The organism is Pseudomonas sp. JAI115 (assembly GCF_014200835.1).
GTDB classification, from domain to species: Bacteria; Pseudomonadota; Gammaproteobacteria; order Pseudomonadales; family Pseudomonadaceae; genus Aquipseudomonas; species Aquipseudomonas putida_A.
The window spans coordinates 57,672-156,357 of record NZ_JACHCY010000013.1 but is presented as its reverse complement, the minus strand read 5'-3'; the positions used below and the strand labels follow the sequence as shown (position 1 = coordinate 156,357).

Here is a 98,686-nt window from a genome sequence, read left to right as displayed (position 1 = left end):
ATTTTCAGAAGTTTTCGAAGATTTCTTCAACAACTTCAACCACTTGCGCTTCCGATCTCTCGTTAGCGGGAGGCGAATTCTACAGCGTTACACGCTGCTGTCAACACCTCTTTTTCTCCGCTTTCGACCGAGAAGATCGAACCGTCAAAAGAGCCAAACATCACCGCCCTTTCAACTCCTTCCAGGCTTCGATGAACTGAAGCAAGCCGCTGCCGAAAACTGCGTAACTCATTGAATCTCAAGGAGTTTTCCGTTTCGACTGCGCCGGAAGTGGGGCGAATTATAGACCTCCTGAATCTGCCGTCAACCGTTAATTTCAGTTTTCTATCAATGCACCGAAAAAGCCTGCTTATATATAGACGCACCGTCAACAGATACGCAGCATACGGTCCATCGCCTAAAACAACGCCTTCGGATGATGCCTCACAATGACAGCCCAACTTCCTGGATCCCGGCCCTTGCCCGGCTCCCGAATACGCCCTACCCCAGCGCCCCTGCTCAATCCAGGCGAGACCGTGGTGCTGTTCGACGGCGTCTGCAAGCTATGCAACGGCTGGGCGCGTTTTCTGATTCGCCACGACAACAAACAGCGAGTGCGCCTGGCGGCAGTGCAATCGCCAGAAGGTCAGGCCTTGCTGGCATGGGCCGGTCTCCCGGTGGACGAATTCGACACTATGGCGGTGATCCGCGACCAGCATTACTGGGTGCGCTCCGATGCGTTCTTCGAAGTGATTGCACAACTGCCGGCTCGTTGGTCGCTGGTCAGGCTTCTGCGAGTTTTCCCACGAGCACTTAGAGATTGGGCCTACGACCGCGTCGCACTGAATCGCTATTGGATCTTCGGCAAGTACGACACCTGCCTGTTACCCGACCCCGATCACGAACGACGCTTTCTCAAGTCGCCAATGTGAATGCTCAGCTACATCAACTGCAGCCACTGCCCCGGCGTCATCTTCGTCACCATCATCAAGACAATCACGAACATCCCGAGAAACCCGCAAACGCCCATCCAGAACCACTGCCGATAAACAGCCCGGTAATCAGCACCAAGCCTTGCGCCACATTGCACCGCGTCCGCCGCCATCCCCAGCAAACGTTTCTGTAGCAACAGCACCGGCAGCCAAAGCGAGCCCACTATAAAGAACATAATCAGCGACATCAGCACCCAGTCCGTGGTCAAGGGCAACCCGGAAAGCCTTGTCAGCCAATAACCCGTCGCGATCTGGATGAAGCCCGCCGGCGTGGTGATCCAGGCGTCATAGCGCACGACCATCTTCGCCACATGTGCAATCACTTGCGGATTGGCCGGGCGACTGGCGGCGATCAGGTACAGATAGGAACCCATGCCGAAACCGAAGAGGAAAATCGCAGCGATGACATGCACGTACTTCACGCTCAGATAAAGCATGCTCAACGCATCCCGTCAGAGAACATCACGGACAGGCCAAGATTCTGCGGATCGTTGATCGCTGCCATGTATTCGTCGACGCTGATCTCACCAACACATGGACGAGCCCCCGGTTCGGGCAAGTAACCTCGGGCGATCTTCGCGGCCAGAGCTACGGCAGCACAACTAGGGATCTCCGGCCCCTTGTCATTCAGCGCAGTCAGTTGCGCCGTCATCGACAACGGCTGGTCGTTCAAACCGACACCCTGCACGTCTATATACATTGCACTTTTGCCATCACCGAAACGCTCAAACCATGTCCCCCAGCGATGCAACCGGGCCGCCCACACCCTGTGGTCACGCACCAGCCCTTTCCTCATCCCCAGTGCAAACAGATAATTGGCCACGCCGCCGAGCTTGAGGCCAGCGCCTGCCTTGAAACTCAACGTGTGCGCACCAAACCGGCTGGCAAAGATGTCCATGTCCGGCACATCAACATTGGCCAGCGCACGAGTGCCCAGGTTCTGCAGCTTGCGCAGGGTCAGGTCTTCCCAGCCCATCACCTCATGCACTTGACCATTGCGCAGTTGGCGGATCGGTTTGCCCGCATACGCCAGTACACCCTCGATCGTCGACAACCCCGGCATTTTCGCTGACGAGGAAATGCCGTGTTCGATCGAGTCGATGCGTTTGAAGTGATGGCGCTGCTCATCGATGATCGCCGACGACAGCGTCGGCACCGAACTGCAACCACTGAGGATGGCGACACCGGCCTCCCTCGCCCGTGCATCGAGTGTGCCGATGCCATTGACGAACGTCCGGCAGTCCGCCAGATCGCAATAATTGACGCCCGCCTCGATGCAGCTTTCGGCCACTGCATAGGATTGCCCCTGAAACGGGCCGCCCGTGTGAATCACCAGTTGAATATTCATTGCGCGCAGAGCAGCGGTGAAACCGGCGCCCATCGCATCACCACACCAGCGCTCGCAGCTCGCCCCCAACTCAGCGACCTTGCGCTCCAGCTTCTGCGGATCGCGCCCCGAGATCGCCAGTTCGACGCCCGGCATGTCGATCAGATGCCGACAAACGATACTGCCAAAGTTTCCATACCCGCCAACCACCAACACCCTGAGTGCCATCAACGCTTCCCTGAACAATTCAACAACTGCCCCGCAACTGGGCTCGGCGCAGCTTCCCTGATATCACCGGGCCAGGCAAGACAGCGTCGGTAAGAGTTAGCGCCATGCCGACCATTTCAACTTGTACGATGTCTTATCACAGAGTATTACTACGCCTCCTCAACAAAAATAAAACCACGGAGATCGCTACATGAACTCACTCCTGTCCGCCAAGCCTGAAAGCCTTGATCAAGCGAAAGGCAATACCCGCCGCAGTTTCCTGAAAAAGTCGCTCGCTGTTTCCGCCACGCTCGCCACTGTCGGCAGCGCCGCACTGCCCCGCTTCTCCGATGCCGCCGAACCCTTGAGTCAGCGCTACCCTGATCCACTGATTCATATCCTCGACGACAGTTTCCTGGAGCTACGCGTTTTCAACGCCAGTGTTGAAAAGCTCACCACCGGCATGCGCTGGGCCGAAGGACCGGTGTGGGTCGGTGATGGCCGCTATCTGTTGGTCAGCGACATCCCCAATAATCGCATCATGCGCTGGGACGAAATCACCGACTCCTTCACGGTGTACCGCGAACACTCAAACTTCTCCAACGGCATGTGCCGGGATCGACAGGGGCGTCTGATCGTTTGCGAAGGCTCCACCACCACTAGCGAAGGGCGCCGCATCACGCGCACCGAACACAATGGCACGATCATCGTGCTGGCCGACAGTTTCGACGGCAAGCCCTTCAACTCGCCCAACGACATCGTCTGCAAAAGTGATGGCTCGATCTGGTTCACCGACCCGCCATTCCAGACCGGCAACAACTACGAAGGCCACAAAGTCACCCCGACCCAACCCCACGCTGTGTACCGCATCGACGGTGAGAGCCAAAAAGTCACTCGGGTAATCGACGACCTCAACGGCCCCAACGGCCTGTGCTTTTCTCCCGATGAAAAGACCCTGTATGTCGTCGAAGGTCGCGCCAAGCCCAATCGCTTAATCTGGGCGATTACGGTGAAAGACGACGGCACCCTGGGTGAACGCCGCAAGCACATCGAAGGCTTGGACTATGCCGCGATTGACGGCATCAAGTGCGACGAAGCGGGCAACCTGTGGTGCGGCTGGGGCGGTAATGGTGATCCCAAGGCCGACCTGGAAAAACTCGACGGCGTGCGTGTTTTCAACTCGCAGGGCAAGGCCATCGGGCACATTTCGCTGCCAGAGCGCTGCCCGAACCTGTGCTTCGGCGGGCGCGAAGGCAATCGACTGTTCATGGCCAGTAGTCACTCGATCTACTCATTGTTTGTGAATACTCGCGGGACTATGTTTGCGTTGTAAAACCGACGTTGGTCTAGCGACAGTTCCGTGAGTAGCGAAACAAGATCCTGCCGCGCATCCGAGGCTGCGCGGTGACGATCCTTGTCGCTGAATTGTCGTTCGATAGCATGCCGCCCTGTATCGACGGCGCCGCCCAAGGGAGAAGTCAGAGTGCCTGGCCCTTGGCTATGCAATACGCGTTGACGAACGTTGCCGTGTGCTGCAAAGCCTGACGTATATCCGGTTTGGCGATTCCATGCCTGTTGGCAAACTGCTCGACCGCCGCGGTGTTGAAACGAGTGGTCTGGATAAAGTCCAAGGCTTCGGGTTTTGTATTCAAAAACCACGCGACCGGGGGAATACTCAGTAGCCACTTCAGCAGTCGGAGTGAAATGTGATGCTTGGGAGACTTCAAGCCCAAAGGTTTAGCCACCTGTGCCAGGAGTTCTCGCAAGTTTGGCGTTTGATCATCAAGCGCCAGCAGTTCCTCGCCCACCATGGCAGGATCAAAAGCACAAACAGCCACCAGTTCGACCAGATAATCCACGGTGACCAGTGGCAGCCAGTGCTCGGCGGTACCGGGCACTGCAGTCAGCTTGCCCTGCACCAGGTTGCGTATCAGCGCCACCAGCGGCTGACCGTCAACGATATGCCCGGTGCGGCTGTGGCCACAGACCGTCGCAGGGTGGACAACGGTCATCTCACCACCCTTGGCGGACATGACCTGCTGGGTCGCAAAATGCGCCTCCAGCTTGCTTGCCTCGTATCCACCGACACGTCGGTAGACGGCGGGCCAGTTCGTCAACTCCGGCTGACGAGGATCAATGCCGATGCGTTGCAGATGTTCATGATTGTTCAGCATGTAGCCGCCGATCATCACTAAACGGCTTTTTTGCTCAGCCGCCAACAGCGCCACACACTTTGCCCCCTCCACATTCACCGCACGAGACTGCTCCATCGAAAGCCCCCATGCGAAGTGAGCGCCCAGATGGAATATGACGCTGGCGCGCCTCAGCACCTCCTGATCAGCCAGGCTCAGCCCGAGATTGTCCTGTTCCAGATCGCCAGCCACGGCAAATACCCGGGTTGCGCACCCGCCTAAACTATCAACTTGCTCGCGCAACGCAGCCAGCCGCTCCGGGCGACGCATCAATACCCGAAGGGTGTGACCTTTTGCACTCAGGTTCGCCAGCAAATGTTGACCGATGAAGCCGGTTCCTCCCGTGACAAAGCACTCCACGCTCATTTCCCTGCTCCTTGTTGAAGGTGAGAAATCAAGCGTAAAGTATCGACCCAACTCTACAGTCAAGCGGTGTTTTCATGAAAATCGGCGAACTCGAGGCTCGCAGCGGCGCCAGCCGTCATACGTTGCGTTACTACGAGCAGATCGGCCTGATCTCACCGCTGCGGCAAACCAACAATTATCGTGTATATACCGAGCAAACCCTGCAGGATCTGGACTTTATCCAGCGCGCGCAAAGCATGGGATTTTCCTTGGGGGAAATAGGCGAGATTCTGGATGCGCAGCGCAACAAGCTGATCGACTGTGCTGACGGCGCGAAGCTGATTGAAAAGAAGATGGCCGAAATCAAACAGAAAATTGCCAACCTCCAAAGCATCCATCGGTATCTGGATGTAGAGCGTGCGACCCTCGAAGCGAGTGCTGCCAGGCAACTTGAGCTTCGACAGTTGAGCGACGCTGCCAATCATTGAGCCTAAGGCAAATGCGTGGGGAGGCTCCTGCGCAAAGTGTGCTGTGCCTACAACATCCTGCGCCAAAATGGTGTGCTGCTGGGCAAGGCGGATTATGTGCAGCACATGTTTGCGTATCTAAGGAAGTAATTGCAGCGCGAGCTTCGGGTCAATCAGGATTGACCCGGAGTTTTTGCAGAAGAAACGCCAGTGACTCCACCGCCCCGTGATAACTCTGCGTTGAACGCTGCGTATCCCATGACATGGCATCGTCCACACAGAAATCGCCAACGCATTCCATGCTCAGATCCTCATCGAGCAGTCCGAGCGGAATCCACACGTAAGGCGATTCGCGAAGTGGGTTGGGCACGGTCGAGCCGCACTGTGCGCAGAAGTCGTTTCTGTAGCCGCTGGGTTTGACCCAACTGTTGATCGAGTCCTGCCCTGCGTCCCAACGAAAGTCCCGAGCGCTGACCAGAGTAGCGAGGTTGAACCCGACACCGGTTTGTTTGCGGCACAGTGAGCAGTGGCAGCGATAGAAAAAGCGCGGTTCCACTGTGAGGGAGAAGCGTACTGCAGCGCAAAGACACTGCCCTGTTATCACGGATATCTCCTTTGGACGAGCGCTTGCGCATCCATGCTGAAGTTTCAAAACCGCATTCTAGCGATCTGCGACCGTATGACCTTGGCCCGAAATAAGAAAACTGCGCCCACAGTTTGCCATCGGTTGACTTGGCGGGCTCTTCTCAGAGCGTCCGCCAACGTCAAGATTGAAATGCCTTGCGACTCACGCCGAACGCTTTTCCATCCAGCGCCGATATTGCCGAGTGCGAAACGCCATGGCGATCTGCTGCAAAATCAGCGCGCGTAACGGTGACACCCCCGGATCAGGCTTTTTCGCCCGACTGAGTTTACCCAGCTGAAACTTCACCACCGCCATGTTCGCCAAGGCCGCAATGGCCTTGTTTTTCCAGGTGATCGGCGGCAATTGCGGGGCGTTGTCCTTGCCCTGCAGCCAGTCACGCGGCAGGTACGGATCGATGGCCAGCGCCGTGCCGATACCGACCATGTCCACGCCGCTTTGCACAACGCTTTCGGCCACCGGACGACGGCGGATGCCGCCGGTGACCATCACTGGCATTTTGGCAACGGTCTGCAGGTCCCGGGCAAACTCGACGAAATAGGCCTCGCGAGCCAGAGTTCGACCATCGCGCGCCTCACCCTGCATGGCCGGGACTTCGTAGCTGCCGCCGGACAGTTCCACCAGATCCACGCCCAGATCGTTGAGCAGCTCAACGACCTTTTTCGCGTCGTCAGCGGTGAATCCGCAGCGCTGGAAATCGGCGGAATTGAGTTTGACCGCTACGGCAAACTCTGCAGAAACCACGGCTCTGACTGCCTTGACGATCTCGACCAACAACCGCGCACGATTGTGCAGAGAGCCGCCCCACTCGTCCGTCCTTTGATTGGTCAGTGGCGAGAGAAACTGGCTCAACAGATAGCCATGAGCGGCGTGGATTTCCACCCCAGTGAAGCCGGCCTGTTCACCCAAGCGTGCGGTGCGCGCAAAACGCTGAATGACGTCCTCAATCACACTGGCGGTCATGGCGTGGGGCGTGGCGAAACGCTTTGACAGTTTGCCCAGCTCCAGCGGCACCGCTGACGGCGCCCAGGTTTTCTGCCCGAGGTTGGACTGCATCTGGCGCCCCGGATGATTGATCTGCAACCAGAACTGCGCACCGGCAGAACGGCCGATCCGCGCCCAGCGCTTGAACTTGTCGAGTTGCTGATCATCCTGCAGCACCACGCCGCCCGGCCCGGTCATGGCGCGGCCATCGACCATCACGTTGCCGGTGATGATCAGCCCGGCACCACCGTCGGCCCATGCCTGATACAGACGCATCAGTTCTGCAGAGGGCGCCTGGTCGGCGTCCGCCATGTTTTCTTCCATGGCGGCTTTGGCGATGCGGTTCTTGATGGTTGAACCGTTGGGTAAGGTCAGGGCGTCGAACACATTCATGGGGCAGTCCTCAACTGGAGATGAAGCCACCATAAGATTGAAGTCAACTTTAAGGTCAATGACTTTTTTCAAGGTCATTCAATGTTGATTTCGCTCGACCCAGGCAAGTGCGTCACCAGATCCGCGCCCAACAACCGCGCAGGTGTGTAGGCACCGCCGGGCGGACGTGTCTGCAACAGATAGCCAACCACCGCCAACGCAGCGTCGATCGTCAGGCTGTAAACGTTCGCGGTGTGCACGCGGGCGACTTTGCTTTCACCGCGCGCATTGCGCGCCTCGCCCCACACATAGGTGCCTTGGTCAGCACGTTTTGCCTGATCCGGGCCGGTCACTGTCTTGCCGATGCGCGCCTTGAGCAGCCGCTGCACAAACGACAGTCCCAGCAACGGACGAATCCAGTTGGCGAGCCTGGCGCCGCGAATCATCCCCGCCGAACCCGGTATGAACACCTCGATATTGGCGATGCCGGTGGTGTGCCAGGCGGTGGACACATCGCCTCAGGGGATGGTCATCGCCAGCTTCTCCCCGGCACCGAAATCGATACGCCGTACCCGATAGGCCAGCGGCACGGAAACAATCTTGTCGTCACGTCGGACCTTGCCACCCTGCGCCAGGCCTTCGATTGATGTCTTGGCAGTGCCGGGTGAAAAGCTCGAACGTGAATCGAAGCCCAGCGCCAGATGCGTCGCATCCGGCAGCGCGTCTTTCAGGGCGGCGGCAACGCAGTCGGTCGGGACTACATCGAAGCCGACGCCGGGGCAAATGACTGACCCCGCTGCCCGCGCCCGCTCATTTAGAGACTGCGCATGTTCGAATACGGCAATCTCGCCAGTGATGTCCAGATAGTGTGCGCCGGCTCGCAGGCAAGCCTCGATCATCGGCGCGGCGGTCGCGGAAAACGGCCCCGCGCAATGCAGAATCAAACCGTGGCCCTTGATCTGCGCCAGCAACCGCGCAGGGTCGTCCAGACCGAACACCCGGGCTTCGAGACCCAGTTCCCGGGCCAACACTTCGACCTTGTCGCGGCTACGTCCGGCCAACACCGGCCTGAGTCCACGCCTGACGGCATCGCGAGCGATCAGCTCGCCGGTATAGCCGTTGGCGCCATAAATCATCCATTTCATCGGTGTATCCGGTTGGTCTTGCTGACTCATGCCTGGCTCCTGAGTGGATTGATGACCGGCGTTATTGCCTTGCCCAATCAGCTTCAGACGCTAGCGTTAAAGTCAGGTTGAGGGTCAAGCAAAAGTCCGATGGCATCGACGCAAATTATTCGCAGCAGCGGGGTTGACCTTAAAGCGAGGTTTAAGGTGAGCATGCGCCGACCTGCTTGCTCGATGGAGCCCGGATGATGCTCAAGACCCTTGTTTCCTCTGCCCTGTTATTGATAGGTGGTGCTTTCATGACGTTTGCAAATGCTGAGTCGGCGGCGATCAAGGATCGCCAGATCCTGGTGATCATGACCAATCACGCCAGCTATCCCTCTCGAACCGATACCACCGGGTTGTGGCTGACCGAGCTGACCCACTTCACCGATGTGGTGGAAGCCGCCGGCTACACCACCGTGTTTGCCAGTCCCAAGGGTGGCGCGGTGCCTCTGGACGAACGCAGTCTGGGCTGGTTGTACATGGACAAGGCTGCGCGGGAGCATTTGCAGTCGCCTGCGTTCCGCGCGCGCCTGGCCAATACGCTGCCGATCGCCGAGGTCGATCCGTCCCGCTTCGGCGTCATCTACTTCACCGGGGGCCATGGCGTCATGTGGGACTTTCCGGACAACCCTGACCTGCGCCGTGTCGCCGAAACCATCTACAACCAGGGCGGCATCGTGTCGGCCGTGTGCCATGGCGTAGCGGGTCTGCTGGATCTGAAGGACAGCCAGGGCCAATTGATCATCAAGAACCGAAACATCACCGGCTTCTCTGACCGCGAAGAGCTGCTCTCGGGCATGAAAAATCAGGTGCCATTCTTTCTTGAGGACCGCTTGGTGAGCCAGGGCGCGCACTACCGCAAGGGCTGGCTGCCGTTCACTTCATTTGCCATTACCGATGGAAGACTGGTGACCGGCCAGAACCCTCAATCGCCCAAAGCCGTAGCTGAAGCCGTGATGGCGGTGCTCGCTGGCGACCACACAGTTCGCTGAACCTTCAAGTAGTTCCTACCCGGAGAAAGACCGATTGAAACTCGCAAGCACCGTATTGACAGGATTGCTGTTCAGCTCAATGGCCAACCATGCGTTGGCGGGGACACCTGAAATGCCCAACCCGACCGAAACCACCACAATCGATATCGCCGGCCACCCGGTGCCCGTCGTCAAGGGTGGCCTGTATGACCGCTTTCGCTCCAATCCGCCGTTGTCGGTGATTGCCGCCGAAGTCCCGGGCGTTGATTTAAGCTGGTTCAAAGGACTGGAAAAGCACAAGGTCGACATTGGCTTCGAGTCCTATTCCCCAAACTTCTACTACCAGAACAGTCGTGTCACGGCGATCTACACGGCCGACCTCGAGCGACTCCGGGCGTTGATGCCGCCCGAAATACTGGCCACCGTGCAACCGCTGCAAGTCTGGCCAGGACGTGGCTTGATCGCATTCACTGCGTACACCTACGAGCATTGCGATAACGACGCCTATAACGAAGTTGCCGTGTCGATCATCACCAACAAACCCGGCAAAGCCAACCTGGGCCCGCTCACGTTGATTGGCCAATCGATGTCAGAAGACTTCTGGGGTTATGTGCTCAAGTTGCCGGTCAATACCGAGCTGGCACGGGTGCGCGGAGTCGTCGGTTACAACCTGCCGAAATGGCTGACCGGGATTGATCGCAAAGAAAACGGGCAATCGGTGATCTATGAGATCAGCGACAGCCAGACCGGCAAACCGGACGTGTCCTTCACCGCGAAGAAGCTCGACAAACTGTCGCGCGATGAGAATATCGTCACCAGCAGTTTCACCAACCTCGATCACCAGGGCCAACTGGCCTATGGCTACGCGGTGTCGCGCCAGCTCAGCCACGGTTCCAGCCGGGACGCGGATGCCGCCACGCTGACACTGGGAGATGGCAGCCTGTCGAACTACTTGCGCGACTTGAAGCTGGGGAAAATGCTCAAGTACGAATATGTCCCTGAGTTCCAGAGTGCGCTCTATGCGCCAAAACCGCTTGCCACGCTGGTTGGCAATCGCTGAAAGCGGTAACGCCCGTCAGGCTCTGGATGTCTGACGGGCGTTTGCTTTTCTTGCCGCCGCTGCTGGCTGCTTGTCGGGCGCAGAAGCCACGCCTTCTTCGCACAGCCGTTGGATCAGCCTCTGCGCATTGTCCGCACACGCCATCCCCGCAGGTTTGCCCTCGATCCCCTTGATGACCAGCAGTAGTTGTTCCTTGTTCTGCGCCAGCCGTTGCTGCAGGACTTCGATTTCTTCGACCTTTTGCTTCAAGCCACTGAGCAACTGGTCATGCTGCCAGCCACTCGCGTTCATCGGCATCAACTGACGGATTTCCTCCAGGGAGAAACCTGCCGCCTGCGCGCCGGTGATGATATGCAACACCCACTGTGTGTCGGGGGCGTAATCGCGATAGCCATTGGCTTTGCGCGCGACCGAAGTGATCAACCCGCTCGCCTCGTAAAAACGGATACGCGATGGCGCCAGTCCGCTGATTTTTGCCAGTTCACCAATTCTCATGTCCGACTCCGCAGCACGTTAACCTTTAAGCTGACTTTAAACCTGAAGGGGTGCAACAGCCAACACAGCAAATCACGCCAACAGCTCAGTCAACCACTGCACCTGCCGTGCAACCTCTTCCAGCTTCTCCTCGGGCACAGCCTGGCGTGCCTGTTTGAAGCTGCTCAGGGTTTTCTGTTTCTGCCTTAACAAGCGCTGCCATTTGGCGATGAATGCCGGGCTGAGCGTCTGCATCAGCAACGGGCCGAAGTACAACTGTTCGGCGCTGTAGCTCAGCGGTGCGCCGCGCTCGGCGACGATGATTTCGTAGAAGAAACGGTTTTCCTGCAGCACTTCCTCATCGAGGATGCGGTAGCCGTTGTCCATCAGCCATTGGCGCAGGGGTTGCTCGCCGCCGTTGGGTTGCAGGATCAGTCGTTCGTGACCGTGCAAACGCGCCTTGCCGCTGTCGAGGATGTCGCGAATCGTCTCGCCGCCCATGCCGCAGAGGCTGATCGCGGTGATTCCGTCATCAGGTTCGATCGCCGCCAGGCCACTGGCCAGACGCACGCTGATGTGCTGCTGCAGATCGTTGTCGCGCACCGTGCGCACCGCGGCATGGAACGGCGTCAGCGCCACCTCGCCGGCCACCGCCGCAACGATGGCGCCACGGCGCATCAGGGCCACCGGCAGATAGCCGTGATCCGAGCCGATATCCGCCAACCGCGCGCCGTCCGGTACATGCGCCGCCACCCGCTCCAGTCGCATGGACAATGTGTGTTCGTTCAACTGCCGCCCTCTTCCCCAGCCATCGCCGGCGCTGCTGCCGGACAAGGGGCGCGACTCTAGCGGGCATCGGTGGCTATTTCAAATCCGGGCAAGCGCCTTACTGCGTTGGTGTGACCAGTGGCTGCAGAGGCAAGGCTTCAACGGCTCAACCACCTAGCCACTGCGTCGATTCACGCTTACCATACCCACAACTCGTATTACCGCGGCTGCTGAACCCGGTACTCACGAGGAAATGAAGCATGGAAAGAACCCGCGCCTGGAGACGTCATCAGGCCCGTAAACGCGGCAACGGCAAAGCGGCTGATCCGCTGAAGTTCAAACCGCAAAAGAACTGGAAGCTGATGTATACCCGTGCCGACAAACTGGCCAGGGCACGTCAACTGGGCATGAGCTATCCCATCCGCACCACCCGCCAATTGCTGGATCAAGTGTGACCAATCTCCTGTTCGTGTGCAGCCGCAACCAATGGCGCAGTCCGACGGCGGAAGCGATCTGGCGCCGTCGGCCCGGTTTCGAAGCCCGCTCGGCAGGCACCAGCCCCAACGCCCGCAACCCCATCGGCCCGGCGGATATCCGCTGGGCCGATGTCATCTTTGTCATGGAACGCAAGCACCTCAATCGCCTGCAAGCCGAATACGCCCGATTACTTGAACACAAGCCGATCCACACGCTGGATATTCCAGATGACTATCGCTTCATGGATCCCGAGCTGGTGGACATTCTTGAGGACGCCGTGAAGCCTTATCTCGAGCCTCGGGCTTAGTGCTCAGGCTGCCATCCTCATCACCGTACTTTCAAATTGAGTAGAAACATGAACCGCCAAAAGAAACTGCAGCAGTTGTTCAAGGAAAAGGCCAAAAAGGCCAGCGCCAAACTCGCGCCGAAAAAGCCCAAGTACATCAGCAAGGCCGACCGCGCGAAACTGGCTGCCGAAGCGGCGGCCGAACCGGTTGAGACCCGTGAGAGCTGATTCGCTGCTTCAGGCGTCGATTAAACGTGCTTTACAGATACGCCTCGATGTTCGCGATCGCCCGATCGATGTAGAGCTCTTTCTCGCCAACGGGCGTCACATAATGAAACGCGTTGCGGGTGGCCTCCACACCGGCCAGGCGGGCGATGAACCAGGCCGCCATATATTGTGAAGACAGGCATCCGCCAGCGGTGGCGACATTGCCCTTGGCCATGAACGGCTGATTGAGCACCGCCACACCGGCCTCCTCCACCCAGGGCTTGGTGATCAGATCGGTACAGGCTGGGACGTCATTGAGCAGGCCGAGCTTTGCCAGGATCAGCGTGCCCGAGCACTGGGCGCCCAAGAGCTGGCGCTGCGGATCGAACCGTAGCCGCGCCATCAGCTCGGTATCCGCCACGATATCCCGGGTCAGACTTCCGCTGCCCACCAGCACCGCGTCCGCGTCGCTCGCCTCCTCCAATGACACCTGAGCCTCGATCACCAGGCCATTCATCGAACGCACTTTTTCCGTCGGGCTGGCGATCGACACGCGCCAATCGGGCTGTTTGACCCGGTTGAGAATGCTGAACGCGATAAGCGAATCCAGTTCGTTGAAGCCTTCAAAGGTCAGGATGGCGATGTGCATGGTGAGTCTCTAAATGGGCGATGACTCATCGTAAAATCTGCCGCTTATCACAATCAAAAAATTGTCATGGGTACATTGCCATCCGACATCGACGGGCATTTGGCACCCCAGGTACTGAAAGCCCAGTCACCTCGCTCCTGCTGAAAACACTGGCCGCGCTGGCGCCGTTCTCCCCCGGGCCGCTTTATCGACAGACCACCCTGCGCTTCCACGCCGCGCAACTGGCTTCGTCGTTCGACGTACTTGGGGCAATCAGATGCTGCGGGGCATATCGATCCGAATCGCCGTTTATTGTTGCAGCCACTAGCCTCATCAAGTCAAAAGCACAAATCAGAGACCAGCATGACCGTACGCCCCGCCACCGATAGCGACCAACCAACCCTCTTTGACTTGCACCGAGCAGTCTTCCATGGACACATCGAGAAAATATGGGGCTGGGATGAGAACTGGCAACGGGACAATTTCGCAGCGGAATTCGCAGGCGCAGCCACTTCGGTTATTGAACAAGACGGCCGGATTGTTGGCTATGTGCAGATACTGGACAAAGAAGATCGAATCCATGTTCAGAACATCGCTATTTCGCCCGAGTACCAAGGCAAGGGCATTGGCTCGCGCATTCTGAAGAACCTTCAGCTGCAAGCCGCTGCCCGTCAAGTGCCGTTGCAATTGGGCGCTTTTCGCACGAACACTCTGGCGCAGAAGCTCTATGAGCGACTGGGTTTTCGCCAGACTGGCGCGACAGACACGCATATCGAAATGTCGTGGACAGGCCATGACAGACAGCAGCCGTGATCCGGATCCAACCGCGTAACAGACCTTCCCCGATTCAACCTATCCGGGTTCGAGCACTCATACATGCCTGGCATCACCTTCATGTCAGCCTGGCAACCGACCCTGTCGGCAATACCCCGTCCTTCTCAAGCGCAGTCAGTTTCGCGACAACTCGGGCACGCTCGCTTGCCGAAGTTTCTCGGTCGGTAATCGAGTAAGTCTGGCCATAGACCCATGCCCGCAACTGCTCAAGCACGGAAGGTTCAGCAGGTGTGCGAGACAGCTGCTGCAACAGATATCCGGCCTGCGTCCACTTGGGCATCAGCTCAAGCAGCGCCTGACGTCGAGAGGCGGACAGCGCTGGCCAGAGTGTTTCGAGCTGAGCGCTGAATGCTGACTTGATGACTTTCCATGGCTGCGGGCGCAGGCCGCGTACCCCGGCCTCGAACACCGGGCGTGACGGGTCCGCAATAGCCGCGATCAATAAATCAGGCCTGCCCTCTCCTTCGAGGCTCAGGACCAGTGACCGAACCTCGCCACTGTTTTGGCTGAGGGCCGCGTTCATCCACCCTTGCGGGATCGCCATGCCAAGCGACTGCGCCAACCCGAGTACGCCAAGCCAACGGGCTTTGGTAGCGGGAATCTCGCCTGCCAGTCGCGCTTGTAGTACCTGCAACGGGTCGACGCCATACTTTCTGGCGGCCCAGAGTGCAGTCGATCTTGCTGCAGACGATGGGTCGGTCAGAAAGTCTTCGATCAGTCGTGTGGGATACGTTTGCAACTCAATGGCTTGCAGAAACGACAGGCGCCTGAGAATGCTGCTGTTGCTGGCGAGTCCATAGGCGATGGCCTTCTGCGCCGATGCCAGAGGCAGCGCCATTGCCCTGCCGAGCGCAGCCCGCCGCACACTGAAATCTGCATGATGAAGGCTCGCGACAAGAAACGCCTCCAGCTCATCTGCGCGCTTTGTCTGAGCGAGTACCCTGAAAAACAACCGCGTACAGGCGCCACGGCTGGTTTCGAAGGCAGCTGTGGTTTGCGCGAGGCATTCAGGTGTTGCCAGCAGCGCTTCAAGCTTTTGGATGGTAGCGCCATGGTCTTCGCGTCGGCGCTGCTCCAGGGCAAGGATGGCGGGAGCCTTGGCGATCAGCCAAGGGCCATACTCGGGGGTCAGGTAGTCTGCGAAAGCGTCTCTGGCCGCCGCGCGTACCTGCGGCACCCAATCGTTGAGCCGCACGATAATGGACGCCAGCCGCTCGATCGACTGCGATGAGCGGATTTGCCGTAGACCGGCCTCCCGGGTGAATCCATCCCAGGACGTGACCAGCCACTTCCAGTCATGTGCTGGCAAGACTTCTGGTGGATCCACTGGATCTACTGGATCTACTGGATCTACTGGATCTACTGAGTGTTCGGTTTTTGCAGTGGTGGATGTTTTTCCGGTGAGTCTTTGCAACAAAACTTTCCACATGTAGCTGACTATCCCTGACGTCCGAACATTGGCGTGAGCCATAGCATGCCTGTCGCCGAGTTTTTTTGAAACGCATGCCCTGCTCCCCCCGAAATTTTCCGCCGCGCCCGTTTCGATCACCTAACCTCATAGCTTGTGTGATCAACGAGAACCGGCCCCTCTCATGCGCAACACATTGAAGTCATTGTTTTTTGTCGCGCTGCTCCTGCTCGCTCCGAGCGGTTCGGCGTCGTGGGCGGCGGATTTGCCGGCGCCCTCGGCGACCGCTGCGGCGCCGCTGGTGGAGGTCTCGCAAAGTGATCTGCAAGCCCTGCAACTGCGCCTCGACGGGCTGAAGCAGCAGATTTCCGCCGCCAACAACTACAACCAGCTCGAAGGCCCGCAAGACCGGGTGCAGACGTTCATTCTGGATGTCGATCGGTTGTCGGCGTCGTTGTTGCCGCAGCAGGCACAACTGGCGGTGCAACTGGGGGTGCTCGGCGCGGCGCCGGATACGCAGATTGCCGCCGAACAGGCGGAAATCGCCGCGCAACGGGCGCAGCTCAACGAGCAGAAAAACAAGGTCGATGCCACGCTCAAAAGCCTTGCCGCGCTCAAACAAAGCGCCGCCGAGCTGATCACGCAAATCGCCGGCATCCGCCGCACGCTGCTCGAAAGCGAACTGACGCTGCGCACCGACAGCATTCTGAGTCCGGCCTTCTGGTCGCCGCTGGTGGTGCCGGAGCCGGATGACCGTCAGCGCCTGAAGTTTTTCATCGATCAGGTCAGCATCACCTGGGCCACAGTCTGGGCACCGGGGCAGCGCTTTTTCACCTGTGTGCTGGTGCTGCTGGCGCTGGCTTTCTGGACGCTCGGCCGCCGACTCGCCGAGCGCGGGCTGACCTGGTTGTGCATCCATCGCATGCCGGAGGGGCGTCTGCGCCGCAGCGCGCTGGCATTCGCCTCGGCGCTGGCGACCCTTGGCACCACGGCCATCGCCCTGCATCTGCTGTTCTACGCCTGCACCCGCCACGAACCACTGACGCCCATGCTGCAGACTTTTTCCGAGGAGTTCGAAAAAGCCGTTTACGCCTGCGTCCTGATCACCGCGCTGAGCCGCGCGCTGCTGTCGACCCAGCATCCCTCGTGGCGGCTGCCGGCGATTGCCGACTCGGTGGCGCTGGCGTTGCGGCCCTATCCAAGGATTCTCGCTGCCACTCTGCTGGTGCTGGTAACGCTGGTGCAGGTCAGCAACGCCACCGGCATGAGCAGCCAGATCGTGATCGCCCAGCGTGGGGTGATTGCCATCGTGGTGATCGTGATTCTGGTGCCGCTGCTGTTGCGCGTCGGCAAAGTGCGCAAAGCGTTGCTCACCGCCAATGACCCGGAGGCCGGCAGCACGTTCGCCGGGGCGATCTACAGCATTGCCACGGTGTGCATGTGCGTGTCGGCGCTGGCTCTGCTCACCGGCTATGTGTCGCTGGCCCGCTTCGTCACCTATGAATTGGTCTGGGCCTATATCGTGCTGGCCGGGTTCTATTTGCTGGTGCAGGTGGTCAAGGATGCCTGCGAATACCTGTTCTCGCCGCGCTACTCGGCCGGCAAGACCATCAAGCAGACTCTGGGCATGGGCGACCGGCGGCTGGAGCAGATTTCGATTGTGCTGTCCGGTGCCAGCCGCGCCGGGCTGCTGTTGCTGGCGGTGATTACCCTGTTCGTCGGTGGCATCGGCACCACGTTCGGGCAACTGACCACCAATGTCATGGGCATTCTCGGCGGCGCAGGATTGCGCAAGCTGAACATCGTTCCCGCGCATCTGATCAATGCCGTGCTGGCGTTGCTGATCGGCATCTACCTGATCCGCGCTTTGCGCCGCTGGCTCGACAACGAATTCCTGCCCAAGACCGATATGGATCCGGGCATGTGCGCGTCGTTGAGCACGCTGTTTTCCAATATCGGTTATGCCACGGTCATCCTCCTGACGCTGTCGTCGCTGGGCGTGCGCTGGACCAATCTGGCGTGGATCGTCAGTGCGCTGTCGGTGGGGATCGGTTTCGGTTTGCAGGAGATCGTCAAGAACTTCGTCTCCGGGCTGATCCTGCTCACCGAACGCCCGGTGAAGGTCGGCGACCTGATCAGCATCAGCGGCGTCGAGGGCGACATCCGCCGGATCAACGTGCGCGCCACGGAAATCCAGCTCAGCGACCGCTCCATCGTGATCGTGCCCAACTCGCAACTGATCTCGCAGAACCTGCGCAACGTCACCCTCGGCGGCAGCGCCCAGGGGGTGGCAAGCCTGGAGCTGATGTTTCCGCTGGACATCGACCCGGAACAGGTCAAGGAACTGCTGCTGAACACCTACCACGAAAACGAAAACATCCTCGACAAACCGGCGTCGTACGTGCGCTTCAGCAAGCTGTCGCCGGATGGCATCACCTTGACGGTGACCGGCTACGTCGGCAGCCCGCGGATTGTGGGCGGGACCAAGAGTGACCTGCTGTTCGAAATTCTCAAGCGACTGGGGGATGCGGGGATTGCGCTGGCGAAACCAGCCGCCACGCCGTAGCAGACCACCCCCTGTGGAAGGTGACTTGCCAGCGACGGCGGTGGGTCAGTCTGAAGTGATGGCGGCTGACACGGCCCCATCGCTGGCAAGCCAGCTCCCACAGGGGTTTGCGGTTAACGCAAATGTGCCGGCCGGCCTGAAGCATTGTAGGAGTGAGCCTGCTCGCGATGGCGGTGGTTCAGTCACAGCGGGGGGTGACTGACCCGGCCCCTTCGCGAGCAGGCTCACTCCTACAGGGTTCTGCGGTGGGCGCGGAGTTGGCGACTGGCCGAGATCATTGTGGGAGCTGGCTTGCCAGCGATGGCGGTGTGTCAGTCAACGTGATGGTGGCGGGAAGAGGCTCATGCCGGCGCCCAACGCCGATGCAGCCAGCGCGCGAACGCATCCAGCGCAAAGCCCAGTACGCCGATCAGCAGTACAATCGCCATCAGTTCCGAATACGCCAGTCGATCACGCGTATCGAGGATGAAGTAGCCCAACCCGGCGCTGACGCCGAGCATCTCGCACGGCACCAGCACGATCCACAAAATGCCGATCGACAGCCGCACCCCGGTCAGCACATGGCCGAGCACGCCGGGCAGGATCACCTTGCGCAGGGTTTCCCAGCGGGTGGCGCTTAGGCTGCGACTGAGTTGCAGCCAGCGCGGGTCGAGCTGGCGCACGCCGGCCACGGTGTTGAGCAGGATCGGCCACACGGCGGCAAAGGTCAGCAGAAAGTAGATCGGCTGATCGCCAACGCCCATCAGCATCACCACCACCGGCATCCACGACAGCGGCGAAATCATCCGCAGAAACTGAAACGCCGGCGTGGTCGCCGCTTCCAGATGCCGGTAGCTGCCGATCATCAAGCCCAGTGGCACGCCGATCAACAGCGCCAGCAGCAGACCGACCAGAATCCGCTTCAGGCTGACCAGCACATGCTCGTACAGCTCCGGGCGCAGCAGCAGTTCGCCAAGGCTGGCCAGGGTTGCCTCAGGTGAAAAACGCAGTGCCAGGCTGTCGTTGCCGCCGAACACGTGTACGCCCAGCCACCACAGCAGCAACAGGCCCAACAGCCCCGCCACTCCCAACAAACCGTGTACGGTCGAAGAAGATCGCTGACGCATCAGAGGCTGAACTCCTCGCTGCGCTCGAAGCTTTCCGGCAAGCCGAAGGTCTGCATGCCGCCCACCGCCGCGATGGCATTGCGCACGAAGCGGTCGTCCACCAGATCCCTGGCGGTTTGCTGCGGATCGAGGTTGGCGAGGAAACCCTTGTCGCCCTCGATCAGCGTGTCCTTCAGACGCTTGACCAGTTCCTCGGTGTAGCTGGGAAACGGGTACGGCTGAAAGTCGATGCGCTGCTCGTCCCAATGGCTGTGCTGAATCGCGCCGCTGGCCAGATACTGCTCGCGGTCGCTGGTGGCCGGCGACAGCACCCGGTCGAGCACCGGTTGCGCGTGCGGCGTATAGCGATTGGCGCCGTCCTTGGACAGCAGCTTGGCGGCCTCGGCGCGGTTGTTGCGGGTCCAGACCTGCGCTTTTACGATGGCGTTGACCACTTTCTGCGACCACTCGGGACGGTTGTTCAGATCCTGTTCGTGCATGAACACCACGCAGCAAGCGTGATTGCGCCAGACGTCGCCGGTAAAGCGTTGCACGCGGCCAACCTTGAGTTCCTCGGCCAGCGCATTGAACGGCTCGGCGACGATGTAGCCGGCAATGCGTTTGCTCGCCAGGGCCGGCGGCATGTCCGACGGCGGCAGCACCAGCAGATTGACCTCGTTCGGCGCCAGCGCGGCGCTCGCCGATTTGCTCACCGGCACCAGACCGTGGTCGCGGAACAGCTGTTGCACCACCACGTTATGGATCGAATACCAGAACGGAATCGCCACTGATTGCCCACCGAGTTGTTTGACCTCGGTGATGCCCGGCGCCACGGTCAGGCCCGAGCCGCCGACGTGGTTCCACGCCACGACCTTGGCCGGCACCTTGCTGCCGTAACGCGCCCACACGGTCATCGGCGACAACAGGTGAATCACGTTGACCTGCCCGGAAATGAACGCCTCGATCACCTGCGCCCAACTGCGCAGCAGCACCGGGCGTTCGGCCTGAATCCCTTCGGCTTCGAACAGGCCATTGTTGTGCGCGACCAGCAACGGCGTGGCGTCGGTGATCGGCAGATAACCGATGCGCACCGGCGCGTTCGGCTCGGACGCGGCGCGGGCGTTGAGGCTGTTGAGCAGCGGCAACGCGCCGCCAGCGGTCAGCAGCGCGCTGAGTTTGAGGAAGTCACGACGTGTGTGAGTGAAGTCGTCCAGGCACATGGTCAATCTCCGACGTAGCGGGCACAGGTTGAATGAGGGGGTTGCGGCTCGCCCGCCGAAGGGTTTTGAGGATGTCGATGCGCAGCGCGCCCAGTTCCTCGACCAGCTCGGCACGCGGCTGAGGCAGGTCGATGCGCCACTCGCCGAGGATGTGCGCCGGGCTGTTACCCAGTAGCAGAATCCGCTCGGAAAGCAGCAGGGCTTCGTCGATGTCGTGGGTGATCAACACGGCTGCGGTGTGGTGCTCGGCAATCAGTTGCAGGAGCAACTGCTGCATGTCGGCGCGGGTGATTTCATCCAGCGCGCCGAACGGTTCATCGAGCAACAGCACCTGGGGCTGCCGTGCCAGACACCGCGCCAGCGCGGTGCGCTGGGCCATGCCGCCGGACAGCTGCGCCGGGTGCTGCAACCGCGCGTGTTCGAGGCCGACCGCAGCGATGGCGTGGTCGATCCGCGCCTTGCGCTGCTCGGCCGTCAGGTGCGGCTGGCGGGCGAAGTCGAGGCCGAAGGCGACGTTCTTTTCCAGGGTCAGCCACGGCAACAGGCTCGGATCCTGAAACGCCACCGCGACCCGTGGATGCGCGCCGGTCAGCGGCTCGCCAAGCAGGCTCACCCGGCCCTGTTGCGGCGCCTGCAACCCGGCCAGCACCCGTAGCAGGCTGGACTTGCCGACACCGCTGGGGCCGAGAATGGTCACCACTTCACCGGACTGCAATTGCAGGTCGAAGTGTTCCAGCACGGTGTGCCAGCCCTGCTCCCGTGGGTAGCCGAGGCTGATGCCCTGCGCCTCCAGCACCGGCGCCGTCATGCCGTCGCATCCCGTTTCTGCCGCTGCAATTCGGCGCGCAATTGCACCAGGCTCGGAGTGACAATCGGCACGAACGCCGACTCACGCCAGCGCCGGGCGAAACCACTGCCGTGCTCGGTCAGATAGGCCTTGCCGCCGCTGGATTGCAGTTCCAGTTGCACGGCGTTGGCGGCGGATTCGGCCAGCGCGATGCGGATCTGGAACAAGGCGCCCGGCTGGGTCAGGAAACGTCCATCGTGCAGACCCTGCTTGAGCGCATCGACGCTCTGCGCCAATTGCTCGCGTTGTTCCTGCAACGGCTCCAGCAGAATCGAACGGCCGTCCTGCAAATGTCCTTCGACCTCGGCCAGCGCCCGTCGCGCCAGACCAATCGCCATGCCGCACTGCAAGCCGAGGAACGCCGGGCGCACCGCTGGCAGAAACTTGCGCGCATCTTCATGCAGCAGCCATTCCCGTCCGACCGCCACTTGCGCGAAATCGATCGCAGCCGTATTGCTCGATTGCAGCCCCATCAGTTGCAGATCGGCGGAACGTTGTACGCCGGCAGCGTCATCGGCGATCGCCAGCACGAACGGCGAACCACCCTCCTCGTGCTCGATCGCCGCCGCCACCACGAAACCGCTTTGGCGCAGATTGGTCACCCAGTGCAGGCGCCCGTTCAAGGTCCAGCCTTCTGCGGTGTGGGCGGCACGCACTTGCAGGGCCTCGATGCCCGACAGGTATTTCATCGCGTTGGACAAACCGGTAGCCCCGGCCAGCTCTCCGCGGAGCAACGCCGGCAGCAGTTTTTCCCTCAGCGCCGCGTTGGGGCTGTGCAACAGATATTCGATGAAGGCCCGCTGGCCCCAGAACACAAACGCCGCCGCCAATGAATGGCTGGCGACGGCAGCCAGGGTTTCCACGGCATCACTGACGTGACCACCGCTGCCGCCCAGCGCCGGGCTGATGCCGACCCGTAGCACGCCGGCCTGCGCCAGTTGCGTCAGCACCTGTTGTGGATCGCCGTCGCCCGCATCCAGGGCCTGGGCGTTGTGTTCCAGCCATTGCGTCAATGCCTGATTGAGCATGTCGTTTCTCTCCTTGTACGCAGCCGCATCAACCATAGACGATGCGGCCTGAAGCGCTGGCCGATTACGCGCGATACGGCGCCAGCTCGGGGTTGAGCGGCGTGTCGGCGAACACGTTGGCGAAGTTGCACAGGGTCGCCAGGCTGATGCCGAGGATCACTTCCAGCGCATTGCCTTCGGTGTAGCCGGCAGCCTTGAATTGGTTGAAGGTCTGGTCGCTGACCTTGCCCCGGGTGGCAATCACTTCGCGGGCAAACGCGGCCAGGGTTTCCAGTTTTTCCACGGGCACGGTGGCTTTCTCACGCAGCGCACTGACCACTTCCGGCGGCAGTTTGGCCTTATTCAGCGCCACGGCGGTATGACCTGCGACACAGAAATCGCAACCATGGTTGGTGGCCGCAATCAGTTGCACCACTTCGCGCTCGGCAAGGCTGAGTTCGGACTTGCCATTGAGCGCCGATACCGTAACGTAGGTTTCCAGCGCGGCCGGGGCATTGGCCAGCACGGCCAGCAGGTTCGGAATGAATCCGGAGTTCTTCTGAGCGTTTTCCAGAAACGGTCTGGCGGCTTCGGGAGCGCTTTGCACGGTGTGTAGAGTAAGGCGCGACATGGAGTGGAGTCCTGTTGTTGAGTGTCCGGCCAGTCTGTTGGTTATAAAAATTTCGATCCATATTCTAAAGTAGCGATTACTTGCTCCTGAGTGTTTCCATTAGATGATTTCGTCCAGCCCCCTGGTTGATTGGTTATTAGAAAGCCTCGAACTCGATGCCAGCCTGTTTCACGTCGGGCGCTATTGCGGTGGCTGGCATGCAAGTACGCACGGACTGGCGCGCGCCAGTTTTCACTTGATCGTGCAGGGCCGCTGCTGGCTGCACATTGACGGGCAGGAGCAGTCGATAGTGTTGAGCGCGGGAGATGCGGTATTTCTGCTGCGCGATCTGAACTACCGCCTCTCCAGCGCCGAAGAGCCGGCCCTCGCCCAAACACTGCCGCGCAGGGCCATGACCGCGCTCGACAGTCAGGCACAGGATGGCGTCGGGCTGGTCTGCGGGTTCTTTCATTTCAAGTCCGGGCTGTCGTCGCTGATCATCGAAGGCCTGCCGGACTGGATCATCCTGCGCGCGGGCGATCCTTCTTCGAGCGCGGCGCGAGCCTTGTTCGAGTTGATCCTGCGAGAGTGCGAACGCCTGCCGGCGCCCTCCTCGGCGCTGCTCGAACGCTTGAGTCATCTGCTGTTTTTGTATGTGTTGCGCCAACAGATGGCCGACAACCAGAGCCTCGGCGGCCTCGTGGCTTTGGCGCGCAATCCGCAGTTCGCGCCGTTGCTGGACCAGTTGATCGAACAACCGCAATTGCCGTGGTCGCTGGAGAGCATGGCGGCGAGTATCGGCCTGTCGCGCTCGGCGTTTTTCAAACGCTTCAACGAACTGGCCGGGCAATCGCCGGGGCAGGTATTGCTGGCGTTGCGCATTCGGCATGCCTGCCAGTTGCTGCGGGCCAATCACACGGTGGAACAGGTGTGCGCGGCGGTGGGCTATCAGTCGATTGCTGCGTTTACCCGGGCGTTCGCCAAGTCGGTGGGAGTGCAACCGGGGGCGTATCGCAAGCAGCATGAGGGGCGCTGAGCGACGCGTTAATATGCCGTCGCTGCTGGAAAGCACCCAGAGAAACTGTGGGAGCGAGCTTGCTCGCGAAAGCGCCGGCACAGGCAAAATCTCCAGCGACTGATACACCGCTTTCGCGGGCAAGCCCGCTCCCACAGTGGATGGTGTCGATCAGCGGAGCTGTGTACACCGCAAAAACCTGTGGGAGCTGGCTTGCCAGCGATGGCGTTGGTACATCCAACATCTTCGTTGACTGAACCGGCGCTTTCGCGGGCAAGCCCGGCTCCCACAGGGGAGATGTGTGGATCAAGGGATTTATGCACGCCACGAGACCTGTGGGAGCCGGGCTTGCCCGCGAAGGCGGCGGTACATTTGGCATCCTGGCTTGGTTCGTTCCTTATTCCACTAATCAACCACAAAACCATTTTTTAATCTTTTATCGCTATTAACCTCGCCCTCTATAATTGCGCCCCTGTACTCAACTCATAAAAAGGGATGCTTCATGCAAAGACGCCTGTTACTGGCCGCACTGTTCGTCACTGTCGCCGGTTGTGCCAGCTCGCCGCCTGCCGCCGTTCACACCCATGACCCCACCAGTTCAACCCTGCAAGGCGATGCCACACGTCCAGCGCAGGCGCAGTGGATTCGCACCGAGCTGTACTTCTCGGTGGGCACGGTGGATGGCAAGGAAGGCGCGATCAGCCCGGCGCGCTGGCGCGAGTTTCTCGACAAGGAAGTGACGTCGCGGTTTGCCGACGGTTTCACCGTGTTCGATGCCTATGGGCAGTGGCGTGATCATGGGGCGCAGGAGCCGGAGCGGTTGAGCACCAAAGTCATCGTGATCCTGCACGAAAACAATCCGCAGAACGCCGGCAACATCGAGGCAATTCGACTGGCGTACAAACGCATTACCGGGGACTTGTCGGTACTGCGTCTGTCGCAACCGGCCGACGTTTCGTTTTAATCGCTGATCTGCCCCAGAGCTTGCCGAGGCGTCGACGCCACGCGGCTCAACCCCGCCAACAGCAGCGCGCCCACCAGCAACACGCCCATCCCCAGAAACGCGCCCCACCCCACCACCGTCACGCTCGAATAGAGCATGTACAGGCACAGGCCAAAAAACAGCAGCGGCACCAGCGGATACCACGGCACCCTCACCGGCCTCGGCACCTCGGGAAAGCGCCGCCGCAGAATGATCAGCGCCAGACTGCTGAAGCTCAGAAACAGCCAGTACACCGGGGTCAGGTACTCGACCATGGTGTTGAAGCCGCTCTGGGTGCAACTGCCGAACAGCACCAGCAACAATGCCACCGCGCCCTCCGCCAGCAAGGCCTTGCGCGGCACACCGTCGCGTTCGTGCCACTCGCCGAAGCGACGCAACTGCGGCACATCGCGGGCCGCGGCATAGGTGGTGCGGGCGCCAACCAGCAAGGTCGAGTTGATGCTGGCGATGGCCGCGATGCCCACCATCAGCAGAATCAGCAGCACTCCCGGCGCACCGAATGCACGGTTCAACAGTTCCACCGCCGGTGCGTTGCTCGCCGCCAGTCCAGCGAATCCCAGTCCTCGCACAAACGCCCAGTTCAGTGCCAGATAGATCGCCATCAACACCGTCAGCGCACCGAGCATGGCGATGAAAATCCCTCGCCGTCCATCGCGCACTTCCGCCGACAAGGTCGCCGCATCGCTCCAGCCGCCGAACGCCAGAAACACGAAAATCATCGCCGCCGAAAACCCGGCCATACCGGTGTTTTCCGGCGCAACCGAAACGCTCGCTGGCGCTGCTTCAATCCCCTGCCACGCCAGCCACACCCCGGCGCTGGCGATGCTCAGAAAGCCCAGCGCCAACAAGCCAACCAACAAGGTCTGGGTGATGAAACCGATGTGCTTGCCGGTCAGATTGAGCAGCACCATCGCGGCGATCACCCCGCCAGCAAACAGCCCCAAGCCGTACCGACCGAGCGGCACCACGGCATTGACGTAGTCGGCAAACATGAACGCCGACAAGGCGATCCAGCCGGTGTGCATCACCGAAAAACGCGACCAGGCGAACAGGAAACCCATGCGCTCGCCATAGGCCGTGCGCAGAAAGTGATAGTCGCCGCCAGGATGTGGAAATGCCGTGGCCATTTCGGCAAAGCACAACGCCCCGGCCATCGACGCCAGACCGCCGAGCACCCAGACCCAGTAGAAATATGCCGGCCCGACGTTCAGCGCCACGGTCGGCGCGGTCTTGAGGATGTCGGTGGTGATCACCATGCCCAACGTGATCAGCAACGCCTGCATTACCGGCAGGTGACGCTTGGGACCGTTGGAGTTATTCATGCAGAGTTCCGCAAAAAATCCGCCGTCCGTGGCGGTTCGGCTCAGAAGCCGTAAGTGGCGCTGGCGTAGTAGTAAGCGCCATTAGTGCCAATCGGCGACAGCACGTCATACGGCAGGTTGCCGCCATAGTTGATCGCCGAGCCGGAGCGCTCCGGGTAGTTGTCGGTGAGGTTGTTGCCGCCCAGGGCGACGCTGAATTTCGGGGTGAATTTGTAGGTCACCTCGGCATCCAGTTGCCACACCGCGCCGTAGGTCTGCTCCGGTTGCGAATCGCCGAAGTCGAATACGCGGGTGGTCTCGCCCTGACGGGTCAGACGCCCGAGCAGGCCCCAGTGTTCGCTGGCCCAGTTGGCGGAAAACACGAAACGATCCTTGGGCGCAGCGTCAGTCAGGGTGTTGGTTTCCTCAACGCCGACCAGTGCATCGTTGCCGATCCCCAGTGCCGTCAGTTGCGAGGGTGTGCCTTTGGTGCTGGTGACTTTGGTGTGGTTGTAGGTGTACGCGGTGGTCAGGCCCAGTTGCCCTTCATACAGTGGCTGATGATAGTTGAGCACCAGTTCGGCGCCGTGGGTGCTGGTGTCGGCGGCATTGGTGAAGAAGTTGACGTCGTGCACCCCGGCCACGCCGAAGTTGTCGTTGATGTATTGCTCCATGGCGTCGCTGCCGATGCGCTGCGACAGGGTGATGCGGTCCTTGACGTCGATGCGGAACACATCGAGCGAAGCGTCGAAGCGTTCGTTGAGCTGGAAGGTCAGGCCGAGACTGAAGTTCTTCGAGGTCTCCGGATCGAGCTTCTCGGCTCCCAGCGCGCGGGCGATCGGGTCGTTGACCGAGAGCACACGAATATCGGTGAGCGTGCCGCCTTCGCCGAAGTTGCTGGTGGTGTTCTGGAAACCGCTCTGCGCCAGCGACGGCGCGCGGAAGTTGTTCGACACCGCACCGCGCAACGCCCACTGTTCGGTCAATTTGTAGCGACCACTGAGCTTGCCGGTGAGTTTGCTGCCGGCATCGTCGTAATGTTCCCAACGCGTGGCGGCGTCGACGAAGAAGCGCTCGGTGAGATCGCCCGACAACTCGGCGTAGGTCGCAAACACGTTGCGGTCCAGGTCCGATTCTTCGCTGGGGCGCAGACCGTTGGCACCGTCAGCGCCGGAGCCAATGTAGGAGGCCTCGTCACCGGCGTAGGTCAGGTAGTTTTCGTAGCGGTATTCACCGCCCAACGCCAGCACGAACGAGCGTCCGCCCAAGCGCAGCTCGCGACTGAAATCGAGGTTGGTGGTGGTCTGGCGCAGCTCGTAATCGCCGGTGTCGAACTGGGTCGGCGAGTCCTCGCCAAGGCTGACGTTAAGGGTACGACGGGTGGATCCGTCGAAGCGGTTACGACCATGGGTGACGCTGCTGTCGAAGTCCCAGTCTTCGCCGATCATGCCTTTGAAACCGGCGGTGGCGGAGACGTCCTTGTTGTCGCCCAGCGACTGCGGCAGGTAGCCGTTGGGGTAGAACTGCGGCTGCTCGTAGGGGTAGCGATAGAATTCGGCGCCCGTGGTGTGGCGCTGGTTGTAGGTGCCGAAGCTGTAGGCCTTGCCACCGGCCAGCGGCAGTTCGCTGTTGAACCACAGGTTGACGTCGCGCGCCAGGCCGTCGCCCATCACGTAGTTGCGCTGGTCCGGGGTATCGGCAAAACCGTCGAAACCGGCGCGGTTGGTCGGGTTGCGATTTTTGTACTCGGTGCCGCCGCGAATGAACCCGCCCTCTTCACCCAGACGCGTGCCGATCTTGGCGGTGGTCACGCTGTTCTGGCCGTCGGTGGTGGTTCTACCGATGGCGTCCTGATGGGTGTGAAAAGCGCCATAGCTGGTGGACACTTCACCGCCTTCGGGGGCGTCGTCGAGGATGATGTTGATCACCCCGGCAATCGCGTCGGAACCGTACTGCGCCCCGGCGCCATCGCGCAGCACTTCGATGCGTTTGATCGCGCTGATGGGAATCGAGTTGAAGTCCACCGGCGCCGTGCCGCGACCGATTTTCGACGAGTCGTTGACCACCGCTGAAGTGTGACGACGCTTGCCGTTGACCAGCACCAGCACCTGATCCGGGCTCATGCCGCGCAGCTGTGCGGCGCGCACGTGGTCGGCGCCACCGGAGTTGGACTGACGCGGCATGCTGAACGATGGCAGCAACGTCTGCAGCGCCTGGCCCAATTCACCGTCGGCCGCGCCGGTGGACTTGAGATCGGCGGCGGTCAACACGTCAACCGGCACTGGAGAATCCAGAACCGTGCGAGCAGTGCCACGGGTGCCAGTGACCAGCACGGTACCCAGCCGTGTGTCATCGTCAACGCGGGTGGAAGTGTCTTCGGCTTGCGCCGGAACTTGCCAGATCGCACCGACCACCGCGATGGCCAGTAATGAACGGGAACGCTGATACATGGGACAGCTCCTTTATCGCAGCTAATACCCGGCCGTTGCCGACAATAAAGGGTCGGCAATCAATGCACGGCAATGTCTGCTGTAGTTTTAGAAAGCAGGAAGGTGGTGAAGGCTGGTTAAACGTATTGAGTTGGTTAAGCGCAGAATCCCCAAAGTTAGTTATTTCCCCTTGAGCACCGATGCTAGACGGGTGGAGGCCCGCCGTAAAAGAACCAATAACACTTAGGTTAGATCGGGCGGATTATTTGTTTTTAGAGCAACACAAGTGTTGCTGGGCAAACACTTAAACCCTAACTAACACCCACTAATTCAAGATCAGCCAAAGATCTTTTGTAGGAGTGAGCCTGCTCGCGATAGCGGTGTATCAGCCACTGAAGAAGTTTAATGTTTTACCCTCATCGCGAGCAGGCTCACTACTACAGTTGTTATTGGAGTGAACTGACTTTTTACTCCCGGCTGAAATCCAGTGTGGGAGCGAGCCGGCTCGCGAAAGCGGTGTATCAGTCAATGCAGATGTTGGCTGCAATGGCCCCTTCGCGAGCAGGCTCGCTCCCACAGTTGTTATTGGAGTGAATTGACTTTTTACTCCCGACTGAAATCCAGTGTGGGAGCGAGCCTGCTCGCGAAAGCGGTGTATCAGCCAATGCAGATGTTGGCTGGAATGGCCCCTTCGCGAGCAAGCTCGCTCCCACAGTTTTTATTGGAGTGAATTGACTTTTTACTCCCGACTGAAATCCAGTGTGGGAGCGAGCCTGCTCGCGAAGGCGGTGTATCAGTCAATGCAGATGTTGGCTGCAATGGCCCCTTCGCGAGCAAGCTCGCTCCCACAGTTGTTATTGGAGTGAGCTGACTTTTTACTCCCGGCTGAAATCCAGTGTGGGAGCGAGCTTGCTCGCGAAAGCGGTGTATCAGTCAATGCAGATGTTGGCTGCAATGGCCTCTTCGCGAGCAAGCTCGCTCCCACAGTTTTTATTGGGGTGAACAGAGTTTTTGCATGCGCTAAAGATTCTTTTGTAGGAGTGAGCCTGCTCGCGATTGCGGTTTATCAGTCAACGCAGATGTTGATTGAAATGGCCCCTTCGCGAGCAGGCTCACTCCTACAGGGATCGGTGAAAGATTCAGGACTTTCAGTTCGCCACAGGAATCCACTCGGCCCGCGCCACATTGGCGGTATCGCCGAACGCCGGGAGTTTCTGCGCCAGGTCGCGGACGTTTTTCACGTCCAGATCGAGCAACTGTTGGCGTGTGATCAGGGTCGGTGGCACCAACACCTGATGTCCCGGATTTTCGCCGGCAATCAACATCGCCAGACTGCGCACGCTGATCGCCCCCGCCACTTGCGGATTGACCGCTGCGGTCGCCGCCCAGGCGCTGTCCGGTTCTTTCATGATCTGGATGTCGGCGGTGGAGATGTCGGCGCTGTAGATCTTCACCTTGCGCCCCAGCCCGGCCTCGTCGACGGCGATCTTCGCGCCTTTGGCAAACTCGTCGAACGGCGCGAAGATCACGCTGATATCCGGATTGGCGCGCAACACCGCGCTGGCCTGATCCGCCACCGAGTTGGCAATCGGCGGGTTGAGCGTGCCGAAACGCGCCTTCTCGATGATGCCCGGATTGGCCTTTTTCACCTGACTCCAGATCTCGTCGCGGCGCTCCATCGGGGTGAAGCCGCTGATGTACACGTAACCGGCATCGAACCGCGTGCCGTTGTCCTTCACCGCCTGATCCAGCGCCAGTCGCGCCAGTGCATGGTGATCCTGCTCGACCTGAGTCACTTGCGGGCTGTTCAGATCGACGTCGAACGCCACCACCTTGATGCCTTTGGCGATCGCCCGGTCAATCGGTCCCTTGAGGGTTTCCGCCAGGCCCAGTTGCACGATGATCCCGTCGACGCCGAGGTCGATTGCCTGATCGATCATCTCGCCCTGACTCGCCGCTTGCTGGCGCGCATCGAACACCCGCAGATTGGCCCCCAGCGCCTCGGTCTGTTTCTCCACGCCGCGCAGGTACGCCTCGGGAAAGTCCCCGGAAAACAGATAGCCGACCAGCGCGATCTGCACCTGACCTTTATCGAACGGCGCCGGAGCACCTGGCAATGCCTTGGCCTGAGCACTCAAAGCCAATGCCGAGAGCACCGCGCCGGCGAGGCAATGGCGTGCGAACTGCTTGATTGAACCGTGCATACATCTTCCTTGCAGCGACAAATGAACCGGCTCAGCGCGCCCGATGCGCGAGGCCGAAGGTGAACATCAGGGCCAGCACCAGCACCAGTCCCTTGACGAAATCCTGCGCGTAGTACGGCGCGTTGAGCATGGTCAGGCCATTGAGCAGCGACGCCACCAACAGTGCGCCGACCAACGTGCCGAACGCATTGGGCTTCTTCGCGCCGAGCACGGCAAAACCGATCAGCGCCGCGCCGAGGGCGTCGAGCACCAGACCGTTGCCGGAGCTGACATCACCCCGACCCAGGCGCGCCGCCAACAGCAACCCGCCGAGTGAGGCGAGCAACGCCGAGAGCACGTACGCGAGCAACTTGAAGCGTTGCACTTGCGCGCCTGCCAATCGCGCCGCCTGCTCGTTACCGCCAATCGCATAAAACAATCGGCCGATGCGCGTGCGCTCAAGAAACAGCCACACCGCCAGTGCCACCAGCGCCGTGATCAACACCGGCACCGGCACCACGTCCCACAAGCGTCCGCGGCCGAGGGCAAGAAACGCCGCACTGAAGGTGCCTTCGGTTTCCACGCCACTGGGCAAGGTCATGCCCACCGCAATCGAGCGTCCGCCCGTGGGAATCAGTTGCGCGCCGATCACCAGAAACATGCTGCCCAGCGTCGCGAGAATGTCCGGCACCCGCAGCTTGACGATCAGCCAGCCATTGAGCAGCCCGACCAGTGCGCCACCGGCCAGACTGATCAGCACCGCCGGCACCGCGCCCCAGCCGAGCACCACCATCACGTAACTGGCGATCATCAGACTCATCGCTGCCACCGCCCCAATCGACAGATCAAGTCCGCCGACGGCCATGGTCAGCGTCACGCCAAGGGCCAGCAGCGCGACGATCGACACCGACTGCAAGATGCTGAACAGATTGCCGACGCGCAAAAACGCCGGCTCCGCGACACTGAAAAACACCACGATCAGCGCCAGCAGCCACAACAGGCCGTAGCGGATCAGCGCTTGCAGCAGGCGCTCGGCGGGTGCCGTAGCGGCAGACAACAATGAACTCGAATCAGGCACTCGCTCTGCTCCTTGGCGTGGCGTGAAAGGGATTTTCGCTAGCGTCGCTGCCGGCCAGCGCGGCGACCAGAGTCGCGCGTTCAAGGCCGGCGCGCGGGTGTTCGGCGACCACCGCGTGATCGCGCACCAACAGAATCCGGTCGGCGATTTCCAGGGCTTCATCGACATCGGCGCAAATCACCAGGGTCGCGCGGCCGCCGGCACTGTCGCGCAGCAGTTGGCCGATCTCGCGGCGGGCGCGCACGTCGACGCCCTGAAACGGCTCGTCGAGGATCAACACCCGCCCTTCTCCGAGCAGCCAGCGGCCAAGCACGACCTTCTGTTGATTGCCGCCGGACAGCGCACTCATCGGCACCTCGATGCCGGCGGTCTTGATCCCCAGCGCCGCGACTTGCGCCTCGACCGCTGCGGCTTCGGCGCGGTTGCGAATGAAACCGGCACGGGTGAAGCGCTCCAGAAACGGCAGCGTCAGGGTGCGGCGCAGGGAAAAGTCGGGCACCAACGATTGACTGGCGCGATCCTCCGCCGCGAGAAACACACCGCTGTGGATCGCGTCCCTTGGCGAACCCGGCAGCCAGTCCATGCCGTCCAGTTGCAGGCTGCCAGCCACGGCTTTGCGCAAGCCGAACAGCACTTCGGCGATCTCGCTTTTGCCGGCGCCGAGCAGTCCGGTCAGTACCACCACTTCGCCTTGGTGCAGGTCGAAATCGAAGCGTCTGGAGCGCGGCAAAATCTGTAGATCTCGCGCACCCAATACTTTTTGCCCCAGGGTGCCGGGCGTGTAGACATGCGCGTCCAGCGCCTGCCCGAGCATGGCGTGCACCGCTTCCGGCAACTGCCGCGCACTGAACTCTCCGGCCAGTCGCCCATCGCGCAGGACAATGGCGCGATCCGCCACCCGTTGCAGATCGGACAAGCGATGGGAGATGTACAGAATCGCCACGCCGCGGCTGCGCAAGATATCGATCAGATCAAACAGACGCTGCGCTTCGGCATCCGACAACGCCGCCGTTGGCTCATCGAGAATCAGCAGACGCGGCTGCAAGGCAAAGGCCCGCGCCAGCACCACCAACTGCCGTTCGGCCTGGCCAAGGTGTTCAATCGGTTGCTCCAGCGGCAACACCAGACCCAGCCCGGCGGCGATGCTCGCAGCGTGCTCCAGCAAGCGTTGGCGATTGAGCCAGAAGTCCGCGTCGGGCCGGCACAGTTCATCGAGCAGCAGGTTCTCCGCCACGCTCAAACCGGGCGCAATGCCCTCGTTGATCTGCTGATGCACCGCGATAATCCCGACCCGACGTGCCGACAGCGGCGAGCTGAATTGCCGGGGCTGACCGTCGATGTAAATCTCGCCGCTATCGGCGCACTGGCTGCCGGCGAGAATCTTCACCAGCGTCGATTTGCCGGCACCGTTGGCACCGAGCAACGCCACCACTTCGGCGGGATGAATCTGCAGGCTGACGCGATCCAGTGCGCGGTTCGAGCCGAAGGTTTTGCTTAGTTCACGCACCTGAATCAGCGGCGCGCGGGCCACGACGACACTCATAAAATTCCTTAACGTCGATGGGCCAGCGAACGCACCAGCCGGTCGCCCAGGCTCTGCACGCCCTGCACCAGAATGACCAGCACCACCACGGTGGCGACCATCACTTCATTGTTGAAACGCTGATAGCCGTAACGGATCGCCAGATCACCGAGGCCGCCACCGCCAATCACCCCGGCCATGGATGAAAAACCGATCAGCATCACCAGCGTCAGAGTGATCCCCGCCAGCAACGCGGGCAGCGCTTCGGGCAACAGCACTTTGCAAATCACATGACGGATATCGCCACCCATGGCGAGGATCGCTTCGATTCGGCCCTTGTCGACTTCATCCAGCGCGTTCTCGACGATCCGCGCAAAAAACGGAAACGCGCCGATGGTGATCGGCACTACCGCAGCGGTGCTGCCGAGGGTGGTGCCGACCACCAGTCGGGTCAGCGGAATCAGTGCAATCAACATCACCACAAACGGCAGCGAGCGCCCCAGATTGACCAGCGAACCCAGCGCGGCATTGAGCCGTGGCAGCGGCCACAGTCCGTCTCGGCGACTGACAAACAGCAACACCCCGAGCGGCAAACCGATCAGCAGCGTGAACAGCCCGGCAAGCAAGACCATGTACAGGGTTTCGCCGGTGGCGTTGAACAGCAGTTGCAGGATTTCATCCCAGTTGATCGTGCGGTTCATGACTGGGCCGCCCGCACGCCGTATTGCTTGAGGAAGCTGAGCCCGGGAATGTCGTGGCCCAGCGGCAGGCCGCAGGTCGGACGCAACGAAATGCCGAGACTCGATTGCGCATCGGCGAGCAAACGCGGCACCGGGCCGGACTCGACCAGGCGCCCGTCCGCCATCAACGCCGCGTGATCGCAGATCGACTTGACCACCTCCAGCTCATGGGTGATCAGCACTATGGTCACGCCCAGTTGCCGATTGATGTCGCGCAGCAGCTCAAGAATCGACGCCGTGGTTTGCGGATCCAGCGCACTGGTGGCTTCGTCCGACAGCAGATACGCAGGCTCGGCAGCCAGCGCGCGGGCGATCCCCACCCGTTGTTTTTGCCCACCGGACAACTGCGAGGGAAAGGCTTGCGCCTTGTCCGTCAAACCGACCAGTTCCAGCAGTTCGCGCACCCGCACATGGCGCCACGGTTTGCCGACGTTGGCGATTTCCAGCGGCACGGCGATGTTGTCGAAGACGGTACGCGAGTGCAGCAGATTGAAGCCCTGGAAAATCATGCCGATGCGCTGCCGCTGGCGGCGCAGGTCGCTGGGCGACAAGGTCAGCAGGTCCACGCCGTCGATGAGAATTTGCCCGCTGTCCGGGCGTTCGAGCAGATTGAGACAACGCAACAGGGTCGACTTGCCCGCCCCGCTGCGCCCGAGAATGCCGTAGATCGCGCCGTCGGGAATACTCAGCGACACCTGATCCAGTGCTGGTGCCGGCGCCGACGGGTAGGTCTTGCTCAACTGCTCGACGACGATCATGGCTTGCCATCCTCCACCGGAATCACCGAACCCTTGAAGTTATCGGTGATGTATTTCGCCACTTGCGGCGAGGTCAGGTCTTTGGCCAGTTGCGCAATGCGCGGATCGTTCTGCAGTGTCGGCGTGGTCACCAGAATGTTGGCGTACGGATTGTGCTCGGCCTTTTCCAGCCCCAGCGCATCCTGGGCCGGCACCAGTCCGGCTTCCAGCGCGTAGTTGCCGTTGATCACCGCAAGGTCGACGTCGTCCAGGGCCCGAGGAATTTGCGGCGATTCGATTTCGAGGATCTTCAGCTGTTTCGGGTTCTCGGCGATGTCCTTGGGTGTGGCCTGATCGGCTGCCGGATCCTTGAAGCCAGGCTTGAGTTTGATCAGCCCGTTATCCTGCAACAGGTACAGCGCACGGCTCAGGTTGGTGACGTTGTTGGGCACCGCCACGGTGCCTTTTTCCGGCACGTCGGCGAAGCTTTTGTGCCGGCGCGAATAGATGCCCAGCGGTTCGATATGCACCGTGGCGGCCACCGCGAGTTTCTGCCCCAGTGCTTGTTCCTGGGATTTCAGATACGGCAGATGCTGGAAGTAATTGGCATCGACATCGCCATGCACCAACAGCTCGTTGGAGTTCACGCCGTTGGGAATCTCGATGACCTTGAGCTTGAGTTGCGGATCGATTGTCTGGATGTACGCGAGAATCTGCGCGTGGGGCACCAGGTCGGCAGCCACGCGCAACGGCTCCAGTGCCTGCGCGCCGAACGAAGTCGCCAGCGCGCCGAGCACGGCCAGGGTCAAACCTGCTTTTTTCAACATGTGCGTAATCCTTGAGCGAGTGATGAATCAGGCGTTGGCGGTTTTACGAGCCGGTGCGGCGGGCATCAGCGCGTCGGCATAGAAGCGCCGGGCGACGTCGGGGTGCGAACGCAACCGACCCTTGAGGTAGTTCCAGCCGACATCGCGAAACAACGGATTGAGCGGATCACTCGCCGGGCCACGCGCTTCGCGCAGCAGCGCGGTGGGCAACGGATACAGCGGCACCACGGCATCGAGTTGCGCGCCGAGGAAGAAGGCGATGGACAAGCGTTCGCTGCCTGCGGGCGGCGAAACCACGCGGTGTACCGTGGCGCGAAGATAACCGTTGGTGGCCAGCTCCAGCAGTTCGCCGATGTTCACCACCAGCGTGTTGTCGCGGGGCAGCACATCGATCCAGCGCCCTTCCTCGACCTCCACTTGCAGACCGGCCTGCTGATCTTGCAGGAGAAAGCTGAGGAACCCGGAATCCTTGTGCGCGCCGACGCCCTGCTGACTCGCGCTGGCGGCCTGGCCTGGATAGCGCATCAACTTGATGTGTTCGTTGGGCTTGTCGCCGTACAACTGATCGAACGCGTCCGCCCGCAGCGACAGCGCCTGGGCAAAGGCACGCAGCAGACGCAACGCCATGCGCGTCATCGCCTGTTGCCATTCGAGCAGCAGCGGTTTTAGTTCTGGCAGCGGCGCCGGCCATTGGTTGGGCCCCTGCAACCGAGCCCACAACGGACTGTCCGCGTCCAGCGGCAACGCTTCGCGCTCGGCGCCGAGATCGAACTGCTCACGCCAGTCGGGTTGACCACGGGTGATCTCGGAAGAGGCACGGTTGTAACCGCGAAAATGCGGCGAATTGATCATGCCGACGGCGTTTTTTTCGTGCTCGGACAAGGCGAAGAACTGCCGGGCGTGATCCTGCACCTGCTTGAGCAGGTGGCTGTCGATGCCATGGCCGGTGAGATAGAAAAAGCCGACGTCACGCGCGGCGTGACGCAGGTTTTCAAGAAATTCATAACGCTGTTGCGCGGTGCCTTCGAACAACGAAAGGTCCAGCGTCGGCAGCGTGGTGATATCGAGGGTATGCGGCATGATTCACTCCCGTGTGAACCAAACCTGAAGAGCCTTTGATCGATTCAGCGTGCGCCGTCATGGCAATCGGGGGTCTATCGGTTTGATGCGTTTGATTCGTCGTGAGACAAAACTAAACGATCTTAAAAACCACGAACAAATACCCTTTTTTCATTAGCTTAGGCCTGACGCTCAGGTTCGCTGTCATCACGCGACAGCTCTCCCGCTTCAACTGATCAACGTGCCGGGTCATAAAACGGTTCGACTGCCACCCGGCTGCCGACAAAGAAACTGTCAGCCACCAGCCGCAGCGGCTGCAGGTCCACATCGCTGGCCCGATCGCCAATCAGTTGCCGGAAGTGTCGATACACCGCTGTGTACTCGCCCTCTTCCGATACTGCTTGGCGCACGCCGTCGATGCTCAGCAGCGCCCCGCCGTTGTCCAGACGCAGCAGCCCTTCGGCGCAACGAATCTCGATGCTCCAGAGTTCGTCGTGACCGTGGTCGAAATCGAACTCCGCCTGCACGTCGAGCCCGTGCGTATCGGACATCTTGATCGACGCGGCAATCGGCGACTGGCAGTTTTCCGGTACGCGCAGTTCGGCGGCTTCGACAAACAATGGCTGCGCCAGCAAACGGGTGACAATCGATAAGGCATTGATGCCCGGATCGAAAACGCCCAGACCACCGGGTTGCCAGATCCACGTCTGCCCGGGATGCCACTTGCGCACGTCTTCCTTCCAGTCGATCTGCACGCTTTGCAGCGTGCGGCCGGCGAGCCAGTCGCGGGCGGCTTCGATACCGGGGGCGTAGCGCGAATGCCAGGCGAACAACGCACTGACACCCTGTTGCTGCGCTTGACTGACCAGGGCCAGCGCCTCGCCCAGCGTGGCGCACGGCGGTTTTTCCACCAACACATGCTTGCCGGCGGCCAGCGCCTGCTGCACCAGTGCGAACCGACCTTGCGGCGGCGTACAAAACGCAATCGCATCCACCTCGGGGCCGTTCTCCAGCAACTCGCTCAACGAGTGAAAGTTCTCCACCCCGGCACAGGGTTTACCTTGCGTGGCGACCGCCACCAGACGAAATCCGGGATTGGCGTTGATCGCCGGAACATGTTGATCCTGGGCAATCTTGCCGTAGCCCACCAGACCGAGACGGATCGGTTGCATCAGTGACTCCTGTTTTTGTCTTGTTGTCGTCAGCGAGTGCGCAGATTAGCCGTAAACGTCTGGGAATACCCAGCTGAGTCTGATCAAAAAACCGCAGACGCCAGCGCTCACTTCACTGCAACGGGTAGCAACGCTGATGCAGCGGCGCAAACAAAGAAAGCCTGCTTTTCAGGGCAGGCTTTCACTTTCATAACGCTGCAGTCACTTCTGCTGCGCGGTCAACGCCGAGTAACTGTTCATCAGGTTCCGGTAGTTCGGAATCCGCTGCGACAGCAGATTGCCCAGCCCTTCGATGTCGTTGCGCCAGTCGCGGTGCAGCTCACAGGCGACCGAGAACCAGTTCATCATTTGTGCGCCGGCCTGGGTCATGCGGCTCCAGGCGGCTTGCTGGACGGTGGTGTTGAAGGTGCCGGAGGCGTCGGTGACGACGAACACATCGAAGCCTTCGGCCAGTGCCGACAGAGTCGGGAATGCGACGCAGACGTCGGTCACGACACCGGCGATGATGATCTGCTTGCGGCCGGTGGCCTTGATCGCCTTGACGAAGTCTTCGTTGTCCCAGGCGTTGATCTGGCCTGGGCGGGCGATGTACGGCGCATCGGGGAACATTTCTTTCAGTTCCGGAACCAGTGGGCCGTTGGGGCCTTGTTCGAAACTGGTGGTGAGGATGGTCGGCAGGTTGAAGAATTTTGCCAGGTCGGCCAGCGCCAGGACGTTGTTCTTGAACTCGTTCGGCGAGAAGTCCTGAACCAGAGAAATCAGACCGGTCTGGTGGTCGACCAGCAGGACTACGGCGTCGTCTTTGTTCAGGCGGTTGTAGGTTGCAGTGCTCATGTTTGAATCCCTTTTCTTGGTTGAGGTAGTGGGCGTTGCGTTGAACATGGGCACAGATTACTGACACGACCGGAACCGATAAATCGGTTGAAAAGCGTTTCACTGTCAACTCATAACGGACAATCCTGGCGACACAACACAGGCTTGCCAGCCTCCAACTCAATCCGCCTCGGGAATTGGTTTGGCGATCATCAAACTGTACGGTGCCCGGTTCAGGACCCTCTCCACCGTTGCGCCAATCAAGTTGAGGCCTTGCGGGTAGGCGGTGCCCCATAACCCTGTGGGAGCGGGCTTGCCCGCGAAGGGTTCATTCCAGGCAACATCTCAAATGGCTGACACACCGCTTTCGCGAGCAAGCCCGCTCCCACACTGGATCTCGACAGGCCGCCATTCCTGGGTTCACCTCACAATCCTGTGGATGAAGTTATGAGCTAATAACACCTTCATTAAACCGTCTTTCAAGCGTTGTACTAGGATAGGATCCACATCCTGACATTTGCGCCGACCAGGGAACATGCTCGACGCAGGTCAGGAATGGGACTGTTTCACCTGCAACTCATGGATGATGTTTATGAATTCACACCTGTTTCCCCACATCGGTAAAGTCATTGCGAGCACCGGCAGCCGGCACTTTCCGCGGATGCTGCATGACCTGATCCAGACACAACTGGCGGTGGACGCCACACACATTCGCCAGATGCGCGTCGAGGCGGTGGGCCGCCCCGTCCATCGCAACCCGCCGGAAACCGGCCAAGACTCGGCCCAGCAGGCTGAAACGGTATTCTGCGAACAGATTGCCGCACGCTCGAGCGAGCCGATAGACACGCCAGACGCGGCCAGCGCCGACGCCTCGCAGCTACACCTGACCCGGCGCAAGGACGGCTACCGCTACGTGATTTCGGTGTATCGCAACGACCAGTCGCAGCGCTTCTCGGCTCAGGAGCAGAGTTTGTTGCAGGACATATCTCCGGTGCTGTTGCCGATGGTGGAAAAACACATTCACGCCCTGCAACCCCAGCAGACCAACACAGAAGACCCGTCGCCCAGCGCTGATGGCGCGCAACAGGGCCTGGAAAACTTGCGGCTGCGCTTCAACGAGCGTTTACAGCAACTGGGCCTGAGGCTGTCCAATCGCGAAACCGAAGTGTGCATCGGCCTGCTCGCCGGGCGTACCGCGCCGGAGCTGGCCGAGCAATTGCAGTTGAAGGTCAACACGGTGGAAAGCTATCTCAAGCGCGCCGCGATCAAACTGGGGATCAGCGGCCGGCATTCGTTGATGCGCTGGATGTATTCGCCGGAGGACACCAGCCACGCCACCAGCGCAGCCTGAGTCCGTAGCTGAACAAAAAACTGCCGCCCTCCCCGGGCGGCGGTTTTTTACATTGGGGGCCTAATCCTTCGGCACAACTCTATCCAGCGCCTGATTCACCGCCAACTCCCCCAGCATCACCACCTGCGCAATGCCCAACACCGTATTACGACTCGGCCCCTCCAGCGTCCCGGCGAAATCGCCGAGCATGACCGTGGCCGAGGCCAGGGATTCGCAGGCGTTGGCCAGCAGGGATTCGGTGTCGGTTTGTGGGTTGACCAGAAACATGCTGCTGGGGGTGTACGGCGTTGCCATGATGTTCGCGGGCGCGAGGTAATGGTCGAGGGCGCGTTCGGCGGCTTCGTGGAGCTTTCTGGAGTTGAGGGATTCGTAGGGTGATACCGACTCTGTGGCCGGCGGGTTGGGCTTGGGTTCGGGCATCAGCTGGAACTCCGATCGGGGCACTTTGAAAGGATTACTCACTGTAGGAGCTGCCGCAGGCTGCGATCTTTTGATCTTGATCTTGAAAAACAAAATCAAAAGATCGCAGCCTGCGGCAGCTCCTACACGGGGACCGGGCAGTTAGTTCGGCACGCGGCGGCCATCGAGTATCCGGTTGACCATCAGTTCACTGAGCATGATTACCTGATGCAGCATCAGCATCGCCCGGCGCTGCGAGTTGTCGACGGTGTCGCCGATATCTCGGGCCATGTCACTGGCGGCGGCTAAAGATTCGCAGGCTTCGACGAGCAAGGTTTCCTCGTCCACGGTGGGGTCGATGAGGAAGATTCTGTTGGATTTGCTTGAGGGTGTTAAAGGGATCGAGATCTTCAGTGCGCCGGGGTTGAGGTAGAAGTTGATGGCGCGGTCGGTGGCCGCTTTTATCTTCTGCGGGTCGAGGGCTGGGTCGTACGGGATTGAGGTGTCCGGGGGGTTGGGTGTGGCTTTGAACATGGATGAAGCTCCTGCTTAGCAAAAGTAAGGAGCCATCACTCTCGCTACCAAACGAGGGTGGCGGCCATACGCGGGTTGGTAGACCGGTCTAAGCAGGAAAACCCGGCGCTCCCGAAGGAGCCCCACGCATGGCCACCATAAAATCGAGCCCCTGAAAAGGGACTGCACACGGTGTCGCCATCACACTTAGAAACGGGCTACCAAACCCGATCACTGATTTTCAGTGACAGGGAAACGATATAGCCCGCCCCATAGCCGTGTAAGCCGGCGGATTCTGGCGTACGTGTAGGTAACGGCGCAAGGCGTTGTAGCCGTTATGGCGTAACGGGTCGTGTATTTTAAACGTGGTTGCGGCGATGCGTTTATGGTGCGTGTAGAGAACCGGGATTGCTCCTGTAGTTTTGATGTCGTCTGGCAGACCGCTTTCGCGAGCAAGCCCGCTCCCACAGTTGGATTGAGTGCATTCAGGTGGGAATTGGTCGGCTTGTAGGCCGTCATCGCTGGCAAGCCAGCTCCCACCATTTGACCGAGTGCATTCAGTCAGGGATTGGTCGACTGTGAGGCCGCTTTCGCGAGCAGGCTCGCTCCCACAGTTGGAAAGCGAAAAACAGGGACGGGTTCATCACCCGTCCCTTTCGATGTGTGAACTTCAGACACCAGCCCGGCCAATCAGCTTCGGCAATCAGTCCCGCGCCAGCGCCTCGATCGGATCGAGGCGCGATGCATTGCGCGCGGGGACGAAGCCGAAGACGATGCCGATCAGCGTCGAGCAGATCACCGCCGTCAGCACCGAGGCCATGGAGAACACCATCTCCCATTCCTTGATGAACAGCGAAAACAGATGGCCGATGGCATACGACAGGGAAATGCCGATGGCCCCGCCGAGCAGGCAGACCATCACCGCCTCCACCAGAAACTGCTGACGAATGTCCGACTGGCGTGCGCCGACCGCCATGCGAATGCCGATCTCGCGGGTACGCTCGGTGACCGACACCAGCATGATGTTCATCACCCCGATGCCGCCGACCACCAGCGAAATCACCGCGATCAGCGACAGCAGCAAGGCCAGCGAGCGGCTGGTTTTCTGCACGGTCTGCATCACGCTGTCGAGGTTGTTGGTGTAGAAGTCCTTGATGCCGTGGCGTTGCAGCATCAATTGGGTGACGTGATTTTCCACGACTTTGCTCGACTGGCCGTCCTTGATCCGTACGCTGATGCTGTCGAGAAAACGTTGGCCCAGGATACGCCCGGCGGCGGTTTCGTAGGGCACCCAGACGTTGAGGGTTTTGCCCGAGGCAAACAGGTTCTTGTTCTCGGCGGCCACGCCGATCACGGTGCATGGCAGGTTACCGATCAGGATCACCTGCCCCAGCGGATCGACGCCCTCGCCGAATAACCGATGCCGGGTGTTGAAGTCGATCACCACCACCTGCGCCTGACGCCGCGCGTCGCTCTCGCTGAAGGTGATGCCCGCCTCCAGTTTGATTCCGCGAACCTGGAAATACTGATCACTGACGCCATTGATCTGCGCGTCGAGGTCGATGTTGCGATAACGCAGAAGCATGCTGCGACCGACCACCGGGGTGGCGCTGTCGACGTAATACAGTTGATTCAGCGCGGTGACATCCGCCGGCACCAGTGTCTCGATCGAGGCGGCGCGCTTGTCGCCGAAACTGCTGCCGGAATAGATATCGATGGTATTGCTGCCAATCGCCGAAATGTCCTTGAGCACGTAATTTTTCGCGCCCTCACCGATCGCCGAAATCGACACCACCGAGGTGATGCCGATGACAATCCCGAGCATGGTCAGCAAGGTGCGCATGCGGTGCGAAATCAGCGCCACCCAGGCCATGTTGAAGGCTTCCTTGAACAGCCCGAGGCTGGCCACCAGGCGGCGGGTCGCCGGGGGTTTTGGTGGCACGTCTTCGTCCGACAGTTGCCCGGTGTCGCGCTGGTTGCGCCGGTCGCTGAGGATTTCTCCGTCGCTGACTTCGATGATGCGCTCGGCATTGGCCGCGACTTTCGGGTCGTGGGTCACCAGAATCACCGTGTGCCCGGCCGCGTGCAGCTCCAGCAGGATGCGCATCACTTCCTTGCCGCTGGCGGTGTCGAGGGCGCCGGTGGGTTCGTCGGCGAGAATCACTTCCCCGCCATTCATCAAGGCCCGGGCGATACTCACCCGTTGCTGCTGACCACCGGAGAGCTGGCTCGGCCGGTGGGTCAGGTGCCCGTCGAGACCCAGTCGCGCCAACAACTCGCGGGCGCGGGCGTGGCGTTGCGGCGCGGGGATGCCGGCGTAGATCGCTGGCATCTCGACGTTGTGCATCGCGCTCAGGTGCGGCAGCAAGTGATAGCGCTGGAAGATGAAACCGAAGTAATCGCGGCGCAGTTCGGCCAGCGCCTGATCGTCAAGGTCGCGGGTCTCTTGGCCGTTGATCTTGTAGCTGCCGGCGGTGGCGTAATCGAGGCAGCCGAGGATGTTCATCAGGGTTGATTTGCCGGAGCCGGAGGCGCCGATGATCGCCACCATTTCCCCGGCACTGATCGTCAGGTTGATGTTCTTCAGTGCGAGAAATTCACGGTCGCCGGCGGTAAAACTGCGGGTGATGCCGGTCAGTTGCAGTAACGGCTGCGTCATGCTCAAGCCCCCGCCACGGCGGGCAACGGATCACCGATCACCACCCGCTCGCCTTCGCTGAGGCCCTGATTGATCTGCACTTTGACGTTGTTGTTGATCCCGGTCTGCACGTTGCGCGACTGCGCCTGGCCCTTAGCGTCCAGCACCCGCACCGGAAAGCTGCCATCGGCGTTGCGTGGCCCGAGCGCGGCCACCGGCACGGTCAGCACCGATTGCGCGGTATCGAGGACGATGCGCACTTGCGCGGTCATCGAGATGCGCAAGCGATGGTCGGGATTGGGCACCTCGAACAGCGCGTTATAGAACACTGCGGTGTTTTGCTTCGGGGTGCCGGCCGGCGGCGTTTCGAGGAAGTTCTGCGGCGCCGGCTCAGTGCCGCGCAGCTTGCCGTAATAGCGTTTGTCTTCGCCGAGAATGGTGAAATACACCTGCTGCCCCGGCGCGATATGAATCACGTCGGCTTCCGACACCTGGGCCTTGATGGTCATGGTGTCCAGATCCGCCAGTTTCAGCAGGATCGGCGCCAACTGGTTGGCGATCACGGTCTGGCCTTCCTGGGTGACGATGCCGACCACGTCGCCATCGATCGGCGCGACGATCCGCGTATACGCAAGGTTGACCTTGGCGGTGTCGATCTGGATGTGCGCACTTTTGATCTGCGCGTCCAGCGACAGCAGATTGGCCTGCTGCACCTCGTAGTCCGATTGCGCGGTTTCGAAATCCTGACGCGAGATCGACGCGTCTTCCTGCAGGTTCTGATAGCGCTGGTAAATCGCTTTGGTCTGTTTGAGCTGGGCCTGCGTGGCGCGCTTTTGCGCCTGCAGGTTTTCCTCATCGACCTGCGCCTGACGCAGGGTGTTCTGCAGCACCAGCGGATCGATCTCGGCCAGCCATTGGCCCTTCTTCACCTTGTCGCCAACCTTGACCTTGAGCGACTTCAACTGCCCCGACACCTGAGCGCCGACATCCACTTGCTTGACGCCTTCCAGCAAACCGGTGGCGAGCACGGTGTTTTCGATATCCGAGCGTTCGACCGGGGCGGTCTGGTATTTCGGCGCTTCGGCCGGTGCCTGCACCGTGTACAGCACCAACCCGGCCACCGCCGCCAATGCCAACCCCATACCGACTTTGCGCAACTTCGACTTTTCCATAAATAACCACAAGTCCGTTCAGGGATGAACCCGGCCGGCGGCCGGGTCTTGATAGAACAACCATACTCAGGACAGCACTTCGCCGACCGCCAGCGCCAGGCCGTCATGCCACCACGCGGCGAAACTGAAGACGTTGGGCGCCTTGAGAATCGTGAAGTGGTTGCCCGGCCCGTACCACACCGCCAGATCGCTGACCTGCCGCTGCCAGCCTTCAAGCACCGCCGCCTGTTCGCGCTGATTGCCCCACTCGTCCAGCGTCGGGTCATCGACCAGTACCAGCCGCACCGGCCCGGTATAGGCCAGTCGCGGTTGATAGACCGTGCGCAAGGCGCTGGCGAAGGTGCGTACCGGGCCGTGCATCGCGTCCGGCGCCGCGCGCTCCGACAACACCCCGGCGCGCACCATGCCTGCGTGCAGCAGGCGCAATTGCGTGGTGTCGTCGGCGTTGGCGAAGGTCGCAGGATCGATGCCCAGCGATTTGCCACAGGACAACTGCAGGGTGTCGATCAGCCGTTGCAGCGCGGCAGTGGCCGTGTACGGCTTGCCCGCCGTGCCGTCACCGCCCGGTGCCTCGCTGTCGATCAAGGTCAGCGAAGCCACCTCGCGCCCGGCCGCCTGCAACTGCGCCGCCATGGCATGCGCGACCCAGCCGCCGAACGAATGGCCGATCAGGTGCAGCGGCCCCTGCGGGTGGATCTGCTCGATGGCTTGCAGGTAGAACGCGGCAGCGGCTTCGACCGCGCTGTGCGGCACACTGACGCCGTCCAGCCCGCGCGGTTGCAAGCCGATGATCGGCCACTCCGGGCCGATCGCCTCGGTCAAGTGAATGAACCCGGTGACGCTGTCACCCGCCCCCGGCACACAGAAAATCGGCGCATGCCCCGGCTGCCCGGTCTGAATCGTCAGCAGCGGTTGATACAGCGCCGGTTCCGGCGTCACCAGGGTTTCCAGCGCCTGGGTAATGGCCTGGCCAAGCGCTTGGATGTGCGGGTGTTTCATCATGGTCCGGTGATCGCCAGGGATGTCGATGCAACGCAGCAGGCCAATGTCGAAGCGCTCTTCCCAGCCGCGCGTCGGGCTCGGCATCGACTGTCCGTCCATCAATTCCTGGGCACGGAACAGGTGGATCGGCTGGCTCGCCGGGCTGACCCGGTAATGCGCCAGCGCCAGACGATGCGCCGCTTCGCGATCAAAGTAATGCCAGGCGTCCGCCGCGCTGACCGTGGCCTGTTCCGGATCGGTCAGCTGCTGCGCCTGACAGCGCTTGAACAGCTCGGGGAAATCCAGTTGTTCGACTTGCGCCTCCAGCACTTGCACCGCCTCCAGCGCCGCCTCGCTTTCAGCACCGAGCATCAGCGAACGGCCACGGCAATGGCCGAGCAACTGACGCTTGTCGAGGCCCTCGCCGCTCCACATTGCCTTGTCCTGGGCGAGCGGGTTTGGCGCATAGCTGTCGAGCATGCCGATAAATTCCACCGGTTCATCGAGACCGAGCAATTGCTGGGCGACCTCGTGCGCCAGCACCCCGCCGAACGACCAGCCCGCCAGCCGATACGGGCCGTGTGGCTGCACCGCACGGATGATTCCGACCATGCGCTGCGCCATGCACTCAAGCGTGCGCAATTGCGCTTGCCCAAAGGGTACGCCGGGCAGGCCGTAAATCGGGAACTCGCCACCGATGTGCTGGGCCAGCGTCGGGAAATACACATCCCTGCCGCTGAATTCATGCAGCAGGAACAGCGGTGTACCGTGCGCCCCGGCACGCACCACGACCAGCCCGTCAGGCTGACTGAGCGCCTCATCCTGACTGAGCAGCGCGGCGGCAGACTCGATGCTCGGATGCTGGAACAGTTCGGCCAGCGACAGTTGCAGCCCGGCCCGTTGCAGCAGATTGACCAGCTTCACCGCCAGCAACGAATGCCCACCGAGTTCAAAGAAGTTGTCGTGCCGTCCGACCTGTTCGACGCCAAGCACCTCGCCCCAGATCTGCGCCAGCGCGGTTTCGACTTCACCCTCGGGCGCCACGTATGGGCGATTGATAACGGCGTCGGCCCCCGGTTCCGGCAGGGCCTTGCGGTCGATCTTGTCGTTCGGTGTCAGCGGCAAAGTGTCGAGCAGCACAAACGCGCCGGGCACCATGTACTCCGGCAAACGCTCCAGCACATGGCCGCGCAAGGTTTCCAACGATGGCGCGTCGATGCCGGCGCGCAAGCTGTACCAGGCCACCAGACGCTCATCACGCACCATCACCACCGCTTGGCGAATCGCCGGATGTTCGATCAACCGTGCCTCGATTTCCCCCGGCTCCAGGCGCAAGCCCCGCAGCTTGATCTGGAAGTCGTTGCGGCCGAGGAATTCCAGTTCCCCATGATTGTTGTAGCGCGCCAGATCCCCGGTGCGGTACAGGTGATCGTCGGCAACAAACGGGCTGTCGATGAAGCGCTCGGCCTGCATCTCCGGCAAGCCGTGGTAACCGCGCGCCACGCCGACGCCGCCAATGTGCAACTCACCGCTGACGCCTTGTGGCACCGGTTGACCGTACGCATCGAGCACGTACAAGCGGGTATTGCTCAACGCTTTGCCGATCGGCACCACGCTGTCCGGCACCGGCATGTCCGGTTCCAGCGTCCAGCCCGTGCTGTCCACCGTGGTTTCAGTCGGGCCATAAACGTTGTGCAACCGCACCCAAGGCAAGCGATCACGCACCTGCCGCGCCAGCGCTGCACTGAGTTCGCCGCCACCGTTGAGCACATCGGTCAGGCTGGTGCATTGCTCGACACCGTCCTGCTCAATGAACTGCTGCAGCAGCGCCGGGACGAACTTGACTACCGTCACCTGCTGCTCGCGAATGGTCTGCACCACATACGCCGAATCGCGGTTGCCGTCCGGTCGCGCCAGTACCAGACGCATCCCGGAACACAGCGGCCAGAAAATCTCCCACACCGAACTGTCGAAGCTGAACGGCGCTTTTTGCAGCAGCGCACCGTGCTCGGTCGGCGGGCTGAGCTGCGAACCCCAATGCACCATGTTGCAGGCGCTGCGATGCTCGATCATCACGCCTTTCGGCAACCCGGTAGAGCCCGAGGTGTAGATCATGTAGGCGAGGTTCGAGGCGCTGAGGCCCGGCACTGGCGAATCGTGATCCGGCAAATGTTGCCAACTGCCGTAATCCAGGTCGATCAACGCCGCGGCACCTTCATCGAACAACCCGCGAGTAGCGGTCTGCACCAGCACCGCGGTCGGCGCGCTGTCCTTGAGCATGTAGGCCAGACGCTCCGCCGGATACCCCGGATCCAGCGGCACATAGGCACCACCAGCCTTGAGGATGCCGAGCAGACCAACGATCAGATCCAGCCCACGCTCGACGCAAATCGCCACCCGCGCATCCGGCTGCACACCGAGTTCGCGCAGGTACTGGGCCAAGCGGTTGGCGCGCTGATTGAGCTCGCGGTAGGTCAGGTTTCCTTGCGCGGATTGCAGCGCGACAGCGTCCGGTTTGCGCCGCACCTGCGCTTCGAACAAGGCGTGCAACGGTTGCTCCAACGGACAATCAACAGCGCTGGCATTGAAATCGACCAGCAAACGCTGCTGCTCCTGCGGTGCGAGCAACGGCACTCGCGCAAGCACGGCCCGATCATCATTGATCAGCGCCGCCAGCAGTCGCTGGAAGTAGCCGACAAACCGCTGCACCGTCGCCTCATCGAACAACGCCGTGGCGTAGCGCAACGAACCGCGAATGCCGTCGGGCGAATCGCCGAGGCTCAGCGACAGATCGAATTTCACAAAATGGCTGTCGCCGGCCACGCCTTCCAGGGTCAGGTCGCCGAGGCTCAGGCTCGGGTCGTCGTTGTTGTCCCAACTGAGCATGGTCTGGAACAACGCGCTGTGCGACAGACTGCGGACTGGTTTGCTGATTTCCACCACTTGCTCGAACGGCAGATCCTGATGCGCCTGAGCGCCCAGGGTTTGCGCCTTCACCCGCGACAGCAGCGCCTCGCCGCTCGGCTCGCCCGAGGTATCGATGCGCAGCGCCAGGGTGTTGACGAACATGCCGATCAGGCCTTCGATCTCCGCACGGGTGCGGTTGGCCACTGGCGAACCGATCACCACGTCGCTCTGCCCGGACAAACGGCTGAGCAACATCGCCCAGGCGCTCATGATCACCATGTACGGCGTCACCGCGCGACGCTGACACAACGCTTTCAAACCGGCGCTCAACTGCTCATCGAGCAGCATGTCGACACGGCTGCCGGAGTAGTCCTGCTGGGGCGGACGCGGACGATCAGTTGGCAGGGTCAGCAAGGCCGGAGCGCCAGCCAGGGTCTGCTGCCAGTAATCGCTCTGGCGCTGCAGCACCTCGCCACTGAGCCAGCGCCGTTGCCACACCGCGTAGTCGGTGTATTGCAGCGCCAGCGGCGGCAGCGGATCGTCTTCGCCACGGCTGAACGCTTGATACAACGCGGCCAACTCGCGGGTCAGCACGCCCATCGACCAGCCATCGGCGATGATGTGGTGCAGCGTCAGCAACAGCACATGATGGTCGTCGGCCAGACGCACCAGACGTCCGCGCAGCAGCGCATCGTGCTGCAGATTGAACGAGGCGCAGGCCTGTTCCTCGATCAGGCCGCGCAAGGCATTGTCAGCCTGTGGGTGTTGACGCAGGTCTTCTACCGCCAGCAACAGACCGCTCTCGGCCGGCAGGATCAGCACCTGCGGCTGATCGTCGATCTGGCGGAAGCGGCTGCGCAGGGTTTCGTGACGCGCAACGATGCGTGCCAGTGCCCGTTGCAGCGCGTCTTCATCCAGCCGACCGCGCAGGCGCAGACCGACCGGGATGTTGTAGGCGCTGTGGCCGCCGTCCATCTGCGCCAGGAACCACAGGCGTTGCTGGGCGAATGACAGCGGCAATAGCAGGTCGCGGGGCGCCGGCAAAATCTCCGGCAAGGTGCTGCGCCCCGCCCGGCTCAGCACTTCGGCGACAGCGGCCAGCTCGGGATTGGCGAACAACTCGGCGAGTGTCAGCTCGACGCCCAACTGCTGGCGCACCTGCGACAGCATGCGCATTGCCAGCAACGAGTGCCCGCCCAGTTCGAAGAAGTTGTCGTGACGACCGACCTGTTCGAGTTGCAGCAAACCGGCCCAGATCCGCGCCAAATGTTGTTCCAGCGCCGAGATCGGCGCCACATACACCCGACTTAGCATCGCTGCCTGGGTCGGCGCCGGCAGCGCCTTGCGGTCAACCTTGCCGTTGTTGTTCAACGGCAGTACATCCAGTTGTACCCAGGCGGTCGGCACCATGTATTCCGGCAGTCGCGCCAGCAACTGCGCGTGCAGATCGGCGCTGTCCAGGCGCCCGGCGTGCGCGGTGTAGTAGGCCACCAGACGCGTGATGTCCTGACCATCGCGGCGCGCCAGCACCACCGCTTCCTTGATCCCTTGGCAGTTGAGCAGGCGGTTTTCGATTTCGCCCAGTTCGATACGGAAACCGCGAATCTTCACCTGATCGTCATTGCGCCCGATGCAATCGAGCTGCCCCGGTGCCAGCCAGCGTGCGAGGTCCCCGGTGCGATACAGCAACGCACCCGGCTGCTCGCTGAACGGATCGCGCAGGAACTTCTCGGCGGTCAGATCGGCGCGATTCAGATAACCCAGCGCCACGCCCTGCCCGCCGATGTACAACTCGCCGGTCACGCCCATCGGCACCGGTTGCTGATGCGCGTCGAGCACATAAACCTGAGTGTTGGAGATCGGCGCGCCAATCGGCACGCTCTCGGCGTTTTCCGCCACTTCACGCACTTCGAAGGTGGTGGCGTAAGTGGTGGTTTCGGTCGGACCGTAGCAATGCACGATGCGCAGCGCCGGCGCCTCGGCCAGCAGTCGACGGAACGCCGCCGGATCGCCGCGCTCACCGCCACACAGCAGAATGCGCAAGCCTTTGAGCGCCTGCGGAATCAGCTGCACGTACTGGTTGAACAGCGCCGTGGTGACGAACAGCACGGTCGCCCCGGAGGCGCTCAATTCATGGCCGAACGCGTTCGGATCAAGCAGGCTCTGGTGATCGATCACCACCACACGCCCGCCGTTGAGCAGCGGTCCCCAGATGTCCATGGTGCTGGCGTCGAACGCCGGATTGGAGGCGAACACCACGCGGTCCTGCGCATTGAAATCGGCGTAACCGTTGTTCAGCACCAGGCGGCCGATAGCGCGGTGCGGCACCATTACGCCTTTCGGGGTGCCGGTGGAGCCGGAGGTGTACATGATGTACGCCAGCGACTCCGAGGACTGCGCCAGATTCGGGTTGTGCGTCGGTTGGCCGCTGAGGGTCAAGCGGTCGAGGTCGATGCGTGGCGCAGCGTAGTCGATGACTTCACGGCTGAGGGTCAGCAACGCCGCCGCGTGACAGTCCTCGACCATGAATGCCTGCCGCTCGCTTGGGGCATTGATGTCCAGCGGCACATAGGCTGCCGCGCACTTGGCAATCGCCAGTTGCGCCACCAGCAGCTCCAGCGAACGCGGCAACAGGATCGCCACGTGATCGCCCGGCTGCACGCCCTGGCTGATCAAGTGATGCGCCAGACGGTTGGCCTGGGCGTTCAGTTCAAAGTAGCTCAGCGAATGCTCGCCATGCACCGCCGCCACCGCCTTGGGATGCGCCGCTGCCTGCTGCTGGAAAATCCCGTGCACGGTCAACGTCTGCGGGTATTCGCGTGCGGTGGCGTTGAACTCGTAGAGCAAGCGCTGACGCTCTGGCTCGGTGAGTAACGCCACCCGCTCCAACACCGTCTGCTCATCGCTGACCATCGCCGCCAGCAGGCGCTGCAGGTAGCCGACATAACGCTCGACGGTCGCTTGATCGAACAACGCCGTGGCGTACTCCAGCGATCCGCGAATCACCCCGTTGACCTCACCCAGGGTCAGGGTCAGGTCGAACTTGGCCACCTGGCCCGGCGCGGCCACACCTTCGAGGCGCAGATCGCCCAACGCCAGGTTCGGCCCGACGTTGCTGTCCCAGCTCAGCGTGCTCTGGAACAACGGGCTGTGCGCCAGACTGCGCGCCGGCCGGGTGATTTCCACCACTTGCTCGAACGGCAGATCCTGATGCGCCTGCGCCTCCAGCGTGCGCGCCTTGACCCGTGCCAGCAGCGTGGCCACGTTCGGTTCGCCCGAGGTGTCGATGCGCAGGGCCAGGGTGTTGACGAACATGCCGATCAGGCCTTCGATCTCGGCCCGGGTGCGGTTGGCCACCGGCGAGCCGATCACCACGTCGGACTGCCCGGACAGACGACTCAGCAACAGCGACCAGGCACTCATCAGGGTCATGAACAGAGTCACGCCGTGACGCTGACTCAAGGCTTTGAGCCCGGTGCTCAGATGCTCATCCAGGCGTACTTCGACGCTGCTGCCGGCGAAATCTTGCTGTACCGGACGCGGACGGTCGGTGGGCAGGGTCAGCAAGGCCGGCGCGCCGTCGAGGGTCTGCTGCCAGTAATCGCTCTGCCGCTGCAGCACTTCACCGCTGAGCCAGCGCCGCTGCCACACGGCGTAGTCGCCGTATTGCAGCGCCAGTGGTGGCAACGGATTCGGTTGCCCGTGACTGAAGGCTTGGTACAGCGCCATCAGCTCACGGGTCAGCACGCCCATCGACCAGCCATCGGCGACGATGTGATGCACGGTCAGCAACAGCACATGATGATCGTCAGCCAGACGCAGCAGGCGTCCGCGAATCAGCGGATCGTGCTGCAGATCGAAGGCAGTCGCGGCTTCCTGCGCGAGCAGTGCCTGCACCGTGGCTTCGGCCTGTGGATCCTGGCGCAGGTCCTCCACCTGCAACAGCAGACCGCTATCGACCGGTGCAATCGCCACCTGCGCCTGATCGTCGACGCTGACGAAACGGCTGCGCAGCGTTTCGTGCCGCGCAACGATCTGCGTCAGTGCGCGCTGCAAGGCTTCGACATCGAGGCGTCCATGCAGGCGCAGGCCAAGCGGAATGTTGTACGCCGAATTGCCGCCGTCCATTTGCGCGAGGAACCACAGGCGTTGCTGGGCGAAGGACAGCGTGCCGTCACGCGGCACCGCTACGATCTGCGGTTGGCTACTGACCTGCGCTACGCACAGGCATTCGGCGACCGCCGCCAGTACAGGGTTGGCGAACAGATCAGCCAGCACCAGCTCCAGTCCCAGTTGCTGACGCACCTGCGCGACCATGCGCATAGCCAGCAGTGAATGCCCGCCGAGTTCGAAGAAGTGATCATGGCGGCCAACCCGCTCGACCTGCAGCACCTCGGCCCAGATCTGCGCCAGCGCTGTTTCCAGCTCGTCTTGCGGTTCGACGTATTCGCGGGTGAATAGCGCAGTCAGGTCAGGTTTCGGCAATGCCTTGCGGTCGACCTTGCCGTTGGCGGTCAGCGGCAATCCGTCGAGCCTGACGAATGCCGCCGGCACCATGTACTCCGGCAGTTGCGCCAACAGCCGGGCGCGCAGATCGCCAACGCTCAGTGCTGCGCCCTGCTCGGTGTAATACGCCACCAACCGTGGCTGACCGGGTTCGTCCTCACGGGCCAGCAATACCGCCTCCTGGACGCCGGGGAGCTGATTGAGCCGGGTTTCGATCTCGCCCAACTCGATACGCACGCCGCGGATTTTCACCTGATCGTCGTTGCGCCCGAGGTACTCGAGCGTGCCGTCCTCACGCCAGCGCGCAAGGTCGCCGGTGCGGTACATACGTGCATTTGGCAGGCTGCTGAACGGATCGCGCAGAAAGCGTTCGGTGGTCATCTGCGGACGGTTCAGGTAACCACGGGCCACGCCGGCACCTCCGACATACAACTCGCCGATCACCCCTAGCGGTACCGGGCGTTGCCGTGCGTCGAGCAGATACACCATGGCATTGCTCACCGGTTTACCGATATGCAGCACCTCGCCCGCCGCAATCAGGCCGGAGGTAGCAACCACCGTAGCCTCGGTCGGGCCATAGTTGTTGATCACCCGGAACGGCTGGTTACGGTTGAACTGACGCAGTCGATCGCCGCCGATCAACAGGGTTTTCAGGGTTGGATGCGCCGGCTCCTGACTGAAGGCGTATTCGGCCACCGGGGTCGGCAGGAAGCTCACGTCCAGCGGCTGCGCACGCCACCAGGCAAGCAGTGCGTCGATGTCTTCGTTGCCGTCATGGGTTGGCGCCAGATGCACGGTCGCACCCACGCACAGCGCCGGCCAGACCTCCCAGGCCATGGCGTCGAAACCGAACCCGGCCAGGCTTGAGGTATGGCTGCCGGCGTGCAGATCGAAGGCCGCGCAGTGCCAGTCCACGAGGTTGCTCAGCGTCTGGTGCTCGACCATCACGCCTTTCGGCAAACCGGTGGAGCCGGAGGTGTAGATCACGTAAGCCAGATGCTGCGGGCTCAGGGCCGGCAGCGATGGGTTGTCGATGCGCTCGTTTGACCATTGGCGCAGATCAAGGTCGATCAGCGGCACCGTCAATGCCGGCAGGCGTTCACGCAGATCGCTTTGGCTCAGCACCACGACGGGCGCACTGTCTTGCAGCAGATAGCTCAGGCGCTCCGCCGGGTGCGCCGGATCCACCGGCACATAACCGGCGCCGGCCTTGAGAATCGCCACCAGCCCGACCAGCGTATCGAGACCGCGCCGGGCGACGATGGCCACGCGGTCGTCAGGCTGTACACCCGATGCAATCAGATGATGCGCCAGACTGTTGGCCTGCCGGTTCAACTCGGCATAGCTCAGCGAAGCACCGGCAAACACCGCCGCCAGCGCCTGCGGTCGTTCAAGCGTTTGTTGCTCGAAACGCTGGGCAATCGTCAGTCTCTGTGGGTAATTGGCGCGGGTCGCGTTGAAGCTGTGCAACAACTGCTCGCGCTCCCCATCCGGCAGGATCGACAGGTGCTCGAAACCTTGGTGCGGCGCGCGTTCCAGCGCATCCACCAGCCTGTGCAAGGCGCATTGCAGATAGTCGCAGGTACGCCGCGCATCGATGCCGGCACCGGCCAGCGCCGTCAGGCTGAAGCCTTCACCGAGATCGTCGACACTGAGGGTCAGGCGATAGTTGCTGTGTTCTTCGGCCTCAAGCAATTGCATGCCTTGCCAGGCCGTTTGGGCCTCGGCAGAACCGCCACCCGCCGTGGCCCCGTGGCGATAATTGAACAACGTGCTGAACAATGGCGTGGTCGGCGCCATCGCGCTGCAATGCTGGATGCGCGCCAGTTGCGCGTGTTCGTGTTGCAGCAACTGGCTCAACCGTTGATGCGTCGCCAGTGCCGCGCCCTTGACGCTGTGCGCACGCAGATCGATGCGCAATGGCAAGGTGTTGATGAACACCCCGAGCGCCCGTTCCGCGCCCTCGCCGCCCTGCAAGCGACCAAGCAATACCGTGCCGAACACCACGTCATCGCGACCGGACAACTGCCCCAGCACCTGCGCCCACGCCAGGTGCATCAGGCTCGCCGCGCTGACACCCAGACGCCGCGCCTGACTGCGCAGGTCGCGGCTCAACGCGGTGTCGAGGCTCAACTGTGCCTGCGTGGCCAGCCCTTCCTGCGCCGGATTCTGCCCATAAGGCAAGGTTGGTTCGTCGACGTCGCCGAGCATCTCGCCGAAGAACGCTTCGTGCTGCTGGTCGCTCATCCCCGACAGGGTGTGCGCCACGTAATTGCGATACGGCACCGGCTCGGCCAGACGTTGCGGCTGGCCGCTGAGGAACGCCTGCATTTCATGTTGCAGCACCTCCAGCGCCACGTGGTCCATCACCAGGTGATGGAACAGCAACAACGCCACCACCCGCTGATGGGCGGCGTCCCAGGCGTGCACCACGCGCATCAGTGGTGCCTGATTGACGGCCATGCGGTACTGCGTGGTATCGAAACACCGGCGCAATTGCTCCAGTACATCGCCGTCCGCGCCATTCAGTTGCAGCGCTTCGCACGCCAGCGGCGCCTCACGCCAGACCACTTGCACGGGGTCTTGCAGCCCGTCCCAGAACAGCGAAGTGCGCAGGATGTCGTGGCGCTGGATTACGTTCTGCAAGGCTTGAGTGAAGGTGTTCAGGCGTTGTTCATCGGCAAACGCGAACTGCGCCTGCAACACATACGGATCGCCCTGTGCGGCGGACAAATGGTGGAACAGGATGCCGGTCTGCAACGGCGCCAGCGGATAAATATCCTGCACGTTGGCCGCACCGCCGGGGATGCTCGCGACGATGCGGTCGATGCTCGGCTGGTCGAGCGCCACCAGTGGCAACAGCTCGGGGGTGATGCGCGTGCAGTCCGCAGTGATCAGGTTGGCCGCGACTTCGGCCTCGGGCTCACCGCCCACGGCAGCGGCCAGCGCGGCGAGGGTCGGCTGGTTGAACAGCACGCGAATGTCGGCGCTCAGGCCGGCACGGCGCATCCGCGCCACCAGATTCACCGCCAGCAGCGAGTGACCACCCAGTTCAAAGAAATGATCGTGGCGCCCTACCCGCTCAACCTTGAGCAGTTCAGCCCAAAGCTGCGCGAGCGCGATTTCCACTTCGCCGATCGGCGCTTCGTATTCACGGGCGGTCTGCGCCGCCAGATCGGGGGCCGGCAGCGCCTTGCGGTCGAGTTTGCCGTTGGGGCTGAGCGGTAATGCATCGAGATGCACGAACAGCGCAGGCACCATGTAGTCCGGCAGGTGCTCCAGCAAATGGCTGCGCAGTGTTTCGACTTCCAGCGGTGCGCCGGTGTAGTACGCGACCAAACGCTTGTCGCCCGGCACGTCTTCGCGGGCCAGTACGGCGGCTTCCTGCACGCCATCGATCTGGGTCAGGCGTGCCTGGATTTCACCGAGTTCGATGCGCAGGCCACGGATCTTCACCTGATCATCGTTACGGCCGAGGTATTCAATGTTGCCGTCCGGTAGATAACGCGCGACGTCGCCGGTGCGGTACATCCGCCCATTGTTCTGGAACGGATCGGTGAGGAAGCGCTCGGCGTTCAGTTCCGGGCGATTCAGATAACCGCGCGCCACCTGCACGCCACCGATGTACAGCTCGCCGACCACGCCGTGCGGCACCGGTTGTTGCTGGGCATCGAGGATGTACATGCGGGTGTTGGCGATCGGTTTGCCGATCGGCGTGTTGTCCGGGGTGTATTCCAACGGCCCGGCGCAGTTCCACGCGGTCACGTCCACCGCGGCTTCGGTCGGGCCATAGAGGTTGTGCAATTGGCTGGCCGGCAGTTGCTGTTTGAAACGCCGCACCACGCTGCCCGGTAACGCTTCGCCGCTGCACATGACTTGCCGCAGACTGCTGCAGCGTGCGGTGTCGGCGTGGGCGAGAAAGACGTCGAGCATCGACGGAACAAAGTGCAGTGTGGTGATGTGTTCGCGTTCGATGATTTCGCTGAGATACAGCGGATCCTTGTGTCCCTCGGGCCGGGCCATGACCAATCGGGCGCCAGTCATCAACGGCCAGAAGAACTCCCAGACCGAGACGTCGAAGCTGAACGGGGTTTTCTGCAACACCGTGTCGCTGGCGGTGAGTTGATAGGCGTCCTGCATCCACAGCAGGCGGTTGACTACCCCGCTGTGCTCATTGATCACGCCTTTCGGTTGGCCAGTGGAACCGGAGGTGTAGATCACGTAAGCGGTGTGCTGCGGGGCCAGTTCGGTTATCGCAAGATTGTCTATCGGCAGCGCTTGCCAATGCGGCTGATCCAGGTCGATCACCGGCACGCCAACGTCACCGAGCAACGAGCGCGTCGTTCCCTGCACCAGCACCGCCAGCGGCGCGCCGTCCTCCAGCATGTAGGCCAGTCGTTCCAGCGGATACGCCGGATCCAGCGGCAGATAACCGCCACCGGCCTTCAGGATCGCCAGCAGCCCGACCACCATGTCCAGACCGCGCTCGACGCAGATCGCCACCCGTGAGTCCGGCCCTACGCCCAATTCGCGCAGGTGCCGTGCCAGTTGATTGGCCCGGGCGTTAAGTTCGGCGTAGCTCAGTGGCTGCTCACCCGCGATCACGGCGGGCGCCAGAGGCGAGCGCACCACTTGCGCCTCGAACAAGCCGTGAATGGTTTGCTCAAGGTTGTAATCGACCGCCGTGGCATTGAACTCGACCAACAAGCGCTGCTGTTCTTCCGGCGCCAGCAGCGGCGCCTGTTCCAGCAGCGCCTGATCGTTGGCGACCATCGCCTGCAACAGGCGCAAGAAGTAACCGACGAAGCGCTCGACCGTGCTCTGGTCGAACAATGCTGTGGCGTATTCCAGCGATCCGCGAATGATGCCGTTGGACTCACTGAGGCTCAGCGACAGGTCGAACTTGGCAAAATGGCTAGGCTCGGCCACGCCTTCCAGCGTCAGTTCGCCGAGGGCCAGCGCCGGGCTTTCGAGGCCATCCCAACTGAGCAAGGTCTGGAACAACGGGCTGTGCGCCAGGCTGCGCACGGGCCGGGTGATTTCCACCACTTGCTCGAACGGCAGATCCTGATGCGCCTGCGCTTGCAGGGTTTGCGCCTTGACCCGCGCCAGCAGTGCTTCGACGCTCAGTTCGCCCGAGGTGTCGATGCGCAGCGCCAGGGTGTTGACGAACATGCCGATCAGGCCTTCGATTTCGGCGCGGGTGCGGTTGGCCACCGGCGAACCGATCACCACTTCAGCCTGCCCGGACAAGCGGCTGAGCAGCATCGCCCAGGCACTCATCAGCGTCATGTACAGGGTCACGCCGTGGCGCTGGCCCAAGGCTTTGAGCCCGGCGCTCAGACGCTCGTCGAGCACTACGGCAACGCTGCTGCCGGCATAGTCCTGCTGCGCCGGGCGCGGCCGATCGGTCGGCAGCATCAACAACGCCGGGCCACCAGCGAGCGTCTGTTGCCAGTATTCGCTCTGGCGTTGCAGCACCTCGCCGCTGAGCCAGCGCCGTTGCCACACCGCGTAGTCGGTGTATTGCAGCGCCAGCGGCGGCAATGGATCCGGCTGGCCATGACTGATCGCCTGATACAGCGCCATCAGTTCGCGGGTCAAAACGCCCATCGACCAACCGTCAGAGATGATGTGGTGCAGGGTCAGCAACAGCACATGGTGATCATCCGCCAGGCGTACCAGTCGCCCGCGAATCAACGGATCGTCCTGCAAGTCGAACGGCCCGGAGGCTTCGCCCTGAATCAGCGCCTGCAGGGTTTCCTCGGGTTGCGGGTGCTGACGCAGGTCTTCGACCCGCAGCAGCAGACCGGTATCCACCGGGGCAATCAGCACCTGCGCTTCGTCGTTGAATTGGGCGAAACGGCTGCGCAGGGTTTCGTGGCGGGCGACGATCCGCGCCAGCGCGCGTTGCAGCGCCGCGTCGTCGAGACGGCCACGCAGCCGCATCGCCACGGGAATGTTGTAGGCGGTATTAGCGCCTTCCATTTGCGCGAGGAACCACAAGCGTTGCTGGGCGAACGACAGCGGCAACGCGCCGTCACGCGGTACCGGCACGATCTGCGGTTGCGCACAGCGTCCGGCCTCGCTGAGCACTGACGCGATCGCCGCCAGTTCGGCATTGGCAAACAGATCGCTCAGCGCCAGCTCGACACCCAGGCGCTGGCGCACTTGCGAGACCATGCGCATCGCCAGCAACGAATGCCCGCCGAGTTCGAAAAAGTGATCCTGCCGCCCGACCCGCTCGACCTGCAGCACGTCGGCCCAGATCTGCGCCAGCGCGGTTTCCACCTCGCCTTCGGGCGCCGCGTACTCGCGGGTGAACAGCGCCGCCAGAGCCGGTGCCGGCAAGGCCTTGCGGTCGACCTTGCCATTGGCGGTCAGCGGCAGCGCGGCGAGTTTGACGAACGCGGTCGGCACCATGTACTCCGGCAACCGGCTGAGCAATTGCGCGCGCAACTCGCCCACCGGTAGCGCTTCGACCTGCGCCTGCTCGGTGAAGTACGCCACCAGTCGCGGCTGGCCGGGTTGATCTTCGCGGGCCAGCAGCACCGCTTCCTGAATCCCCGGCAACTGGTTGAGGCAGGTTTCGATCTCGCCCAGCTCGATGCGCACGCCACGGATTTTCACCTGATCGTCGTTGCGCCCCAGGTACTCGATGTTGCCGTCCTCGCGCCAGCGTGCAAGGTCGCCGGTGCGGTACATCCGCGCATTCGGCAAGGGGCTGAACGGGTCACGCAGAAAGCGCTCGGCCGTCATGTCCGGGCGGTTCAGGTAGCCACGGGCAACCCCGGCACCGCCAACGTACAACTCGCCCGCCACGCCAAGCGGCACCGGGCGCTGCTGTTCGTCGAGCAGGTACACCGTGGCATTGCTCAGCGGTTTACCGATGTGCAGCGCGTCGCCGCTTTGCACCAGACCTGAGGTCGCGACCACTGTGGCCTCGGTCGGGCCGTAGTTGTTGATCACGTCGAAATGCTGGTTGCGATTGAACTGCCGCAAGCGGTCGCCGCCGATCAGCAGCGTGCGCAGGGTCGGGTGTTCGAGGTTCTGGCTGAAGGCGTATTCAGCCACCGGGGTCGGCAGGAAGCTCACGTCCAGCGGCTGCGCGCACCACCACGCGAGCAAGGCATCGATGTCTTCGCCGCCCTCGTGAGTCGGCGCCAGATGCAGGGTCGCGCCCGCACACAACGCCGGCCAGACTTCCCAGGCCATCGCATCGAAACCAAAGCCGGCGAGGCTTGAGGTGTGGCGCCCGGCGCAGAGGTCGAACGCCGTGCAGTGCCAGTCGACCAGATTGCTCAAGGTGTGATGCTCGACCATCACGCCTTTGGGCAAACCAGTGGAGCCGGAGGTGTAGATCACGTAGGCCAGGTTCGCGGAGCTCAGGCCCGGTACCTGCGGGTTTTGCGTAACCGTCAGCGGCCAGTTGCAGTGATCGAGGTCGAGCACCGGCACGTTTAGCGCCGGCAGTCGCTCGCGCAGATGACTTTGGGTCAGTACGGCGACTGGCGCGCTGTCGTCGAGCAGGTAGTTCAATCGCTCGGCCGGATGCGCCGGATCAATCGGCACATAACCGGCGCCGGCCTTGAGGATCGCCACCAGTCCGACCAGGGTGTCCAGCCCACGGCGGGCGACGATCGCCACGCGGTCATCCGGTTTCACGCCCAGGCCGATCAGGTGATGCGCCAAAGCGTTGGCCTGCTGATTGAGTTCGGCGTAGGTCAAATGCGCATCGGCAAACACTGCCGCCAGCGCCTCAGGCCGCTGGGCCACCTGTGCCTCGAAACGTTGCTGGATGGTCTGTGCAGCCGGGAAATCCACATGGGTGGCATTGAAGTCGAGCAGCACCTGTTCAAGCTCCGCCGCCGGCAGAATCGGCAGTTGGTTGATCGGTGTCTGCGGCGCCTGCTCCAGCGCGAGCACGAGGTTTTCCAGCGCGCAGTGCAGGTAATCGCAGATACGCTGCGGATCGGTCTGGGTGCTGGCCAGCAGGGTCAGGCTGAATGCATCACCGAGGTCATCGACACTCATCGTCAACGGATAGTTGCTGCGCTCTTCGGAATGCAACGTGGAGATACCGTCCCACGCCGCGAGGGTTTCGGCACTGGCGGTGGCGACGTTGTGGCTGTGGCGATAATTGAGCAGCGTGCTGAACAGCGGCGTCGGCGCCAGAACGTGACTGCAGCGCTGAGCCAGAGCCAGCGGTGCGTGTTCGTGACGCATCAGCGTGGTCAGCCGGGCGTGGGTGGCGTTGACTGCCGCGCGCACATCCTGGCCGTCGATGTTCACCCGCAACGGCAAGGTGTTGATGAAAATTCCCAGCGCCCGGTCAATCGCTTCGGCGCCTTGCATGCGACCCATCAGCACCGTGCCGAAGACCACCTGCTGCTTGCCGGTCAGCGCGGCCAGTACCTGCGCCCAGCCGAGGTGGAACAGGCTGGCGACACTGACGCCGAGCGTCCGTGCCTGCGCCCGCAGACGCTGGCCCAACAGCGCCGCGACCGGCACACTGAGTTCGACGATTTCGCTGCCGTCGCCTTGCACATCCTGCAGGCCGTAAGGCAGCGTCGGTTCGTCGATGTCGCTGAGCATCTCGCGGAAAAACGCCTCGTGCTCGGCCTCGCTGACACCCAGAAGCGCCTGCGCCACGTAGTTGCGAAACGGCACCGGGCGCCCGAGCAGTTCACGCTGCCCGGTGAGGCAGGCGCGCATTTCGTGGCGCACCACGTCGAGGGCCGAGTGGTCGAGGGCCATGTGATGGAACAGCAGCGTGGCGATCACCCGTTGCCCGGCTTCATCCCAGGCGTGGGCCAGACGCATCAGTGGCGCCAGGGTAACGTCGAGGCGGAAGTGCCGGGCGTCGAAACGCTCATGCAGATACGCCAGCACGTCGCCATTTGCATCAGGCAACGTCACCTCTTCCACTGGCAGTTCGGCCCGACGCCAGACCACCTGCACCGGCGCGTCCAGCCCTGCCCAATGCACAGCGGTGCGCAGAATGTCATGGCGATCGATCACTGCTTGCAGCGCTTGAGCGAACGCTTGAAAACGCTCGCGGCTGGCAAAGGCGAAATGCGATTGCATGACATACGGATCGCCGTCACCGCCACTGACGTGGTGATACAGGATGCCTTCCTGCAACGGCGCCAGCGGGTAGATGTCCTGCACGTTGGCCGCGCCGCCGGGGGCTTGTGCGACGAGGTGGTCGATGGTCGCCTGGTCGAGTTCGACCAGCGTCAGCATCGCCGGGGTGATGCGCGTGGTGCCCGAGACGATGCCATTGGCCGGCACTTCGACCTGGCCATGCTTGCTGGCCGAGTACTGCCCGGCCTTGATCAGTTCGATCAGCGCCGGTTTGTGCTCGCGCAACAGCGCCAGCAACGCCGGGTCGTTCAACGCCTGTTTGTTGCCGTTGACCCGCAATTGGTCGTCCGCGACCGCCAGCTGAATATCTTTAGCCTTCAATGTGGCCAACAGTTCGATCACGTTCACAGGACGATCTCCATTCGTTCGGTAATTGCGGCGTAGCCGGCCAGGGTCGGATGTTCGAACAGCGACCTGACATCGGCTTCCATGCCTTCCTGACGCAGCCGGCCGATCAGACTGACCGCCAGCAGCGAGTGACCACCCAGTTCAAAGAAATGATCGTGGCGCCCTACCCGCTCGACGTTGAGCAACTCGGCCCAGAGCCGTGCGAGGGTGATTTCGACGTCGCCTACCGGGGCTTCGTATTCGCGCACCGGCAATGCCGCCTGATCCGGCGCCGGCAGCGCCTTGCGGTCGAGTTTGCCGTTGGGGCTCAGCGGCAGTGCATCGAGATGCACGAACAGCGCGGGCACCATGTAGTCCGGCAGGTTTTCCAGCAGATGACTGCGCAGCACGTCGATTTCCAGGCGTGCCCCGGTGTAGTACGCCACCAGACGCTTGTCGCCGGATGCATCTTCGCGGGCCAGTACGGCGGCCTCCTGAATGCTGTCGATCTGGGTCAAACGCGCCTGAATCTCGCCGAGTTCAATACGCAAGCCACGGATCTTCACCTGATCGTCGTTACGGCCCAGGTATTCAATGTTGCCGTCCGCGAGATAACGGGCGACGTCGCCGGTGCGGTACATCCGCCCGTTGCTCTGGAACGGGTCGTTGAGGAAGCGTTCGGCGTTCAGTTCCGGGCGATTCAGATAACCGCGCGCCACTTGTACGCCGCCGATGTACAGCTCGCCGACCACGCCGTGCGGCACCGGTTGTTGCTGGGCATCGAGTATGTACATCCGGGTGTTGGCGATCGGTTTGCCGATCGGCGTGTTGTCCGGGGTGCTTTCCAGCGGCCCGGCGCAATTCCACGCGGTCACGTCCACTGCCGCTTCGGTCGGGCCGTACAGGTTGTGCAATTGGCTGCCCGGCAGTTGCTGTTTGAAGCGCCGCACCACGCTGCCCGGCAGGGCTTCGCCGCTGCACATGACTTGCCGCAGACTGCCGCAACGTGCGGTGTCGGCGTGAGCGAGGAACACATCGAGCATCGACGGCACGAAGTGCAGCGTGGTGATGTGCTCGCGTTCGATGATTTGGCTGAGATACAGCGGATCCTTGTGCTCCTCGGGCCGGGCCATGACCAGACGTGCGCCAGTCATCAGCGGCCAGAAGAACTCCCAGACCGAGACGTCGAAGCTGAACGGGGTTTTCTGCAGCACCGTATCGCTGGAGGTCAGTTGATAGGCGTCCTGCATCCACAGCAGGCGGTTGACCACCCCGCTGTGTTCGTTGATCACGCCTTTCGGCTGGCCGGTGGAACCGGAGGTGTAGATCACGTAGGCGGTGTGCTGCGGGGTCAATTCAGCGAACGACAAATTGTCCGTAGGCAGCGCTTGCCAGTGCGGCTGATCCAGATCAATCACCGGAACGGCGACTTCGCCGAGCAACGAACGCGTCGTTCCCTGCACCAGCACCGCCAGCGGCGCGCTGTCCTCCAGCATGTAGGCCAGACGTTCCAGCGGATACGCCGGATCCAGCGGCACATAACCGCCGCCGGCCTTGAGGATCGCCAGCAGCCCGACCACCATGTCCAGACCGCGCTCGACGCAGATCGCCACTCGCGCATCCGGCCCTACGCCCAATTCACGTAGATGCCGCGCCAGTTGATTGGTCCGGGCATTGAGTTCGGCATAGCTCAGTTGCTGCTCACCCGCGACCACAGCGGGTGCCTGCGGCGAGCGCGCCACTTGCGCTTCGAACAAGCCGTGAATGGTTTGCTCAAGGTTGTAATCGACCTCCGTGGCGTTCAGGCCGAACAGCAGATGCTGACGCTCGGCATCCGCCAGCACCGACAGACGATTTAACGCCTGCTGCGGAGTCTGCTCCAGCGCTTCGACCAGCCCCGCCAACGCCTGCTGCATGTAGCCACACAGCCGCGCCGCGCCAATCGGCGAAGGGGTCATGGCCGTGAGATCAAAGCCCTGACCGAGGTCATCGACGTTGAAACTCAGCGGATAGTTGGTGCGCTCCTCGCTGGAGAGGTTTTCGATGCCTTGCCAGGCCAGGCGATTGGCTTGCAACTGTTCCGCGCTGACGCTGTGCCGGTAGTTGAGCATGGCGCTGAACAGCGGCGACGGCGCGGCCACCCCGCTGCAGCGCTGAGCCAGCGCCAGTGATGCATGCTCATGGCCGAGCAATGCGGTCAGTTGCGCATGGGTGGCGCGCACCCCGGCACGCACCGAAACATCACCCAGATCCACCCGCAGCGGCAGCGTATTGATGAACATCCCCAGACCGCGATCAGCGCCGGTACCGCCCTGCATCCGCCCCAGCAGCACGGTGCCGAACACCACGCGCTTATGTCCGGAAGTCGCCGCCAATACCTGGGCAAACGCCAGATGGAACAGGCTCGCGACGCTCACGCCCAGCTGCCGCGCCTGGCTGCGCAGGCGCCGCGCCAAGGCTTCGGGCACGCGCTGACGGACTTCTTCGATGTCATGGCCGTCACCGTGCACATCCAGCAGACCGAACGGCAGCGTCGGCTCATCGATCTCGCCGAGCATCGTGCGGAAGAACGCTTCATGCTCCTGCTCGCTGACGCCCAGCCGGGTCTGCGCCACGTAATTGCGATACGGCACGGCAGGGATCAGGGCTTCGCCGTGACCGAAGAGCAGCGCCTGCAGTTCCTGCTGCACCACTTCCAGCGCCGTGTGGTCCATGGCGATGTGATGGAACAGCAGCATGGCGACCACTCGATCATTGGCCGGGTCTTGTGCATAGACCAGGCGAATCAACGGCGCCTGACTGAGGTCGATGCGGTAATGCCGCGCGTCGAAACGCTCATACAACTGCGCCAGAACATCACCGGCGGCCGGGTCGAGTGCGACTTCCTGCACCGGCAGTTGAGCTTCGCGCCAGACCACTTGCACCGGCGTCGACAACCCTTCCCAGACCACTCCGCTGCGCAGAATGTCGTGACGTGTCATGACCTGGCGCAGCGCGGCGGCAAAGGCGTGCAAGCGTTCAAGGCTGTCGAATGCCAGGCGCGATTGCAGCAGGTATGGATCGCCCTGCGCGGCGCTCAAGTGGTGATAAAGGATGCCTTCCTGCAACGGCGCCAGCGGATAAATGTCCTGCACATTGGCGGCACCGCCCGGCACCGTGGCCACGATACGCTCGATGCTGGCCTGATCCAGTTGCAGCAGGGTCAGCATGTCTGGAGTGATATGCGTGCAACCGAGTGGAATCAGGTTATCCGGCACCGCGACTTCGCGACCGCTGCCGACGGCGGCCGCCAGCGCGGCGAGGGTTGGCTGGCTGAACAGCACGCGCACGTCGGTGCTCAGGCCGAGCTGACGCATGCGCTCGATCAGGGTCACCGCCAGCAGCGAATGTCCGCCCAGTTCAAAGAAGTTGTCGTGCCGCCCAACCTGTTCGACCTGCAGCACCTCGGCCCAGACCTGCGCCAGCGCGGTTTCCACCGGCCCTTGCGGGGCTGCGTATTCGCGGCTGAGCCAGGCGTCCTGATCCGGTTCGGGCAAGGCCTTTCGGTCGAGTTTGCCGTTGGCGGTCAGCGGCAGCGCCGGCAGGCGCACGTAGGCGGCGGGCACCAGTGCCTGCGGCAAACGTGCTTGCAGATGCTGGCGCAGCTCTTCGATTTCTACCGCAGTGCGCGCGGTGAACCAGGCGATCAAGAGCGCCTCGCGCACCAGCACCACCGCGTCCTGCACCGCTTGATGGCTGGACAGCGCAGCTTCGATTTCCCCCAGTTCCACCCGCACGCCGCGCAGTTTGACCTGATCGTCGTTACGTCCCAGATACTCGATATTGCCGTCGGCCAGCCAGCGCGCGAGATCGCCAGTGCGGTACATGCGCGCCTGCGGTTCGTCACTGAACGGGTCTTCGAGGAAGCGTTCGGCGGTCAGCTCGGGACGGTTCAGATAACCACGGGCCACACCCGCGCCACCGACGTACAACTCGCCCGCCACGCCAACCGGCACCGGACGTTGCTGATCGTCGAGCAGGTAGACCCTGGCGTTGCTCATCGGCCGGCCGATATGCAGCAGCTGTCCGGCATGGATTTGTCCGGAAGTCGCGACCACCGTGGCCTCGGTCGGGCCGTAGTTGTTGATGACGTCGAACGTCTGCCCACGCGAGAACTGCCGCAACTTGTCGCCACCGATCAACAGCGTGCGCAAGGTCGGGTGACCCAGCTCACGACTGAAAGCGTATTCGGCAATCGGCGTCGGCAGGAAGCTCACTTGCAACGGCTGCGCGCGCCACCAGTCGAGCAGGTCATCGAGGTGTTCGTTGCTGATCGACGGCGGCGGCAGGTGCAGGGTCGCGCCGACACACAGCGCCGGCCAGACCTCCCAGGCCATCGCGTCGAAACCGCAACCGGCGACGCTCGCGGTGTGGCTGCCGGCGCGCAGGTCGAACGCCTCGCAGTGCCAGTGCACAAGGTTTTCCAGGGTTGCGTGTTCGACCATCACGCCTTTCGGCTGACCGGTCGAACCCGAGGTGTAGATCACGTAGGCCAGATGCGCCGGGGTCAGCGTCGGCAGTTGCGGATTGGTCTCCGGCAGGTGTTGCCAGAGGGCGTTGTCCAGATCGATCACCGGCACCCGGCCCAGCAACTCGCGGGTCGAACCCTGCGCCAGCACCGCCACCGGATCGCTGTCCTGCAACAGGTAGGCGATGCGTTCGGCCGGGTACGCCGGATCGACCGGCACGTAACCGGCGCCGGCCTTGAGAATCGCCAGCAGCGCCACCAGCATCTGCGGGCTGCGTTGCAGGCACACGGCAATCCGGTCGTCCGGCTGCACGCCGAGACCGAGCAAGTGATGCGCCAGGCGATTGGCCTGCTGATTGAGCTGCGCGTAGGTCAGTAGCTGCGTGCCCTGCACCACCGCCAGCGCCTGTGGCTGCTGCTCGGCCTGCACTTGCACCAGCGCCTGAATCGTTGCGCCGCGCGGGTATGCCGCCGCTGTCGGGTTGAAACCGACCAGCAAGCGCTCGTATTCCTCCACCGAAAGAATCGGCAAACGGTTGAGCGGACGTTGCGGCGCCTGTTCCAGCGCGTGCACCAGATGCTCCAGCGCGGTGTGCATGTAGCCGCAGATCCGTTGCGCGCCGATCTGCGCCAACGCCAGCACCGACAGGGAAAAGCCTTCGCCGAGATCGTCGACGCTGAGGGTCAGCGGATAGTTGCTGCGCTCTTCGCCACCGAGCAGTTGCACGCCTTCCCAGATGCCCTGACCGTCACGCGGCTGCGCTTCGGCAGCGGTATGCCGGTAGTTGAGCAAGGCACTGAACAGCGGCGCCCCGGACACCGCGCTGCAACGCTGGGCCAGCGCCAGTGGCGCGTGTTCATGGGCGAGCAATGCCGTCAGTCGTGCGTGGGTGGTCTTGACCGCAGCGCGCACGCCTTCGCTGACATCCACCCGCAGCGGCAAGGTATTGATGAACACGCCGAGGGTGCGATCCGCGCCTTGACCGCCCTGCAAACGACCCAACAGCACCGTGCCGAACACCACGTCGCGGCGGTTGGCAAGCACGCCAAGCACTTGCGCCCAGGCCAGGTGCATCAGGCTCGCCGGGCTGACACCCAACTGCCGCGCCTGTTCTCGCAGGCGCAGGGTCAACCCGGCATCGACGGCTTGTTGCGCCTCCTCGATGTCGCCGCCATCGCCTTGCACGTCGTGCAGGCCGAACGGCAAGGTCGGTTCGTCGATATCGCCGAGCATGTCGCGGAAAAACGTTTCGTGTTCCTGCTCGCTGGCACCCAGACGCGTCTGCGCCACGTAGTTGCGGTACGGCATCGGCGTGCCGAGGCTGTCGGCCTGATCGAACATGAAAGCACGCATTTCCTGGCCCACCACCTCCATGGCGGTGTGGTCGAGAATCAGGTGCTGGAACAATATGATCGCCACCACCCGTTGCTGCGCCGGGTCTTCGGCGTAGACGATGCGCATCAGCGGCGCCTGGCTCAGGTCGAGGCGGTTGTGCCGGGCATCGAAGCGCGCGTGCAACTGTTCAAGAACGTCGCCCTGCGCCGGGTCCAGCGGCACCGCCTGCACCACCAGCGGCGCCTGACGCCAGACCACTTGCTGCGGACTCGCCAGCCCTTCCCAGACCACACTGGTGCGAAGAATGTCGTGGCGCGCGATGACCTGCTGCAAGGCTTGGCTGAAGGTGCGCAAGCGCTCGACGCTGTCGAAGATCAGCCGCGATTGCAGCAGGTATGGATCGCCCTGTTCGGCGCTCAGGTGGTGGTAAAGAATGCCTTCCTGCAACGGTGCCAGCGGATAGATATCCTGCACGTTGGCGGCCCCACCCGGCACCGTGGCGACGATACGCTCGATGCTTGCTTGATCGAGTTCAGTCAGGCTGAGCATGTCCGGGGTGATGCGGGTGCAGCCCGACGGAATGCGGTTGGCCGGTACTTCGATTTCGCGACCGCTGCCGACTGCGGTGGCCAGTGCGGCCAGAGTCGGCTGATTGAACAACACGCGCACGTCGGCGGCGAGGTCGATCTGGCGCATGCGTTCGATCAGGCTCACCGCCAACAGCGAATGCCCGCCCAATTCGAAGAAGTTGTCGTGACGCCCGACCCGCTCGACTTTCAGCAAGTCGATCCAGATCTGCGCCAGCGCGGTTTCCACCGCACCCTGTGGCGCTTCATATTCGCGGCTGAGCCACGCGCCCTGCTCCGGCTCCGGCAAGGCCTTGCGGTCGATCTTGCCGTTGGCGGTCAACGGCAATGCGTCCAGCCGCACGTATGCCGACGGCAACAGCGCATCCGGCAAGCGAGCCTGCAAATGCGTGTGCAACTGTTGAATATCGACCGCCGTGCGCTCGGTGAACCACGCAATCAGCCGCCCGTCGCGGACCAGCACCACCGCTTCCTGCAGCGCAGCGTGGCTGCCGAGCGCGGCTTCGATTTCACCGAGTTCGATACGCACGCCACGCAATTTGACCTGATCGTCGTTGCGCCCCAAGTACTCGATGTTGCCGTCGGCCAGCCAACGCGCCTGATCGCCGGTGCGGTACATGCGCGCCTGCGGCTCGTCGCTGAACGGATCGAAGAGGAACTGCGCAGCGCTCAGCTCGGGGCGATTCAAATAGCCGCGCGCCACGCCTGCCCCGCCGACATACAACTCGCCCGCCACGCCCACCGGCACCGGACGCTGCTCGGCGTCCAGCACATAGATTTTGGCGTTGGCAATCGGCCGGCCGATATGCAACGGCTGGTCAAGCTCTACCCGCCCCGAGGTGGCGACCACCGTGGCTTCGGTCGGGCCATAGTTGTTGATAACGTCGAAGGTTTGCGCACGACTGAACTGACGCAGTCGGTCGCCGCCGATCAGCAGCGTACGCAAAGTCGGGTGCTGCAATTGACGGCTGAACGCGTATTCGGCCACCGGCGTCGGCAAGAAGCTGACCTGCAACGGCTGCGCGCACCACCAGTCGAGCAACTCGTCGAGGTGCTCGTTGCGGATCGACTGCGGCGGCAGGTGCAAGGTCGCGCCGACACACAGTGCCGGCCAGACTTCCCAGGCCATGGCATCGAAACCGAAGCCGGCGACGCTCGCGGTCTGGCTGCCGGCCTGCAAGTCGAAGGCTTCAGCGTGCCAGTGCACGAGGTTTTCCAGGGTCGCATGCTCGACCATCACCCCTTTCGGTTGGCCAGTGGAGCCGGAGGTGTAGATCACGTAAGCCAGATGGTTCGGGGTTAATGCCGGCACCTGCGGATTGGCATCCGACAGGTGCTGCCAGAGGTCGCGGTCCAGATCGATGACCGGCACGCCACCGAGCAGATCGCGGGTCGATGCTTGCGCCACGATTGCCACCGGGGCGCAGTCCTGCAACAGGTAGGCGATGCGTTCTGGTGGATACGCCGGATCAACCGGCACATAACCGGCGCCGGCCTTGAGGATCGCCAGCAGCGCGACCAGCATGTCCGGGCTGCGCCGGGCACACAGGGCAACCCGGTCATCGGGCTGCACGCCAAGGCCGATCAGGTGATGCGCCAGGCGATTGGCCCGCTGATTGAGCTCGCCATAGCTCAACTGCCGGGTACCTTGCAGCGCCGCCAAGGCCTCGGGGTGCGCGGCCGCCTGGGCCTCGAACAAACGCTGCACGGTTTGCGCTGGCGGATAATCGCGACCGGTGATGTTAAAGCCGACCAGGACCCGCTGGCGTTCGCTCGGCGACAGCACCGAGATCTGCCGCAGCGACGTTGCTGGCGAGTGCTCCAGAGCGGTCAGCAAGTTGTGCAGCGCGGTTTTCAGGTAATCGCAGACCCGCGCGCCATCCACTTGCGGCACCGCTTGCACGCTCAGGCGGAAACCGGTGCCGAGGTCGTCGACGCTGACCACCAGCGGATAGTTGCTGCGCTCGCGCGAGCTGAGAATCTCGATCCCGTCCCAAGTCACGCCTGCCGGTTCGGCCGCGCTGTGGCGATAGTTGAGCAAGCTGCTGAACAGCGGCAGCGATGCGGCAACACCACTGCAACGCTGGGCCAGCGACAGCGAGGCCTGCTCATGCGCCAGCAGTTGCGCCAGACGTTCATGGGTAGCGCGCACGCCTTGCTGCACGTCGGTCGCGCCAACACTGACCCGCAACGGCAAGGTGTTGATGAACATGCCGAGTGCGCGATCGGCGCCCTCGCCACCCTGCATGCGCCCGAGCAGCACGGTGCCGAACACCACCTCTTCACGCCCCGAAACCTGCGCCAGCACCTGGCCCCAGGCCTGGTGCACCAGGCTGGCCGCGCTGATGCCGAGGCGGCGCGCCTGCTCGCGCAAGCGCTGGGCCACGCTCGAATCCAGCGCCTGCTCGCTGTCGACGATGCTGCTGCCGTCGCCATGTACGTCCTGCACACCGAAGGCCACGGTCGGCTCGTCGATGTCGCCGAGCATGTCGCGGAAGAACGCTTCATGCGCCTGAGTATCGGCCTGCTGTTGCGCCTGCGCCACGTAGTTGCGGTACTGCACCGGCATCGGCAACTCGGCGCCGCTCGGGTACAGGCTGTCGTTCATTTCCGCCAGCAACACTTCCAGTGCGGTGTGGTCGAGCACGATGTGGTGCAGCAACAGGATGCCGACCCAGCGCTGCTGTTCACGGTCTTCTGTGTAGGCCAGACGCATCAGCGGCGCCCGGCGCAGGTCGAGGCGGTAGTGCCGTGGATCGAACCGCGCCTGCATCTGCTCCAGCACATCGCCCTCAAGCAGGTCGGCATCGACCCGTTCCAGCGCCAGCGGCGCCTCGCGCCAGACCACTTGCACCGGCTCTTCAAGCCCTTCCCAGACCACGCTGGTGCGCAGAATGTCGTGACGCTCGATCACCGCATTCAACGCACGGACGAAGGCCTTGATCTGTGCCAGACCGGCGAAGGCGAATTGCGCCTGCAATACGTAGGGATCACCGGCGCTGGTCGCCAGATGGTGGTAGAGAATCCCCGCCTGCAACGGTGCCAGGCCGTAAATGTCCTGCACATTGGCGACGCCGCCGGGCACGCTGGCGACCACGCGGTCGATGGCGGCCTGATCCAGCGTGGCCAACGGCAGCATGTCCGGGGTGATCCGCGTGCAATCGAAAGGAATCAGATTGTCCGGCACCCGCAGGGTATGACTGTGACTCAGGGTCGCCGCCAGCGCCGCGACGCTCGGCTGGCCGAACAGCACGCGCACGTCGCACTGCAAGTCGTGCTGGCGCATGCGTTCGATCAGTTTCACCGCCAACAGCGAATGGCCGCCGAGTTCGAAGAAATTGTCGTGCCGCCCGACCTGCTCGACACCGAGCAGGGTCTGCCAAATCCCGGCAATCAGGGTTTCCACCGGTCCCAGTGGGGCTTCGAAACCGCGACGGGCGAAGGCATCGCTGTCCGGTTGCGGCAAGGCTTTGCGATCAAGCTTGCCGTTGGTAGTCAGCGGTATGGCGTCGAGGCGCACAAAGGCGCTAGGCACCATGTAGTCGGCCAGCGATTGCAGCAACGCGTCGCGCAATTGCGCGGCGCTCGGTTCAGTGCCTGCGGCGGCCAGCCAGTAGGCCACCAGACGCTTGTCACCGGGACTGTCTTCGCGGGCGATCACCAGCGCTTCGCGCACACCGGCGCAGGCGGCGAGGCGAGCTTCGATTTCACCGAGTTCGATGCGGAAACCACGGATCTTCACTTGATCGTCGTTGCGCCCCAGGTATTCGAGGCTGCCATCCGCTGACCAGCGCGCGAGGTCACCGGTCTTGTACAGACGCGCCTCGGCACGGCCGCTGAACGGGTCGGCAATAAAGCGTTCAGCAGTCAGCGCTTCACGATTGAGGTAACCCCGGGCAACCCCGGCGCCGCCGACGTACAACTCGCCGATCACGCCGGCCGGCACCGGCTCGCGCTGCGCGTCGAGCACGTACAGTTGCAGGTCGGGAATGCCCACACCGATCGGGCTGCGCCCGACCAGTAGCGCGTCCGCTGCCTGCAGTGGGCGATAGGTCACGTGCACCGTGGTTTCAGTGATGCCGTACATGTTCACCAGCCGCGTACCGGCATTGCCGACCCGCGCGTACCACGGTTTGAGCAGGCCCGGTTCCAGCGCTTCGCCGCCGAAGATCACTTCGCGCAACGAGTGCTGCAACGGGCTGCGGCCCTGCGCGGCGATCAACTGGCGGAAGGCGCTCGGGGTCTGATTGAGCACAGTGACGCCAGTGCGGCACAGCAGCGCGTAGCAGTCGTCCGGCGAGCGGCTGACCGCCTGCGGCACCAGCAACAATTGTCCGCCGAACGCCAGCGCGCCCCAGATTTCCCACACCGAGAAATCGAAGGCGAAGGAATGGAACAGCGCCCACACGTCCTGCGGGTTGAAGTTGAACCAGTCGTGGGTCGCCGAAAACAGCCGCACCACGTTGCGGTGTTCGACCATCACGCCCTTGGGCAGCCCGGTGGAACCGGAGGTGTAGATCACGTAGGCGAGGTGATTTGGGGTCAGCTCGGGAATCTGCGGATTGCTGCTGAGTTCAGCCTGCAACTGCAGGCTGTCCAGATCGATGATCGGCACGTTGAGCGCGCCAACCCGATCCAGCGTATCGGCCTGGGTCAGCACCGCCACCGGGGCGCTGTCCTCCAGGGTGTAGGCGATGCGCTCCAGTGGATACGCCGGGTCGATCGGCACGTAACCGGCGCCGGCCTTGAGGATACCGAGCAGGCCGATGAGCATTTGCGGGCCACGCTCGACACAAATCGCCACGCGCTGATCCGGGCGAATCCCCCGCGCCAGCAGGTGATGCGCAAGTTGATTGGCGCGGCGATTGAGTTCGCCGTAGCTCAACGTCTGCTCCTCGAACAGCAGCGCTGTGGCCTCTGGACGCGCCGCCGCGTGGGCTTCGAACTGCTGGTGAATCAGCGGGGTTTCCGGGAACTGCGGCAACGGCGAGTTGATCCCGTGCAGCAGATATTCACGTTCGGCGGCCGGCAGGATATTCAGGCGTTGCAGCGGCGCATCCGGGGTCGATTGCAAGGCCTGCAGCAGGCTGTGCAACGCGGTGTGCAGGTAAGCGGCGATGCGTTCGGCACCCAGCGCCGCATCCGCCAGCGCGGTGATGCGCAAGTCTTCGCCGAGGTCGTCGATGTTTATTGTCAGCGGGTAGTTGGTGCGTTCGCGGGCGCCCAGCACTTGCACGCCGGGGGCCAGTTCGCTGACCTCGGCGATCTCTTCACTGCTGCTGTGGCGATAGTTGAGGATCGCGCTGAACAACGGCGTTGGCACCGCCACCGCGCTGCAACGCTGGGCCAGGGCCAGCGAGGTCTGTTCATGGCCGAGCAACGCGGTCAGGCGTCGATGGGTGGCCAGCACCCCGGCACGCACGCCGTCCTGCCCGACATCCACCCGCAGCGGCAAGGTGTTGATGAACATCCCCAGCGCCTGTTCGCCGCCCTCGCCCGCCTCCATCCGCCCCAGCAGCACGGTGCCGAACACCACCGCCGTGCGCCCGGACAGTTGGCCGAGCACCCGCGCCAGCGCCAGGTGCATCAGGCTCGCCACGCTGACGCCGAGCTGACGCGACTGGCCGCGCAGTTGCCGGCTGAAATCGGTGTCGAGCATCAGCAAAGCTTCTTCGATGCCTTGGCCATCGCCCTGCACATCCTGCAAACCACAGGGCAAGGTCGGCTCGTCGATGTCGGCGAGCATCTCGCGGAAAAACTGCTCGTGAGTCTGTTCGTCCAGACGCAGACGGGCCTTGGCCAGGTGATCGCGGTATGGCACCGGCGGCCCGACCTGCGCGGTCTGGCCGAGCAGGTGCGAACGGGTTTCGCGGCGCACCACGTCGAGGGCGACGTGGTCCATGATCAGGTGATGGAACAGCAACAGCGCGACCACGCGCCCGTTGGCCGGATCCATGGCGTACACCAGACGCAGCAGCGGCGCCTGCTGGATGTCGAGGCGGAAGAACCGTGGGTCGTGGCGCTCCAGCAATTGCGTCAGAGCATCCGCACCCGGGTCGAGGGCGATTTCTTCGCAATGCAGACGAGCCTGTCGCTGCACCACTTGCAGCGGTTCGTCCAGGCGTTCCCAGACGAACGAGGTGCGCAGAATGTCGTGGCGTTCGATCATCCATTGCAGCGCCTCGGCGAAAGCCTCCAGACGTTCGCGGCTGTCGAAGGCGAATCGCGCTTGCGACACGTAGGGGTCACCGGCGGGCGCCGACAGGTGCAGATAAAGCATGCCTTCCTGCAGCGGCGCCAGCGGGTAAATGTCCTGCAGGTTGGCGGCGCCGCCGGGTACTTTGGCGACCAGGCGATCGATGGTCGGCTGATCCAGAGTCACCAGCGGCAGCATGTCCGGGGTGATGCGAAACGCCGGGCTCAGCCAGTCGCCACCGTTTTGCGCGACCAGTTCCAGCAACTGCGCCTTGTGTTCGCTGAGGCTGTCCCACAACGCATCGTCCAGCGCGTCGTCGCTGCCCAGAATGACCAGGTCTTCATCTTCCTGTTGAAGGCGGATCGCATGGGTGGAAAGAACAGCCATCAGTTCGCTGAAATGCATGGGATAACCTGCTGTAAATACGAGAAAAAGGAGCGCGCAGCCGCGAGTCCGTGCCTGCTGTGCGCAGCCTGGAAAAACTAAAACATCGGGGCTTGCGGGGCTGACATGGGAAGCGGGGACAAGCCGCCGGCTCGGCCGCCGCAATCCCCCTGTGGGAGCGGGCTTGCTCGCGAATGCGGTGGGTCAGTCGATGTTGATGGTGACTGTTACACCGCATTCGCGAGCAAGCCCGCTCCCACAGGGTTTGGTTTACACAATCAATTCCGGGCTAGAGCCGGCGTTTGCGGGTGAGGCTCGGGATGGTGGTTTGCGGGATGGCCACTTGCTGCGCCTCGGGTGTGGTGCTGAGCGCCAGTGCCGCCAGCGTCGGCTGGCTGAACAGTGCCCGGGCGTCGGTGTGCAAACCGCTCTGACGCATACGCGCCACCAGACTCACCGCCAGCAACGAATGCCCGCCGAGTTCGAAGAAGTTGTCGTGACGACCGACCTGTTCGACGCCGAGTACTTCACCCCAGATCTGCGCCAGCGCGGTTTCGACTTCACCCTCGGGCGCCACGTATGGGCGGTTGATCACCGCGTCTGCACCCGGTTCCGGCAAGGCTTTGCGATCGATCTTGTCGTTCGGTGTCAGCGGCAAAGCGTCGAGCAGCACAAACGCACCGGGCACCATGTACTCCGGCAAACGCTCCAGCACATGGCCGCGCAACGTCTCAAGACTCGGTGCTTCCACGCCGGAACGCACGGTGTACCAGGCCACCAGACGCTCATCGCGGACCATCACTACCGCTTGGCGAATTGCCGGATGCTCAATCAACCGCGCCTCGATTTCTCCCGGTTCCAGACGCAAGCCCCGCAGCTTGATCTGGAAGTCATTGCGGCCGAGGAATTCAAGTTCCCCGTGGTGGTTGTAGCGCGCCAGGTCGCCCGTTCGGTACAGGCGATCACCCGCCACAAACGGGCTGTCGATGAAGCGCTCGGCCTGCATCTCCGGCAGTCCGTGATAACCACGCGCAACGCCGACACCGCCAATGTGCAACTCACCGCTGACGCCTTGCGGCACCGGTTGTCCGTACGCGTCGAGCACGTACAGGCGGGTGTTGCTCAACGCCTTGCCGATTGGCACCACGTTTTCCGGCACTGGCATGTGCGGTTCCAGCGTCCAGCCCGTGCTGTCCACCGTGGTTTCAGTCGGGCCGTAAACGTTGTGCAACCGCACCCACGGCAGGCGATCGCGCACTTGGCGGGCCAGCGCTGCGCTGAGTTCGCCACCACCGTTGAGCACATCGGTCAGGCTGGTGCACTGTTCGACACCGTCCTGTTCGATGAACTGCTGCAACAGCGCCGGGACGAACTTGACTACCGTCACCTGCTGCTCGCGAATGGTCTGCACCACATACGCCGAATCGCGGTTGCCGTCCGGTCGCGCCAGTACCAGACGCATCCCGGAACACAGCGGCCAGAAGATCTCCCACACCGAACTGTCGAAGCTGAACGGTGCTTTTTGCAGCAACGCACCGTGTTCGGTCGGCGGACTGAGCTGCGAACCCCAATGCACCATGTTGCAGGCGCTGCGATGCTCGATCATCACGCCTTTGGGCAACCCGGTGGAGCCCGAGGTGTAGATCATGTAAGCGAGGTTCGAAGCGCTCAGGCCCGGCACCTGCAGATTGTCTGACGGCTGCTGCTCCCAACTGCCGTGATTAAGATTGATCGTCGTCACACCCGGCTCGCCGAGCAATTGCCGCGTGGCGTCATGCACCAGCAGTGCGACCGGCGCGCTGTCCTGCAACATGTAGTTCAGACGCTCCAGCGGATAGTCCGGATCCAGCGGCACATAGGCGCCGCCAGCCTTGAGGATGCCGAGCAAACCAACGATCAGATCCAGTCCGCGCTCGACGCAGATTGCTACGCGCGAGTCCGGTTGCACGCCGAGTTCACGCAGGTGATGGGCCAGACGATTGGCGCGCTGATTGAGCTCAAGGTAAGTCAGGGTTCCCTGCGCGGATTGCAGCGCGATGGCGTCCGGCTTATGCCGCACCTGCGCTTCGAACAACGCGTGCAGTGGCTGCTCCAGCGGACAATCGACCTCGGTGACGTTGAAGGTGATCAGCAAACGTTGCAACTCCTCGGCTTGCAGGATCGGCAAGCGGTTCAACAGTTGTTGCGGCGTCTGCTCCAAGGCCTGTACCAGGCCGCTCAACGCGGTTTGCATGTAGCCGCAAATCCGCTGCGCGCCGATCTGCACCACGGCCCTGCCGGTGAGGCGCAAGCCGTTGCCAAAATCATCCACGCTCATGGTCAGCGGGTAATTGGTGCGCTCCTCGTTGGCCAGGGTTTCGATGCCTTTCCAGGCATGGCTGGACGGCTCCAGCAGTTCGGACTCGTCACTGTGCCGATAATTGAGCAGAGCGCTGAACAACGGTGACGGCGAGGCGACGCCGCTGCAGCGCTGAGCCAGTGCCAGCGACGCGTGCTCATGCCCGAGCAGCGCGGTCAGCCGCGCATGGGTGGCGCGCACGGCGTCGAGCAACCCGGCATCGACATCGATGCGCAACGGCAAGCTGTTGATGAACACGCCCAAGGCCCGGTCAGCGCCCTCGCCGCCTTGCATACGCCCCATCAGCACCGTGCCGAACACCACACGCTGCTGGCCGGATGTCGCCGCTAGCACCCGTGCCCACGCCATATGAATCAGACTCGCCACGCTGACCCCGGCCTGTCGTGCTTGGGTGCGCAGACGCTGATAGACGTCAGCCGGCAACGCCTGCTGCGCTTCGTCGATGCCGCGTCCGTCGCCCTGCACTTCCTGCAGGCCGAATGGCAGGGTCGGCTCGTCGATGTCCGCCAGTTGCTCACGGAAAAACGCCTCGTGTTCCTGCTCGCTGACGCCCAGCCGCGTCTGCGCCACGTAATTGCGATACGGCACCGGCGGCGCCAGCGCCACGACCTGCCCCGACAGACTGGCCTGCATTTCGCTGCGCATCACTTCGAGGGCGATGTGATCCATCGCCAAGTGATGGAACAGCAGAATCCCCACCACCCGATCCAGCGCCGGATCACGGGCATACACCAGGCGCATCAGCGGCGCCTGGCTGACGTCGAGGCGATAACGCCGGGCGTTGAAGCGCGCGTGCAACTGGTCGATGATCGGGCCGTCGGCCGGGTCCAGTTCGACCTCCTGCAACGGCAGAATTGCCGCGCGCCACACCACCTGCACCGGGGTGGTCAGCCCTACCCAGAGCACCGAAGTGCGCAGAATGTCGTGCCGCGCCATGACTTCTCGCAACGCTGCGGCGAAAGCCTCGACGCGGTCAAGACTGTCGAACGCCAGTTGCGATTGCAGCAGGTACGGATCGCCCTGCGCGGCGGTGATGTGGTGATAGAGAATGCCTTCCTGCAGCGGTGCCAACGGGTAGATGTCCTGCACGTTGGCGGCGCCGCCCGGTACCGTAGCAACGATCCGGTCGAGGGTCGGCTGATCCAGTTGCAGCAGGGTCAGCATATCCGGGGTGATGTGGGTGCAATCGGCGGCGATGCGGTTGGCCGGCACTTCGATCTCCCGACCGCTGCCGACCGAAGCCGCCAGCGCCGTCAGGGTCGGCTGACTGAACAGCACGCGCACGTCGCTGCTCAGATCGAGCTGACGCATGCGCTCGATCAGCATCACCGCCAGCAACGAATGCCCGCCGAGTTCGAAGAAGTGATCGTGACGCCCGACCCGCTCGACTTGCAGGACTTCGGCCCAGATCTGCGCCAGGGCGATTTCGACCTCACCCTGCGGCGCCTCGTATTCGCGGCGAATCAGATCGTCCGGCCCGGGCGCCGGCAGTGCCTTGCGATCGACCTTGCCGTTGGCGGTCAGCGGCAGCGCCGACAGACGCACATAGGCGCTCGGCAGCATGGCACTGCTCAGGCGAGTTTTCAGCTGCGCGTGCAGCTCATTGATGTCCAGCGGCGCCTGCTCGGTGAACCACGCCAGCAATTGCCCGTCGCGCACCAGCACCACCGCTTCGCGCACCGCCGAATGGCTGGCGAGTGCGCTCTCGATCTCCCCCGGCTCGATCCGGATGCCACGGATTTTCACCTGATCATCGTTGCGCCCCAGATACTCCAGATTGCCGTCGGCGCGCCACCGCGCGAGGTCGCCGGTGCGGTACAGGCGCGCGCCCGGTTCAGCACTGAACGGGTCGCGCAGGAAACGCTCGGCGCTCAGCTCTGCGCGGTTCAGGTAACCGCGCGCCACCCCGGCCCCGCCGACGTACAACTCGCCCGTCACGCCCAGCGGCACCGGTTGCTGTTGCTCGTCGAGCAGATACACCGTGGCGTTGCTCACCGGTTTGCCGATGTGCAGCGCCTGCCCGGCGTCGATACGTCCCGAGGTCGCCACCACCGTGGCTTCGGTCGGGCCGTAGTTGTTGATCACTTCGAACGATGGCTGACGCGGGAACTGGCGCAGGCGATCGCCACCGATCAGCAGCGTGCGCAACGTCGGGTGATCGAGCTGGCGGCTGAACGCGTATTCGGCGATCGGCGTCGGCAAAAAACTCACGTCCAGCGGCTGCGCACGCCACCAGTCGAGCAGCGCATCGATGTCTTCGCTACCTTCACTGGCCGGCGCCAGGTGCAGGGTCGCGCCCACGCACAGCGCCGGCCAGACTTCCCAGGCCATCGCATCGAAACCGAAACCGGCCAGGCTTGAGGTATGGCTGCCGGCATGCAGGTCGAAGACATCAGCGTGCCAATCGACCAGATTGCACAGGGTGCGGTGCTCGACCATCACCCCCTTGGGCAGGCCGGTCGAGCCGGAGGTATAAATCACATAAGCGAGGTTGGCCGGGGTCAGCCCCGGCACCTTCGGCGCGTCGACCCGGCCAGCCGACCAACTCGGCTGATCCAGCTCGATCACCGGCACCGACAACGCCGGCAAATGCCCGCGCAGCGCGCGCTGGGTCAGCACCGCGATGGGCGCGCTGTCCTCCAGCAGGTAGCTCAGGCGCTCGGCTGGATGCGCCGGATCCAGCGGTACATACGCGGCGCCAGCCTTGAGGATCGCCAACAGTCCGACCAGCGTGTCGAGCCCGCGCCAGGCAACGATCGCCACCCGGTCATCCGGGCGCACCCCGAGATCGAGCAGATGATGAGCCAGCGCGTTGGCGCGTTGATTGAGTTCGGCATAGGTCAGGCCTTGCCCTTGCTCAACCGCCGCCAGCGCCTGCGGCCGTAGCGTCGCCTGCGCTTCGATACGTTGCTGAAGGGGCGTCGGCGCCGGGTAGTCCACCCGCGTGGCATTCCACTGTTGCAGCCGCGCGGTTTCTTCCGGCGTGCTTAGGTCGAAATCCGCCACCGCCAGATTCTCCGCTTCCAGTCCCTGCTCCAGAATCAGCAACCAGCGTTCAGCCAGTGCCTGGACTTCATCGGCGTTGAAATACGCCTCGCTGTAGATCAGGTACAGCCGTGCGTCGTCATTGGCCAGATTGCTCAGCAAGTGCACCGCCAGCGGTGTGGCCTCTTCGACGTTCGAAGCCTTGATGATCCGTCCCGACGCCTCGCCGTAGCGATAATCGTGAGTGCCCTGCTCGTAGGACACCGTGACCTCGAACAGCTGCGAGCGCTCCTCCCGCAGCAGGCCGAGGGCGCGATTCATCTCGCTCACGGGGAAACGCTGATGGCGAAAGTCCTGGCGCAGTTCATCGCGAATCGCCCGGACTAGTTCAGCGAACGTGCAATGGCGACCGAAGCCCATGCGCACCGCACTGACCTGGGCGAACAGCCCGAGGGTGGATTTGAAGCGCGCGCCGGAGCGGTTGAGAATCGGCAATCCAACCACCCATTCGTCACGTTGTGCGGTGCGGCTGAAGTAGACATGCAGCGCCGCCAGCAACACATGGAACGCCGACGCGCCGAACGCTCGGGCCACCTGCTGCATGCGCTCGTGCAGCAACGCCGGCAAGGGCTGCGCGTAGACCTGCGTCTGCGCGGTCTGGCCGGCCAGACTCTGCTGATGCCGTGGCAGCAACAGCGGCTCGGGCAATTGTCGGTACTTGTCCAGCCAATAGGCGCGATCCTGCGCATAACGCGGCGACGCTTGATAGCGCGCATCGTCCTCGATGAAGTCGATGTACGACGGCGCCGCGACCGGTGCCGGTTGGCCGTGCGCCAGCGCGTTGTAGATCTCGTCCAGCGACTTGAACATTTCGCCGAAGCCCCAGCCATCGACGATCAAGTGATGCGCCTGCACGGACAGCCAGTGTCGCTGCTCATCGAGGCGGATCAACAGAAAGCGCAACAGGCAGCCGCCGTCCAGCACAAAGGGCTGATCGATGCGCGCCTGCACCAATGCCCGCGCCGCCGATTCCGGGTCGCTGTGCGCCGACACATCGTCGATCGGCATCGGCACCGCTACTGACCGGGCGAACTGCTGCAAAGGCAGGCCATCGGCGCCAGCGCCCGGCAGCAGAATCGTGCGCAGCGCGTCATGCCGGGCTACCAGTGCTTCCAGCGCAGCCTGCATCCGCGCCGGATCCAGCGGCCCGCTGAGGTCCAGGTAGCCGCCGATGTTGTACAGCGGCGAATCCCCGCGACTCAGCTGATCCAGCCAGATATCCAGCTGCGCAGCGGTCAGCGGATACGTCTGGAGCGATGCGGACGGCGTGGCCACCGCAGGGGCAGAAATAGGCGGCATAAGATCCTTCTCATGTGATTTTGCGCCTATTCAAGCATCGGCCCCGATGCCGACATGACACGTAAAACCCGGACAACCCCGCCCCGGGCGCTGGCCTGTCAGCGCTTGTAGCCCCTGATTGGGTGGGAACCCACTAAAAGTTCGGAGAGGAAACACTGAAAATTCTGTAGGAAAAATGCCACACACCAGCGCTGCCATCGACCTGCGTTGTGACCTCAAAAAAACGCCACTGCCCCGGTTTTCAAGGTCTTGCCGTGACCAAACAGTCACGCGATGCGCAACACCTGTAGCAAATGGCGTCAGAAGCCCGGCGCCAACTTTCAGAAATGATGGCACTTTGTGTCCCTGTTTTCCCCTACAGACGTAGGACAAATCCATAGGCTTAAATCCCGCCCCAGATCAGTTTCAAGGAGAGACGATTGCGTGGGCGGCTTTTGCATAAACAGCGGACGACTCGGTGATGACTCGGAACCAGGGATGACAAGGATATGAATCTGACCGGCAGCATTCGCAACATGGAAAACCCGCATTTCTACTGGCAACTGGGGGAACTGATTGCCAGCACCGGCGACGATCATTTCGCCAGCAACCTGTTCCAGTTGGTCGACACCCTGGTGCCGGTCAATCGCGTCGATCTCAGTGAGTGGACGCTGGACGAACGTCAGGCCAGCGTGGTCGAGATCAAGGCGCTGGGCAGCGCCGGACTGCCGCAGACCTTCCCGCCACCGGACCCGTTGAAAAGTCCGGACGATCATCCGTTGTTGCAGAAGATGATCGAGATGAATGATTCCCTGCTGATTCAACTCAAAGCGTCGCTCCAGCCGCAACATCCGCAGCACAGCGTGCACCAGTGCAATCTGGTGTCCCGCACCTCTAATCGCCGCTGTGTCATCTCGTTCTACCGACCGCATACGCAACGGGTGTTTTCCTTGCCGGAGCTGTCGTTTCTGAAAAGCCTGTCCGACACCCTGTTGCCGCTGATTGAACGGCACGCGCAGCTCAGTCGGCAGATTGTCGCCAAACAGCCGCGCCTGCCCTTGGCCGATCTGGAGCAGGCGCCGTTGCAGCAGGTGTTCGACGAACGCCTGGCGCTGGGTGGCATCGTGCTGTCGGCCCGAGAGAAAGAAGTCTGCCTCGGTTTGTTGACCGGCGGTACCGTGCCGCAACTGGCCGAGAAGCTGCGGGTCAAGAGCAGTTCGGTCGAGACCTACCTCAAGCGTGCGACCGCCAAACTGGGGGTCAGCGGACGGCATGGCCTGGCGCGCTGGATGGCCGGGGCGTAACCGCGCGGTCGTGGTTCAACGATGTTCGATGGTGGTGTGGGGACGCAGTCCCCGGCACGTGTTTTTTCTGCATGAGAGCGTTCGATGCTGCGCATTTCCCTGCTGTCCCTCGCCGCCCTGCTGGCCGGTTGTTCGTTGATTCCTGACTACCAGCGTCCTGCTTCACCGAGCGCGGCGCAGTATCCGCAAGGCGCGGTTTACCCGGCACCGACACCCGCTGCAGCGCGCGCTGAAGACTGGCGCACGCTGTTCAACGACCCGGCGCTGCAACAGTTGATCGAAAGCGCGCTGGTGAACAATCGCGATCTGCGAGTGGCCGCGCTGAACGTCGAGGCGTTTCAGGCGCAATACCGGATCCAGCGCGCCGATCTGCTGCCGGCGGTGTCGGCCAATGCCAGCGAGTCGCGCCAGCGCATGCCGCCCAGCGTGACCCGCAGCAAAGCCATGATCAATTCGACCTATGCGGTGAATCTGGGTGTCAGTGCCTATGAACTGGATTTTTTCGGCCGAGTGCGCAGCCTCAGCGAACAGGCGCTGCAAACCTGGCTGGCGACCGAACAGGCGCGGCGCAGTGCCCAGCTGAGTCTGGTGGCCAACGTCGCCAATGCCTACCTGACCTGGCGCGCCGATCAGGAGTTGCTCGAACTGACGCGCCAGACCCTGGCCGCGGATGAGCAAAGCCTGCGCCTGACCACGCGCAACCGTGAGGCCGGCAAGTCTTCGGCGCTGGAACAGGCGCAGGCCAGGACCAGCGTTGACAGTTCGCGGGCCAATCTGGCGCGATACAAACGCCAGGTGGCGCAAGATCTCAACAGCCTGACGCTGCTGGTTGGCGCTCAGGTCCCCGAGCAACTGCCGGCGCAACCACTGGCCAACGATCTGGTTCAGCAATTGCCGGCCGGGTTGCCGTCGGATCTGCTGCAACGGCGCCCGGACATTCTCCAGGCCGAGTACAAACTGAAAGCGGCCAACGCCAATATCGGCGCAGCGCGCGCGGCGTTTTTCCCCAGTGTCAGCCTGACCGCCAGCGCCGGTACCTCCAGCCGCGATCTGTCCGGCCTGTTCAGCGGCGGCTCCGGGGCGTGGACGTTCCAGCCGCAAATCAACTTGCCGATTTTCAACGCCGGCAGCCTGCGCGCGAGTCTGGATTATTCGAAATTGCAGAAAGACGTCGCGGTCGCCGAATACGAGAAATCGATTCAAACCGCGTTTCAGGAAGTCGCTGATGGCCTGGCGGCGCGCAGCACTTATCAGCAGCAATTGCAGGCGCAACGCGATCTGGTGCAGGCGACTCAGGACTACTACAACCTGGCGCAACACCGTTATCAGAATGGCGTCGACAGCAGCCTGACGTTTCTCGATGCACAGCGTTCGCTGTTCAGTTCACAGCAGGGGCTGATCACTGATCGTCTTGCGCAGCTGGTTGCCGAGGTCAACCTGTACACCGCGCTGGGCGGCGGCTGGCAGGCCGATGAGGCGAATGTTCAGTAGTCCGTCGTCACTTTTTCTTACACCTTTTGTCGCCCGATCCTGCGCCGCGCGGCGATCCGTGGCCGGCGTCTGCCGTCAGTTTGGTATCATGCGCCGCTTTTACGGTTAACCCCCCGCCAGTCCTGCCGACTGACGGGCTGCAAAAGGCGGTATTAGATGACGGCTTTGTTGACTCGCCGCAAGGTGCTTGCGGGAATGGGCGTGCTGGGCCTGGGCCTGCTCGCGGGCTGCGACACCCGTGGCCAACTGTCGTACAAGTACGGCAAGGACCTGAGTGACAAGATCCTCGGACGCACCTTCAAGCTGAAGAACACCGACGGCGAAACCATGACGCTGTCGAGCTTTCGCGGGATGATGCCGATGATCTTCTTCGGCTTCACCCAATGCCCGGCGGTGTGCCCGACCACCCTCGCCCGCGCCGCGCAAATCAAGAAGCTGATGGGCAAGGACGGCGACCGTCTGCAGGTGATCTTCATCACCCTCGACCCGGAACGCGACACGCCGCAGATCCTCGACGCCTACGTCAAAGCCTTCGACCCGAGCTTCGTCGCACTGTACGGCACGCTGGAAGAAACCCGGGCCACCGCCAAGGAATTCGACGTGTTCTTCGAGAAGGTGCCGGCCGGCGACACCTACACCATCTCCCACACGTCCACCAGTTACGTCTACGACTCGCGCGGCCAGTTGCGCATGGGTCTGTCTGTATCGCTTTCGGCACAAGAGTGCACGGAAGATTTGCTCACCGTTATGGAGGTCTGCTGATGCACCCCGTTTTGAACAACATCAAACGCGCCGTTTTCGCCCTATCCCTGCTGGGCCTGGCGTTTCAAGCCTCGGCTCAGACCAAGGTCGATGATGCCTGGGTGCGTGCGACCGTGCCGACCCAATCGGCCAGCGGCGCGTTCATGACCGTCACCGCGGACAGCGACAGCAAACTGCTGAGCGTGGCCTCGCCAGTGGCCAAGGATGTGCAGATCCACGAAATGTCGATGAAGAACGACGTGATGAGCATGGGCCCGGTCAAATCGGTCGACCTGCCAGCCGGCAAAGCCGTCACCTTCGACCCGAACGGCTACCACGTGATGCTGATGGGCCTGACCGGCCAGCTCAAGGAAGGCGAAAGCGTACCGCTGACCCTGACCGTGGAAAACGCCAAGGGCGAGAAAGAAACCGTCGAAGTCAAAGCCGAAGTGCGTGCGCTGACGCACATGGAAGGCCACGATCACAGCAAGATGCATTGATCTGACTTGGCGGTAATAAAAAGGGGCGGCCTGATTGATGATCAGGTCGCCCCTTTTTTATCGCGCATGTCAGCCGCGCTTGCGGGCCAGTGCATTGCGCACGCTTTCTCTCGACATCCCCGAGCGCGATGCCGCTGCAGTTTTCTCCACGGGCGCCACAGCCAACTGCTGCTTGCGCTTCAACACCTGACGCCAGTGATAGCCGAAATATCCGGCTGCAACGAAAAATCCCGGCCAACCGAAAATCGAACCGACGAAGAACCACAGCCCAAGCGTGATCAGCACGGATTTCGAGGTGAACAACTTCAGGCCGTCATCGACGGGCACCGTTTCAACCGGTGTCTGCTGCGCCAGTGGAATCTGCTGCACTCCATCCAGATCAAAGCGCAATGAGAAGTCCGCCCCCGGTACCTGGACATTTATCTGATTGCCTTCAGCGGTATGCACCCGCACTTCGCCATTGACGACCGACACCGAACTGAAACTGATCTGGGTTTCGTGATGAATCTCGCCGTTGACCAAGGTCACGACCGTTCGTTGTTCGCCATTGGGGGTGTCGCGCATGTCGATTCCTTGAGAATTCCACGTCGGACGACGTGCAAAGGGAAAGTCCGTTGGGCTCGAATGCTACTGAGTGGCCATCAGGCTGTCCAGAAACAACCCGCTCGATGCTGATGGAAAGCTTGCTTTACATAGAAGAAAATTTTAGTAAGTATGTAAAGGGTCTTTTACACAGGAAGTTGAAAAATGAACCGGTACTACCTCGAAATGGGCGCAGCCTTGATCCTCTACATGCTGGTGTTGACGGCCTCAGTGATTGCCACGCAATACCTGACGGACGCCAACATGATTCTGCGCTCAGTCGTTGCGCTGACACCGGTTATTCCGGCAGGACTGATGTGCTGGAGTATCGTGCGCAACATGCGGCGCATGGACGAAATGCATCTGCGTATCCAGTTCGAAGCGCTGGGGTTTGCCTTCGCCGCCTCAGCGTTGCTGACCTTCAGTTACGGGTTTCTGGAAAACGTCGGGGCCCCGCACATATCGTGGACTTGCGTGTGGCCGGTGATGGGCGCGATGTGGATTGTCGGCCTGCAAATCGCTCGACGTCGCTACCAATGAAAAATCGCCTCAAGGCGCTGCGCGCCGAGCGCAACTGGTCGCAGGTCGATCTGGCTGAACGCCTCAAGGTGTCACGTCAGACGATCAATGCCATCGAAAACGAGCGTTACGACCCGAGCCTGCCACTGGCCTTTCAGATTGCCCGGGCGTTCGAGTTACCGATTGAAAGCATCTTCGACGACGGTTTGAACTGATCGCCGAATTGGCCGGCGGTGGGCGCTGTCTGAGAGGTGTCAGCTCCCCGCGCCACCATGCGCCTCTTCAAAAAAGTAATCCTTCCAGCTGTCGGCCTTGTTCTTCAGCACGCCCAGTTCCTGCAATTTTTCGGCATAGATGAACGTGCGCTGCGGCACCACCGTGAAGTCGATTTCCGGGTCTTTGACGATCTGTTCGACCAGCGCCAGCGGCAGCTTGGACTGTTCGACGCGGATGTACGCCTGGGCGGCGGCGGGCTTGTCGGCCTTGATGATTTTTTCCGCTTCGGCCAACGAGTCGTAGAACGCCTTGTAGGTCCTGGGATTTTCGTCGTGGAATTTTTCCGTGGTGTAGAGCACGTTGAACGTGGCCTGGCCGCCGAGCACGTCGTAGGAACTCAGCACTTTGTGCACGTTGGGGTTTTGCAACGCCTGATACTGGAACGGCGGGCTGGAGAAGTGCGAGTTGATTTCCGAACCACCGGCAATCAGCGCCGCCGTGGCGTCCGGATGCGGCAGGCTGACCGAGATGTCGTCAAATTTTTTGTACTGGTCATTGCCGAATTCCTTGGCCGTTTCGATCTGCAGGGTCCGCGACTGGAACCCCACGCCCGCCGCCGGCACGGCGATGCGATCCTTGTCGCTGAAATCCTTCAGGGTCTTGATGTTCGGGTTGTTGGTCAGCAGGTAATTGGGCATCGAGCCGAGCGAGGCAATCGCCTTGACGTTCTGTTTGCCCCGGGTGCGATCCCACACGGTGAGCATTGGCGGCACCCCGGCGGAGACCACGTCCAGCGCGCCGGTCAGCAGCGCTTCGTTCATGGCGGTGGCGCCGGAGATGCTGTTCCAGTCGACCTTGATCTCCAGCCCCTGCGCCTTGCCGTGTTTTTCGATCAACTGCTGATCACGGACCACATCGAGAATCAGATAACCGATGCCGAATTGCTGGGCAATGCTGATCTTGCCTTCGGCCTGGGCGCCGGCGCTGAACAGCAGACTGCCTGCCAGGGATGCGGCCAACAGAGTCAGCGCAGAACGTTTGAACGGTATGGCCATGACAACCTCGCAGCAGGGTGGATTGCTGAAAGGCCGAACTCTATCGCTATAAAAAACAGAAATTAAATACCGTTATCGAATATCCATAGCACGCTCACGTTTGCCGTCATGCGCTGATTTAAACAGCCTGAAACAATAAATCTGCCATCGATTACACGCTGTGCGTCAGCCGTCAGCGCGCTGACACCAACGCCAGTCACGGCCTCAAGCCCTGCGCCGTGCCTGCGAGAGCGGATCAGCCGGTAGTTTAAAAGGGCGATCAGACAGCCCACCCTTGGTATCATCGCGCACACTTTTATGACGGTTTGATGGCTGGAAGGTCTTTGTTTGTGAGCGTTTTATTGCGTTGGTTGCGGCAGCCGCATGCCCGCCTGTTTTCCCTGATTCTGCTGGTGCTGATTGTACCGGTGTGCCTGCGCGCGGCGTTGGGCTGGTCGTCGTCGCTGGGCTATTTGTCCGACCTGGCGATTGGTAGTTTGCTGGTGCTGTTGCTGCATCGCCGTGCGTGGTGGCTGGCGTTGCCGTTGCTGCTGTTCTGGGGGTTGCTGGCGGTGGCGACGGCGGAGCTGGTCAGCGCTGTCGGCCGGTTGCCGAACCCATCCGACCTGCATTACCTGATTGACCCGCAATTCGTGGAGAACTCCACCGGTGGCGGCTTTGCCCATCCGACGCTGGGCGTTGCCCTGTTGCTGGCGCTGCTGCTCTGGTTGCTGACGCGTTTCGCCAATCGCGCGCAGCCCGCTGCTGCCCTGCCCCGTGCCGTGTGGGCGGCCCCGGCGCTGCTGTTCGCCGCGCACTGGGGCGTGCAGAACCAGTGGCCGAACGATGAGGATCCGTGGCGCCTGTACAACCTGCCGCATCAGTTGCTCGCCTCGCAAGTCGCCGAGCTGCAGTTGCAGGCCGAGGAATGGCTGGACGGTGACGTCGAACCCGCCGCGCCACAGATGGCCGGGCTGACCGATCTGGATCTCAATGGCCACAAGCTGCTGGCCGCACCGGGGCAGGCGCGCAATGTGCTGATCATCGCCCTGGAGGGCATCCCCGGCGCGTACATCCGCGCCAATCGCGAGGCCATCGGCAGTCATTATCAGGAAGACCTGATGCCTCATCTCAGTCGCTGGGCCGAGCGCGGCATGAACACCCCGGATTACGTGCTGCATACGCACCAGACCATTCGTGGCCTGTACGCCATGCTCTGTGGCGATTACGACAAGCTCAACAACGGCACGCCCAAAGGCGTGGAAATGCTCACCCAGCAGGAGCGCAATCAGGCCTGCCTGCCGGCGCAACTGCGGCAGAACGGCTTCAGCACTCACTACCTGCAAGGCGCCGGTCTGCGTTTCATGGCCAAAGACAAGATCATGCCGCACATCGGTTTCGATGCGACCCATGGTCTGGAGTGGTTCAGCAACGCCAACTATCTGGAGTTTCCGTGGGGCAAGGATGACAAGGCGTTCTTCGAAGGCGCGCTGGATTACGTCGGCCAACTGAAGAAGCAGAAGCAACCGTGGATGCTCACTCTGTTGACCGTCGGCACGCACCAGCCCTACTCCGCACCGGAAGACTATCTGGCGCGCTACGAGACGCCGAAACAGGCTGCCGTCGGTTATCTCGATGATGCGCTGGAGCAGTTCCTCAGCGGTCTCGAACGCCAGGGCGTACTGAAAGACACGCTGGTGGTGATCACCTCGGACGAATCCCACGGCATCGATGGCGTGCGTCTGGCGTCGTCCTGGGGTTTCAACCTGACTCTGGCACCGGAACACGAGCAACTGCCGCGACTGAATGCCGGGGTCTACGGTCATGTCGATCTGAGCGCGTCGATCCTCGACTATTTCGATCTGCCGGTGCCGTCGGCGCTGAGCGGCCGTTCGCTGTTCCGCGACTACGACAGCGGACGCGAAATCATGTCCTACACCAACGGCAAGCTGCGCTACCACAACGGCCAGGGGATCTTTTCCGAGTGCGACATGCCGCGCCGCTGCCGCTACTACGAAAGCGCCGGGTTCATTGCCGAGCGGGCCACCTTCAAGGGCAATGAAAGCAGCCAGCAGGCCCGGCAGATTGCCGCGCGGGCCATGGCCCTGGACCTGTCGCTACTGCGCACCCCGCTCAATCAGCGTTACCAGTTCGGCAGCAACAACGTGATCCCGCTGCAGGCGCAGATCAAGGATGACTGGGCCGATAACCTGATCGGCGCGCAATACCTGGAAATGCCCAAGGGCTCGCACACCCGCGTGCGCCTGACCGTACGATCGGTAGACCCGCAGCAGGCGGCGTACATTCAGCTCAAAGCCAAGGAGTTCGAACAGGACGTGCAACTGGGCCTGCCGACCGAGATGGTCGCCACGGCCGATCAGCCGCTGCAGATGGATTTCAGTTTCGACAACCCGCAGCAACGCAAGGCTTTCTCGTTTCATTTGCTGGGTTATGGATTGGGTGCGGTCGAGGTCACGGATTTCAGTGTGATTACTGAATTGCCTGGGCAGGAAGATCCGTTGGATGCGTTGCCGGATGATGAAACTGTGCAATCGAGTTGAAATCAGGGAGGGACGGATTAGATCCGTCCCTTTACGTTTACTAACGACGTTTGATTTGAAAGTCTCCCTCTATTTTCTGTCCATCAGGCAATTGAAAATGGATGTCACCTTCAGCGCCGTTTCGTGCATACACCTTTTTCAAAAATGTCACCTCTGCCCATCCTGATTCAACAAGTTGAAAATCGCCATCGACATCAGCGCTCCAACTTATTTGGCCTCTATACCATTCCACCTTATGAGGGCCATCCCCAACCAGGCTCTTTGGAACGGTGAAAGCAACATGACCTCGTTTTTCGTCATCAAATCCAACAATCAAGAAGTCGTCCGCTGCTTCATAGAACGTCGTATTATCCCCCGTCGCCGACACGAAATTTTTACCACCAATAGATGCATTGAACACGCCGTCATAACCTTGACTGGCCTTCTTTAACAATGCCTCGAGTTGCTCTTTTGTATGAATTGATTCGCTCATCTGCATGCATTCCAAAATAGTTTTATCGTGATGAATGGCTCTCAAAAATCTTGAGACCGTTGCTTCCGCTGACAAAGCTAATGCGCCATTACTTCGAGCGCTACTGTCATATCTGACAGGCCGCTAGCCCAATTCGAAATAAAAAGTTCACTATTTAAAATCATTAACGGCGCTATCAAACCAGTTTTCGGCAAAGTATCAGTCAGCTATGGAATAGACCCGCGTTACCAGGGTCTCGAAAGACTGCGCCTATCACGCCCCAATAGTCGGCCTATTAGCTGACTGCCCAAGTCGGGTCTAGCCTTACTAGTCCGAAGTCGGCATGAGCCGGCCGCACAAGACCTGATAAGGACTCGAACATGGCAAACGAATCGAAATGCCCGTTCAACCACGCCGCCGGTGGTGGTACGACGAACCGTGACTGGTGGCCGAATCAACTGAACCTGAAGATCCTCAGCCAGCACTCGCCCAAGTCCGATCCGCTGGGCAAGGACTTCGACTACGCCAAAGCCTTCCAGAGCCTGGACTTCCAGGCCCTGAAACAAGACCTGCGTGCGCTGATGACCGACTCCCAGGACTGGTGGCCAGCCGACTTCGGCCACTACGGCCCGCTGTTCATCCGCATGGCCTGGCACAGCGCCGGCACCTATCGCACCGCAGATGGTCGCGGTGGCGCCGGCTCCGGACAACAGCGTTTTGCCCCGCTCAACAGCTGGCCGGACAACGTCAGCCTCGACAAAGCGCGGCGACTGCTGTGGCCGATCAAACAGAAATACGGCCGCAATATTTCCTGGGCCGACCTGATCGTGCTCACCGGCAACGTTGCACTGGAGTCGATGGGCTTCAAGACCTTCGGCTTCTCCGGCGGACGTCCCGATGTCTGGGAACCGGACGAAGACGTGTATTGGGGTTCGGAGCGCGAATGGCTCGGCGGCGACAGCCGCTACGGCAAAGACAAGTCGGCCATGCAGGAACCGGGTGACGGTACGCTGGTGGCCGAACCGGACTTGCACGGCAAAGAGCAAAGCCGCACCGATCAGGGCGAACGTAATCTGGAAAATCCATTGGCCGCCGTGCAGATGGGCCTGATTTACGTGAACCCGGAAGGCCCTGAAGGCAATCCCGACCCGGTCGCCTCCGGTCGCGATATCCGCGAAACCTTCGGCCGCATGGCCATGAACGACGAAGAAACCGTCGCGCTGATCGCCGGCGGTCACGCCTTCGGCAAGACCCACGGCGCCGGCCCGGCCGATAATGTCGGGCCTGAGCCGGAAGCGGCCGGCCTGGAAGAACAAGGCCTCGGCTGGCGCAACGCATTCGGCACCGGCAAAGGCGCCGACACCATCACCAGTGGCCTCGAAGTCACCTGGACCACGACCCCGACTCAGTGGAGCAACAACTACCTGGAAAACCTGTTCGGTTTCGAGTGGGAACTGTTCAAAAGCCCGGCCGGTGCGCATCAGTGGAAACCGAAGAACGGCGGCGGCGCTGGCACCGTTCCGCACGCGCACGATCCAAGCAAAAAGCTCTCGCCGACCATGCTCACCTCCGACCTGGCGCTACGCTTCGACCCGATCTACGAGCCGATCGCCCGCCGCTTCCTGGCCAACCCGGATCAACTGGCAGACGCCTTTGCCCGCGCCTGGTACAAGCTGATCCACCGCGACATGGGCCCGCTGTCGCGCTACCTCGGCCCGGAACTGCCGAACGAAGAATTGCTGTGGCAGGATCCGATTCCTGAGGCCACTCACCCGCTGATCGACAGCAACGATGCGGCAGCGCTGAAAAGCAAAGTGCTGGCGTCCGGTCTGTCGGTGTCGCAACTGGTGTCCACCGCTTGGGCCGCCGCATCGACCTTCCGTGGTTCGGACAAACGGGGGGGCGCCAACGGCGGACGTCTGCGTCTGGCCCCGCAGAAATTCTGGCAGGCCAACCAGCCGGAGCAACTGGACAAGGTGCTGAAGACCCTTGAGGGCATTCAAAACGAGTTCAACGCCGGCTCATCCGGCAAGAAAGTCTCGCTGGCGGATCTGATCGTGCTGGCGGGTAACGCCGGGGTCGAGCAAGCGGCGAAAAACGCCGGGCACTCGGTCTCTGTGCCGTTCAATCCAGGACGCACCGACGCGACTCAGGAGCAAACCGATGTCGAGTCGTTTGGTTTCCTCGAACCGATTGCCGATGGTTTCCGCAACTACAGCAAGGGCAAATACACCGTGTCGGCCGAAGCGCTGCTGATCGACAAGGCGCAACTGCTCACCCTCTCCGCTCCGGAAATGACCGTACTGGTCGGTGGTCTGCGGGTATTGGGGGCGAATGTCGGGCAGAGCCGGCATGGCGTGTTCACCTCGCGCACTGAAACGCTGAGCAACGACTTCTTCACCAACCTGCTGGACATGGGCGTGGAGTGGAAACCGACGTCAGCAGCGGCGGATGAGTTCGAAGGACGCGACCGCAAGACCGGTAGCGTGAAGTGGACCGCGACGCGGGTTGATCTGGTATTCGGTTCCAACGCGATACTGCGGGCGCTGGCCGAGGTGTATGCGAGTGCTGACGCGAAAGAGCAGTTCGTCAAAGACTTCGTGGCGGCGTGGGCCAAGGTGATGGAGCTGGATCGGTTTGACCTGAAATAACAGAAAACGCAAAAACCTGTGGGAGCGGGCTTGCTCGCGAATACGGTATACCAGTCGACATCTCCGTGTCTGACACACCGCTTTCGCGAGCAAGCCCGCTCCCACATTTCGTTATGCGTTACGCCAGGCTTTTGCTCACTACTTCATATACATCGCTGGACAGCTGACCGGAAGCCAGAATCCGCTCCAGCTCAGCCTTCATCAACGCCTGACGGGCGCTGTCGTATTTACGCCAGCGAGTCAGTGGCGCCAGTTGCCGCGAAGCAATCTGCGGGTTGAAGCCGTTCAGTTCGATCACCAGATCCGCAAGGAAGCGGTAGCCCGAACCGTCGGCGGCGTGGAAGTTGATCAGGTTCTGCCCGGCAAACGCACCGACCAGCGCACGCACCTTGTTCGGGTTCTTGATATTGAACGCCGGGTGCTGCATCAACGCCTTCACCCGCGCCAGACCGCCCGGCAGTGTGCTGCCGGCCTGCACGCTGAACCACTGATCCATGACCAGCGGGTTGTCCTTGAAGTGCTCGGCGAAAGTTGCCAGCGCTTTGGCCTTTTGGTCTTCGAACGGCGAGTTGACCAGTACCGCCAGCGCGGTGAGGCGCTCGGTCATGTTGTCGCTGTTTTCGAACTGTTCTTGCGTAGCGGCCAGCACTTGCGGCTTGCCGCTGAGCATCAGGTACGACAGCGCAATGTTCTGCAGCGCACGACGGGCAAAGTGCTCAGCCTCGGCCACGTATGGCGTCTGCTTCGACAAATCGCGGTTGGCCTGATAACGCAGCCACAGCGCTTCGAACAGGTTGTCCGCCAGTTGCTTGCGGGCAAACTCGCGAGCGGTGTGGATCGCCTCGACATCCGCCACTTCGCTGATTTCGGTCAGATACGCTTCGCTCGGCAGCGAAAGCATTTCGGCGACCATGGCCTGATCCAGCGACTCGTCAGACAGCACGGTTTTCAGCGCCGAGATCAGCCGCGGATCGAGCACCAGGCCCTCGCCCTTCTGCTGCTGGGCGATCAGCTCCTGCAGGACCTGCACCGACAATTGCTGACCGGCATCCCAGCGGTTGAAGCCGTCGCTGTCGTGCTGCATCAGGAACATCAACTGGTCGCGGTTGTACGGGAAGCTCAGTTTCACCGGTGCCGAGAAACCACGCAGCAACGATGGCAGCGGCTGTTCAGCGATGTCGACGAAGGTGAAGGTCTGCTCAGCCTCGGTCACCGAGATCACGCGGGTGGTGCCTTGCGCCGACGCTTCACCGGCCAGACGCAGCGCGATCTCGTTGCCTTTGCTGTCGAGCAGACCGAGTTCGACCGGAATCACGAACGGCAGTTTTTCCACTTTGTCCGGGGTTTCCGGGCAGCTCTGGCGGAAGGTCAGGCTGTAGGTTTTCGCCGCGGCGTCGTAGGACTCGCTGACCGCCAGACGCGGCGTCCCGGCCTGGCTGTACCAGCGCTTGAACTGGGTCAGGTCGACACCGTTGGCGTCTTCCATGGCCTTGACGAAATCGTCGCAGGTCACGGCCTGGCCGTCGTGGCGTTCGAAGTACAGGTCACTGCCCTTGCGGAAGCCTTCGGCGCCCAGCAGGGTGTGGATCATGCCGACCACTTCCGAGCCCTTTTCGTACACGGTCAGGGTGTAGAAGTTGGAGATCTCGATGAAGCTGTCCGGGCGTACCGCGTGGGCCATGGGACCTGCATCTTCGGCGAACTGGTGGGTGCGCAGGTACGCCACGTCCTGAATGCGCTTGACCGTGGCCGAGTTCATGTCCGAGGAGAAACCGGCGTCGCGGAACACCGTGAAGCCTTCCTTGAGCGACAGCTGGAACCAGTCGCGGCAGGTCACGCGGTTGCCCGACCAGTTGTGGAAGTATTCGTGGGCGACGATCGCCTCGACACGCTGGTGCGCGGCGTCGGTGGCGGTTTCGGCGCGGGCCAGCACGGCGCTGGAGTTGAAGATGTTGAGGCCCTTGTTCTCCATCGCGCCCATGTTGAAGTCGTTGACGGCGACGATCATGAAGATGTCCAGATCGTACTCGCGACCGTAGACCTCTTCGTCCCAGCGCATCGACTTCTTCAGGCTGTTCATCGCGTGCTGGCACTTGTCGATGTTTTCCGGCTCGACGTAGATCCGCAGCGCGACATTACGATTGGTCATGGTGGTGAAGGTGTCTTCGACACACCACAAATCACCGGCCACCAGCGCGAACAGGTACGCCGGTTTCATGAACGGGTCTTCCCAGGTCGCCCAGTGTCGGCCGTCTTCGCCCGGGCCGGAGGCAATCGGGTTGCCGTTGGACAGCAGCACCGGATAGCTGTGCTGCTCGGCGACCACCGTGGTGGTGAACTTGCTCATCACGTCCGGGCGGTCGAGGTAATAGGTGATCTTGCGGAAGCCTTCGGCCTCGCACTGGGTGCAGAACATCGTGCCGGACTTGTACAGGCCTTCCAGCGCGGTATTGGTTTCCGGGTGAATCCGGACGCTGGTGTCGACCGTGAAGCTGGCGCTGGCCGGCTGCAGGGTCAGGGTATTTTCGCTCAGCTGATAATCGCCGGCGCTCAGTTCCTGGTCGGCCAGGGTTACCGACAGCAGTTCCAGTTGCTGGCCGTCGAGCACCAGCGGCGGCAGGCCCGGGCCACGCTCCGGGTTGCGGCGCATCACCAGTTGCGCGTGGACCAGGCTGTGGTCCTCGAACAGCTCGAAGGTCAGGTGCGTCTCGTCGATCAGGTACTCGGGCGCCTGATAGTCCTTCAGGTAAATCATCTTCGGTTGTTCGGTGCGCATGCTGGAATCCTTATTGATGCACGGCGAGCTGATAGGCCGTGTATTTACGAATGTTGATCACGCCGGTGTCAAAAATCAGGTACTGACCCTTGATTCCCAGCAGCGTGCCTTCGGCAATCGGGTTCTTGTCCAGGTTGAAGCTGACGATTTTGGCCGGGTATTGCTCGACCGGATAGCGGATTTCGAGAGGTTCTACATCGGCAATCGTCTGAATTGCTTGTAGGCCGAATCGCTGCTGCAGGCCTTGCAAGCCCTCGGCGCAGCTTTCAAACAGTTGATCGCGCACTTGCGCCAGATCCACCGCCGCCGCATCGCCCTTGAGCAAGGCGCGCCAGTTGGTCTTGTCGGCCACCTGGCTGCGGAACAGGTCTTCGACGAAGCCCGACTGCTGGCGCGTCGATACGCGCATGATCGGCAGCGCCTGACTCGCGCCCTGATCGAGCCAGCGGGTCGGCAACTGCGTGGCGCGGGTGATACCGACCTTGATCCCCGACGAGTTGGCCAGATACACCACATGATCAGTCATGCAGAACTTCTGACCCCACTCCGGCTCCCGGCAGGTGCCGGCCTCGAAGTGACAACGCTCCGGGCTCATGATGCACAGATCGCACTGCGCCAGTTTGGTCATGCACGGGTAGCAGTAACCCTGGCTGAAACTGGTTTTGGTCTTGCGCCCGCAATGGGTGCAATGAATCGCCCCCAGGTACTCCAGACGCACCGTGGTGCCGATCATGGGGTTGACCGGCACCTCGACGTCATCCAGACGAAACGCGTATTGCACATTCGGCCCGTCCAGGCGCGCCGACATTTTGCTGATTGCACCGCGGCCAATCTCGATCAATGGATGGCATCCGACTTGAACAGGATGTTCGGCACTTCGATCGACTTCGACGCACATTCCTGCGGGCCCATGTAACCGGTGCGCTGGTCTTCAGGCAGGTTCTGGATTTCCCAGGCGATCATCGCCTGCAGCGAAAGCTCGCGCTGTTCGGCGGTGAGTTTGCCACCGTCGGACCACTTGCCGATTTCCACGGCCAGTTTCAGGCTCTCGTAGATGTCCGGGGTGATGTTTTTGATCATGTCGTTAAAAGAGGACATCAGGGTCTCCGTGCTCTTTATTCACTTAAAATTTCAGGCGGCCAGTTTACGGCGGTTATACAAACCGCCCAACAAACCGGTGAAGCATCCGATGAGTAACCCGCTGACGTGCGCGGCGTTGGCGA

At 62.0% G+C, this 98,686-nt stretch carries 61 protein-coding genes and 1 pseudogene (1 of these 62 running past the window's edge); 22 read left to right on the top strand and 40 right to left on the bottom strand.

The features are described 5' to 3' along the window. Positions 1-458 precede the first annotated feature (458 nt). Positions 459-911, top strand: a complete 453-nt coding sequence (locus HDC30_RS23330) for a thiol-disulfide oxidoreductase DCC family protein (RefSeq protein ID WP_183785223.1) — start codon at positions 459-461, stop codon at positions 909-911. 8 nt (positions 912-919) lie between these two features. Here the strand turns inward: HDC30_RS23330 and HDC30_RS23325 are convergent, their stop codons facing one another. Further along, a complete protein-coding gene (locus HDC30_RS23325) occupies positions 920-1,408 on the bottom strand; it encodes a DUF2269 domain-containing protein (protein ID WP_183785221.1) in 489 nt (162 codons plus the stop codon). Between the two features lie 2 nt (positions 1,409-1,410). Then, positions 1,411-2,526 carry a saccharopine dehydrogenase family protein gene (locus HDC30_RS23320; protein WP_150367997.1) on the bottom strand — a complete coding sequence of 372 codons (1,116 nt, stop codon included), beginning with the start codon at positions 2,524-2,526 and terminating at the stop codon, positions 1,411-1,413. A gap of 190 nt (positions 2,527-2,716) precedes the next feature. On the opposite strand from HDC30_RS23320, the gene HDC30_RS23315 reads away from it, so the two are divergent. Continuing rightward, on the top strand, positions 2,717-3,838 hold the full coding sequence (locus tag HDC30_RS23315; RefSeq protein WP_183785219.1) for an SMP-30/gluconolactonase/LRE family protein: 1,122 nt from the start codon (positions 2,717-2,719) through the stop codon (positions 3,836-3,838). Positions 3,839-3,983: 145 nt separating this feature from the next. Here HDC30_RS23315 and HDC30_RS23310 read toward each other — a convergent pair whose 3' ends face one another. Further along, the gene (locus HDC30_RS23310; protein ID WP_183785217.1) at positions 3,984-5,063 is read right to left on the bottom strand and encodes an SDR family oxidoreductase; all 1,080 of its coding nucleotides are present in this window, start codon (positions 5,061-5,063) and stop codon (positions 3,984-3,986) included. Positions 5,064-5,137: 74 nt separating this feature from the next. Between HDC30_RS23310 and HDC30_RS23305 the strand changes: the two genes are divergently transcribed. After that, complete coding sequence (locus HDC30_RS23305) at positions 5,138-5,530, top strand: MerR family transcriptional regulator (RefSeq protein WP_183785215.1); 393 nt, start codon at positions 5,138-5,140, stop codon at positions 5,528-5,530. A 15-nt stretch (positions 5,531-5,545) separates the two neighbouring features. Beyond that, positions 5,546-5,659, top strand: a complete 114-nt coding sequence (locus HDC30_RS23300; protein WP_311662360.1) for a DUF1993 family protein — start codon at positions 5,546-5,548, stop codon at positions 5,657-5,659. 19 nt (positions 5,660-5,678) lie between these two features. On the opposite strand, the gene HDC30_RS23295 is transcribed toward HDC30_RS23300, so the two are convergent. From HDC30_RS23295 to HDC30_RS23285, 3 genes and pseudogenes are all read right to left on the bottom strand, one after another. Then, positions 5,679-6,113 (bottom strand): GFA family protein, encoded by a 435-nt coding sequence (locus tag HDC30_RS23295; protein ID WP_183785213.1) that lies wholly within the window; start codon positions 6,111-6,113, stop codon positions 5,679-5,681. A 183-nt stretch (positions 6,114-6,296) separates the two neighbouring features. After that, positions 6,297-7,529, bottom strand: coding sequence for an NADH:flavin oxidoreductase/NADH oxidase family protein (locus HDC30_RS23290; protein ID WP_183785211.1), 1,233 nt, complete (start codon positions 7,527-7,529; stop codon positions 6,297-6,299). A gap of 74 nt (positions 7,530-7,603) precedes the next feature. Then, positions 7,604-8,683: pseudogene (locus tag HDC30_RS23285) on the bottom strand (saccharopine dehydrogenase family protein). Between the two features lie 194 nt (positions 8,684-8,877). On the opposite strand from HDC30_RS23285, the gene HDC30_RS23280 reads away from it, so the two are divergent. Both HDC30_RS23280 and HDC30_RS23275 read left to right on the top strand, forming a co-directional pair. Further along, positions 8,878-9,669 carry a type 1 glutamine amidotransferase domain-containing protein gene (locus HDC30_RS23280; protein WP_183785209.1) on the top strand — a complete coding sequence of 264 codons (792 nt, stop codon included), beginning with the start codon at positions 8,878-8,880 and terminating at the stop codon, positions 9,667-9,669. 34 nt (positions 9,670-9,703) lie between these two features. Continuing rightward, positions 9,704-10,708, top strand: coding sequence for an acetoacetate decarboxylase (ADC) (locus HDC30_RS23275; protein ID WP_096797693.1), 1,005 nt, complete (start codon positions 9,704-9,706; stop codon positions 10,706-10,708). Between the two features lie 15 nt (positions 10,709-10,723). Here the strand turns inward: HDC30_RS23275 and HDC30_RS23270 are convergent, their stop codons facing one another. Then, on the bottom strand, positions 10,724-11,203 hold the full coding sequence (locus HDC30_RS23270) for a MerR family transcriptional regulator (protein WP_096797692.1): 480 nt from the start codon (positions 11,201-11,203) through the stop codon (positions 10,724-10,726). A gap of 72 nt (positions 11,204-11,275) precedes the next feature. Next, positions 11,276-11,971 (bottom strand): tRNA (adenine(22)-N(1))-methyltransferase TrmK, encoded by a 696-nt coding sequence (locus HDC30_RS23265; protein WP_183785207.1) that lies wholly within the window; start codon positions 11,969-11,971, stop codon positions 11,276-11,278. A gap of 239 nt (positions 11,972-12,210) precedes the next feature. Between HDC30_RS23265 and HDC30_RS23260 the strand changes: the two genes are divergently transcribed. Genes HDC30_RS23260 through HDC30_RS23250 form a run of 3 tightly spaced genes read left to right on the top strand, consistent with a single transcriptional unit; the run spans position 12,211 to position 12,941 of the window. Beyond that, positions 12,211-12,405, top strand: a complete 195-nt coding sequence (locus HDC30_RS23260; protein WP_183785205.1) for a hypothetical protein — start codon at positions 12,211-12,213, stop codon at positions 12,403-12,405. Beyond that, entirely contained in the window at positions 12,402-12,734 is a 333-nt protein-coding gene (locus HDC30_RS23255) for a low molecular weight protein tyrosine phosphatase family protein (RefSeq protein WP_183785203.1), read from the top strand. The genes HDC30_RS23260 and HDC30_RS23255 overlap by 4 nt, the downstream gene beginning before the upstream one ends. Positions 12,735-12,782: 48 nt before the next feature. Beyond that, on the top strand, positions 12,783-12,941 hold the full coding sequence (locus HDC30_RS23250) for a DUF2986 domain-containing protein (RefSeq protein ID WP_081730283.1): 159 nt from the start codon (positions 12,783-12,785) through the stop codon (positions 12,939-12,941). A 31-nt stretch (positions 12,942-12,972) separates the two neighbouring features. Here HDC30_RS23250 and HDC30_RS23245 read toward each other — a convergent pair whose 3' ends face one another. Next, on the bottom strand, positions 12,973-13,569 hold the full coding sequence (locus tag HDC30_RS23245; RefSeq protein ID WP_103369725.1) for a DJ-1/PfpI family protein: 597 nt from the start codon (positions 13,567-13,569) through the stop codon (positions 12,973-12,975). Positions 13,570-13,911: 342 nt separating this feature from the next. Here HDC30_RS23245 and HDC30_RS23240 point away from each other — a divergent pair, with 342 nt between their 5' ends. Then, the gene (locus tag HDC30_RS23240; RefSeq protein WP_183785201.1) at positions 13,912-14,361 is read left to right on the top strand and encodes a GNAT family N-acetyltransferase; all 450 of its coding nucleotides are present in this window, start codon (positions 13,912-13,914) and stop codon (positions 14,359-14,361) included. A 79-nt stretch (positions 14,362-14,440) separates the two neighbouring features. Here the strand turns inward: HDC30_RS23240 and HDC30_RS23235 are convergent, their stop codons facing one another. After that, on the bottom strand, positions 14,441-15,931 hold the full coding sequence (locus tag HDC30_RS23235) for a hypothetical protein (RefSeq protein WP_183785199.1): 1,491 nt from the start codon (positions 15,929-15,931) through the stop codon (positions 14,441-14,443). 43 nt (positions 15,932-15,974) lie between these two features. Between HDC30_RS23235 and HDC30_RS23230 the strand changes: the two genes are divergently transcribed. Then, positions 15,975-18,356 carry a DUF3772 domain-containing protein gene (locus HDC30_RS23230; protein ID WP_183785197.1) on the top strand — a complete coding sequence of 794 codons (2,382 nt, stop codon included), beginning with the start codon at positions 15,975-15,977 and terminating at the stop codon, positions 18,354-18,356. Between the two features lie 341 nt (positions 18,357-18,697). Here the strand turns inward: HDC30_RS23230 and HDC30_RS23225 are convergent, their stop codons facing one another. The 5 genes from HDC30_RS23225 to HDC30_RS23205 all read right to left on the bottom strand — a co-directional run bounded on the left by HDC30_RS23225 (position 18,698) and on the right by HDC30_RS23205 (position 23,146). Beyond that, the gene (locus tag HDC30_RS23225) at positions 18,698-19,462 is read right to left on the bottom strand and encodes an ABC transporter permease (RefSeq protein ID WP_183785195.1); all 765 of its coding nucleotides are present in this window, start codon (positions 19,460-19,462) and stop codon (positions 18,698-18,700) included. Then, entirely contained in the window at positions 19,462-20,661 is a 1,200-nt protein-coding gene (locus HDC30_RS23220; RefSeq protein ID WP_183785193.1) for an ABC transporter substrate-binding protein, read from the bottom strand. The genes HDC30_RS23225 and HDC30_RS23220 overlap by 1 nt, the downstream gene beginning before the upstream one ends. Next, complete coding sequence (locus HDC30_RS23215) at positions 20,627-21,469, bottom strand: ABC transporter ATP-binding protein (RefSeq protein WP_183785191.1); 843 nt, start codon at positions 21,467-21,469, stop codon at positions 20,627-20,629. The genes HDC30_RS23220 and HDC30_RS23215 overlap by 35 nt, the downstream gene beginning before the upstream one ends. Then, positions 21,466-22,536, bottom strand: a complete 1,071-nt coding sequence (locus HDC30_RS23210; RefSeq protein WP_183785189.1) for an acyl-CoA dehydrogenase family protein — start codon at positions 22,534-22,536, stop codon at positions 21,466-21,468. Before HDC30_RS23210 ends, HDC30_RS23215 begins: the two co-directional genes overlap by 4 nt. A gap of 64 nt (positions 22,537-22,600) precedes the next feature. Continuing rightward, positions 22,601-23,146: a carboxymuconolactone decarboxylase family protein gene (locus HDC30_RS23205; protein ID WP_115990042.1), complete on the bottom strand. Its 546-nt coding sequence runs from the start codon at positions 23,144-23,146 to the stop codon at positions 22,601-22,603. Between the two features lie 103 nt (positions 23,147-23,249). On the opposite strand from HDC30_RS23205, the gene HDC30_RS23200 reads away from it, so the two are divergent. Both HDC30_RS23200 and HDC30_RS23195 read left to right on the top strand, forming a co-directional pair. Then, positions 23,250-24,161, top strand: coding sequence for an AraC family transcriptional regulator (locus HDC30_RS23200; protein WP_183785187.1), 912 nt, complete (start codon positions 23,250-23,252; stop codon positions 24,159-24,161). 481 nt (positions 24,162-24,642) lie between these two features. Continuing rightward, positions 24,643-25,104: a DUF3574 domain-containing protein gene (locus HDC30_RS23195; protein WP_183785185.1), complete on the top strand. Its 462-nt coding sequence runs from the start codon at positions 24,643-24,645 to the stop codon at positions 25,102-25,104. Here HDC30_RS23195 and HDC30_RS23190 read toward each other — a convergent pair. From HDC30_RS23190 to ycaC, 11 genes are all read right to left on the bottom strand, one after another. Continuing rightward, positions 25,101-26,465: an APC family permease gene (locus tag HDC30_RS23190; protein ID WP_183785183.1), complete on the bottom strand. Its 1,365-nt coding sequence runs from the start codon at positions 26,463-26,465 to the stop codon at positions 25,101-25,103. The two genes, HDC30_RS23195 and HDC30_RS23190, sit on opposite strands and share 4 nt — an antisense overlap. Before the next feature lie 41 nt (positions 26,466-26,506). Continuing rightward, positions 26,507-28,894: a TonB-dependent siderophore receptor gene (locus HDC30_RS23185; protein ID WP_183785181.1), complete on the bottom strand. Its 2,388-nt coding sequence runs from the start codon at positions 28,892-28,894 to the stop codon at positions 26,507-26,509. Between the two features lie 1,127 nt (positions 28,895-30,021). After that, on the bottom strand, positions 30,022-31,077 hold the full coding sequence (locus HDC30_RS23180; RefSeq protein WP_007966380.1) for a substrate-binding domain-containing protein: 1,056 nt from the start codon (positions 31,075-31,077) through the stop codon (positions 30,022-30,024). 31 nt (positions 31,078-31,108) lie between these two features. Then, positions 31,109-32,134 (bottom strand): ABC transporter permease, encoded by a 1,026-nt coding sequence (locus HDC30_RS23175; protein ID WP_183785179.1) that lies wholly within the window; start codon positions 32,132-32,134, stop codon positions 31,109-31,111. Next, the gene (locus HDC30_RS23170) at positions 32,127-33,677 is read right to left on the bottom strand and encodes a sugar ABC transporter ATP-binding protein (protein ID WP_183785177.1); all 1,551 of its coding nucleotides are present in this window, start codon (positions 33,675-33,677) and stop codon (positions 32,127-32,129) included. The genes HDC30_RS23175 and HDC30_RS23170 overlap by 8 nt, the downstream gene beginning before the upstream one ends. A gap of 8 nt (positions 33,678-33,685) precedes the next feature. Further along, positions 33,686-34,357, bottom strand: coding sequence for a methionine ABC transporter permease (locus tag HDC30_RS23165; RefSeq protein WP_183785175.1), 672 nt, complete (start codon positions 34,355-34,357; stop codon positions 33,686-33,688). Next, complete coding sequence (locus tag HDC30_RS23160) at positions 34,354-35,154, bottom strand: methionine ABC transporter ATP-binding protein (protein ID WP_183785173.1); 801 nt, start codon at positions 35,152-35,154, stop codon at positions 34,354-34,356. The genes HDC30_RS23165 and HDC30_RS23160 overlap by 4 nt, the downstream gene beginning before the upstream one ends. Continuing rightward, the gene (locus HDC30_RS23155; RefSeq protein WP_183785171.1) at positions 35,151-35,960 is read right to left on the bottom strand and encodes a MetQ/NlpA family ABC transporter substrate-binding protein; all 810 of its coding nucleotides are present in this window, start codon (positions 35,958-35,960) and stop codon (positions 35,151-35,153) included. Before HDC30_RS23155 ends, HDC30_RS23160 begins: the two co-directional genes overlap by 4 nt. 27 nt (positions 35,961-35,987) lie before the next feature. Continuing rightward, positions 35,988-37,040 (bottom strand): isopenicillin N synthase family oxygenase, encoded by a 1,053-nt coding sequence (locus HDC30_RS23150; protein ID WP_183785169.1) that lies wholly within the window; start codon positions 37,038-37,040, stop codon positions 35,988-35,990. A 215-nt stretch (positions 37,041-37,255) separates the two neighbouring features. Then, a complete protein-coding gene (locus tag HDC30_RS23145; RefSeq protein ID WP_183785167.1) occupies positions 37,256-38,191 on the bottom strand; it encodes a Gfo/Idh/MocA family protein in 936 nt (311 codons plus the stop codon). Between the two features lie 201 nt (positions 38,192-38,392). Continuing rightward, positions 38,393-39,025 (bottom strand): isochorismate family cysteine hydrolase YcaC, encoded by a 633-nt coding sequence (gene ycaC, locus HDC30_RS23140; protein ID WP_007966399.1) that lies wholly within the window; start codon positions 39,023-39,025, stop codon positions 38,393-38,395. 571 nt (positions 39,026-39,596) lie between these two features. Here ycaC and HDC30_RS23135 point away from each other — a divergent pair. Then, a complete protein-coding gene (locus HDC30_RS23135) occupies positions 39,597-40,355 on the top strand; it encodes a helix-turn-helix transcriptional regulator (RefSeq protein ID WP_183785165.1) in 759 nt (252 codons plus the stop codon). 60 nt (positions 40,356-40,415) lie between these two features. Here HDC30_RS23135 and HDC30_RS23130 read toward each other — a convergent pair whose 3' ends face one another. The 7 genes from HDC30_RS23130 to HDC30_RS23100 all read right to left on the bottom strand — a co-directional run bounded on the left by HDC30_RS23130 (position 40,416) and on the right by HDC30_RS23100 (position 82,658). After that, a complete protein-coding gene (locus tag HDC30_RS23130) occupies positions 40,416-40,775 on the bottom strand; it encodes a DUF6124 family protein (RefSeq protein WP_097087886.1) in 360 nt (119 codons plus the stop codon). A gap of 141 nt (positions 40,776-40,916) precedes the next feature. Beyond that, positions 40,917-41,288, bottom strand: coding sequence for a DUF6124 family protein (locus HDC30_RS23125; protein ID WP_183785163.1), 372 nt, complete (start codon positions 41,286-41,288; stop codon positions 40,917-40,919). A 682-nt stretch (positions 41,289-41,970) separates the two neighbouring features. Continuing rightward, entirely contained in the window at positions 41,971-43,926 is a 1,956-nt protein-coding gene (locus HDC30_RS23120) for a MacB family efflux pump subunit (RefSeq protein WP_096797355.1), read from the bottom strand. Positions 43,927-43,928: 2 nt separating this feature from the next. Next, positions 43,929-45,077, bottom strand: coding sequence for a macrolide transporter subunit MacA (gene macA, locus HDC30_RS23115; protein ID WP_096797354.1), 1,149 nt, complete (start codon positions 45,075-45,077; stop codon positions 43,929-43,931). A 66-nt stretch (positions 45,078-45,143) separates the two neighbouring features. After that, complete coding sequence (locus HDC30_RS23110) at positions 45,144-62,960, bottom strand: non-ribosomal peptide synthase/polyketide synthase (protein WP_409347924.1); 17,817 nt, start codon at positions 62,958-62,960, stop codon at positions 45,144-45,146. A gap of 2 nt (positions 62,961-62,962) precedes the next feature. Next, positions 62,963-75,976 carry a non-ribosomal peptide synthetase gene (locus HDC30_RS23105; protein WP_183785159.1) on the bottom strand — a complete coding sequence of 4,338 codons (13,014 nt, stop codon included), beginning with the start codon at positions 75,974-75,976 and terminating at the stop codon, positions 62,963-62,965. 268 nt (positions 75,977-76,244) lie between these two features. Further along, a complete protein-coding gene (locus HDC30_RS23100; RefSeq protein WP_183785157.1) occupies positions 76,245-82,658 on the bottom strand; it encodes a non-ribosomal peptide synthetase in 6,414 nt (2,137 codons plus the stop codon). A gap of 488 nt (positions 82,659-83,146) precedes the next feature. Between HDC30_RS23100 and HDC30_RS23095 the strand changes: the two genes are divergently transcribed. From HDC30_RS23095 to HDC30_RS23080, 4 genes are all read left to right on the top strand, one after another. After that, the gene (locus HDC30_RS23095) at positions 83,147-83,941 is read left to right on the top strand and encodes a helix-turn-helix transcriptional regulator (protein WP_098968297.1); all 795 of its coding nucleotides are present in this window, start codon (positions 83,147-83,149) and stop codon (positions 83,939-83,941) included. An 84-nt stretch (positions 83,942-84,025) separates the two neighbouring features. After that, positions 84,026-85,432 (top strand): efflux transporter outer membrane subunit, encoded by a 1,407-nt coding sequence (locus tag HDC30_RS23090; protein WP_311662338.1) that lies wholly within the window; start codon positions 84,026-84,028, stop codon positions 85,430-85,432. A gap of 156 nt (positions 85,433-85,588) precedes the next feature. Beyond that, positions 85,589-86,194, top strand: a complete 606-nt coding sequence (locus HDC30_RS23085; protein ID WP_115987469.1) for an SCO family protein — start codon at positions 85,589-85,591, stop codon at positions 86,192-86,194. After that, positions 86,194-86,673, top strand: coding sequence for a copper chaperone PCu(A)C (locus HDC30_RS23080; RefSeq protein WP_027613130.1), 480 nt, complete (start codon positions 86,194-86,196; stop codon positions 86,671-86,673). Before HDC30_RS23085 ends, HDC30_RS23080 begins: the two co-directional genes overlap by 1 nt. 69 nt (positions 86,674-86,742) lie before the next feature. Here HDC30_RS23080 and HDC30_RS23075 read toward each other — a convergent pair whose 3' ends face one another. Then, complete coding sequence (locus tag HDC30_RS23075) at positions 86,743-87,237, bottom strand: hypothetical protein (RefSeq protein WP_183785155.1); 495 nt, start codon at positions 87,235-87,237, stop codon at positions 86,743-86,745. A 183-nt stretch (positions 87,238-87,420) separates the two neighbouring features. Here HDC30_RS23075 and HDC30_RS23070 point away from each other — a divergent pair, with 183 nt between their 5' ends. Together HDC30_RS23070 and HDC30_RS23065 are read left to right on the top strand one after the other, a co-directional pair. Next, the gene (locus HDC30_RS23070; RefSeq protein WP_183785153.1) at positions 87,421-87,795 is read left to right on the top strand and encodes a hypothetical protein; all 375 of its coding nucleotides are present in this window, start codon (positions 87,421-87,423) and stop codon (positions 87,793-87,795) included. Continuing rightward, positions 87,792-87,989 (top strand): helix-turn-helix transcriptional regulator, encoded by a 198-nt coding sequence (locus tag HDC30_RS23065; protein WP_003224191.1) that lies wholly within the window; start codon positions 87,792-87,794, stop codon positions 87,987-87,989. Before HDC30_RS23070 ends, HDC30_RS23065 begins: the two co-directional genes overlap by 4 nt. A 39-nt stretch (positions 87,990-88,028) precedes the next feature. Here HDC30_RS23065 and HDC30_RS23060 read toward each other — a convergent pair whose 3' ends face one another. Continuing rightward, complete coding sequence (locus HDC30_RS23060) at positions 88,029-89,045, bottom strand: ABC transporter substrate-binding protein (RefSeq protein ID WP_183785151.1); 1,017 nt, start codon at positions 89,043-89,045, stop codon at positions 88,029-88,031. A 308-nt stretch (positions 89,046-89,353) separates the two neighbouring features. On the opposite strand from HDC30_RS23060, the gene HDC30_RS23055 reads away from it, so the two are divergent. After that, entirely contained in the window at positions 89,354-91,585 is a 2,232-nt protein-coding gene (locus tag HDC30_RS23055) for an LTA synthase family protein (RefSeq protein WP_183785149.1), read from the top strand. 40 nt (positions 91,586-91,625) lie between these two features. Here the strand turns inward: HDC30_RS23055 and HDC30_RS23050 are convergent, their stop codons facing one another. Then, on the bottom strand, positions 91,626-92,057 hold the full coding sequence (locus HDC30_RS23050) for a hypothetical protein (protein WP_183785147.1): 432 nt from the start codon (positions 92,055-92,057) through the stop codon (positions 91,626-91,628). A 359-nt stretch (positions 92,058-92,416) separates the two neighbouring features. Between HDC30_RS23050 and katG the strand changes: the two genes are divergently transcribed. Then, positions 92,417-94,687, top strand: coding sequence for a catalase/peroxidase HPI (katG, locus tag HDC30_RS23045; protein ID WP_183785145.1), 2,271 nt, complete (start codon positions 92,417-92,419; stop codon positions 94,685-94,687). Positions 94,688-94,805: 118 nt separating this feature from the next. Here the strand turns inward: katG and pepN are convergent, their stop codons facing one another. The 4 genes in view from pepN to HDC30_RS23025 are tightly spaced (at most 33 nt apart) and all read right to left on the bottom strand, a layout consistent with a single transcriptional unit that may run on beyond the window. Further along, the gene (pepN, locus tag HDC30_RS23040; protein ID WP_183785143.1) at positions 94,806-97,463 is read right to left on the bottom strand and encodes an aminopeptidase N; all 2,658 of its coding nucleotides are present in this window, start codon (positions 97,461-97,463) and stop codon (positions 94,806-94,808) included. 10 nt (positions 97,464-97,473) lie between these two features. Further along, on the bottom strand, positions 97,474-98,304 hold the full coding sequence (locus HDC30_RS23035) for a DUF2797 domain-containing protein (protein WP_027613137.1): 831 nt from the start codon (positions 98,302-98,304) through the stop codon (positions 97,474-97,476). After that, positions 98,301-98,561, bottom strand: coding sequence for a YeaC family protein (locus HDC30_RS23030; protein ID WP_003224178.1), 261 nt, complete (start codon positions 98,559-98,561; stop codon positions 98,301-98,303). Before HDC30_RS23030 ends, HDC30_RS23035 begins: the two co-directional genes overlap by 4 nt. A gap of 33 nt (positions 98,562-98,594) precedes the next feature. Beyond that, positions 98,595-98,686, bottom strand: partial view of a rhomboid family intramembrane serine protease gene (locus HDC30_RS23025; protein ID WP_135295536.1) — the final stretch only. 778 nt of this gene lie beyond the right edge of the window; the window shows 92 of its 870 coding nt (coding positions 779-870); its start codon lies off the right edge, out of view; its stop codon occupies positions 98,595-98,597.

Coding starts and splice junctions, on each gene's coding strand:
- HDC30_RS23150 (WP_183785169.1), bottom strand. CDS start 37,040: ATGCCGCATACCCTCGATATCACCACGCTGCCGACGCTGGACCTTTCG.
- katG (WP_183785145.1), top strand. CDS start 92,417: ATGGCAAACGAATCGAAATGCCCGTTCAACCACGCCGCCGGTGGTGGT.
- HDC30_RS23170 (WP_183785177.1), bottom strand. CDS start 33,677: ATGAGTGTCGTCGTGGCCCGCGCGCCGCTGATTCAGGTGCGTGAACTA.
- HDC30_RS23155 (WP_183785171.1), bottom strand. CDS start 35,960: ATGTTGAAAAAAGCAGGTTTGACCCTGGCCGTGCTCGGCGCGCTGGCG.
- HDC30_RS23055 (WP_183785149.1), top strand. CDS start 89,354: ATGGCTGGAAGGTCTTTGTTTGTGAGCGTTTTATTGCGTTGGTTGCGG.
- HDC30_RS23215 (WP_183785191.1), bottom strand. CDS start 21,469: ATGACGGCGCCGGTGCTGGAGGCGCAGGGCATCAGCCTCGGCTACCCA.
- HDC30_RS23305 (WP_183785215.1), top strand. CDS start 5,138: ATGAAAATCGGCGAACTCGAGGCTCGCAGCGGCGCCAGCCGTCATACG.
- HDC30_RS23185 (WP_183785181.1), bottom strand. CDS start 28,894: ATGTATCAGCGTTCCCGTTCATTACTGGCCATCGCGGTGGTCGGTGCG.
- HDC30_RS23165 (WP_183785175.1), bottom strand. CDS start 34,357: ATGAACCGCACGATCAACTGGGATGAAATCCTGCAACTGCTGTTCAAC.
- HDC30_RS23230 (WP_183785197.1), top strand. CDS start 15,975: ATGCGCAACACATTGAAGTCATTGTTTTTTGTCGCGCTGCTCCTGCTC.
- HDC30_RS23145 (WP_183785167.1), bottom strand. CDS start 38,191: ATGCAACCGATCCGTCTCGGTCTGGTGGGCTACGGCAAGATTGCCCAG.
- macA (WP_096797354.1), bottom strand. CDS start 45,077: ATGGAAAAGTCGAAGTTGCGCAAAGTCGGTATGGGGTTGGCATTGGCG.
- ycaC (WP_007966399.1), bottom strand. CDS start 39,025: ATGAGCACTGCAACCTACAACCGCCTGAACAAAGACGACGCCGTAGTC.
- HDC30_RS23240 (WP_183785201.1), top strand. CDS start 13,912: ATGACCGTACGCCCCGCCACCGATAGCGACCAACCAACCCTCTTTGAC.
- HDC30_RS23190 (WP_183785183.1), bottom strand. CDS start 26,465: ATGAATAACTCCAACGGTCCCAAGCGTCACCTGCCGGTAATGCAGGCG.
- HDC30_RS23325 (WP_183785221.1), bottom strand. CDS start 1,408: ATGCTTTATCTGAGCGTGAAGTACGTGCATGTCATCGCTGCGATTTTC.
- HDC30_RS23075 (WP_183785155.1), bottom strand. CDS start 87,237: ATGCGCGACACCCCCAATGGCGAACAACGAACGGTCGTGACCTTGGTC.
- HDC30_RS23245 (WP_103369725.1), bottom strand. CDS start 13,569: ATGCACATCGCCATCCTGACCTTTGAAGGCTTCAACGAACTGGATTCG.
- pepN (WP_183785143.1), bottom strand. CDS start 97,463: ATGCGCACCGAACAACCGAAGATGATTTACCTGAAGGACTATCAGGCG.
- HDC30_RS23060 (WP_183785151.1), bottom strand. CDS start 89,045: ATGGCCATACCGTTCAAACGTTCTGCGCTGACTCTGTTGGCCGCATCC.
- HDC30_RS23225 (WP_183785195.1), bottom strand. CDS start 19,462: ATGCGTCAGCGATCTTCTTCGACCGTACACGGTTTGTTGGGAGTGGCG.
- HDC30_RS23125 (WP_183785163.1), bottom strand. CDS start 41,288: ATGTTCAAAGCCACACCCAACCCCCCGGACACCTCAATCCCGTACGAC.
- HDC30_RS23065 (WP_003224191.1), top strand. CDS start 87,792: ATGAAAAATCGCCTCAAGGCGCTGCGCGCCGAGCGCAACTGGTCGCAG.
- HDC30_RS23195 (WP_183785185.1), top strand. CDS start 24,643: ATGCAAAGACGCCTGTTACTGGCCGCACTGTTCGTCACTGTCGCCGGT.
- HDC30_RS23095 (WP_098968297.1), top strand. CDS start 83,147: ATGAATCTGACCGGCAGCATTCGCAACATGGAAAACCCGCATTTCTAC.
- HDC30_RS23100 (WP_183785157.1), bottom strand. CDS start 82,658: ATGCCGCCTATTTCTGCCCCTGCGGTGGCCACGCCGTCCGCATCGCTC.
- HDC30_RS23180 (WP_007966380.1), bottom strand. CDS start 31,077: ATGCACGGTTCAATCAAGCAGTTCGCACGCCATTGCCTCGCCGGCGCG.
- HDC30_RS23270 (WP_096797692.1), bottom strand. CDS start 11,203: ATGAGAATTGGTGAACTGGCAAAAATCAGCGGACTGGCGCCATCGCGT.
- HDC30_RS23280 (WP_183785209.1), top strand. CDS start 8,878: ATGATGCTCAAGACCCTTGTTTCCTCTGCCCTGTTATTGATAGGTGGT.
- HDC30_RS23135 (WP_183785165.1), top strand. CDS start 39,597: ATGAATTCACACCTGTTTCCCCACATCGGTAAAGTCATTGCGAGCACC.
- HDC30_RS23085 (WP_115987469.1), top strand. CDS start 85,589: ATGACGGCTTTGTTGACTCGCCGCAAGGTGCTTGCGGGAATGGGCGTG.
- HDC30_RS23070 (WP_183785153.1), top strand. CDS start 87,421: ATGAACCGGTACTACCTCGAAATGGGCGCAGCCTTGATCCTCTACATG.
- HDC30_RS23120 (WP_096797355.1), bottom strand. CDS start 43,926: ATGACGCAGCCGTTACTGCAACTGACCGGCATCACCCGCAGTTTTACC.
- HDC30_RS23310 (WP_183785217.1), bottom strand. CDS start 5,063: ATGAGCGTGGAGTGCTTTGTCACGGGAGGAACCGGCTTCATCGGTCAA.
- HDC30_RS23290 (WP_183785211.1), bottom strand. CDS start 7,529: ATGAATGTGTTCGACGCCCTGACCTTACCCAACGGTTCAACCATCAAG.
- HDC30_RS23260 (WP_183785205.1), top strand. CDS start 12,211: ATGGAAAGAACCCGCGCCTGGAGACGTCATCAGGCCCGTAAACGCGGC.
- HDC30_RS23130 (WP_097087886.1), bottom strand. CDS start 40,775: ATGCCCGAACCCAAGCCCAACCCGCCGGCCACAGAGTCGGTATCACCC.
- HDC30_RS23205 (WP_115990042.1), bottom strand. CDS start 23,146: ATGTCGCGCCTTACTCTACACACCGTGCAAAGCGCTCCCGAAGCCGCC.
- HDC30_RS23220 (WP_183785193.1), bottom strand. CDS start 20,661: ATGTGCCTGGACGACTTCACTCACACACGTCGTGACTTCCTCAAACTC.
- HDC30_RS23160 (WP_183785173.1), bottom strand. CDS start 35,154: ATGATCGTCGTCGAGCAGTTGAGCAAGACCTACCCGTCGGCGCCGGCA.
- HDC30_RS23050 (WP_183785147.1), bottom strand. CDS start 92,057: ATGAGCGAATCAATTCATACAAAAGAGCAACTCGAGGCATTGTTAAAG.
- HDC30_RS23080 (WP_027613130.1), top strand. CDS start 86,194: ATGCACCCCGTTTTGAACAACATCAAACGCGCCGTTTTCGCCCTATCC.
- HDC30_RS23200 (WP_183785187.1), top strand. CDS start 23,250: ATGATTTCGTCCAGCCCCCTGGTTGATTGGTTATTAGAAAGCCTCGAA.
- HDC30_RS23320 (WP_150367997.1), bottom strand. CDS start 2,526: ATGGCACTCAGGGTGTTGGTGGTTGGCGGGTATGGAAACTTTGGCAGT.
- HDC30_RS23105 (WP_183785159.1), bottom strand. CDS start 75,976: ATGCATTTCAGCGAACTGATGGCTGTTCTTTCCACCCATGCGATCCGC.
- HDC30_RS23315 (WP_183785219.1), top strand. CDS start 2,717: ATGAACTCACTCCTGTCCGCCAAGCCTGAAAGCCTTGATCAAGCGAAA.
- HDC30_RS23250 (WP_081730283.1), top strand. CDS start 12,783: ATGAACCGCCAAAAGAAACTGCAGCAGTTGTTCAAGGAAAAGGCCAAA.
- HDC30_RS23030 (WP_003224178.1), bottom strand. CDS start 98,561: ATGTCCTCTTTTAACGACATGATCAAAAACATCACCCCGGACATCTAC.
- HDC30_RS23090 (WP_311662338.1), top strand. CDS start 84,026: ATGCTGCGCATTTCCCTGCTGTCCCTCGCCGCCCTGCTGGCCGGTTGT.
- HDC30_RS23210 (WP_183785189.1), bottom strand. CDS start 22,536: ATGCTCAATCAGGCATTGACGCAATGGCTGGAACACAACGCCCAGGCC.